Annotated in this window: 83 protein-coding genes, 1 tRNA gene and 2 pseudogenes; 26 read left to right on the top strand and 60 right to left on the bottom strand. The window is 56.1% G+C overall.

Annotated elements, in window-relative coordinates; genetic code table 11:
- Nucleotides 1–109 precede the first annotated feature (109 nt).
- Both ACIQYF_RS19560 and ACIQYF_RS19555 read right to left on the bottom strand, forming a co-directional pair.
- Entirely contained in the window at nt 110–1,180 is a 1,071-nt protein-coding gene (locus tag ACIQYF_RS19560; protein ID WP_402865114.1) for an AI-2E family transporter, read from the bottom strand.
- A gap of 32 nt (nt 1,181–1,212) precedes the next feature.
- Nucleotides 1,213–1,452, bottom strand: coding sequence for a sulfurtransferase TusA family protein (locus ACIQYF_RS19555; protein WP_322239943.1), 240 nt, complete (start codon nt 1,450–1,452; stop codon nt 1,213–1,215).
- A 128-nt stretch (nt 1,453–1,580) separates the two neighbouring features.
- On the opposite strand from ACIQYF_RS19555, the gene ACIQYF_RS19550 reads away from it, so the two are divergent.
- Nucleotides 1,581–3,011, top strand: a complete 1,431-nt coding sequence (locus tag ACIQYF_RS19550; RefSeq protein ID WP_402865111.1) for a M48 family metalloprotease — start codon at nt 1,581–1,583, stop codon at nt 3,009–3,011.
- A 111-nt stretch (nt 3,012–3,122) separates the two neighbouring features.
- Here the strand turns inward: ACIQYF_RS19550 and nadA are convergent, their stop codons facing one another.
- From nadA to ACIQYF_RS19535, 3 genes are all read right to left on the bottom strand, one after another.
- Entirely contained in the window at nt 3,123–4,181 is a 1,059-nt protein-coding gene (gene nadA / locus ACIQYF_RS19545) for a quinolinate synthase NadA (RefSeq protein ID WP_402865109.1), read from the bottom strand.
- Between the two features lie 217 nt (nt 4,182–4,398).
- Nucleotides 4,399–5,085 carry a type 1 glutamine amidotransferase domain-containing protein gene (locus ACIQYF_RS19540; protein ID WP_402865107.1) on the bottom strand — a complete coding sequence of 229 codons (687 nt, stop codon included), beginning with the start codon at nt 5,083–5,085 and terminating at the stop codon, nt 4,399–4,401.
- Nucleotides 5,086–5,288: 203 nt separating this feature from the next.
- Nucleotides 5,289–6,905 carry a tannase/feruloyl esterase family alpha/beta hydrolase gene (locus ACIQYF_RS19535; RefSeq protein WP_402865105.1) on the bottom strand — a complete coding sequence of 539 codons (1,617 nt, stop codon included), beginning with the start codon at nt 6,903–6,905 and terminating at the stop codon, nt 5,289–5,291.
- 412 nt (nt 6,906–7,317) lie between these two features.
- Here ACIQYF_RS19535 and ACIQYF_RS19530 point away from each other — a divergent pair, with 412 nt between their 5' ends.
- Nucleotides 7,318–8,196, top strand: coding sequence for a hypothetical protein (locus ACIQYF_RS19530; protein WP_402865103.1), 879 nt, complete (start codon nt 7,318–7,320; stop codon nt 8,194–8,196).
- A gap of 70 nt (nt 8,197–8,266) precedes the next feature.
- On the opposite strand, the pseudogene ACIQYF_RS19525 reads toward ACIQYF_RS19530, so the two are convergent.
- From ACIQYF_RS19525 to ACIQYF_RS19490, 8 genes and pseudogenes are all read right to left on the bottom strand, one after another.
- Nucleotides 8,267–8,431: pseudogene (locus ACIQYF_RS19525) on the bottom strand (beta-ketoacyl-ACP synthase II); the annotation flags it as partial.
- A 58-nt stretch (nt 8,432–8,489) separates the two neighbouring features.
- Nucleotides 8,490–9,668 carry a cystathionine gamma-synthase gene (locus ACIQYF_RS19520; protein ID WP_402865101.1) on the bottom strand — a complete coding sequence of 393 codons (1,179 nt, stop codon included), beginning with the start codon at nt 9,666–9,668 and terminating at the stop codon, nt 8,490–8,492.
- On the bottom strand, nt 9,665–11,041 hold the full coding sequence (locus tag ACIQYF_RS19515; RefSeq protein WP_402865099.1) for a pyridoxal-phosphate dependent enzyme: 1,377 nt from the start codon (nt 11,039–11,041) through the stop codon (nt 9,665–9,667). Before ACIQYF_RS19515 ends, ACIQYF_RS19520 begins: the two co-directional genes overlap by 4 nt.
- Nucleotides 11,042–11,344: 303 nt before the next feature.
- Entirely contained in the window at nt 11,345–12,553 is a 1,209-nt protein-coding gene (gene nhaA, locus ACIQYF_RS19510; RefSeq protein WP_402865097.1) for a Na+/H+ antiporter NhaA, read from the bottom strand.
- Nucleotides 12,554–12,741: 188 nt separating this feature from the next.
- A complete protein-coding gene (locus tag ACIQYF_RS19505) occupies nt 12,742–13,215 on the bottom strand; it encodes a DoxX family protein (protein ID WP_402865095.1) in 474 nt (157 codons plus the stop codon).
- A gap of 27 nt (nt 13,216–13,242) precedes the next feature.
- Nucleotides 13,243–14,007, bottom strand: a complete 765-nt coding sequence (locus tag ACIQYF_RS19500) for a putative DNA-binding domain-containing protein (RefSeq protein WP_402865093.1) — start codon at nt 14,005–14,007, stop codon at nt 13,243–13,245.
- On the bottom strand, nt 14,004–14,858 hold the full coding sequence (locus tag ACIQYF_RS19495; RefSeq protein WP_402865091.1) for a DUF692 domain-containing protein: 855 nt from the start codon (nt 14,856–14,858) through the stop codon (nt 14,004–14,006). The genes ACIQYF_RS19500 and ACIQYF_RS19495 overlap by 4 nt, the downstream gene beginning before the upstream one ends.
- A 28-nt stretch (nt 14,859–14,886) precedes the next feature.
- Nucleotides 14,887–15,159 carry a DUF2282 domain-containing protein gene (locus ACIQYF_RS19490; RefSeq protein ID WP_402865089.1) on the bottom strand — a complete coding sequence of 91 codons (273 nt, stop codon included), beginning with the start codon at nt 15,157–15,159 and terminating at the stop codon, nt 14,887–14,889.
- A gap of 248 nt (nt 15,160–15,407) precedes the next feature.
- Between ACIQYF_RS19490 and ACIQYF_RS19485 the strand changes: the two genes are divergently transcribed.
- Both ACIQYF_RS19485 and ACIQYF_RS19480 read left to right on the top strand, forming a co-directional pair.
- Nucleotides 15,408–15,980: a sigma-70 family RNA polymerase sigma factor gene (locus tag ACIQYF_RS19485; protein WP_402865087.1), complete on the top strand. Its 573-nt coding sequence runs from the start codon at nt 15,408–15,410 to the stop codon at nt 15,978–15,980.
- Nucleotides 15,977–16,618, top strand: a complete 642-nt coding sequence (locus ACIQYF_RS19480; RefSeq protein WP_402865085.1) for a DUF1109 domain-containing protein — start codon at nt 15,977–15,979, stop codon at nt 16,616–16,618. The genes ACIQYF_RS19485 and ACIQYF_RS19480 overlap by 4 nt, the downstream gene beginning before the upstream one ends.
- A 110-nt stretch (nt 16,619–16,728) precedes the next feature.
- On the opposite strand, the gene ACIQYF_RS19475 is transcribed toward ACIQYF_RS19480, so the two are convergent.
- From ACIQYF_RS19475 to ACIQYF_RS19465, 3 genes are all read right to left on the bottom strand, one after another.
- Nucleotides 16,729–17,955: an MFS transporter gene (locus ACIQYF_RS19475; protein ID WP_402865083.1), complete on the bottom strand. Its 1,227-nt coding sequence runs from the start codon at nt 17,953–17,955 to the stop codon at nt 16,729–16,731.
- 491 nt (nt 17,956–18,446) lie between these two features.
- Nucleotides 18,447–19,250 (bottom strand): SDR family NAD(P)-dependent oxidoreductase, encoded by an 804-nt coding sequence (locus ACIQYF_RS19470; RefSeq protein WP_402865081.1) that lies wholly within the window; start codon nt 19,248–19,250, stop codon nt 18,447–18,449.
- Nucleotides 19,251–19,567: 317 nt separating this feature from the next.
- Complete coding sequence (locus tag ACIQYF_RS19465; RefSeq protein WP_402865079.1) at nt 19,568–20,128, bottom strand: fasciclin domain-containing protein; 561 nt, start codon at nt 20,126–20,128, stop codon at nt 19,568–19,570.
- A 123-nt stretch (nt 20,129–20,251) separates the two neighbouring features.
- Between ACIQYF_RS19465 and chrA the strand changes: the two genes are divergently transcribed.
- The 8 genes from chrA to hydA all read left to right on the top strand — a co-directional run bounded on the left by chrA (nt 20,252) and on the right by hydA (nt 28,723).
- Nucleotides 20,252–21,460, top strand: a complete 1,209-nt coding sequence (gene chrA / locus ACIQYF_RS19460) for a chromate efflux transporter (RefSeq protein WP_402865077.1) — start codon at nt 20,252–20,254, stop codon at nt 21,458–21,460.
- Between the two features lie 309 nt (nt 21,461–21,769).
- Entirely contained in the window at nt 21,770–22,546 is a 777-nt protein-coding gene (locus tag ACIQYF_RS19455) for a transporter substrate-binding domain-containing protein (RefSeq protein WP_402865075.1), read from the top strand.
- 64 nt (nt 22,547–22,610) lie between these two features.
- On the top strand, nt 22,611–23,288 hold the full coding sequence (locus ACIQYF_RS19450) for an amino acid ABC transporter permease (protein ID WP_402865073.1): 678 nt from the start codon (nt 22,611–22,613) through the stop codon (nt 23,286–23,288).
- The gene (locus ACIQYF_RS19445; protein ID WP_402865071.1) at nt 23,285–24,019 is read left to right on the top strand and encodes an amino acid ABC transporter ATP-binding protein; all 735 of its coding nucleotides are present in this window, start codon (nt 23,285–23,287) and stop codon (nt 24,017–24,019) included. Before ACIQYF_RS19450 ends, ACIQYF_RS19445 begins: the two co-directional genes overlap by 4 nt.
- A 20-nt stretch (nt 24,020–24,039) precedes the next feature.
- Nucleotides 24,040–25,275 carry a cysteine desulfurase-like protein gene (locus ACIQYF_RS19440; protein ID WP_402865069.1) on the top strand — a complete coding sequence of 412 codons (1,236 nt, stop codon included), beginning with the start codon at nt 24,040–24,042 and terminating at the stop codon, nt 25,273–25,275.
- Nucleotides 25,276–25,311: 36 nt separating this feature from the next.
- On the top strand, nt 25,312–26,181 hold the full coding sequence (locus ACIQYF_RS19435) for a MurR/RpiR family transcriptional regulator (protein ID WP_402865067.1): 870 nt from the start codon (nt 25,312–25,314) through the stop codon (nt 26,179–26,181).
- A 54-nt stretch (nt 26,182–26,235) separates the two neighbouring features.
- Nucleotides 26,236–27,132 carry an allantoinase PuuE gene (locus ACIQYF_RS19430; protein ID WP_402865065.1) on the top strand — a complete coding sequence of 299 codons (897 nt, stop codon included), beginning with the start codon at nt 26,236–26,238 and terminating at the stop codon, nt 27,130–27,132.
- A gap of 154 nt (nt 27,133–27,286) precedes the next feature.
- The gene (hydA, locus tag ACIQYF_RS19425; RefSeq protein ID WP_402865063.1) at nt 27,287–28,723 is read left to right on the top strand and encodes a dihydropyrimidinase; all 1,437 of its coding nucleotides are present in this window, start codon (nt 27,287–27,289) and stop codon (nt 28,721–28,723) included.
- Nucleotides 28,724–29,261: 538 nt separating this feature from the next.
- On the opposite strand, the gene ACIQYF_RS19420 is transcribed toward hydA, so the two are convergent.
- The 17 genes from ACIQYF_RS19420 to ACIQYF_RS19340 form a co-directional block, all read right to left on the bottom strand.
- A tRNA-Lys gene (locus tag ACIQYF_RS19420) sits at nt 29,262–29,337 on the bottom strand.
- A gap of 74 nt (nt 29,338–29,411) precedes the next feature.
- Nucleotides 29,412–30,104: a 7-cyano-7-deazaguanine synthase QueC gene (gene queC, locus ACIQYF_RS19415; protein WP_402865061.1), complete on the bottom strand. Its 693-nt coding sequence runs from the start codon at nt 30,102–30,104 to the stop codon at nt 29,412–29,414.
- Between the two features lies 1 nt (nt 30,105).
- Nucleotides 30,106–30,753 (bottom strand): 7-carboxy-7-deazaguanine synthase QueE, encoded by a 648-nt coding sequence (gene queE, locus ACIQYF_RS19410; RefSeq protein WP_402865059.1) that lies wholly within the window; start codon nt 30,751–30,753, stop codon nt 30,106–30,108.
- A 163-nt stretch (nt 30,754–30,916) separates the two neighbouring features.
- Nucleotides 30,917–31,735, bottom strand: a complete 819-nt coding sequence (gene ybgF / locus ACIQYF_RS19405) for a tol-pal system protein YbgF (protein WP_402865057.1) — start codon at nt 31,733–31,735, stop codon at nt 30,917–30,919.
- Nucleotides 31,736–31,741: 6 nt separating this feature from the next.
- Nucleotides 31,742–32,242 carry a peptidoglycan-associated lipoprotein Pal gene (gene pal / locus ACIQYF_RS19400; RefSeq protein ID WP_003441254.1) on the bottom strand — a complete coding sequence of 167 codons (501 nt, stop codon included), beginning with the start codon at nt 32,240–32,242 and terminating at the stop codon, nt 31,742–31,744.
- A gap of 55 nt (nt 32,243–32,297) precedes the next feature.
- Entirely contained in the window at nt 32,298–33,548 is a 1,251-nt protein-coding gene (tolB, locus tag ACIQYF_RS19395) for a Tol-Pal system beta propeller repeat protein TolB (protein ID WP_402865118.1), read from the bottom strand.
- A 47-nt stretch (nt 33,549–33,595) separates the two neighbouring features.
- On the bottom strand, nt 33,596–34,690 hold the full coding sequence (gene tolA, locus ACIQYF_RS19390; RefSeq protein ID WP_402865054.1) for a cell envelope integrity protein TolA: 1,095 nt from the start codon (nt 34,688–34,690) through the stop codon (nt 33,596–33,598).
- Nucleotides 34,690–35,142 carry a protein TolR gene (gene tolR, locus ACIQYF_RS19385; protein ID WP_162207799.1) on the bottom strand — a complete coding sequence of 151 codons (453 nt, stop codon included), beginning with the start codon at nt 35,140–35,142 and terminating at the stop codon, nt 34,690–34,692. Before tolR ends, tolA begins: the two co-directional genes overlap by 1 nt.
- 23 nt (nt 35,143–35,165) lie before the next feature.
- Complete coding sequence (gene tolQ / locus ACIQYF_RS19380) at nt 35,166–35,861, bottom strand: protein TolQ (protein WP_402865052.1); 696 nt, start codon at nt 35,859–35,861, stop codon at nt 35,166–35,168.
- Nucleotides 35,851–36,318 carry a tol-pal system-associated acyl-CoA thioesterase gene (gene ybgC / locus ACIQYF_RS19375; RefSeq protein ID WP_402865050.1) on the bottom strand — a complete coding sequence of 156 codons (468 nt, stop codon included), beginning with the start codon at nt 36,316–36,318 and terminating at the stop codon, nt 35,851–35,853. The genes tolQ and ybgC overlap by 11 nt, the downstream gene beginning before the upstream one ends.
- A 137-nt stretch (nt 36,319–36,455) precedes the next feature.
- Nucleotides 36,456–37,514 (bottom strand): Holliday junction branch migration DNA helicase RuvB, encoded by a 1,059-nt coding sequence (gene ruvB, locus ACIQYF_RS19370; protein ID WP_402865048.1) that lies wholly within the window; start codon nt 37,512–37,514, stop codon nt 36,456–36,458.
- Nucleotides 37,515–38,123 carry a Holliday junction branch migration protein RuvA gene (gene ruvA / locus ACIQYF_RS19365; protein WP_322239813.1) on the bottom strand — a complete coding sequence of 203 codons (609 nt, stop codon included), beginning with the start codon at nt 38,121–38,123 and terminating at the stop codon, nt 37,515–37,517. It lies immediately after the preceding gene.
- Between the two features lie 97 nt (nt 38,124–38,220).
- Nucleotides 38,221–38,745 carry a crossover junction endodeoxyribonuclease RuvC gene (ruvC, locus tag ACIQYF_RS19360; RefSeq protein ID WP_003441230.1) on the bottom strand — a complete coding sequence of 175 codons (525 nt, stop codon included), beginning with the start codon at nt 38,743–38,745 and terminating at the stop codon, nt 38,221–38,223.
- Nucleotides 38,746–38,874: 129 nt separating this feature from the next.
- Entirely contained in the window at nt 38,875–39,621 is a 747-nt protein-coding gene (locus ACIQYF_RS19355) for a YebC/PmpR family DNA-binding transcriptional regulator (protein WP_402865044.1), read from the bottom strand.
- Nucleotides 39,622–39,739: 118 nt separating this feature from the next.
- Nucleotides 39,740–41,515, bottom strand: a complete 1,776-nt coding sequence (aspS, locus tag ACIQYF_RS19350) for an aspartate--tRNA ligase (protein ID WP_402865042.1) — start codon at nt 41,513–41,515, stop codon at nt 39,740–39,742.
- A gap of 109 nt (nt 41,516–41,624) precedes the next feature.
- Entirely contained in the window at nt 41,625–41,846 is a 222-nt protein-coding gene (locus ACIQYF_RS19345; RefSeq protein WP_003441220.1) for an FmdB family zinc ribbon protein, read from the bottom strand.
- A gap of 180 nt (nt 41,847–42,026) precedes the next feature.
- The gene (locus ACIQYF_RS19340) at nt 42,027–42,389 is read right to left on the bottom strand and encodes a ribbon-helix-helix domain-containing protein (RefSeq protein ID WP_402865040.1); all 363 of its coding nucleotides are present in this window, start codon (nt 42,387–42,389) and stop codon (nt 42,027–42,029) included.
- Nucleotides 42,390–43,269: 880 nt separating this feature from the next.
- Between ACIQYF_RS19340 and ACIQYF_RS19335 the strand changes: the two genes are divergently transcribed.
- Nucleotides 43,270–43,875 carry a cold shock domain-containing protein membrane protein gene (locus tag ACIQYF_RS19335; RefSeq protein ID WP_402865038.1) on the top strand — a complete coding sequence of 202 codons (606 nt, stop codon included), beginning with the start codon at nt 43,270–43,272 and terminating at the stop codon, nt 43,873–43,875.
- Between the two features lie 68 nt (nt 43,876–43,943).
- Here ACIQYF_RS19335 and ACIQYF_RS19330 read toward each other — a convergent pair whose 3' ends face one another.
- A complete protein-coding gene (locus tag ACIQYF_RS19330; protein ID WP_402865036.1) occupies nt 43,944–44,150 on the bottom strand; it encodes a SlyX family protein in 207 nt (68 codons plus the stop codon).
- A complete protein-coding gene (locus tag ACIQYF_RS19325; protein WP_402865034.1) occupies nt 44,147–44,578 on the bottom strand; it encodes an HIT family protein in 432 nt (143 codons plus the stop codon). The genes ACIQYF_RS19330 and ACIQYF_RS19325 overlap by 4 nt, the downstream gene beginning before the upstream one ends.
- Before the next feature lie 802 nt (nt 44,579–45,380).
- Between ACIQYF_RS19325 and ACIQYF_RS19320 the strand changes: the two genes are divergently transcribed.
- A complete protein-coding gene (locus tag ACIQYF_RS19320) occupies nt 45,381–46,661 on the top strand; it encodes an OprD family porin (protein ID WP_402865032.1) in 1,281 nt (426 codons plus the stop codon).
- A gap of 278 nt (nt 46,662–46,939) precedes the next feature.
- Here ACIQYF_RS19320 and ACIQYF_RS19315 read toward each other — a convergent pair whose 3' ends face one another.
- Complete coding sequence (locus tag ACIQYF_RS19315) at nt 46,940–47,782, bottom strand: mechanosensitive ion channel family protein (protein ID WP_402865030.1); 843 nt, start codon at nt 47,780–47,782, stop codon at nt 46,940–46,942.
- A gap of 127 nt (nt 47,783–47,909) precedes the next feature.
- Entirely contained in the window at nt 47,910–48,395 is a 486-nt protein-coding gene (locus ACIQYF_RS19310) for a YajQ family cyclic di-GMP-binding protein (protein WP_402865028.1), read from the bottom strand.
- Between the two features lie 116 nt (nt 48,396–48,511).
- Here ACIQYF_RS19310 and ACIQYF_RS19305 point away from each other — a divergent pair, with 116 nt between their 5' ends.
- Genes ACIQYF_RS19305 through ACIQYF_RS19295 form a run of 3 tightly spaced genes read left to right on the top strand, consistent with a single transcriptional unit; the run spans nt 48,512 to nt 52,130 of the window.
- Nucleotides 48,512–49,453, top strand: a complete 942-nt coding sequence (locus tag ACIQYF_RS19305; RefSeq protein WP_402865026.1) for a putative 2-dehydropantoate 2-reductase — start codon at nt 48,512–48,514, stop codon at nt 49,451–49,453.
- A gap of 47 nt (nt 49,454–49,500) precedes the next feature.
- Complete coding sequence (locus ACIQYF_RS19300) at nt 49,501–51,537, top strand: ATP-binding protein (RefSeq protein ID WP_402865024.1); 2,037 nt, start codon at nt 49,501–49,503, stop codon at nt 51,535–51,537.
- 2 nt (nt 51,538–51,539) lie between these two features.
- Complete coding sequence (locus ACIQYF_RS19295) at nt 51,540–52,130, top strand: cob(I)yrinic acid a,c-diamide adenosyltransferase (RefSeq protein WP_402865022.1); 591 nt, start codon at nt 51,540–51,542, stop codon at nt 52,128–52,130.
- 89 nt (nt 52,131–52,219) lie between these two features.
- Here the strand turns inward: ACIQYF_RS19295 and ACIQYF_RS19290 are convergent, their stop codons facing one another.
- From ACIQYF_RS19290 to secA, 4 genes are all read right to left on the bottom strand, one after another.
- Nucleotides 52,220–53,164 carry a Nudix family hydrolase gene (locus ACIQYF_RS19290; RefSeq protein WP_402865020.1) on the bottom strand — a complete coding sequence of 315 codons (945 nt, stop codon included), beginning with the start codon at nt 53,162–53,164 and terminating at the stop codon, nt 52,220–52,222.
- Nucleotides 53,161–53,793, bottom strand: a complete 633-nt coding sequence (locus ACIQYF_RS19285) for a glutathione S-transferase family protein (RefSeq protein WP_402865018.1) — start codon at nt 53,791–53,793, stop codon at nt 53,161–53,163. The genes ACIQYF_RS19290 and ACIQYF_RS19285 overlap by 4 nt, the downstream gene beginning before the upstream one ends.
- A 74-nt stretch (nt 53,794–53,867) precedes the next feature.
- Nucleotides 53,868–55,085 (bottom strand): bifunctional glutamate N-acetyltransferase/amino-acid acetyltransferase ArgJ, encoded by a 1,218-nt coding sequence (gene argJ / locus ACIQYF_RS19280; RefSeq protein WP_402865016.1) that lies wholly within the window; start codon nt 55,083–55,085, stop codon nt 53,868–53,870.
- 114 nt (nt 55,086–55,199) lie between these two features.
- The gene (secA, locus tag ACIQYF_RS19275) at nt 55,200–57,953 is read right to left on the bottom strand and encodes a preprotein translocase subunit SecA (RefSeq protein ID WP_402865014.1); all 2,754 of its coding nucleotides are present in this window, start codon (nt 57,951–57,953) and stop codon (nt 55,200–55,202) included.
- Nucleotides 57,954–58,261: 308 nt separating this feature from the next.
- Between secA and ACIQYF_RS19270 the strand changes: the two genes are divergently transcribed.
- Entirely contained in the window at nt 58,262–58,720 is a 459-nt protein-coding gene (locus ACIQYF_RS19270) for a DUF721 domain-containing protein (RefSeq protein ID WP_402865012.1), read from the top strand.
- 34 nt (nt 58,721–58,754) lie between these two features.
- Here the strand turns inward: ACIQYF_RS19270 and ACIQYF_RS19265 are convergent, their stop codons facing one another.
- Complete coding sequence (locus tag ACIQYF_RS19265; protein WP_402865009.1) at nt 58,755–60,233, bottom strand: helicase HerA-like domain-containing protein; 1,479 nt, start codon at nt 60,231–60,233, stop codon at nt 58,755–58,757.
- 195 nt (nt 60,234–60,428) lie between these two features.
- Between ACIQYF_RS19265 and ACIQYF_RS19260 the strand changes: the two are divergent.
- Nucleotides 60,429–61,460 (top strand): annotated as a pseudogene (locus tag ACIQYF_RS19260) (cache domain-containing protein); the annotation flags it as partial.
- Between the two features lie 18 nt (nt 61,461–61,478).
- Nucleotides 61,479–62,318, top strand: coding sequence for a methyl-accepting chemotaxis protein (locus ACIQYF_RS19255; RefSeq protein WP_402865116.1), 840 nt, complete (start codon nt 61,479–61,481; stop codon nt 62,316–62,318).
- Nucleotides 62,319–62,384: 66 nt separating this feature from the next.
- Here ACIQYF_RS19255 and ACIQYF_RS19250 read toward each other — a convergent pair whose 3' ends face one another.
- Nucleotides 62,385–62,558, bottom strand: coding sequence for a hypothetical protein (locus ACIQYF_RS19250; RefSeq protein ID WP_402865007.1), 174 nt, complete (start codon nt 62,556–62,558; stop codon nt 62,385–62,387).
- A 40-nt stretch (nt 62,559–62,598) separates the two neighbouring features.
- Entirely contained in the window at nt 62,599–63,447 is an 849-nt protein-coding gene (purU, locus tag ACIQYF_RS19245) for a formyltetrahydrofolate deformylase (protein ID WP_402865005.1), read from the bottom strand.
- A 348-nt stretch (nt 63,448–63,795) separates the two neighbouring features.
- Between purU and mvaT the strand changes: the two genes are divergently transcribed.
- Entirely contained in the window at nt 63,796–64,173 is a 378-nt protein-coding gene (gene mvaT / locus ACIQYF_RS19240; RefSeq protein WP_048370601.1) for a histone-like nucleoid-structuring protein MvaT, read from the top strand.
- A gap of 78 nt (nt 64,174–64,251) precedes the next feature.
- Here mvaT and sbcB read toward each other — a convergent pair whose 3' ends face one another.
- From sbcB to ACIQYF_RS19225, 3 genes are all read right to left on the bottom strand, one after another.
- Nucleotides 64,252–65,703: an exodeoxyribonuclease I gene (gene sbcB / locus ACIQYF_RS19235; RefSeq protein WP_402865002.1), complete on the bottom strand. Its 1,452-nt coding sequence runs from the start codon at nt 65,701–65,703 to the stop codon at nt 64,252–64,254.
- A 94-nt stretch (nt 65,704–65,797) separates the two neighbouring features.
- A complete protein-coding gene (locus ACIQYF_RS19230) occupies nt 65,798–66,157 on the bottom strand; it encodes a PilZ domain-containing protein (protein ID WP_402865000.1) in 360 nt (119 codons plus the stop codon).
- A gap of 296 nt (nt 66,158–66,453) precedes the next feature.
- Entirely contained in the window at nt 66,454–66,828 is a 375-nt protein-coding gene (locus tag ACIQYF_RS19225) for a tetratricopeptide repeat protein (RefSeq protein WP_322239766.1), read from the bottom strand.
- Nucleotides 66,829–66,982: 154 nt separating this feature from the next.
- Here ACIQYF_RS19225 and pyk point away from each other — a divergent pair, with 154 nt between their 5' ends.
- Complete coding sequence (gene pyk / locus ACIQYF_RS19220) at nt 66,983–68,434, top strand: pyruvate kinase (protein WP_402864998.1); 1,452 nt, start codon at nt 66,983–66,985, stop codon at nt 68,432–68,434.
- 109 nt (nt 68,435–68,543) lie between these two features.
- On the opposite strand, the gene ACIQYF_RS19215 is transcribed toward pyk, so the two are convergent.
- Both ACIQYF_RS19215 and ACIQYF_RS19210 read right to left on the bottom strand, forming a co-directional pair.
- Nucleotides 68,544–69,299, bottom strand: a complete 756-nt coding sequence (locus tag ACIQYF_RS19215) for an enoyl-CoA hydratase-related protein (RefSeq protein ID WP_402864996.1) — start codon at nt 69,297–69,299, stop codon at nt 68,544–68,546.
- A gap of 20 nt (nt 69,300–69,319) precedes the next feature.
- Nucleotides 69,320–70,258 (bottom strand): iron-sulfur-binding ferredoxin reductase, encoded by a 939-nt coding sequence (locus ACIQYF_RS19210; protein WP_402864994.1) that lies wholly within the window; start codon nt 70,256–70,258, stop codon nt 69,320–69,322.
- A 304-nt stretch (nt 70,259–70,562) separates the two neighbouring features.
- Here ACIQYF_RS19210 and ACIQYF_RS19205 point away from each other — a divergent pair, with 304 nt between their 5' ends.
- Complete coding sequence (locus tag ACIQYF_RS19205; protein ID WP_402864992.1) at nt 70,563–72,086, top strand: fumarate hydratase; 1,524 nt, start codon at nt 70,563–70,565, stop codon at nt 72,084–72,086.
- Between the two features lie 202 nt (nt 72,087–72,288).
- Here the strand turns inward: ACIQYF_RS19205 and yiaY are convergent, their stop codons facing one another.
- Complete coding sequence (yiaY, locus tag ACIQYF_RS19200) at nt 72,289–73,437, bottom strand: L-threonine dehydrogenase (RefSeq protein ID WP_402864990.1); 1,149 nt, start codon at nt 73,435–73,437, stop codon at nt 72,289–72,291.
- Nucleotides 73,438–73,585: 148 nt separating this feature from the next.
- Between yiaY and ACIQYF_RS19195 the strand changes: the two genes are divergently transcribed.
- Nucleotides 73,586–74,611, top strand: coding sequence for a DUF4917 family protein (locus ACIQYF_RS19195; protein WP_402864988.1), 1,026 nt, complete (start codon nt 73,586–73,588; stop codon nt 74,609–74,611).
- Between the two features lie 63 nt (nt 74,612–74,674).
- Here ACIQYF_RS19195 and ACIQYF_RS19190 read toward each other — a convergent pair whose 3' ends face one another.
- The 10 genes from ACIQYF_RS19190 to ACIQYF_RS19145 all read right to left on the bottom strand — a co-directional run bounded on the left by ACIQYF_RS19190 (nt 74,675) and on the right by ACIQYF_RS19145 (nt 81,826).
- Nucleotides 74,675–74,986, bottom strand: a complete 312-nt coding sequence (locus ACIQYF_RS19190) for a ribbon-helix-helix domain-containing protein (protein ID WP_402864986.1) — start codon at nt 74,984–74,986, stop codon at nt 74,675–74,677.
- A 15-nt stretch (nt 74,987–75,001) separates the two neighbouring features.
- The gene (locus ACIQYF_RS19185; RefSeq protein WP_402864984.1) at nt 75,002–75,583 is read right to left on the bottom strand and encodes a DJ-1/PfpI family protein; all 582 of its coding nucleotides are present in this window, start codon (nt 75,581–75,583) and stop codon (nt 75,002–75,004) included.
- A 117-nt stretch (nt 75,584–75,700) separates the two neighbouring features.
- On the bottom strand, nt 75,701–76,918 hold the full coding sequence (locus tag ACIQYF_RS19180) for a class I SAM-dependent methyltransferase (RefSeq protein ID WP_402864982.1): 1,218 nt from the start codon (nt 76,916–76,918) through the stop codon (nt 75,701–75,703).
- Nucleotides 76,919–77,220: 302 nt separating this feature from the next.
- Nucleotides 77,221–77,883 (bottom strand): hypothetical protein, encoded by a 663-nt coding sequence (locus tag ACIQYF_RS19175; protein ID WP_402864980.1) that lies wholly within the window; start codon nt 77,881–77,883, stop codon nt 77,221–77,223.
- Between the two features lie 165 nt (nt 77,884–78,048).
- On the bottom strand, nt 78,049–78,594 hold the full coding sequence (locus ACIQYF_RS19170; protein ID WP_402864978.1) for a 2OG-Fe(II) oxygenase: 546 nt from the start codon (nt 78,592–78,594) through the stop codon (nt 78,049–78,051).
- Between the two features lie 39 nt (nt 78,595–78,633).
- Nucleotides 78,634–79,044 (bottom strand): hypothetical protein, encoded by a 411-nt coding sequence (locus tag ACIQYF_RS19165; RefSeq protein ID WP_402864976.1) that lies wholly within the window; start codon nt 79,042–79,044, stop codon nt 78,634–78,636.
- A 180-nt stretch (nt 79,045–79,224) separates the two neighbouring features.
- Complete coding sequence (locus ACIQYF_RS19160) at nt 79,225–79,446, bottom strand: LuxR C-terminal-related transcriptional regulator (protein ID WP_402864974.1); 222 nt, start codon at nt 79,444–79,446, stop codon at nt 79,225–79,227.
- Between the two features lie 283 nt (nt 79,447–79,729).
- Nucleotides 79,730–80,344, bottom strand: coding sequence for a TPM domain-containing protein (locus tag ACIQYF_RS19155; protein ID WP_402864972.1), 615 nt, complete (start codon nt 80,342–80,344; stop codon nt 79,730–79,732).
- A gap of 29 nt (nt 80,345–80,373) precedes the next feature.
- Complete coding sequence (locus ACIQYF_RS19150) at nt 80,374–81,117, bottom strand: TPM domain-containing protein (RefSeq protein ID WP_402864970.1); 744 nt, start codon at nt 81,115–81,117, stop codon at nt 80,374–80,376.
- 100 nt (nt 81,118–81,217) lie between these two features.
- The gene (locus ACIQYF_RS19145; RefSeq protein WP_402864968.1) at nt 81,218–81,826 is read right to left on the bottom strand and encodes a LemA family protein; all 609 of its coding nucleotides are present in this window, start codon (nt 81,824–81,826) and stop codon (nt 81,218–81,220) included.
- A 266-nt stretch (nt 81,827–82,092) separates the two neighbouring features.
- Here ACIQYF_RS19145 and bglX point away from each other — a divergent pair, with 266 nt between their 5' ends.
- Complete coding sequence (bglX, locus tag ACIQYF_RS19140) at nt 82,093–84,384, top strand: beta-glucosidase BglX (protein WP_402864966.1); 2,292 nt, start codon at nt 82,093–82,095, stop codon at nt 84,382–84,384.
- 695 nt (nt 84,385–85,079) lie between these two features.
- Nucleotides 85,080–86,476, top strand: a 1,397-nt coding sequence (locus tag ACIQYF_RS19135) for an ATP cone domain-containing protein (RefSeq protein ID WP_402864964.1), incomplete at its 3' end; no start/stop codon positions are given.

The raw sequence follows: 86,476 nt of genomic DNA, 5'->3' as shown, positions 1-86,476 counted from the left end.
GCGGCCACATCTGGCATTGAAATACAAAACGCCCGATGCGGTGCATCGGGCGTTTTGAGACTGAAATGGGTGTAAACCTATTTCAGGACTAGACATGCGATTCAGGCGGCTATAGAAGCGGCGCGACCACCTGCTGCTCACGCGGCCAGGCGTCCAGCACGGCCTTGAACAGGGTGGCCAGCGGTATCGCAAAAAACACCCCCCAGAACCCCCACAAACCGCCAAACAACAGCACCGCGCAAATAATCGCCACTGGGTGCAAGCTCACCGCCTCGGAGAACAACAACGGCACCAGCACGTTGCCATCCAGGGTCTGAATGATCCCGTACACCGCCATCAGGTAAATGAACTGATCGCTCCAGCCCCACTGGAACAAGGCAATCAGCAGCACCGGCACTGTCACCACCACGGCGCCCACATACGGCACCACCACCGAAATGCCCACCAACAGCGCCAGCAAAGCCGCGTAGTTGAGGCCCATGGTCACGAACGCGATGTAAGTCACGCCGCCACAAATAATGATCTCGATGACTTTGCCGCGAATGTAATTGGCGATCTGGCGGTTCATTTCTTCGGCCACACGGGTAATCAACGCACGCTCGCGAGGCAAATAACCGCGCACCCAACGGCCAATGAGCGCTCGGTCTTTGAGGAAGAAGAACACCAGAATCGGCACCAGTACCAGATAGATCATGATGTTGACCAATAACGGCAGACTGGACAAAGAGAACGTCAGCGCCAGTTGCCCGAACTTGCCGATCTCACCCCGCGCCACCTCAATGGCCTGCAACACCTGCTCATCCGACACCAAATGCGGATAACGCTCGGGCAGCAGCAACAGCAGTGACTGCCACTTGGCCAGCATGCCCGGCAACTCATTGAACAGGGTGATCAACTGATGCCACAGCAACGGCACCACCACCACGATAAAGACCAGCAACAAGCCCATAAACAGCGCGAACACCAGCCCCACGGCTGCCGCAGCCGGCACGCGCAGTCGCTCCAGCGCCACCACCAGCCCTTGCATCAGATACGCCAGCACCATGCCTGCCAATACCGGCGCCAGCATGCCGCCCAAGGTCAGCACGGCAGTAAAAGCCAGGACCAACAGCACAGCCAGCACCACCGCCTCTTCATCAGAGAAATAGCGCTGAACCCAATCACGTAACACTTTGAACATCGAGATTCCTTAAGAGAAAGTGCCGCCCGGCCTTAAGCCTTGCGTAACCAGTAGCGATAGGTGCCAGCATCTTCTTCTTCACGTAGCAGCGTATGCCCTGCCAAACGTGCGAAGGTCCGAAAATCGCGCTGCGAACCGGCGTCCGTTGCGATCACTTTCAAGGTTTGGCCACTGGCCAGACCATTAAGCGCAAGCTTGGCCTTGAGCAAGGGCAATGGGCAATTCAGACCACTGGCATCCACTAGCGCTTCATGCGCCAACGCATCAGTCATTGATTACTTCCTCAGTCATGCCATGAATGGCATTTTTTATGCCCGCTAGAATACCCCAAGCAGACCGCCACTGGTCGCCAGACGAGTGTGCAGCTACAGTAAGCGCTTTACTGACTAGAGCTTTGTGCATGAATTTTCTGCGCCCGACCCTGTTGACGCTCGCTTGCCTGCTCGCATCACCGAGTTTCGCAGACGATTTACCGTCGCTGGGTGACGCCAGCTCGGCCATCGTTTCCCCTGCGCAAGAATACCAACTGGGCCGTGCCTGGCTGAGCATGCTGCGCAGTCAGGTCGCGCAGCTCAACGACCCGCAACTCAAAGACTACGTTGAAAACAGCGTTTACAAGCTGGTGGAGACCAGTCAGGTACAAGATCGCCGGCTCGAATTCATTCTGATCGACAGCCCGCAGCTCAACGCCTTTGCGGCACCTGGCGGGATCATCGGGGTTAACGGCGGGCTGTTTCTTAACGCCCAGACTGAAGGCGAATATGCCTCGGTGATGGCCCACGAACTTGCCCACTTGTCGCAACGCCACTTCGCCCGCGGTGTAGAAGCCCAGCAACGCATGCAACTGCCCATGATGGCGGCCTTGCTCGCCGGTATCGTGCTGGCCGCCTCCGGGGCCGGTGATGCCGGTATTGCGACCATTGCAGGTACTCAAGCAGCGGCGTTTCAGGAACAACGGCGTTTCTCACGGCAGAACGAGCAAGAGGCTGACCGCATCGGCATTCTCAACCTCGAAAAGGCCGGTTACGATCCTCGCTCCATGCCCACCATGTTTGAGCGTTTGATGCGTCAGTACCGCTTTGACGCCAAGCCGCCAGAATTCTTGCTGACGCACCCGGTGACCGAGTCGCGTATCGCTGACACCCGCAACCGCGCCGAACAAGCCCAGATCGGCGGCACCGAAGACAGCCTGCGCTATCAACTGATTCGTGCCCGCGTGCAACTGCAATACGAAGACACCCCCGGCTTGGCGGCCAAGCGCTTTCGCCAGCAACTCGACGAAAACCCGAAAAACGACGTAGCGCGTTATGGCCTGGCCATTGCACAAATCAAGGGCAGCCAATTCAACGACGCCCGCGCCAACTTGAAGCCACTGCTCGACAAGGCGCCGAACGACATCACCTACAACCTGGCGCAAATCGAACTGGACATGGACAGCAACCGACTGGCCGATGCCCAGCAGCGGATCGACCGAATGCGCACGCTGTACCCCGGCAATTACCCATTGAATCAGGCGCGGGTGGATTTGTTGCTCAAGCAAAACCGGCCGGCCGAAGCCGAAAAAGCCCTGGAAGCCTTGCTGAAAAGTCGCCCGGATGATCCCGATGTCTGGTATCTGGTGGCCGAAACACGCGGCTTATCGGGCAACATCATTGGCTTGCATCAAGCCCGGGCCGAGTACTTTGCCTTAATGGGTGATTATCGACAGGCCATTCAGCAAATCGCGTTTGCGAAAAAGCTCACTACTAACTTCCAGCTGTCGTCACGCCTGGATGCGCGTCAGCGCGAGTTGATGGATCAGGAACGAGCGATTAAAGACATGATGAACTGAGTCGCTGCGCAACCTGACGCAGCCTCATTGCTCGCAAGCTCCTACAGGTTTTATGTACGCCATAAACCCGTAGGAGCGAGCTTGCTCGCGATCTTTTGATCTGCTGGGCGTTTAGGCGTTACCCGCCAGTTTCAAACGCGCGGCCTGGGTGAAATCCAGCATGCGTTTGAGCGGGCGAACGGCATGAGGCACCAGAGCCGGGTCGACAAAGATCTCGTTCGTGCCCTTTTGCAGGCACTCCAGGGTGCGTTCCAGCGTGTTCATGGCCATCCACGGGCAATGCGCACAACTGCGGCAGGCCGCCCCGTTACCGGCGGTCGGGGCTTCGATAAAGACTTTATCCGGGCACAGCTGCTGCATTTTGTAAAAAATGCCACGGTCAGTGGCCACGATAAAGGTGGTGTTCGGCAGGTTTTGCGCCGCCGCGATCAACTGACTGGTGGACCCCACCGCGTCAGCCAACTCAATCACCGACTCCGGCGACTCCGGGTGAACCAAAACGGCTGCGTCCGGGTACAGCGCTTTCATGTCTTCCAGTTGCTTGGACTTGAACTCTTCATGGACGATGCAGGCACCGTCCCACAGCAGCATGTCAGCACCGGTCTTGCGCTGAATGTAACGCCCCAAGTGTTTGTCTGGGCCCCAGATAATCGTCTCGCCGTTGTCCATCAGGCTTTCGACGATTTCCAGCGCGCAGCTGGAGGTCACGACCCAATCCGCCCGGGCCTTGACCGCTGCCGAGGTGTTGGCATACACCACCACGGTGCGCTCGGGATGCTTGTCGCAAAACGCCGAGAACTCCTCGACCGGGCAACCCAGGTCGAGCGAACAGGTGGCCTCCAGCGTCGGCATCAGCACGCGCTTCTCAGGGGTGAGGATTTTCGCCGTCTCGCCCATAAAGCGCACACCCGCCACCAAAATGGTCTTCGCCGGATGGGCAGCACCAAAACGCGCCATTTCGAGGGAGTCAGACACGCAACCGCCGGTTTCTTCGGCCAGGGCCTGGATCACCGGGTCACAGTAAAAGTGCGCGACCAACACCGCATCGCGCGCCTTGAGTTCGGCAGCGATGGCTGCACGCAGGGTCGCCTCTTGCGCCGCCGTCAGCGGTTTTGGCTGCTTGGCGTCGAGGTGGGCTTGGACCAGAAGTCGTTCAGAAATTTGCGTCATGTTCGCAAGACCTGCAAGCGCTAGTGCGCGAAAGTCGAGTGTACCACCGGCTCTGGACTGTCGAGCCCCGCCGGGAGAATGTGTGTTATCAGGCACGGACCAGCTGTTGAGCGCGCTAAGGCTACAGAATATGTTTGCGATTCAAAAGTTTAATGTTGGTCTTGAAGGGAGCCGATGCACGCTTGGCGAACCCGCATCGGCTCAATGGCAGGTGGATCTATTTGATTGCAGCCAGCACCAGATCAGCCACCGGACCACCCGATGCCGGGTTCTGGCCGGTGATCAACCGCCCATCGGCGATGGCAAAAGGAGCCCAAGGCGTACCGGCCTTTTGATAGTGCGCGCCCCGCTTCACCAACTCGGTTTCGGTCAGATACGGCACCACGTCGGCCAGCCCCACCAGCGTTTCCTCTTCATTGGAGAAGCCCGTGGCCCGTCGACCTTTAATCAATAGATCACCGTTAGACAGCTTGATATTGAGCAAGCCCACTGCGCCGTGACAGACCGACGCCACCACGCCACCGTGTTCATAGATGTGACGACTGATTGCCTGCAACTCGGCATTGTCTGGGTAGTCCCATATCACCCCATGGCCGCCCGTGTAATAAATAGCCACATAGTCGTCTGGGTTTATCTCACTCGGTGTGAGCGTAGCCCCAAGGCGATTCATAAACGCCTTGTCGTGATACCACTGCCAGTCAATGTCTGAAGCCATGTCCTTGTCTAGGCTGTGCGGATCAATCGGGGTGTATCCGCCTTGCGGGCTAACATAATCCACGGCATAGCCGGCGGCTTGAACCTTGTGCACGAAATGCACGGCCTCGCCCAGCCATAAACCTGTCGCGCGATCAAGATTGGGGTACTTTTCGACGCTGGTCAGTACCACGAGTATTTTTTTGCTCATCGCTGCCTCCTATCCGTACGACAGGCCGTATGGCCCCTTACTGCACGACATCATGCCGGGCAGAGTCAGGAGCATAGACAACGGGCGATAAGCGTTAGTGCCGCGTATCTGATGGTCACCGCCCACATCGCAGTTGCCACGTACGCGCCGGTTGTTCTTATCGGGTGATAAGCCACGTGCTCATGGCCGGTCGAATGACGGCCTCATTGCTCCAACGGCTCGTAGGGCTTGAAGAAGTCGGAGCCCATCCAGTCCGGCGTTTTTTCATCTGCCGCCGCCTTGCCGCGCACATAACTGGCAGGCGAACGCACGTCGCCCTGCTGGTCATAGACCGCCACATCCGGGTAAGGGAACACGGGACGCGCATTTCCTTCGCTGCTGGACGGCATCGCCACAACAACATCAGGCGCCTGGTCTTTTTCGACCCAGGACATCATCGGCGTCAACAGATCGATCCGGCTTGGTCCCTCACCGCCCGCACAGTGATACACACCGGGCAGCAGGTAAAAACGCTCAAAGGCTTGAACCTTGGACGCGCCCATTTGTGCCTCCATCGCCTGCTGATAGGCGATGCTGTTCAGCGGCGAGACATACGGGTCCGCCCAGCCGTGCCACACGATCAGCTTGCCACCCTGATCGGCAAACTCGGACAGGTCGGGGTTGGTCGCGTCGTACAGCGGGTGCAGTGCTCGCAATTGGTCGAAGGTGCTGCGATCAAGCGCCAGATCAGACAGGTTGATTTCAGCCCCGGGGTTATGTTCGAACGACAGGTTGCGCAACACCTCCAGCGCCGTCACTGCGCTGTACGTCGGCAGATTGGCGCTGACAGGAACAAACACCCCGGCCCACGCCAACTCAGAACCCGGCAGAGGGCCGCCGATGGTCATGCGTTCGCCAGTGGTCGGGTCATGTGGGCCATCGTAAAGACGCCGTGCCGCCGTGACTTGCTGCTCGGTCAAGCAATTCGAAGTGTCGGTAGCTGACGCCTCGCACTGCACCGTGGCGGGGTCAAAATGGCAGGCGCGCGGATCGCTGATCAGCCCATCGACCTGCCCGTCGAGGCCATCACATTGCTGCAACACCGCCTTATGCAAGAGGGGCAAGCGCGAGGCGGTCAAAATAGGGTTGCCCTGCTCATCCTGATTGGAACGTGTCTGCCAGGCATGGAAGATTAATTTCTGCACCTGGAAGTTAGACGCCGGTGCGCCCGCGACAATCCCGTTGAAGTCATCCGGGTAGCGCTGGGCTTGCATCAACGCTTCACGTCCGCCATCGGAGCAACCGGTGAAATAGGAGTAAATCGGTTGTTGGCCGTAAAACACGGCGGTGAGTTTTTTCGCCGCAACCGCGGTGAGATGGACCCCGCGGTAGGCAAAGTCGACGCGTTTTTGCGGGTCGTCACCAAAGTGATGATCAGTAAGGAGATGGCCCATGTCGGTGGTGGCCAGCACAAAACCACCGTTGTTCAAAGGCGTACACCCATCAGCCGCACCCACTTGCAACGACAGGCGTCCGCACAGGCCGCCACAGCCTACTTGCAGGTAACGCTGCGTCCAGCTCTGCGTGGGCAAAACCACTCTGAAGACGATACTCGGCGCCAGCGTGCCCTGCACTTCACAAGCCGCAATGCCATTGTGGGTGGTGTCTGTCGCCGAGGTAACCTGGCTGCCCTTGCCGGCGATGTCTTGCAGATCGACCTTGGTCAAGGTCGCGCAACTGACCACCGGTTTAACCACACTCAGTGCTGCCACGTCGGCGGCTTGCGCCGTGCTGAAAAGGGCACTGGCCGCGAGTATCAGCACAGGGATGAACGGTGACATGGCAACTCCTGGATCGTCGGACATCACTGAAACGGACTTCGACGGCGATTACAGACTGAGTGAGGCTGGCTTGCCAGCGATGCAGACGACACGGCGGGTCATATACTGCATTGATCCAATCGCGGGCAAGCCCGCTCCCACAAGGCGGGTGCGATTACAACGCCGCACCGTCGACAGCCCTATCCGTAGGCCTGTCCCCGCGCGAGACCCGATTCAATCGTTGTCTGAGGTTGGGTACAAGTTAGAACATTGAAGACGCGACATCCGATGCCACGTACCACTTATAGCCAGGGTCTGTTAGAGGAACGCTGACAGGGGATTCGTCGGTTTGAGGATAAACGGATAGCCAGAATCAAAGCACTTTGAGATTATCCGCCGCCATCGTGGGCGACTCATCTAGAGAGGGAAGGAAGTGACAATTGCGCTGTACCAGTTGGTAATTATTCTGACGTTAGTCCTGACACGCTATCTGACACCCAAGTGGTTACTACCCGTCGGCATTATCTGGACGGTTGTGACCGTGTTCACCCAGTTTTTGCCCCCTGTTATCGTCTTTCAACTGGCCGTGATCTGGGGCACGTTCTGGCTGCTCAAACGCTCAGTTGCACAGACATCCGCACAACAGAGCGCAGCGGGCACAGCACAACCTGCGTCCAGACCTGCCAAAGCGAAACCCCTGCCGCCGCCCGTCCTGGGCCGGGAAGACATCAAATACGGTGAGATTTTCTGGCGACCCGATGAACCCGAGGACGAGCCCGTCAAGGACCTGACGACCGATCTTGCGCATCACGAACAAGAGGTCAGCATCGCCACAAGCCAGATGCTGGCGCTGCAACGTCAGGAACAAGCGCACATTGAGTCGATCCTGGAGCGGGCCGAAAAGCACCATCAAACAGCACTCAAACTGCTGGAAGATGAGGCGTTCAAACACACCTATGAAGAAGCGTATGCGATGTACCACGCGCTGCTGCGCGGCGACAAGACGTCTGAGCCCGTTCCCTGCACAGACTTCAGCCGCCCTACCGCGCATGACATCGCACCTGTAGACGCCGCCATCCAGAACACCTTCGAAATGACCGCTAACGAGTATTCGGCGTTCCTCAAAACCACGGTTGTGCGCTTGCAACAGCGCAAAGGGCTGCGCGAGCTGTTTGAAAAAGAAATGCACCTCGCGGGTGGTTCGCACGTTCTGGAACGCATCAAAAACTTTGAGGCCGGAGACGAATGGCGCTACGCCGACCGCCGCAAAAAGAACCGCGGCACGCTCGCTGATCGGCAAGTCAAGATCTGATCCAGAGCACAGCTTGACCCCCACCTCACTCACCCGCCAATGCGCGGATGAGTGAGGGTTGAGCACTCGATCAATCCCATCGTTTGAACAGCACACTCGCCTTGACCCCGGCAAACCCGAACCCGTTTGACAACGCGTACTCAATCGCCAGCTGTTCTACCTGCCCGCGAATCAGGTTTAGCCCGGCGGCGTCTGGATCGTGGGTTTGCAGGTTCAGCGTTGCCGGGGCACTCTGAGACCCACGCAAGTTTGAGTCATCCATCAAAGTTGTGCAGGCACCTATGTCCGGCAACTTAAATCCGCGCCAAGGCCTGCGCCAGATCCGCACGCAAATCCTCAACCTCTTCAACGCCAACCGACAAACGCACCAGCCCATCACCTATGCCCAATTGAGCCCGCGTTTGTGCTGGAATACTGGCATGCGTCATGATTGCCGGGTGTTCGATCAGGCTTTCTACCCCGCCCAGGCTTTCAGCCAACGCAAAGATCTGCACGCCTTCGAGGAAGCGTCGCGCACCCGCCAAATCAGTGTTCAAGTCGATGGAGATCATCCCGCCAAAGCCGTGCATCTGCCGCCGCGCCAGCTCGTGTTGCGGGTGGGAAGGCAAACCGGGGTAGTAGACACGCGCGACTTGCGGCTGGCGTTCCAGCCAGTGCGCCAGCTCCAGCGCATTGCTGCAGTGACGCTCCATACGCAGGGCAAGGGTTTTCACGCCGCGCAAGGTGAGGAAAGCATCAAACGGCCCGGCAATCGCGCCGACCGAGTTTTGCAGAAACCCCAGGCGCTCGGCCAGTTCGGGGTTTTGCCCAACAATGGCGATGCCGCCAATCACATCGGAGTGGCCGTTCAAGTATTTAGTGGTCGAGTGCACCACCACATCAAAGCCGAGCTCCAGGGGGCGTTGAATCCACGGGCTAGCGAAGGTGTTGTCGGCCACGCAGATGATGCCCCGTGCGCGGCAGATGCGCGCAACGGCCGCCAGGTCGGTGAGGCTCAGCAGCGGGTTGCTTGGCGTCTCGACCCAAACCATCCGCGTGTTGTCTTGCAGTGAGGCTTCGAAGGCCGCAAGGTCAGTCAGGTCGACAAAGCTGAAGCTATGCCCGGCGCTGCGCTGGCGGACCTTATCGAACAGGCGAAAGGTGCCACCGTACAAGTCATTGCCCGAAACGATGTGCGAACCCGCATCGAGCAGTTCAAGCACGGTAGAAATAGCCGCCAGCCCGGACGCGAAAGCAAACGCAGCACTGCCGCCTTCAAGGTCGGCAACACAACGCTCCAGCGCAAATCGCGTCGGGTTGTGCGAGCGCCCGTAGTCAAAGCCCTTGTGCACGCCGGGGCTGTCTTGCAAATAAGTGGAGTTGGCATAAATCGGCGGCATCAGCGCCCCGGTGGCTGGATCCGGTACCTGCCCTGCGTGGATCACTCGGGTGGCAAAAGCGTGGGGCGCGCCCGTTTCATCGTGTTGACTCATGCAAGGGATCTCCGTAAATGATTGAGCAGGTCGACGCGGGTAATCAGGCCATGGAAGCCTGAAGCGTCAGCAATGATTGCGACCAGCCCACGGCCTAGTTCAGCTTGAAGCTCAGCCAAACTGGCACTCGGTGGCAAGGTGTGCAGCGTGTCTGTCATGGCGCTGGCGACGGTCAGTCTAAAGTGCGAAGCATCTTCATGCATACCCAGCAGAATGTCGGATTCATCAATCACACCGATCAGCTGTTTACCGCCCACCAACACTGGCAATTGCGACACATCGGCCAGGCGCATGCGCTGGAACGCCGTGAGCAGCGTGTCGTCCGGCCCAACGCTGATCACCCGACCGTCTTCAAAACGGCGGGCGATCAGGTCACGCAGATCGCCGTAATGCTTGTATTGCAATAGACCCTGATCCTTCATCCATTGGTCGTTGTAAACCTTCGACAAGTAGCGGGTGCCCGTGTCACAGACAAAACTGACAACGCGCTTGGGCTCGGTTTGTTCGCGACAGTAACGCAGTGCGGCAGCCAGCAAGGTGCCGGTTGAAGAGCCGCCCAAAATGCCTTCGGCACGCAGCAATTGCCGAGCGTGATCAAAACTTTCTTCATCGCTGATCGAGTACGCATGGCGCACGCTGGACAGGTCGCAAATCGAGGGGATGAAGTCTTCACCAATACCCTCAACGGCCCATGAACCGGCCTGGCCAATGATGCCGCTGCGGCTGTATTCAGCCATCACGGAACCCTGCGGGTCGGCCAGCACCATCTCCAAGTCCGGCTGCACACGCTTAAAGAAACGGGTCAAACCGGTCAACGTACCGGCAGAACCGACACCCACGACAATCGCATCCAGATCGTGCTGGGTTTGCGCCCAAATCTCCGGCGCAGTGCTGCATTCGTGAGCCAGCGGATTTGCCGGGTTATTGAATTGGTCGGCGAAGAAGGCATCGGGAATTTGCGCCGCCAAGCGGGCAGCCATGTCCTGGTAATACTCAGGGTGGCCCTTGCCCACATCGGAACGGGTGATATGCACTTCGGCACCCATTGCCTTGAGGTGCAACACCTTCTCGGTGGACATCTTGTCCGGCACCACCAACACCACCCGATACCCCTTGGCCCGACCGACCAGCGCCAGACCCAGACCCGTATTGCCGGCGGTGGCCTCAACGATGGTGCCACCGGGGCGCAAACGCCCATCGCGCTCGGCGGCATCAATCATTGCCAACCCCACGCGGTCCTTGATCGACCCCCCGGGGTTTTGCGATTCAAGCTTGAGAAACAGCGTACAAGGCCCGGTATCAAAGCGGCTAACGCGTACCAGCGGCGTATTGCCGATCAATTCGAGAACAGCAGGTTGAGCGTTGTTTGGCATGGCGTCACTTTCCGTGTTTTTGCACTGAATGGACAGCGACTGGCAGCGAAGTCCTGTTGCGCCAAGCGCCGGTAAGTCTCTTACGACCATAGGCCGGGATACCCCTGGCCGCAACCCCGCCTCAGGCGCGCCCGGCAGCGCGCCAAAGTAATAACAGTGGGATGTTTCAAACGGGGGGAGAAAGGTGTGGATGCCTGCCAGACTTCAGGGGTGATAGGCGCTTGTTCGCGATCTTTTAAAGGTCTAAAGATCGCGAGACAAGCACACGCCTAGCGTTGGCCGTGCGCAGTTCTTAAATGAGCATCACGCAGAGGGTGCGCGGCGTTTAGCCCTTAGAAGGACAACAACTCCCAAGGCAGCGGAGAGAACAGAGCCCATCAACACACCGACTTTGACCTCGTCGACCAGGTGTACGCTGTCCGGGAAGGCCAGCGCCCCGATGAAAAGACTCATCGTGAAGCCAATGCCACACAAGAGCGAGACGCCATATAGCTGAAACCAGCCGCACTCCTCAGGCAGTTTCGCCAGCCCTGCGCGAATAGCCAGCGCGGCCAGACCAAACACGCCGATTTGTTTACCCAGTAGCAGCCCCAGCGTCACGCCCAGTGGCACCGGGTCGACCAGGTTATTGGGGGAAATACCGGCGAGGGATACCCCGGCATTGGCAAAGCCAAAGATGGGCACAATGGCGAACGCGATCCACGGGTGCAGTTTTTCTTCCAGATAAAGCAGCGGTGACTTTCTTTCAGTACTTGAGTCACCCAGCGGAATGCACAGCGCAAGAATGACGCCCGCCAAGGTCGCATGAATACCGGACTGGAGCATGAAGAACCACAGCAGAGCACCGGCGATGAGGTAGGGAAAGAGCCGTGTCACGCCGCACCGGTTGAGTATCACCAGAAAAACAATCACAGCCAGCGATGCCAGGAGCATGCTGACGGACAAGCCACTGGTGTAGAACAACGCAATGATCAGCACCGCACCAAGGTCATCAATAATCGCCAGGGCGGACAGAAAGATTTTCAAAGAAAGTGGGACACGCTTGCCGAGCAGCGCAAGTACGCCCAGCGCAAAGGCAATATCGGTGGCGGCGGGAATGGCCCAGCCGCCCAGCGTTTCACTGTTGCCCCAGTTGACGGCGATGTAGATCAGTGCAGGCACCAGCATGCCACCCAGCGCAGCGAAACCAGGCAGCGCGCGCTGGCTCCAGCTCGACAACTGGCCGACCAGCATTTCGCGCTTGATCTCGAGGCCGACCAACATGAAAAAAATAGCCATCAGGCCATCGTTGATCCAATGCTCAATCGAAAGACCAGCCACTTTGATGTGTAATGTGGCGAAGTAAGTCTCAGCCAAAGGCGAGTTGGCGACGATAAGAGCGGCCAAAGCAGCAGCCATCAATATCAAACCGCCGGCTGATTCAGCGGCGAAGAAACGGGAAAAAAATGCGGCGGCGGAAGGTGACGCGCGATAGTCGCGGGTATTTTGCTGACGTAAAGGATCCAGGCTCATAGGTACGGTTACTCCGCGCGGCGGCCCGACCTGCGCTGAATTAAACCTGCCCTCCCGCGGTTGCGGTGGCACCCTGCGCGGCATTCTACACGAGCCGCCTTGCGAGGGGTGATCCAAACTTTTGATCTTTTAAAAGATCGAAAGATCGCAGCCTGCGCCAGCCCCCCACACAGGATGACTGTGGCGGGTCAGCGAATGCCGAGCCGGCTATCCAGTGAAAGTTTTCCCGCGCCGCGCGCAATGATCAACAGCAGCAAGCCAGCCCAAGACAGATGGGTCGGCCAGGCGTCCGGGTAAACAAACACCTCGATAACAAAGGTCATGCCCAGTAGCGCCATGGCTGATACGCGGGCAAACAGCCCCAATACCAGCAGCACAGGAAACAAATGCTCGCTGTAGGCCGAAAGGTGCGCTGCCAGTTCCGGGGAGATCAAGGGCAGTGCATATTCCGTACGAAACAACTCGTAGGTACTCGGTGTGATCGTCAGAAAACCACTGACTTTGGTTCGCCCGGACATAAAGAAAATGGCTGCAATTGAGAGGCGAGCCACCAGCACCAGGAATGACTCTCCAATAAGCTCGCTCAATCGGTGAGCGATGCGGTTCCAGGTTCCAAGCACAGACTTGTCGGCAGCGGATAAAGGCATTGGACTTATGTTCATGGTGTGCTCCGTGTGTTAGAGGGCCATTCAAGAAAGCCCAGAGGGGTTTGAAGCCGTGAACGCGCCAGCCCTCACTAAACGAATGAGGCTGTGCTCCAGATTCAGCGTCGGCTCGATTGCTACAGCCTTGTCTATCGCCTGATCGAGCGGCAACTGCGCCGCGCATGCGTCCAGAAAGGCACAATCGGCAGCACTGGCAGCCTGCCAACACACTCGCCCGTTCTGACGGGTCAACAATGCACCTTCGCCCTGCCAGTCCAGGTCGTCAGGGAGTGGCAACTGCTCCCGACTGAGGTGCCAAAGGGTGTAGGCCGGACAGTTGGGCAACCAGATCCAGCAAGCGCTGGCCCTGGGGATCAGCCTGAGACTGGCAAGCTCTGTCGCGCAAAGTCGTGCCAACAGGCTCAGCTCGATTTCAGGTTCTTCAACCGCGCAATGCACTTGGGTCCAGAGCAAGTCCAGACGCGCGACGTCGCCCAAATAGGGCATGTCCTGCGCATGTTCAAAACCATCGAGAAAATCGGGAAAGTCGGCCCCATAGTGGAGCAAGCGGGCATCCGAAGGCGGCAACAGCCGAGCGTGGATGGCAGCCGCGCTGCGAAGCCACTCAGTGCCGACGAGACGCTCTAGGGTCGGGAAATTGGCGACCAGTGCATCCGTTGCTCCCTTGAGCACCGTGTTACGGTAAACCGCAAAACCGGGCTGGCGGGTCAGTGACTGTATATCCGCTGATTCGCCACCGTAGAGCGCATCGACGAATGCATCCTGAAACCCTTCCAGAGAGCGCTTCATATAGCCTCCCGCAACCGCTGCCGGTGCCCGAGATTCAACACTGCCTGAGCCCTGTCGCGTTCGCAGAGCAAACTATCGAAACTGGGGATGTGGTCGTCGCGTTCGATCAATGTGGCACGCCAGCCGACTCGCTCGATCAAGCGCTCATACAACGACCAGACATCGTCAGCGACCGGTGCGTCGTGGGTATCGATCAGCAACGTTGAACCACCAGGATCCGGGGCGTGGCCAGCCAGGTGAATCTCCATGATCGCCGCAGCCGGAAAGGCATCCAGATAGGTTGCCGCGTCGAAGCCCAGATTATGCGCGCTGATATGTACGTTATTGACGTCCAGCAGCAACCCGCACCCCGCCCTCGCACTAAGCTCGGTCAGAAAATCAAGTTCGCTGTAATCATGGCCATCAAGGTGCAAATAGTGGGTGGGATTTTCAATCGCAATACGACGCCCGAGGGTCTCTTGTGTGCGCTGAATATTGTCGGTGATACGCCGCAATGCCTCGCCTGTGCGGGGAAATGGCAGCAAGTCGGGGTGGTACTGGTCGCGCCATGTCGACCAGGCCAGATGTTCGGAAACCAGCACCGGCTCAAAGCGATCGGCAAGTGCTTTCAAGCGCTTCAAGTGCTCTGCGTCTGGCACGCAGTCGGCCGCCAGTGAGAGCGATACGCCATGCAACGACAGTGGATGGCGACTGGCAATTGCCTCCAGCCATGCCAAACGAGGGCCACCGCCAACCATGTAATTTTCCGGATGAACTTCGAACCAGAGCCCTGGGGCCGTGCAGTCCAGAGCGTCCTGATAGTGATTCGATTTAAGGCCCAGGCCGGCCCCGTTCTGGAATTGAGTCTTCATGATTGGCGTGTGCCCCGTGTGGTGAAGATTACATAGGCGCCAAGGTGCCGTGGCCTTTAGGGGTCTTGATGCTGGTGCACGTACCGGCTGGAACGTTTTTCCAGGCATTAGCCTGGTAGTCCACTTTGGCGGTGCCTGCGCACGTAGTTCCTGCGCCTGCTTTGCAGTCGTTGTGACCGGCCATGGCGACGCCGTAGCATTTTTCCATGGCGCCTGCAGCGGCTGGGGTTTGCTCGGCCATTGCACCGGCGGCAAAAGAGGACAAGGCAACAGCGATGGCAGCAAGTTTGAGCGTGTTCATGGTGATTCTCCAGGGTCAATGAGCGGTCGTAGCATCAGTGCCGAAGTGCGCTATGCTTGCGATCCGAAAGGTAGTTCGCTGACTTTTCCGATTCGGTTACAGGCCTCTCGACATTTTTTTAAAAACTGCAAAACAAACCCGCAGGTTGCCTAATCTCCTTGAACGAACGCATGATTCGTGGCCCGTGATTGGCGCAAGAGTGATGCAGGTGCGAAATATTTTTTCCCTTCGTGTAACCAGAGCGACCGATGGAACGAACTACAGATAGCGACGCTTTGCGCAGGCGAGAGATCCGTCTTCAGAGCCTGTTCCTCGCGGGTTTAAAAGGTGACGAACAGTCCTATCGTGCATTTCTGTCGGAGTTAAGTGGTCATATGCGCGGTTTTTTGCGCGCAAAACTCCATCGCCAACCCGGTGAAGCCGAGGATTTGCTGCAAGAGATTTTGTTGGCGATTCACAACGCGCGCCTGACGTACCGGCCGGATCAGCCACTGACCGCCTGGGTGTTTGCCATTGCACGCTACAAGCTCACGGATTATTTGCGAGGCCGGTCGCGGCATGAGGTGTTAAACGACTCACTGGACGATGTCGCTGAACTCTTCGCGGCCCCCTGCCTGGAGCCCGCACAAGCCAATCGCGACCTGGGCAAATTGCTCGAGCAATTACCCGAGCGTCAACGCCTGCCCATCGTCCATGTGAAACTTGAAGGCTTGTCGGTCACTGAAACCGCGCAGATAACGGGACTGTCCGAATCAGCCGTAAAGATAGGTGTACATCGCGGACTTAAAGCGCTGGCGCAGAGAATTAGAGGTATACGATGAAAACCGATGATTTCATTTCCATGCTTGCGTCAGGTGCCGCCCCGGTCGAGCGGCATGCGCTGGCCAAGCGCTTCTGTATCGCTGTGCTGCTCGGCCTTGCGACGTCCATCGTGCTGGTCATGGTCATTTTTGGCGTTCGTTCGGACCTGTCTGTGGTGGCAACGACTCCCCTTTTCTGGGCCAAAATCGCCTTCCCGCTGTGTTTGATGGTGGGCGCTCTGGGGGGGGTGACGCGATTGGCCAGACCCGGGGTCACGCCTGGCGCGGGAAAACTACTGATCTTTGCCGCCGTCGCGGCGGTCTGGGCGGGGGCCATTTACGTCTTGATAGCAACCGTGCCTGATACACGCGTCGCGGTCATTCTCGGCAAGACTTGGCGAGTGTGTGCACTGAACATCACCCTGCTCTCCATTCCGGGGTTTATTGCTGTTTTCTGGGCGCTGCGCGGCCTGGCCCCCACCCGCCTGAGGCTGGCCGGAGCCTGCGGCGGGTTACTGGCAGGTGCGATGGCAACCCTTGCTTATTGCCTGCATTGCCCAGAAATGGAAGTTCCGTTTTGGGGCGTCTGGTACATGCTGGGCATGTTAGTGCCCACCGTTATAGGTGCGCTACTCGGACCGCGCTGGCTGCGCTGGTAGCCAATTCGGGGTAAATCGCCCCGACGCGCAAAGTCAAAGGGACGGCGCTATTGATAACAATAGGTCCGTCCCTTTTTGCTTTCCAACGGCTGATTTTTACCGCGCTCGGCTTAGCCGGGCTCGGCCGCCAGGCTATTAGTGACCTTACGCCCCAGCACCAGCACCGTCATAAAACCACAACCCACCAGAACCGTTGCCAGACTCAGCAACACCGAGCTGCCCATCTGGTCGACAATCTGCCCGCCGAAGAACGAGCCCAGGGCAATGATCACCTGAAACAAGGCAACGAACAGCGGCATGCCGCGCTCGACATCTTTGGGCGCCACGACAAACATCCAAATACTGGCGCAGGCCGGGAAGGCACCGAATGCGAACCCCCAAAGTGCGATCAGCATCACTGCGCCCGTCATGCCGGTGGCGTAGTAGGGAAACAACGCCGTGCTGGTGCCAATCATCAGTGCGACCAGCAACAGGGTGTAACGAACGCTGCGGTTGGCTGCAAAGCCAGCAAAAATATTGCCCATGACTCCAGCCGCGCCATAGAGCAGCAGCAAGGAGCCAATGGTCGGCCCGTCGAAACCGGAACTGTTTTTGAAGAAAGGAGCGACATAGGTGTACGCAGCAAAGTGCGCCAGGCCAATCAGCAACACAGCGATCAGCCCGACTCGCGATTGCGGGTTGATAAACAAGGCTGGCAGATCGCTGATGCGAATGGCCTTTTGTGGGGTGAGGCGCGGTAGCAAAAAGATTTGCGCCAGTAGCACCGGCACGCCTACGAGAGCAGTGACCAGAAAGGTCATGCGCCAGCCCATCAAGCCGCTCAGCCAAGTGCCCACCGGTACACCCAGGACGGTGGCCAAGGTCACACCGACCATGATGATCGAGGTGGCTTGGGCAACGCCCACACCTTTGGGGGCCAGCCGGCCGCTGAGGGCAATGGCCGTCGCCCAGAAACCACCGATGCTGATGCCCAGCAGTACGCGGCCGAACAGCAGCAAGTCAAAGTCGCTGGCGTAGGCCACGACCAAGTTGGCGATGATCATGATCAGCGTCAGGCCGATAAGCAGATAGCGACGGTCCATGACGCCAATGCCGACTGACAGCAGAGGCGCCGCGAGAGCGGCCATTATGCCGGGCAGTGTCACCATAAGCCCGGCGTGGCCGGCGCTGATGCAGAGGTCACTGGCGATGTCGTTGAGTACGCCAACCGGGAGAAACTCACTGGTCACCAGGGCGAAGGCCCCCACGGCGACCGAGAGGATCGCCAGCCACTGCTGTTTGACACTCTGTTGATTATGTTCGGGCAGACCGCTAGGGGCCTGGCTGGCGCTTGGCATTGAGTAGGATTCCAGAGGGAATGCCGCCTGAAAACAGGCGAAGGGAGAGGAAAAATTTGAGGCGATTATAAGAGTCAGTTTTGATGATTAAACAGGCGCCCTCTTCGATAGTCATCATCAGCACAATCAATGAAACGCCCTGAACAGAGCGCTTGAGCAACAATTGCAAGGAATCAGAACGAACGCAGCAATGGCCTATGCCACGGCGGATAGCAAGGTCTGGCGGGCGACTATCCCCGTTATGAGGAGCGTATCGCCCTCAGGTGCCGCGCCCGGGTGCAGGGCGTCGAGACAGTCGCCAGCGCCTGTAAAAGGACGGCTGCGATGGCTGCTTTGCCGTCCAGTCCAACAACAGGACAAGTACTCAGCGTTTAAAGCACTGCAATACCGCCTGGCTACATTTGACACGCGCCCCCTAGGACAGTGAAGGCGTTTCAATTGCTTGGGTGCTCTGTTAGATAACTCATATCGAGCTATCAAAATGGAAGCGTTTACTTTTGCTTAGGCAACCAGGGCACGCCATTGATGTGGCTGCCGCCATCTACAAAGAGTGTATTACCTGTTACATAACGGCAATCTTCGCTGGCCAGAAACAACGCTGCACCGCCAATGTCGCGCTCGGGGTCGCCCATATAACCCATGGGGTTCAGCCGCAGCAGATCGGCTGCGTTGTCAGGTTGAGCGGTTGCGAACTTTTGATAGGCCTCGGTGTTTGCCCCGGGGCAAATGGCATTGCAGCAAATACCATAGGCCGCCCACTCGCGCGCAGCGGTGCGTGTGAGAGTGCGCAGCGCCTCCTTGGCCATGTTGTAGTCCACCGAATAGGGGTGGGCGTTGACGCCGTTTAGCGAGCACATATTGATGACCCGGCCCCAACTGCGCTCTTTCATACCAGGAAATGTCGCCTGCATGGCCCACAGTGCTGATTGCGTGCCAATGCGCCAGGCCCAGTCGGCGTCCAAATCGGTCAGCGTATCCACACTCGCAAAGCCGGATGGGCTATTTGGGCGGCGGCCCCAGGCATTGTTAACGAGAATGTCTACACGGCCAAAGTGTTGTTGGGCTGCGCCCACCATGTCTTGAACAGCAGCGCGTTCGCTCACGTCTGTGGTAGCAAACCCAACCTTCACACCAAATTCAGATCGGATTTGTGCAGCAGCGGACTCACCTGCCGCGGCATTAATATCCGCCAGCCATAGCGAAGCGCCTTCTGCTGCGAAACGACGGGCCAGGCCTTTGCCAATGCCGGCTCCTGCGCCGGTAATCAGGGCCACACGGCCTTGCAGTCTTTTCATCTGATGTCTCCGCTTTGTGATGGGCGGCTTTGCGCCTGTACAGGTCACTGTGCGCGGGGGAGCACCCTGTGGAATCGTTAAATTGGACTAGGCGCAGGCGCTCAAAGATCAAGCGATATCAAGAACCAGCCGAACCTCGCGTCCCGTAGGTCATAACGTGTGACTGCTAGCGCTGCGAAACAGACGATAGTCGACCAAACTCGAATTACGGGCTAGCAAACGGCAGGATTAAGCCCTGATCACCTCAAGCAGTCCGGCGACACCGAAGAACAGCCAAAAGCGGACTCTCTGACGAGAGTCCGCCGGGGCCAGGAAAATCAATTGGGCATGAGTACCGTGTCGATCACGTGAATAACCCCATTGGATTGCATAACGTCAGCGATGGTAATGGCTGCCTTGCCCCCTTTAGCGTCCTCCACCCATAACTTGCCATCGTGCAGCATGATAGTCAGTGGTTCTCCCTGGACGGTTTTGAGCATCACTTTACCGCCGTGCATGTTGGCCTGATCCATCAACTGTTTGGCCGTGTGAGTACCGGGCACGACGTGGTAAGTCAGGATCTTGGTCAGGTCTGCCTTGTGCTCTGGTTTGACAAGTGTATCGACCGTGCCTGCCGGCAATTTCGCGAAGGCTTCATTGGTGGGCGCGAACACGGTGAACGGCCCCTTGCTGTTGAGCGTATCCACCAGCCCGGCGGCTTTGACCGCCGCTACGAGCGTTGTGTGATCCTTGGAGTTGATTGCGTTTTCGACAATGGTCTTGGTCGGATACATTGCAGCGCCGCCTACCATGACGGTATCGGCAGCAAAGCTGGTTCCAGCGCCAAGGCACAGCAATGTGAAGCAAGCGATAGCCAGGCGTTTGATGATCTTGTGCATGATGCGTCTCCTTGATTCTTCGACCCTTCGGATGAAGGTATCGAATGTACGGGGCAGGTGCTAAAACGGATGCACCAGGGATGCAAAAAAAATCATTCTTGTTCGAATCAGGTAGGCAAAAGCATGGCCAACACGTATGTCGATAAACACCGTAGCGCCTGGTCCGTGTTTCTCATCTTTTTACGCCTGGGGATGACGTCGTTCGGCGGCCCCATTGCGCATCTGGGTTACTTTCGCGATGAGTTTGTGACACGACGCCGTTGGTTGACCGAGTTCACGTATGCGGATTTGGTTGCGCTCTGCCAATTATTACCAGGTCCTGCAAGCAGTCAGGTTGGCATTGCACTGGGGATGTCACGCGCGGGATACGCCGGGGCATTGGCGGCGTGGGCTGGCTTTACGCTGCCTTCGGCCATTGCTCTGATCCTGTTTGCTTTGGGCATGTCCTACTATGGCACAGCCTTCTCGCCTGGCGCCTTGCATGGCCTCAAGGTTGTCGCTGTCGCGGTGGTTGCCCAAGCCGTTTGGGGCATGGCGCGACATCTGTGCACAGACGTGCCGCGAATGACCCTCATGACGATTGCGACCTGCGTCGCCCTGCTTGAGCCGACTGCATTGGGACAAGTCAGCGTGATTGTGGCAGCCGGGCTTGCAGGTCTGCTGCTGTTCAAGCCCGACCAGGGTGTCGCGCACGATCCCCTGCCGATCACAATCAGTCACCGGGCCGGGGCAATCTGGCTGTCGTTGTTTTTGATATTGCTGGTAGGGCTGGCGTTGTTGAATCAACGATTGCCCAGCCAAACCTTGGCGCTGGTGGATGCCTTCTACCGTTGTGGCTCACTGGTATTCGGTGGCGGGCACGTTGTTCTGCCACTTCTGCAAGCCGAAGTGGTGCGTTCCGGCTGGGTCAGCAATGACGTTTTCCTGGCAGGTTATGGCGCCGCGCAAGCTGTCCCTGGCCCTCTGTTCACGTTCGCCGCATTCCTCGGCGCGTCGATGAACTCACCTCCTTCAGGCTGGAGCGCAGGCATAATCTGCCTCTTGGCCATCTATGCGCCGTGCTTTTTGATAACCCTGGGCACCTTGCCGTTTTGGGAACATTTACGCCGCAGTATGCGTACTCAGGCCGCACTGGCTGGGGTCAATGCAGCGGTGGTGGGTCTGCTGTTGGCTGCGCTTTATCAGCCGGTATGGACGAGTGCCATTTTGCAGCCGCAGGATTTCGGCTTGGCACTGCTGGCCCTGGTTGCGCTGATGTTCTGGAAGGTTGCACCGTGGCTGGTTGTCATTGGGTGCGGGATCGCGGGATGGAGTGTGAGTCTCATTCTTTGAACAGTACGAACTGTCCGATCAAAGTCTCCACGGCGGTTATAAAACGCACGCGCAAGGCATAGAGCGCCAGCCCTAGGCCGTTTTCTGCCTATCGCGATAGCCTGCTGCGCCCCGCCCGCCCAGCTTGGTCGGCTCTGACCGTACCCAGCCCTTTGGACGTGAAGGTCGGAAATACTGAAGACCGCTTCGGAGTAAAAAATTCATCCAAAGCACACGTTGAATTAAATATTTCATTGATTTAATCTCGGTCCCACGCTGTAGGAGATCAACCGCTGTTAGCACCTAAAAAACAAACCATCGGGAGCACACATGAAAGCGAAAGTGATGTTGGGATTATTCATGACGGCCGCTGTTGCACTGCCAGCCTGGTCTGCTGACTGGACCGTAGGTGCTAACGTTGGCAACGTGCCCTGGGAGTTTCAGAATTCCAAAGGTGAGTTTGTCGGCTTCGAGGTTGATGTTGTCAAAGAGCTGGCCAAACGCGCCGGAAAAAGCGTCGAGTTCGTCAATATCCCCTTCAACGGGCTGTTCAGTGCCGTGCAATCCAAACGTGTTGACATCGCTATCTCCTCCATCACGATTACCCCGAAACGCCTGGAATCGGTAGCCTTTGCGCAACCCTATTTCGACAGCGACCAATCGCTCACCGCACTGACCACTTCCAACGTCAAAAGCCTGGCCGACATGAACGACAAGGTGGTGGGTGTCGACACCGGCTCTACCGGCGACATGTGGATCGGCCAACACAAGGACGAGTATAAGTTCGCCGATGTCTCGCGCTACGAAGGGCTATCGCCGGCCATGCTCGACCTGGCCTCCGGGCGAATCGATGGCTACCTCAGTGATATTCCCGCAGTGCTCTACTACATCAAGGACAAACCGCAATACTCCATCGTCGCGCGCATCCCCACCGGTGAACGCTACTCGCTGATGCATGCCAAAGGCTGGGCGATGAGCGATCAGGTCAACGACCTCATCAGCAAGATGAAAGAAGACGGCACACTCGGAAAAATCCACAAGGAGTGGTTCGGCACCGACGCCGATAAAGAGTCGAGCACCATGAAAGTGACTGCCCCGCTCCAGTAAGCACTGCTGCTGATGCATTTAAGTGGTGACGCCCGTTCGCCACTTGTATTGACCGAGGTATCCCATGGATCTTTTGCAGACATTCTTCAACTGGAACGTACTCGTCGAGTCGTTTCCGATGATGATGCGCGGTTTGGGCGTGACCATTTTGCTTGGGGTGGTGAGCATTGTCCTGGGCCTGGTCGGGGGGCTGTTGCTGGCGTTGTTGAGGTTGTATTCATACGCCCCAGTTCGAGCGCTCGCTCGCATCTACATCGATATCATGCGCTCCATTCCCTTGCTGGTTTTGCTGGTACTCATCTATTACGCCCTGCCCTTTGTCGGTATCCGACTGTCGTCTTTTGCGGCCGCAGTCAGTGCTCTCTCGCTGGTTTCCTGCGCCTACAGCGCGGAGATTTTTCGGTCAGGTATCGAAGCTATTCCCCGTGGCCAGTTCGAAGCATCGGCCTCTCAGGGCATGAGCTTTTTCAACACCATGCGCGACATTGTTTTGCCGCAGGCTATCCGCATTGTCATGCCGCCCATGACCAGCAATTGCATCAACGTCATGAAAGACACGGCGCTCGCCTCGGTGGTTGCAATGCCTGACTTGTTGAAGCAGGCAACCCAGGCTCAGGCACTGGCTGCGAACCCGACACCGCTGGTCGGGGCAGCCTTGTTGTACTTGTTGCTTCTGTTGCCGCTGGTACAGGTGGTCAGTTGGGTTGAGCGGCGTAATGCCTCAGGAGGAAAAACCGCATGAGCACGTTGATCGACATCGAAAAACTCGACAAGTACTACGGTAACTTCAAGGCGTTGAGCGATATCAACCTGAAGGTTGAAGAAGGTGAGGTAGTGGTCATTCTTGGCCCATCCGGTTCGGGGAAATCGACCTTGATCCGCTGCATCAATCTTCTTGAACACTACCAGCAGGGAGATATTCGCGTGGGCGGAGAACGGGTTGAAACCGGTCCGCGACTCAGTGCCCTCCGTAGCGAAGTCGGCATGGTATTTCAGAGTTTCAACCTCTATCCGCACCTCACTGTTCTGGACAACGTATCGCTGGCGCCGATCCGTGTTCGCGGACTGAAACGGCGTGATGCGCACGCCAGGGCCAGAGAGCTACTGGTGAAGGTCGGCATGGGCGATCACGCACACAAATACCCAAGCCAATTGTCAGGCGGCCAACAGCAGCGTGTTGCTATAGCCCGCACCATGGCCATGGAACCTCGCGCCATTCTGTTCGACGAACCGACTTCGGCACTGGACCCGGAAATGGTTGGCGAAGTACTCGATGTCATGCAGAACCTTGCTCGATCCGGCGTCACCATGGTCGTGGTGACTCACGAAATGGGCTTTGCCCGTCGGGTCGCCGACCGGGTGATCTTCATGGAAAGTGGACGCATTGTAGAGCAGAACATCCCTGAAACATTTTTTACCGCCCCTAAGGAACCTCGCACAAAAGCGTTCCTTCAGGCCATCTTGCATCATTGAATCCGGCTGGAGAAAGCAGAGTGAATCCTCTCGATATCGAATACGTTCGCAAGCAATTTCCCGGTCTGGCCGAGGGTTATGTCTACATGGATAACGCCGGTGGTTCGATGGTGCTGGGCTGCGTGGCAGAGCGGGTTTGTGACTACCTGCTCAATAACAGCGTGCAACTGGGCGCTTCATACCGACCTTCCGTTATCGCTGGCGAGCGAGTGATGCAGGCGCGTCACTCGGTCATGCAACTGATCAACGCCGGGCATCCCGAAGAAGTGGTCATGGGCGGCTCGACCACCCACTTGTTACAAATTCTGTGTCGAGCTATCGCGCCGTCAATCGGCCCGGGCGATGAAATCATCGTCACCCATTGCGATCACGAGGCCAACATCGGCCCCTGGGTCAAACTGTGCGAAAGCCGTGGGGCGACCTTGCGAGTGTGGCAGGTCAATCTCGACAGTTGTGAGCTGGAACTGGATGACCTGCAGGTCTTGCTCAATGACAACACCCGTTATGTGGCCATGACCCACGCCTCGAATATTCTTGGCTCGATCAATCCGGTGGCCGAGGTTGCGCGACGTGTCCATGCGGTGGGTGCAAAGCTATGTGTTGACGCGGTCGCTTATGCGCCACACCGCCTGGTGGATGTTCAAGCGAGCGGTGCCGATTTCTACGTCTATAGCTTCTATAAAACCTTCGGTCCGCACTTTGCCGTGCTCTGGGGTCGCCGCGATCTGTTGCTGGAGTTGCCGAGCCTTAACCACTATTTCATCGGCCAGGACGTGCTGCCATACAAATTACAGCCGGGCAACGTCAACTACGAGTTGTCATTCGGTTGCATTGGCATCACCGACTACTTGCTCGACATCAGCAGCCGGCTTGGCGCGCAAGGGAGTGAGCGCAAGCGCATGCAGGCAGCGTTCGATGCCTTCGAGGTGCAGGAAGACCTGCTTGCCGAGCGCTTGCTGGCATTTTTGCGCCAGCGCGAGGGTGTTCGGATCATTGGCAAAGCACATACCCACAATCGTGTGCCCACCATCAGCTTCGTGGTCGAGGGCGTTCAGTCAGAGGCCGTTGTGCGCATGGTCGATGAGCACCGGATCGGCATTCGTTTTGGTGACTTCTATGCGCGGCGACTTATCAAAGCGCTTGGGCTGGATCAGTTTGGCGGGGTGGTGCGAGTGTCGTTGGCGCATTACAACACGCTGGAAGAAGTCGACCGCCTCATTACAGCACTGGATCAAGCAATCAATGCGTTGCGCTGACAGGCTTACGCACTTCTCATCTCACGAGCCCTCATTATGGCCTTACCTGAAACGCTTGCAGAGCTGCGTGACTGTATCGCAGCCCAGCACGACCAACTGACCGGTCGTTTACGCGATGCTGCCCGGTTCCTGATCGACAACCCACATGAGATCGCACTGAGCACGGTAGCCGAACTGGGTAAGCGCTCGGGTATTGCGCCAGCCGCTTACATTCGACTGGCTCAGGCCCTTGGCTTTGCAGGTTTCAAGGATTTGCAGCGGCTGTTCCGTGCACCGTTGCAACAGGCTGCCGACACCCACAGCGAACGTATTCGGCACTATGGCGGCGAGACATTACTGGAGGACCCGAGCGATGTCGGTGGGATTCTGCGAGAGTTCAGCCAGGCCAATATCGTTTCTCTGGAACACCTGGCCGAAGGCGGCCAACAAGCCAATATAGAAGCCGCCATCGCCCACCTGGAAGTCGCCCGTACTACCTTCGTTATCGGCATGCGACGTGCCTTTCCGGTGGCGGCGTATCTGAGCTATGCGTTGAGTCGCGTGGGCCGGCGAACCGTGCAGATCAGCGGGGCCGGTGGCACTTTGCCGGAGCAGGTCAGCGCCATCGCCGATGATGATTTGTTGATAGCCGTCAGCTTTCCACCGTACGCCCATGACACTGTTGAGGCTTGTCGTCAGGCACGGGAAGCAGGCGTGACGCTGGTAGCGATCACTGACAGCGTTCTGAGCCCTATCGGACAGATGGCCGATACGGTCATTGAGGTCAACGACGCCGAATTGCTGGGTTTTCGCTCGTTAACCGCTTCGTTCTGTATTGCCCAAACCCTGGCCATGGGGCTGGCCTTCAGTAAGTGGCAATCGGACAGCACCTTTAGCCATGACCGGCTGAAAGATATCGACTGCTAAGTCGCGACTTTCGCCTTGTATTTATGTCATCAGTCACTTCAGGAGAAAATCCCGATGGTTTCACCTGCACGCGATTTAGTGGGTTACGGTAGACAGCGCCCGCAAGGCACCTGGCCGAATGGCGCACGTTTGGCCATCAGCCTGGTGATCAACTACGAGGAAGGTTCCGAACGCTCCCTCTCCATGGGCGACCCGGACCAGGAGTCAATGACCGAATGGGGCAGCTATTGCATACCCGACGGCACACGCAATCTGGCGATGGAATCCATGTACGAGTACGGCTCGCGCGTGGGGATCTGGCGAATTCTGGATATTCTGGATCAGCAATCAGTTCGTGCGACGTTCCATGCTTGCGCAGTGGCCTTTGAGCAGAACCCTGATGTTGCACGCGCAGCCGTCGAAGGGGGGCATGAAATTTGCAGCCACGGTTATCGCTGGGAGGAAGTGTTTCGCCTGACTGAAGAGCAGGAGCGTGAACATATGCGCCTGGCGATCGAATCATTCGAACGCACCTGCGGCAAGCGTCCCGTTGGCTGGTATTGCCGGTATGGCGCCAGCGTCAACACCCGTCGCCTGGTCGCTGAGGAAGGCGGTTTTCTCTACGATTCCGATGCCTACAACGACGATGTTCCCTACTTTGTCGAGGTTGAGGGTAAGCGTCACCTCGTGGTGCCTTACACCGCCGACGTTAACGACTTCCGCTACTGGAACTCTCCGGGGCTGTCACAGGCATCGGACTTTTTCGAGTACATGAAAGAAAGCTTTGAGGTCCTTTACGAGGAGTCCGCTCAAGGACCCCGCATGATGTCGATTGGTCTGCACCCACGCATGGTGGGCCGTCCAGGGCGCGTTAGGGCGATCAAGCAATTCATCGAGTATGCCAAGCAACACAGCGGAATCTGGTTTGCTACGCGAGAAGAAATTGCCCGTGCCTGGCTTGAGCGAACGTGATTGCGCGGCAATTACGCCAGAAAAAATGAGGAGATGGTTAAACAAGCCGGTATCAAACACCGTCACCACAGAGGACGGGACATGTTAGAAACCACGGGCGTACCCACGCACCGCTTCACGGGCTGCGGCCGGTGACTTCTGGAAGAGACCTGATATGCAACCTTTTGATACGGTGATTCGCAACGCCCGCGTGGTAACCGCCACGGACACATTCACCAGTGATATCGGTATTCGTGATGGGCGCATCGTCTGCCTTGGCCTGGACCTCCCCCAAGGTCAGGAGGAAATCGACGCGGCAGGCCGGCATGTCACACCCGGTGGCATCGACAGCCACGTCCACCTCGATCAGCCGACTGGCGACGGTTCGGTGATGGCCGATGACTTCTTCAGCGGCACGGTCTCGGCGGCCTGCGGCGGCACTACCACCGTCATCCCGTTCGCCTGCCAGCAGAAGGGCAAAAGCCTGCGCTCTGCCGTCGATGACTACCATCGTCGGGCGGGTAACAAGCCGGTGATCGATTATGCCTTTCACCTGATCGTCACCGACCCCACCCCACAGGTGCTGCGTGACGAACTGCCGGCCTTGATCGCGGAAGGCTATACATCTTTCAAGATCTACATGACCTACGATGCGCTGAAGCTGGGCGACCGGGAAATCCTCGAGACGTTGTCGGTCGCGCGCCGCGAGGGAGCCATGGTCATGCTCCACGCCGAGAACAGCGATTGCATCGCCTGGCTTACCGAGCGACTACTGGCGGCCGGGCTGTCTTCACCGCGCTACCACGCCGCGTCGCGGCCAATGCTGGTGGAGCGAGAAGCGACCCATCGCGCCATCGCCCTTGCTGAACTGGTGGATGTGCCGATCCTGATCGTGCACGTTTCGGGTCGCGAGGCCGTGGAGCAGATTCGCTGGGCCCAGAGCCAAGGGTTGAAGGTGTATGCAGAAACCTGCCCGCAGTACCTGTTCCTGACCGCCGACTCGCTAGGCTGTGACGACAGCTTCGAAGGTGCCAAGTGCATCTGCAGCCCGCCGCCGCGCGATGCCGCAAACCAGCAGGTGATCTGGGATGGCCTGGAGAACGGCTCGTTCGCGATTTTCTCGTCAGACCACGCCCCCTTTCGCTTTGATGGCCCGAGCGGCAAAAAAGCCTACGGTGAAGGGGTGGCGTTTGACCAGATTGCCAACGGCATTCCCGGTGTCGAAACCCGAATGGCACTGCTCTGGTCCGAAGGCGTGCGCAGTGGGCGCATGACTGCGCAAAGCTTTGTTGCACTGACCTCCACTAATGCTGCCAAGCTGTATGGGCTGTATCCGCGCAAGGGCAGCATCGCTATTGGTGCTGATGCCGACCTGGTGATCTGGAACGAAGGTGAGTCGGTGCACCTATGCAACGAAATGCTGCACCACAACGTGGATTACACGCCTTACGCTGGGATGACGCTGAGCGCCTGGCCAGCCATGACCCTGTCTCGCGGCGAGGTAGTCTGGGACGGCGAGCCACGCGGTGAAGCGGGTCGCGGCCGGTTTCTACCGTGCGAGCGCCCTGCGCCCGCGCAATGGCGCCGACGCAAGACTGAGCTGGCAGTGTGAGAGCGAGGCACAGGGAGCTGCCCTCCTGATTCGTGTTCGGCGTGAGGGGTCGTCAGCAGCCATTGCCACCCTTGGTGCGGGTTAGCGAAGCCAAAGCCTATGCATTGCCTGTAATCGCCGCGGGTCACGACCAAGAGCCGCTTGCCCCCAACCCAACCACTGAGGAGGCGAGCATCTCGCCTACCAGACGATTGCGCAAAATCACCTTGTAAACACCTCTGTCGATGGCACCCAGCTTCAGCCTGCCTTCAGCGCATCTGCATCGATTCACTCAGCAACGATCATTGCCTCATCCCTGTCGCCTGAATGTCTAGAGCCCAAGCTAGTCGCTATTTGCTGTTGGCTGCTGCGCCCGGCGCTGGACTGCAGGTTGAGAACGTCAACCAAGCTGCACCCTTACGTGCCGGATACGGTGGTGTCCGCGTATTCGAATATCTCAGAGCGTTGCACACCTTTTAGGCAAAATGCCTAACCAAATCGCAGGCACAAAAAAGCCGGTAGACCCTAAGGTGCGTACCGGCTGTTTTGATGTTGCATATGGTGGGTCGTGTGGGATTCGAACCTACGACCAATTGGTTAAAAGCCAACTGCTCTACCAACTGAGCTAACGACCCGCTTCGTTGTGGTGCGTATAATACTGATTTTTAACGAGAATTCAACACCTTGTTAAAAATAAATCTGAAATAAATCAAAAGTAACGTGTTGGGTCCGAAATTCCGGCGGCTTGAAAGCCTTCTGCACGCAGACGGCAGCTATCACATTTGCCACATGCACGGCCTTGAGCGTCGGCTTGATAGCAGGATACGGTCAGCGAGTAATCCACACCCAGCTTCATGCCAGCCTGGACGATTTGCGCCTTACTCATGTTTTGCAAAGGCGCTTTGATGCGCACGCCCTGCCCCTCTACCCCGGCCTTGGTCGCCAGATTGGCCATGACTTCGAACGCTTCTACGAACTCAGGGCGACAGTCCGGATAACCCGAGTAATCCACTGCATTGACGCCGATGAAGATGTCACGTGCTTGCAGCACTTCTGCCCAGCCTAATGCCAACGACAGGAATACAGTGTTGCGCGCAGGTACGTAGGTCACCGGAATGCCTTCACTCGGCGCTTCGGGAACGTCGATAGAACTGTCGGTCAGCGCTGAGCCCCCCATGCCGTCCAGGTTCAAGCCTATGACTTTGTGCTCAATCGCGCCCAGATCACGAGCCACACGTGCAGCGGCGTCAAGTTCAGCGCGATGACGCTGGCCGTAATCAAAGCTCATGGTGTAGCAGCTGTAGCCTTCAGCGCGGGCCATGGCCACGACTGTGGCTGAGTCAAGGCCGCCAGACAGCAGGATGACGGCTCTTTTTTCAGTGACAACACTGCGTTCAGTCATATCAGCGCCCCGGCTCGTCATTCCAAAGATATTTATGCAGCTGCATCTGCAAGCGCACAGGCAGGTTGTCAGCCACGATCCAGTCGGCAAGATCACGGGCCGGCAGGTCGTGATGGCTCGGTGAAAACAAGACTTCGCCCGCGCGATGCTCCAAACCGTACTCAATCAACTTGGACACGGCCCAGTCGTAGTCTTCACGTGAGCAGATCACAAATTTCACTTGGTCATTTGGGGTCAGCAAAGCAATGTTTTCATAGAGATTACGATGGGACTCTTTGGAGCCTGGTGTTTTCAGGTCGAGTACACGACTGACTCGCGGGTCGACCGCAGAAATATCCAGTGCACCACTGGTCTCGATCGACACTTCGTAACCTGCGTCGCAAAGCTCTTTGAGCAATGGAATGGCATTGGGCTGTGCCAGCGGCTCGCCACCCGTCACGCACACGTAACGTGGGCGAAAATCAGCCACTTGCTGAAGAATGCTGTCGAGGGGGCGCACAGTGCCGCCACTAAAAGCGTAGGCACTGTCGCAATACTGGCAGCGCAGAGGGCAGCCGGTCAGGCGCACAAAAACGGTGGGCAGGCCAGCCGTGCGCGTTTCACCCTGTAAAGAGTAAAAAACTTCGGTAATTCTCAATGTGTCTTGCATATCCGCCACGGGCGTAACAGCTAAACAGGCTGTCCGCCTCCGTCAGGCACTCCAAAGAATCTGCCTACACAGGACTCAGAAGAGCGTATTTCATAAAAGGGCGTGGATTCTAACGAAAAAACCCGCGACAAGCGCGGGTTTCTCGATGAAAGCATCGTATGGCTTACATGCGCTGCAAATCGCGCTGTGCCAACTGCGCCGCCGACGTGCCAGGATACTGAGCAACAACTTGCTGCAGGATGCCCTTGACCTTGTCGGTGTGGCCCAGACGACGTTCTACATCAGCCAGCTTGTAGAGCGAATCCGGCACTTTGGCGTGCTTGGGATACAGCTGACTCACTTTGGCAAAGGCCTGACCTGCGGCTTGCAGATCGCCTTTGGCCAGATTCACCTCACCCAGCCAGTATTGGGCATTGCCTGCATATTGGCTGTTTGGGTATTTGCGCAGAAAGGCGGTAAACGCCTGACTGGCCTTGTCGAAATCCTTGGCCTTGATCAGGTCGAAAGCAGCATCGTAGTAGAGCTTTTCTTTCGCAGGATCACCCGGTTCCGAACTGGCAACAGCCTGAGGTGCAGGCGCTGCTGTATTACCGGCGGCAGGAGCACCACCAGCAGCAGAATTATCAGGAGCGGCAGCAGGAGCAATGCCAGCACCAATACGCCGATCAAGTTCCTGGTATCGCTCCAGGCTTTCTTGTTTCATGCGTGAAATATCATTTTGCAAAACTTCGATCACGCCCTGTTGGCGCGCAATCTGGTCCTGCATTTGTTGCAGCTGGTTGAACAGCTCGCCCTGTGCCGAGACAGGGGCCGAAACCCCTCCCCCGGCATAGGCGCCGCTCGCACCATAACCCGGTGACGGATAACTCCCCCCGCTATTGTTATAGCCAGAGTTGTCATCGACCACAGGAACCGCAGCCCATACCGCTAGCGGCATGAGGCTGAGAGCCAGAATAGTTACAGCACGGCGGCACGTTCGCATGACGAATTACTTACGCAGTTCGACGCGACGGTTTTGAGCCCACGACTGCTCGTCGTTGCCAGTAGCGATTGGACGCTCTTTACCGTAGGACACCAGCTCCAGCTGTGCTGGAGAAACACCTTGCAGTACCAGGTAGCGTTGAACGGCTTTCGCACGACGCTCGCCCAGTGCCATGTTGTACTCACGAGTACCACGGGCGTCAGTGTTACCTTCCAGAACAACGCGAGCGCCGTTAGCTTTCAGGTCTTTAGCGTGAACGTCCAGAGCGCGCATTGCTTCTGGTTTCAGGTCCGAAGAATCATATTCGAAGTAGAAAACAGTGATAGCACGCAGAGCAGCTTCTTCGCTCAGCGAACCATCAACAGCGCCAGTGTTTGCGCCGTAACCAGCGTTTGGATCAACAGCAGCGCCTTCACCGGCATTGTCGCCGCCTTTAGACGAGCAACCTACAGCTACAGCCATGGCCAGTGCCAGCGCAGCGAATTTACCAAACTTCAGCATTTCCATCGTAAAACTCCTAATGAACCCCAAGTGTTATGTGCAACGTACAGCTATCACCACGTCAGTTCAGGTAAGGGGACCAGGAAGGTTCTCTGACTTCGCCTTGAGCGGTAGGAAGAGGGAGCCTTACGCGTCCATTGATAGACACGAGCATCAAGACTCCCCGGCCCTGCTGGCGGGTGGCGTAGATTACCATGGTGCCGTTGGGCGCAACAGTAGCTGACTCATCTAGGTTGGTATCTGTGAGTATTTTCACGCTTCCACGCTGCAAATCTTGCGCTGCAACGCGGAAATTAGTGAAACCATCCTGACGATGAATCATTACCAGGGTCTTTTCGTCAGCCGAAAGCTTCGGACTGGCGTTGTAGTTCCCGATAAATGTCACGCGTTCGGCGTTACCGCCACCGACTGTGGTTTTGTAAATCTGTGGCTTGCCGCCACGGTCAGAGGTGAAATAGATGGTATTGCCATCTTTACCCCAGAACGGTTCGGTATCGATTGCCGGGTTATTGGTAACGCGGGTCAGACCACGCGAAGCCAAATCCATCACGTAGATTTCGGCGTTACCGTCTTTCGACAATACGAATGCCAATCTTGAACCATCGGGTGACCAGGCTGGCGCACCGTTCAGGCCCTCAAAGTTGGTGATCTGCTCACGACGACCGGTATCAATGTTCTGAACAAAGATGCGCGGACGTCTTTGCTCGAACGATACATAAGCGATGCGCTTGCCATCTGGAGCGAAGCGCGGCGACAGGATCGGCTCACGCGATTGCAACAGAGTGACTGCACGGGCGCCATCATAGTCCGAACGCTGCAGGGTGTAGCGAGTATTTGTTGCGCTGGCACGCTCCGCGGTTACATAGAGCAGACGAGTCGAAAATGCACCTTTAATACCTGTCAGTTTTTCAAATGACTGGTCAGAGATGTAGTGCGCCATGTCCCGCAGTTGCTCAGCAGTGCCCGACACGCTGCCGGTCAGCACAGGCTGCTCGGTGGCGACGTTGAACAAGGCATATTGCACCTGCAGGCGACCGCCCGCCGGCACGATATTACCCACCATCACGTACTGCGCGCCCAAGGCTTTCCAGTCACGGAAAATAACTTCACTGGCCTGGGTAGGCTGGCTGATCATGTTCTGTTTAGGAATGGGCGCGTAATAACCTGAATTACGCAGGTCGTTACCAATGATTTCAGCCATATCGTCAGGCAGGACGGTACCGCCCTGCCAGCCGAACGGCACTACGGCAATGGGCGTTGCCCGGTCGCTACCACTGGTGACCAGAATGTTCTTTTCATCTGCCACTGCCATCCCTGCCAAGCAGCAGACGACGACTAGCAGTCCTCGAAAAAAGTTAATCACAAGGCTAGATCCTCAGGTGTGAATGTCATCTTGAACGATCGATAAGGATTAAAATCGCTAGGCTTCATGCCCTGCATTTCCGTTAAACGGCCAATGTTCTTGACCGCGGCCACAGCCGAGCTATCAAACGGCCCATCACCACTGGACTTGGCTACCGTCACTGACGTTACCGTACCATCCGGCAACATGCCGATTTGCAACACCACTGTCATGTTCTTGCGAGCGGAAGGCGGACGAGCCCATCCTTCTGCTGCCCGGGCACGAATAAGGTCATCAAAACTGCCGGCGACCTCATCACCCTGCTCATCTGCCAAGGCTTGTTGCCGTTGTGGCGTGTCAGAAAGCAAATCTGCCAAGGCCTGAGCCTTTTTCTCTTCAGTCGATTTACGCGCTGCTTCTACTGCCTTTTTCTTGGCAGCATCGGCAGCCGCTTTTTTCTTCGCATCCTCAGCGGCTTTCTTCTTCGCCTCGTCAGCTACAGCCTGCTTCTTGGCATCCTCGGCGGCTTTCTTTTTCGCATCTTCAACAATCTTTTTCTTGGCTTCTTCAGCGGCCTTTTTCTTCGCCTCTTCTTCAGCGGCTTTCTTGGCCTCTTCCTCAGATTTTTTCTTGGCTATATCAGCCAGCTTTTTCTCTTCGGCCTTTTTAGCTTCCGTGGCTTTCTTGGCATCGTCGGCTTTCTTGGCTTCATCAGCCTTCTTCGCCTCGTCTGCCTTTTTAGCTTCGCTCGCCTTGGCTTCGTCAGCCTTCTTGGCCTGCGCTGCCTTTTCGGCAGCTTCTTCTTTCTTTTGTTCCGCAGCTTTTACGGCTTCCTGCTCAACCTTCTTTTGTTCCATCTGTTCGACTTCGGTCTGACGTGCGGCAGATTTCTTTGCCTCACCCGCAATCTTTTGATTGGTCTGGGTCGTTGCCTGACTTTTTGACTTCAACTGATACAAAGTAGCTTGAACAATCGGTTTTGAAGGCGGCAGTTCAGGCGTCATGGCAAAGCTGGCGAAGAGCATGCCAAAAATCAGGATGTGCAGCCCTACCGCCCAAACTGTAGGCCAAAAATAATTTTCAGAGGCGGACGGCTCCCGCTGTTCGCGCATCAGGGAGCCTCGGTAATCAAGCCAACGTTACCGACCCCGGCTTTCTGCAAGCCACCCATAGCACCCATTACCGCGCCGTAATCCACGGTTTTATCGCCGCGAATGAAGACCTGGGTGTGCTTGCCCCCCTCATTGCCTGCGCGAATGATTTTAGTCACGGCGTCAGTCATCTGAGGCAAGGTCATCGCCTTGTCCATCTGCTTTTCGGTGTCGACTTCACTGCCAAGGTTCCAGAAATAGGTCTTGTCAGCCTTGATCGAAATAGTCAGAACCTGAGTGTTGTTGTCTTGCGGCAAAGCCTCGCTGGAGACTTTGGGCAAATCAACCTTCACACCCTGATTGAGCATCGGTGCGGTCACCATGAAAATGACCAGCAGTACCAGCATCACGTCGATGTATGGCACCACGTTCATCTCGGCAACCGGCTTGCGCTTCTTGCGAGCTCGAGCGATTAAAGCCATTGGAAATTACCTGCTTATTCTTCGCTGGTGTGCACTTTACGGTGCAGGATCGCCTGGAACTCGTCGGCGAAGGTGTAGTAGCGGCTGATCAAGGTTTCACTACGTGCAGCAAAACGGTTGTAGGCAATTACCGCAGGGATAGCCGCAAACAGACCAATAGCCGTTGCAACCAGAGCTTCGGCAATACCCGGGGCAACAGTCGCCAAAGTGGCTTGCTGCGCAGTCGCCAGACCACGGAAAGAGTTCATGATGCCCCATACAGTACCGAACAGACCGATGTACGGGCTGACAGAACCTACGGTTGCCAGGAACGGCAGGCTTTGCTCAAGTTTTTCCTCTTCACGAGAAATCGCTACGCGCATGGCACGTGCAACGCCTTCCATGACCGCTTCCGGGTCAACGCCCGGCTGCTGACGCAGGCGCGAGAACTCCTTGAAACCCGCACGGAAAATTTGCTCCACTCCGGAATCCGGATCCGGGTTACTGCCGGCCTGACGATACAGCTTCGACAAGTCGATACCCGACCAGAAACGCTCCTCAAAGCTATCGAGGGCACGTCGACCGGCGCGCAGCATGGTGCTGCGCTGAAAAATCATGATCCACGAGGTAACCGATGCGGCCAGCAGGATCAACATTACCAACTGCACAACAATGCTGGCATTGCTGACCAAGCTCCACATGGAGGAATGGTCGACGACGTTAGCTTCCACGCTTTATCTCCTGCTCTAAATGTTTACCCGCGCCGCTCACGTCGGCAAAGGCCGTACGTAAAGCTTCGGGAATGGCCCGGGGTTTAAAACTATCGGCGCGCACACAGGCCACCAAAAATTGCCCTTCGCAGAGCAATGTTGCATCCGCAGCCCGCCAGACCTGCTGCTTGAAACGCAGGCTGGCACGGTTGAGTTCTATTACTTGTGCGCTTATCAACAGTTCGTCGTCCAGTCGCGCCGGTGCGTGGTAGCGCGCCTCGCTGGAATGCACGACAAATAACAGGTTCTCACCCGCAAGCGCGGATTGGGCAAAGCCCAGCTCCCGCAGCCTTTCGGTTCGAGCCCGCTCCATAAACTTTAGATAATTTACGTAATACACGACGCCACCCGCATCGGTGTCCTCGTAATAAACGCGACAGCGATGTGCGAACGGCTCAAGCCTGTTTTGCGCGCGCATACTCTAGTGCTTACTCCTCAGGTTGCCAATCCGCCAAACCACTGTTTTTCACGCTTCTTAGACTTTAATACCCAAGATTTTCAGCGCCAGCCCTTGAGACAGCAAAAACCTTAAAAAAATCGGCCGCAGACGGCTGGTTAATCGTCAACAGCGTTCAAAAATTCGTCCGCTACCGGCATATCGCCCAAGCGTGAAGGAATATTCAGACCAAAGTGTAAGTACGCATGTCGGGTCACGACTCTACCCCGTGGCGTACGCATGATGTACCCCTGCTGAATCAAATACGGCTCAAGCACATCTTCAATGGTGTGACGCTCTTCGCTGATAGCTGCGGCAAGACTGTCGACTCCCACCGGTCCGCCATCGAACTTCTCGATCATGGTCAGCAGCAAACGCCGGTCTTGATGATCAAAACCGTGCTCATCGACGTCCAGCAGGTTCAGCGCAAGGTCCGCCACCGGCTTGGTGATATGACCCTTGGCCCGCACTTCGGCAAAATCGCGCACCCGACGCAGCAGACGGTTGGCGATTCGTGGCGTTCCACGCGCACGCCGGGCGATTTCATAAGCCCCTTCTGGATCAAGCGGCAAACCGAAGATACCGGCTGAGCGACTGACAATCGTTGCCAAGTCATCGGTACTATAAAACTCCAGACGCTGAACAATCCCGAAACGATCACGCAATGGGTTGGTCAGCATCCCGGCACGGGTCGTTGCACCCACCAAGGTAAACGGCGGCAGATCAAGCTTGATCGAACGAGCGGCAGGCCCTTCACCAATCATGATGTCGAGCTGGAAGTCTTCCATTGCCGGGTACAACACCTCCTCCACAATCGGCGAAAGTCGATGAATTTCATCGATAAACAACACGTCATGAGGTTCAAGGTTGGTCAACAACGCCGCCAGATCGCCCGGCCGCTCTAGCACAGGCCCCGACGTACTTTTGATCGACACACCCATTTCCTGGGCAATGATGTTGGCCAGCGTAGTCTTGCCCAAGCCGGGCGGGCCAAAAATCAGCGTGTGATCCAGCGATTCCGAACGCCCGCGAGCTGCCTGGATAAACAGCTCCATTTGCTCGCGCACGGTAGGCTGACCAATGTAGTCCGCCAGGCTCAGAGGACGGATAGCACGATCCTGAACCTCTTCCCGGTCACGCCCACTGGAGGCGGTTATCAAACGATCAGCTTCAATCACTTAAATCATTCCCTTAAGGGCACGGCGAATCATATCTTCACTGCTCAACGTTTTATCCTTGATGGCTGACACCGCCTTGCTCGCTTCCTGCGGCTTGTAGCCCAGCGATATCAAAGCGCTGACGGCATCACTTTCTGCACTCGCCACCTGCACCGGCGCATCAGGCTGGTTAGGCACCAACGCGAACATGCTCGGCACTTGCTCCCAGGCCTTGAAGCGATCTTTGAGCTCGACCAGGAGACGCTCCGCAGTCTTTTTGCCGACGCCCGGCACCTTGGTCAAAGCAGAGGTGTCCTGAGCCTGCACGCAACGCACCAGCTCATCAACTTCCAAACTGGACATTAATGCCAGCGCCAGCTTGGGGCCTACACCATTAAGGCGAATCAGCTCACGAAAAAAGTCCCGCTCACGCTTGCTACTGAAACCATAGAGCAACTGAGCATCTTCGCGAACCACCAAATGCGTGTGCAAGGTCAGCGGCTCGCCAATCGAAGGCAAACGATAGAGCGTGGTCATGGGCACTTCGAGCTCGTAACCCAAGCCATTTACATCAAGAATCAGGTGCGGCGGCTGTTTTTCAACCAGAGTCCCGCGCAAGCGTCCAATCACGTTTCAGATCCTTTCTCTGGCCAGATCAATGGCTGACAAGTAGAACGACAAAGCCGCATCATGTGCAGATACAACGGTGTCAGCATGTTTAATCAGGTTAAAGCCGCAAACGCCCACCGCGGCTGCGCGCCGCCCCCAAGCCATGGGGCAACAGGCTTGAGCGAGTGTGCGCATGGCACAAAGCAATCGCCAGCGCATCGGAAGCATCGATTTGCGGCTTGGTCGTCAGCTTGAGCAAATGCATAACCATCATCATCACCTGCTCTTTATTGGCCCCACCAGTGCCCGCCACTGCCTGCTTGACCTGGGTCGCAGAGTATTCAGCGATCTCCAGGCTTTCTTCAGCACCCGCCACAATGGCCGCACCCCTGGCCTGCCCCAGCTTTAATGCCGAATCGGCATTACGGGCCATAAACACCTTTTCGATACCCATTGTCACCGGGCCGTAGGTCTGAATAACCTCCCGCACCCCGCGATAGACGATCTGCAAACGCTCATGCAGCTCGCCACTACCTGTACGAATACAACCAGAAGCCACATACACACAACCACGCCCAGTGTCTCGCACTACGCCATAACCAGTGATTCGCGAACCTGGGTCGATACCAAGAATAAGAGTCATAACGCCTGCAGCTTATGAAGTGACGCCCACCGGCACATACCCGGACAGCTTAAAGGCAGAAGCCGGAGGTGCACAGCGCCGCGATCATCGCGACGTTGCACCTCCGGCCTCCAGGATAGGCAGCAAGTATCAGGCTAGCTGTTCCAGCACCGCATCAGGGATTTCAGCGTTGGAGTAGACGTTTTGCACGTCATCGAGGTCTTCAAGCATGTCGATAAGCTTAAGCACCTTTTCAGCGTCTTCCAGATCCAACTCGGCACTGGTGGTCGGCAGCATCACGATTTCTGCATCTGCCGGAGCAAAACCGGCATCTTCGAGAGCATTGCGAACCGCGTAAAAGCTCGAGAACGAGGTAAAGACATCGATTGAGCCATCTTCATTGGTGACCACGTCGTCGGCGTCAGCCTCCATCGCAGCTTCCATCAAGGCATCTTCATCAACGCCCGACGCATAGGAAATTTGCCCTTTGCGCTCGAACAGATAAGCCACAGAACCATCCGTGCCCAGGTTGCCGCCGCATTTGCTGAAGGCGTGGCGCACCGCAGCCGCCGTACGGTTACGGTTGTCGGTCATGCATTCAACCATGACTGCAACGCCACCCGGGCCGTAGCCTTCGTAGCTCAACTCGACCATATCGTCGGTATCTGCCGCTCCTGCACCGCGAGCAACCGCACGATCAATGATGTCGCGACTCATGTTCGCACCCAGCGCCTTGTCCAGCGCCAGACGCAGACGCGGGTTCGAACCTGGATCGCCGCCACCCTGACGGGCTGCGACGGTCAGCTCACGAATCCACTTGGTGAAAATCTTGCCTTTTTTGGCATCCTGACGCTCTTTGCGGTGCTTGATGTTCGCCCACTTAGAATGACCTGCCATAACCCACTCCGAATCCTTATGAAACCTTGCCGGCCCGAGCACCTGGCACAGACCCACAATTAAAATTCTTAACACAATGACAAAGGCGCATCCGAAGATGCGCCTTTGAAGGTCAGACTTACTCTGCCTTAGGCTGTTCGCGCAAACGAATATGCAGTTCGCGCAATGCTTTGCCGTCAACCACGCCTGGAGCCTGGGTCATCACACACGCAGCACTCTGGGTTTTTGGGAAGGCAATCACTTCACGAATCGACTGCGCGCCCGTCATCAGCATGACCAGACGGTCCAGACCGAAGGCCAGACCACCGTGCGGCGGTGCACCGTACTTCAGGGCGTCGAGCAGGAAGCCGAACTTCTCTTCTTGCTCAGCCTCATTGATACCCAACAGACGGAACACAGCTTGCTGCATTTCCTTGCGGTGGATACGGATCGATCCGCCACCCAGCTCAGTGCCGTTCAACACCATGTCGTATGCGCGGGACAGAGCGGTAGCCGGGCTGGCTTCCAACTCTTCTGGCGAGCATTTTGGGGCGGTGAACGGGTGGTGCAAGGCGCTGAAGCTGCCGTCGTCGTTCTCTTCGAACATAGGGAAGTCGACAACCCACATCGGAGCCCATTCGCACGTCAGCAAGTCAAGATCGTTACCGACCTTGATCCGCAACGCACCCAGCGCCTCGCTAACGATCTTGGCCTTGTCTGCGCCGAAGAACACGATATCGCCGTCAACAGCACCAACGCGATCCAGGATCACATTGAGGTTCGCTTCCGGAATGTTTTTAACGATCGGCGATTGCAGACCCTCAACACCCTTGGCGCGCTCATTGACCTTGATGTACGCCAGGCCTTTGGCACCGTAGATGCTGACAAATTTGGTGTAATCGTCGATCTGCTTGCGCGGCATGCTCGCGGCACCCGGTACACGCAGGGCGGCAATACGGCATTTCGGATCATTGGCCGGGCCGCTGAACACTTTGAATTCGACATCTTTAAGCTGGTCGGCAACGTCAACCAGTTCCAGCGGGTTACGCAGGTCTGGCTTGTCGGAGCCGTAACGGCGCATGGCCTCTTCCCAGGTCATGTGCGGGAACTCGCCGAACTCCAGATCCAGCACTTCCTTGAACAGGTTGCGGATCATGTTTTCGGTGATGCCCATGATCTCGGTTTCGTTCATGAAGCTGGTTTCGATGTCGATCTGAGTGAACTCAGGCTGACGGTCGGCACGCAGGTCTTCGTCACGGAAGCACTTGGCGATCTGGTAATAGCGGTCGAAACCGGCAACCATCAGCAACTGCTTGAACAGTTGCGGCGACTGCGGCAAGGCAAAGAACGAGCCTGCGTGGGTACGGCTTGGCACCAGGTAGTCACGTGCACCCTCAGGGGTGGCACGGGTCAGGATTGGTGTTTCGACATCCAGGAAGCCATTCTCGTCGAGGAAGCGACGGATGCTGGTGGTCATGCGCGAACGCAGACGCAGCTTCTCGAGCATTTCTGGACGACGCAGGTCAATAAAGCGATAACGCAGGCGGGTTTCTTCGCCAACGTCAGAGAATTCGTTAAGCGGGAACGGAGGAGTCTCTGCTTCGTTCAGGACTTCCAGTTCGTAACCCAGCACTTCGATCATGCCCGACGCCATGTTGGCGTTGCCAGCACCGGCCGGACGCAGGCGTACCTTACCGGTCACCTTGACAACATATTCACTGCGCACACGGTCGGCAGCAGCAAAGGTTTCAGCACGATCAGGATCGAACACAACCTGGGCCAGACCATCACGATCACGGATATCGAGGAAAATCACCCCACCGTGGTCACGGCGACGGTGAACCCATCCGCAAAGGGTAATTTCCTGGCCGTCCAGGCTTTCGTTCAGTTGGCCGCAATAATGGCTGCGCATCATGGTAGTGGTTTCACTTCTCGTAATTCGAAAATCGGTGGAGGTCTTGCGCACCGTCGGTGCTGATAACTCTGCAAGAGCCCGCTTGTGTTCAGACTGCTTTCGCTCAACCTCAGTCGGACTTGTCGCCGCCTGCCAGATTCTTTTTCGAACCTGTCTTGAAGTCTGTTTCATACCAGCCTGTGCCGCTAAGGCGAAAGCCTGGCATGGACAGCATTTTCTTCAGCTCAGGTGCCTGGCAGGCAGGACAATCAACCAGTGGCGAATCACTGATCTTTTGAATGGCTTCCAGTTGATGACCACAGGAAGCACATTGGTAATCGTACATGGGCATGGGCGCGTCTCGACAATCCGTTAGCGGCAACCCTTGAGGGGCCACACAGCAAAGCGCGAGATTATATCTGGTAAATCGAGCCAGTGCAGCCGCATGAGCAGCCATAACCCCCCAAAGAAGCCCTGAATTTTAAAAGATTGCAACCCTGCGAACACCCGACTACAGCTCGATACGGTGCCTTTAACCTACGAATAACTGCTTGGAAGCCACGCTGCGTGAAGCCCGCCCCGCTTTCAGCAGGTGCATCACACAGACAACCCGGATGAGACCACTGAAATTTTTCACACCGCCATGTCGCAAGTGAATCTCTCTGTCGATGTACGACAGCAATGCATTAATTGAACAATCATTGCCCCGTGAAATATCAGACAGCACATCCCAATACACCTCTTCCAGCCGCAAACACGTTGCAAAGCCATTCAACCTGACAGACTTCGACAGCGGTTGTGCCAACCCTATACCAAAATCAAGAACAACAGGATCAATCCTGGCTCTTTGCAATAATCGCCCCCCAATAGTTTCCTGCCGGGTTAATCGACTCATATTCAAAATTCCTCATTACAACGCCATTAAGATCAATTAATATTTTTTCCAAAACACACCTCATAAAACATTATGTAAAACTTCTAATCCAGCAGACTTAACCCTCAACTCTGTAGGAGCGCTCTCAGTACGAGAGCTGAATATGAGCACTGGCACCTTGGCGCAAAGCCCATAAGTTATGGCCCTCTCAGCGCCTCTCCGCCTGGAAATAAAAATCTCGCCAAGGGCAAAAGATGCCACCCAAGCCACATAGAAACATCTCACAGCCCAACGCTAAAAAATACCACCCAACATAAAGAAACGCCGACCGCCCCCTCTTTCAACGAAAAATACACAGCCGAAGATTTCTATACCAAGCTAAAAATCACACAGTCACTTTTACAACCTTGAAAAACATCACAACAAATCAATACCGCACTTGCATGATTAAAAACCCAACAAGAAAAACAAGACAAAAGAACCTCATACATGCATCTCTCAGCGATACACCCAGTCATCCATACTGGGCTCAATGCTTAACAAAAAAAACGACCAACGGTCACGATTGCACTCAGCACACGATGACAAGCACCATCAACTGCGCACTTAGCAGCCTTGAGAAATAGCCTAAAAGCCTCTAGAACAAGACTTTCAAAAAAAACACGCATTATTTGGACCGACTCCAGCACTCACACCAATAGCCCCCTCAATACACTTAATTTGAGAAGGCCCAAGCTTTGCTGTTAAATAGGCAGCGTGCCGCCTTCGCCAAGCCACTGGCGACGGCGCATAGGCTGATACCTCGCACGTGTCCAGCGCCTCCATTTTTTTCAGAAGCGAACCGTGCGAAATCAGCTCTTCCTTGCGATCCGTCTTTCCGTCTTAACGTGAGTTAATAGAAATGTTGAAAATCGTTCACCTACTAACGGGCGCAGCTGCTTTGCTGCTGTCCTTCATTCCCAGCCTGCAATCCGACGCTGCCCCTTACCTCCTCCACGCCGATGCTCTTTACCTGGCTTTTCTTGGCCTGCTCAACCTGACACTGGCTCCTGTCATTCCATTCTGGAATAAAGGCCCACGCCATCAACTGCAAAATCTGGTAAGCGCTTTACTGGTGCTTTCTGTTGTTCTACAAACGCTCACTCTGTTTGGCTTGCTGCTGCCAATCGGCGGCCAACCCGCGATCCTGATAAGCCTGGTGCCTGCTGTACTTGCGGTGTTGTTGCATCTGGTTGTCAGCTTCTACAAATCATCACCTTCTTCGTCGGCTTCACAAAGCTACGACATGACCAACCGCGATACAGGCACCGTCAAGTGGTTCAACACCTCCAAGGGTTTCGGCTTTATCTCCCGTGATTCCGGCGATGATATTTTTGTCCACTTTCGCGCCATTCGTGGCGAAGGCCACCGCGTACTGGTGGAAGGACAACGTGTTGAGTTCTCGGTGATGAACCGCGACAAAGGCCTTCAAGCTGAAGATGTGATCGCAGCGCTCCCGCGCCGCTAATTTCAGCCTGAAAAAAACCGCGAGCAGCCTGGCTGCGTCGCGGTTTTTTTATGGCCTACCAAAAAGACTCAGTAGTGCGGCGGCGGGGCTTGCTCTTCAAATGACTCAAACTGACCACCCATTTCTTCCTGACGCTTGAGCAGGGCCGCCATCTGCAATTGCAGTCGGTCCACCGCGTTCTGCTGGGAGACCAGCACATCATTCAATGCCTGAATGGTGTCATCCTGAAAAGCCAGACGACTTTCCAGATCCATTATCCGCGCTTCGAGCGTCACAGTTCGTCCTCCCCAAAAGTGAAGCCAGCACCCAGCACGGCTTTGAGCCTGTCCCGAATAGCCTGCACCTCAGCCTGACTGTAAGGTTTGGCAGGATGCTTGCCCCAGACCGGACCGGGCCACGCCACGTCAGCCTGATAACGAACAATCACATGCATGTGTAGCTGACTGACCACATTCCCCAGCGTGGCAACGTTCATTTTGTCAGCGCCAAAGAGCGCTTTCAGCACCTGAGCCAACACAGTGGTTTCACGCCACATCAACTGTTGCTCATCGTCATTCAATTGGAACAGCTCGCTGATACCCTCGCGCCGCGGCACCAGAATAAACCAGGGATAATTCGAGTCATTGGAAAGCAGCAAACGGCACAAAGGGAAATCCCCTATCAGCCAGGTATCATCTTGAAGGCGTGGATCCAAAGCGAACACGGAGTACTCTCCTGTTTAACGGAAATTTTCAGCTCAACACAGCGCCTGATGAGCCCCATCAGCCATTGAGCCGCATGGACGCAGGATACCCTTGATTGATGCGCACATCACGCCAGCAACCACAGCTCCTTCTCTGAGTGCAGCCGCCGGCATTCGCGTAGCACCCGCCAAACACCCAGCCAGCAGCCCACGAACCCCGACGCACCAAAACAGCACAGGATGTATGGTTTTAGTGCACCTAAACGTCACCTGCTACCCCAGCCAGTGTGAACCGGTAACGCTTTGTGCGTCTTTTTTCCGTAAGCGCTGCTCTTCGACCCAAAAAATTCGACAGCCAGCGCAAGTCAACTACCGTTTTACCCGCGCAGCACAAGGGGTTTTGGCCCAAAACCGGCCAGATAAATTTTATTTTAGCTGCGACCACGGTTTGAGCATGCTTGTTGCATTAAGTACCTACAGAGTGGCTAAGGGCGTAGCGGGGTGCTGCGGCCTTACTATAGATAACAATAGCTAAGCTGCAGGACAGGGGCGTTTTCAATACGTAGTACAGACGTCTTTTTGCGGCGTCAGTTATTGAAACAATAGGGAAAACATGCGAAATGCCGCACACAGCTACGCCTTTGCGACATGTAGAGTGCGTTCTGCGACATGGCTGTAAAGAAGCTGAAAGCTTGTGCGAGCAAGTATCGCCAATATTGCCGGCGTGATATAAGTTTGCGCCGACACAAAAAGAAAGAGCCGCCCAGATAATAATTCAGGTGGGACGGCAGTACTCTTCCTAAAACCAAAGGAGCAAATCACGATGCGCGTGATGAAGTGGAGCATGATCGCCCTGGCTGTTTCAGCCGGTACTACTCAGTTCGCAATGGCTTCGTCCCAGGACGATGCCAAAGGTTTCATTGAAGACAGCACGCTGACTTCCAAAACCCGCATGCTGTATATGAATCGCGACTTCAAAAACGGCGAAGGCAACATTCGCAAGCCAGATGGTGGCTTCAAAAGCGGTTATCGTGAAGATTGGGGCCTGAGCGAGTTGCTGAACTACAGCTCTGGCTTCACTCAAGGCACTATTGGTGTGGGTGTTGATGCATTCGCCATGGGTACTGTGCGTCTGGACGGCGGCGCTGGTCGTCAAGGCAACGGCCTGTTCGCTTCCAAGAGCAACGGTTCTCCGGAAGACACTCAATCCAAAGCGGGCGGCGCGGTTAAGTTCCGCTTGTCGGACACCGTTCTGAAGTACGGCAACCAATTTGTTGCCAGCCCGGTTTTCTCTACCGATGACAGCCGTTTGCTGCCTGAAGTGGCTACCGGTACTTTGATCACCTCCCACGAGATCAAAGGCCTGGAGCTGAGCGCTGGTCGCTTCACAGCTCTCAGCTCACAGACTGGCATGTACCATGACAGCATGCACTTGCCAGCCGCCAACATTGCCGGGGCAACCTATCAGTTCACCGATAATTTCGTCGGCGGCCTGGCAGCATCGGACGTTGATGATTACTTCAAGAAGCAATACATCAACCTGAACTACACGTTCCCGATCAATGATGCTCAAGCGCTGAACTTCGATTTCAACGGCTACAGAACCTCGAGCCAAGGCCAGGAACTGGCGGGCAACGCTGACAACAAAATCTGGAGCTTGGCAGCCGCCTACAGCATCGGCGCTCACAAATTCACCCTGGCTCACCAGCGCTCCACCGGTGACAGCGGTTACGTCTACGGCGTAGATGGCGGCGGCACCATTTTCCTTGCCAACTCCGTGCAGTACTCCGACTTTAACGGCAAAGATGAACGCTCGTGGCAGGCTCGCTACGACCTGAACATGGCAAGCTATGGCGTACCCGGCCTGAGCTTCATGGCTCGTTACGTGACAGGCGACAACATCAGCACCGACACTGGCGAAGGCAAAGAACACGAGTTCAACTTCGAAAGCAAATACGTGATGCAAGAAGGCCCGGCCAAAGACCTGTCCTTCCGCCTGCGTAGCGCGGTCTACCGCAACACTAGTAACTACCAACTTGCCAGCGGTAACACCGACAACAACGACGTTCGTATCATCGTTGAATACCCACTGAACATCTTGTAATTGCAGCCTCAGGGCAGCCTTTACAAACACGTTGTTTAGTCAGAACCACGCACCTGCTAAAGGTGCGTGGTTTTTTATTGCCCGCAATAAATGCTTTATGTATAGCAAGCTAACTAACCAACTAAAAAAACAAATGCAAGTAATTATCACTTGCCTCGCCGAACTTTACGCTTCATCACTAATAACCTGTGACTCAAGGCACAGAAACAATTAAAGAGGCCTACGCCTCTTTAATTGTGTGTTCATGCCTCTTTAATAGCAGGCTATCAAATTAACACTTACTGCGCAGACACTTCCTGAACGACCCGAATGACTCGCTGCGGAAAAGGAATATCAACACCTTCTGCTTTTAAACGGTCACGGGCATGCTCGTTAAACATGAACAAGACATCCCAGTAGTCAGGAGTATTAACCCAAACACGCAGCGACATGGTAATTGCACTGTCGCCCAGCGTAGTCACGACCACGACCGGGGCAGGCTCTCTCAAGACGCGAGGATCATCGGCCAGCGCCAGCAAAACCTCACGCACCTTTTGCAAATCTGCCTCGTAATCCACACCCACATCAAACACCACCTTGCGCGTCGGTTGACGGTTGTAGTTGGTGATGATGCCGTTGGACAGATTGCCGTTAGGCACGATAACGGTTTTGTTGTCGCCGGTACGAAGCACAGTATGGAAGATCTGAATGCTGTCGACAGTCCCGCTCACGCTTTGCGCTTCGATCCAGTCACCGATCTTGAACGGACGGAAAAGCAGAATCAGCACGCCACCCGCGAAGTTGGCAAGGCTACCTTGCAAGGCCAGGCCAATGGCCAGACCCGCCGCACCGATGGCTGCCACGAATGAGGTGGTCTGGATCCCGATCATTGACGCGACACTGACAACCAACAGTACCTTGAGAATGATATTGACCAGGCTGCTGATAAAACCTTGCAGTGCCAGGTCGGCCTTTCTCAAGGCCAGCAATTGGCCCAGCTTCACCGTCAACCGGTTAATCAACCACCAGCCGATAGCCAGCGTCACAAGCGCAAGCAGCACACGACTGCCGTATTCCATGATCATTGGAATCCAGGCCTGCGAGGTCTTGATCAATTGATCAACTTCAGCGTTCAAATCCATTTATCTCTCCTAACGACAACGTCATTTATTCTGCAAAAACGATGAAACAAGCCTAGCAGCTCAATCGTTTACGCAATGCCCAGAAAAATCGGACGTCGATGATCGCCACAGGTTCCCCGGGCGGTAATCAGTCGCGGAAGTTGTTGAACTGCAGCGGCAAATCAAAGCTTTTGGCGCGCAACGCAGCAATCGCTTCCTGCAGATCATCACGCTTCTTGCCGGTGATGCGAACCTGCTCGCCCTGAATGGCGGCTTGAACTTTGAGCTTGGCTTCCTTGACGTGAGCAACGATTTTCTTCGCCAGCTCTTTATCAATGCCTTCCTTGAGCACGACTTCCTGCTTCATCAACTTGCCCGACGCGTATGCATCCTTGATCTCAAGGCACTGCGCGTCGATCTTGCGTTTGACCAGAGCCAGCTTCAGGATCTCAATCATGGCTTCGAGCTGAAAATCCGCCTCTGCGGTCATGTTCACCGTGAGGTCTTTTTCTTTGAACTCAAAACTGCCTTTGCCCTTGAGGTCATAACGGCGGTCCAACTCCTTGACGGCGTTCTCGACTGCGTTGGTGACTTCATGTTTGTCCAGTTCGGATACCACGTCGAACGACGGCATGTAATTTCTCCACTTAATAAAGGGCGCGCACAACACAGATGGAGCGCGCCTGGCCTGACAGTTAAAATGCGCGGGCATTATAGCGATTCTTCGACTTCATTCACTTGCGAGCACACATGCCCCACTCGAACGGCGGACAAACCTCCACACGCTGGCACATTCTCGGCGCTGGCAGCATGGGCACCCTGTGGGCCGCACGGCTCGCAAGAGCGGGCTTGCCTGTGACCCTGATACTGCGTAATCAAGTGCGCCTGCACGCCTATGAAGCCGCACGAGGTCTAACTCTAGTTGAAGGCGAACAATCACAACACTTAAACGTCACGGCACAGTTGCCTGAGGCCGATGAGCCAATACAGCGCTTGCTGGTCACCTGCAAGGCTTATGACGCCGAGCAAGCCGTCGCGCACGTTGCCCACCGACTCAGTCCCGAGGCCGACGTGATCCTGTTGCAGAACGGCCTCGGCAGTCAGCAAGCCGTCGCGGCACGGGTGCCACACGCGCGCTGCATTTTTGCCTCCAGCACTGAGGGCGCATTTCGTGATGGCGACTGGCGCGTGGTATTTGCAGGACGTGGCCACACCTGGCTGGGCGACATCCATGCAGGTGAGGCCCCGCACTGGCTCGAAGAATTGCAACGCAGCGGCATTGCCCACGAATGGAGTCCAAATATCCTCGCCCGCCTGTGGCGCAAGCTGGCCCTGAACTGCGCGATCAACCCACTGACCGTTCTGCACAACTGCCGAAATGGTGATTTACAAGCGTACAGCGATGAGGTCAGTACCTTGTGCGCTGAACTCTGCACCCTTCTAGAACAGTGCGGTCAGCCCGAAGCGGCCGTCGATTTGACGGCTGAAGTCAATCGCGTCATCCACGCCACGGCCAGCAACTACTCCTCCATGAATCAAGATGTCACTCAAGGCCGGCGCACCGAAATCAGTTACCTGCTGGGCTATGCCTGCAAAGCCGCTCGACAGCAACAGTTCGCTGTGCCGCACTTACAGGCATTGCATCTACAGCTTACCGAACACCTGAAGCAGCATGGATTGCCCTGCAACTGAGGCCCGCGCTACCCTGCGGGCTCGTTCTTCTTTATGCGGTCATCCCCATGCCCTTGCGCCAGCGCCTAGAAAACCTTCCGGTCGGCCAAAAATTGCTGGCTGCCCTTCTCATGTTATTGGCGACCGTTTTGCTGGTGGCCAATTTAACGTTCATCAGCGCCGCCTACTGGATCTCCCACGAAAGCACAGCGCCGCAAGCCTTGCAGACACTGGGGCGGCTGGCCTCAAACCCCGACCTTATTGTTCAGGCACTGGATTCCCCGGAAAAAGCCGAAGCCCTGCTCAATGAAATAGGCAATTACGCACCGTTACGGGCTGCTGCCATTTATGACAGTTCCGGCAACCTCATCGCGCAATTGCAACATGGCGAACACATGCCGCTGCCAGAGCATTATCGCCAGATCGAGGCCTGGAGCCTGACAGAACTGCGCAGCCACCAAGTCACCCGCCTGCACCACGGCGACCAACCACTCGGGCACTTGTTGCTCGTGGCCAGCAGCGAACTGCCCACGGCGTTTTACACCGGCACCTTCACAGCCAGCCTGGGGATTCTGGTGTTTAGCGTTTTACTGTGGCTGTTGGTTTCGCGGCAAATCAAGCGGCTGGTCACCCACCCCATCCACCGCCTTGAAGAGTTGTCTCGCCAGGTTACTCGCGAAGAAAACTACGCATTACGCGCAGCACCGGGCAACAACGACGAAATCGGCAGCCTGGCCGAAGCCTTCAACACCATGTTGTCGCGCATCGAAGTGCGTGAACAAGAACTCAAGCGCGCCAGAGACGAAGCGCAGGGGGCCTATGATCAAGCCCAGACGCTGGCCGAAGAAACCCGTCACACCAATCGCAAACTGGAATTGGAAGTGCAGGTTCGCGGCAAAATCGAGCAAAAACTGACCGGTTTTCAGAACTACCTCAACAGCATCATCGACTCCATGCCATCCGCTTTGATCGCCCTGGATGAGCAGCTCTACGTGACGCAATGGAACCAGGAAGCCAGTGCCCTATCCGGGACGAAACTGGATGAGGCATTGAATCAGCCGATCTACCTTGCCTTTGAACCCCTCAAGCCCTTTCTGCCACAGCTCAAAGACACCATCGAAAATCACCAAGTGGTCAAAATTGAGCGCGTGACGTGGGGCCAGGGCGAAGACGCCCGCCACTACGCCCTGACCTTTTACCCCCTGACGGGCAGCGGCGGACGTGGCGTGGTGATTCGCATCGATGACATTACCCAGCGTCTGTCACTGGAAGACATGATGGTGCAGTCAGAGAAAATGCTTTCAGTCGGAGGGCTGGCTGCCGGGATGGCCCATGAAATCAATAACCCCTTGGGCGCCATCCTGCACAACGTGCAGAATATTCGCCGACGCCTGTCGAACGAACTGCCAAAAAATATCGAGACGGCAGAACAGATCGGTATCACGCTGGATGCCATCAGCCAATATTTACAGGCCCGCGAAGTCCCCCAATTGCTCGACGGCATACAACAAGCCGGGGCTCGCGCCGCAAAAATCGTCACCCACATGCTCAGTTTCAGCCGGCGCAGTAATCGCCAAATGAGCCCCTGCGACTTGTCGGCACTCATCGAACAGGCGGTGGATATTGCCAACAATGATTTTGATCTGGCGCTGGGCTTTGACTTCAAGGGCCACGCCATCATTCGCCAGTTCGACCCCCAGCTGGGCCCCGTCCCCGGCATTCCCAACGAACTGGAACAAGTGCTGCTCAACTTGCTGAAAAACGCGGCACAGGCGATTAACCAGCGCTCAGACAGCAGTGAGCCGGGACGCATCATTTTGCGCACCAAGCTCAGTCCGCCCTGGGCTGAAATACAAGTGGAAGACAACGGCGTGGGCATGCCGGAACACGTACGCAAGCGCATTTTCGAGCCATTTTTCACCACCAAGGAAGTCGGCCAGGGCACAGGGCTCGGCCTGTCAGTGTCGTACTTCATCATCACCAACAACCACAAAGGGCAGATGGAAGTACATTCCACACTCGGCCAAGGCACCTGCTTTACGTTGCGTCTGCCCTTGGCCAGCAACCTTTTGCCCTCTCACGAATCAACCACGATGGAACTGTAAACATGGGCTTTCGCTTATCAAAGATCTACACGCGCACGGGCGACCAAGGCGAAACCGGCCTGGGCGATGGTCGACGCGTACCCAAGGATCATCCGCGCGTGGAGGCCATCGGCGAAGTTGACACCCTTAATAGTCAGCTTGGCCTGTTGTTGGCCGGGCTGATTGAGCACAGCTCCAAGTGCCCGGGGCTCAATGAGCTGATTACAGTGCTTGAACCGTGCCAGCATCGCCTGTTCGACCTGGGTGGCGAACTGGCGATGCCGGTGTACCAGGCGCTCGACAGTGCCGAGGTACAGAGGCTTGAAGCGGCAATTGATCTGTGGAATGAAGAGCTGGGCCCGCTGGAGAATTTCATCCTGCCCGGTGGCTCTTCGCTGATCGCCCAAGCGCACGTGTGCCGCAGCCTCGCCCGCAGCGCTGAGCGTCGCTGCCAGCAACTGAATGCACTGGAACCGTTGGCGGGTGTGGGATTGGCGTACATCAACCGTCTGTCAGACTTGCTGTTTGTCGCTGCGCGCTTGATCGCCAAGCGCCAGGGGATTGCCGAGATCTTATGGCAGGCGGCGCAAAAACCTACTGAAGTAGGCATGTAGTCGCCGACGAGGCACGAAGGCTGCGTGCGACAGCGCAGCCCTCGTACCTCAACAACTACAGGACTGCGCTTTCGTTCAGCGGTAAACCATCAATCCTGCGGCCAGAACGCTCTAATGCCCGCAACGCCCTGCGCCCCCATACTCCACGCTTGCTCACGATCATCCGCACCCAGGCCACCCAACAGAAACACCGGCTTGCTGAAGTTGGCGATCAACTGCTGTGCCTGCTCCCAACCCAAAGGCGGTGTGTCCGGGTGAGTCTGAGTCGCCAGCACGGGCGACAAGGTCACGAAGTCCACGTCCATCTGTTCAGCCAACGCCAGTTCTTGCGCGTTATGGCAGGAGGCGGCCAACCAGCGATCTTTCGACAACGGTCGGCCTTTAGGGGCGTATTTGCGCAACTGCGCAGCCGTTAAATGCCAACCCGCCGATGGAAAATCCCCAAGCCATTCCAGCGGGCCTTTGAGCATCAACTGCGCCTTACCTGCGCATAGCCCCGTCGCATCCACCGCCAAGTCGCGGTATTTAGGGTCATAGCCATTGGGGGCACGCAATGAAATCAGTTTGATACCGCCTGCAATGGCCTTCTGCAAGCCGCGCAACAATTCTGGGGTTTCCAGCCCGTCCGGGGTAATCAGGTACTGATCCGGCAAGCGTGCCGCCGCAACAATCGGTGCATTGGCCGCCGGAAATTCGTAATTAATCAGATCGCGCGACGAAACCCAAGCCAACGGCTGGCCTTCTGCGCCATGGGGTTCACCGCTGAAAGCCGATACTTCCCACACATCCAGCAACACCTGTTTGTCCGGGTAATCGTGCTGAACCTTGATCAGCGGGCGGGCGGTATTAACCACAATCCCCAGCTCTTCTTGCAGCTCACGACTTAATGCAGCCTCCACCGTCTCCCCCGCCTCGACCTTGCCGCCAGGGAACTCCCAGAGCCCGCCCTGATGCTGAGTATCGGCGCGACGAGCGATCAACACCTTAGCGCCTTCGCCACGAATAACGGCCGCAGCCACATGAACTCGTTTCACCTTTGTACTTCCTCTAATCCAGCCTGTTGCCAGGCTTTGAACGCCGGCCATTGGTAAATGGCGTCGACGTAGGCCTGGTCTTCAACGGGCAATTCAACACGATAGGTACGCAGTCGCACGGCCACTGGCGCAAAAAAAGCATCTGCGAGGCTCAGACGGCCAAACAGATAAGGCCCCTGTTCGGTCGACACATCCCGGCATTCAGCCCACAAAGCCAGCAGGCGGTCGATATCGATTTGAGCTTCATCGGGCATAGGCACACGCGCCTGATCACGACTCAGATCAAAGGGCAGATTGGCGCGCAAGCCGAAAAAACCGCTGTGCATTTGCGCACACGCCGACCGCGCCTGAGCCCGTGCAGCAATGTCCACCGGCCACAATTGAGCCGCTGGAAAACGCTCATTCAGGTATTCGGCAATCGCCAATGAGTCAGCAATGGTGCCGTGCTCAGTCTTCAACAACGGCACTTTACCCGTTGCCGAATGCTGCAAGATCAGCGCACGGGTATCGGGCTGCCCCAGTTTAATTAACTGCTCGGTGTACGAAACACCCGCCAGGTCTAACGCCAGCGCGCCGCGCAAAGACCAGGAGGAATACAACTTGTCGCCAATGATCAGGTGAAAACTCATGGTGGATCGTCCTGTTCAGCCCGAGAAAACCTGATCTGCCGGAACGAGACGAACCCGTTCCGGCAGCGCCTTGGTTACGTGCGGTATTCGGCGTTGATTTTCACGTATTCATGGGACAAATCAGTGGTCCAGATGGTCTCGCTGGCGGTGCCACGGCCCAGCTCGATACGAATGGTGATTTCCTCACGTGCCATCACTGCCGAGCCCTGTTCTTCAGTGTAAGAAGCCGAACGAGCGCCGCCACTGGCAATGCACACTTCGCCCAGGAACACGTCAATTTTGCTCACATCCAGATCAGACACACCGGCACGGCCTACGGCAGCCAGGATGCGGCCCCAGTTCGGATCGGAGGCAAACAGTGCAGTCTTGATCAGTGGCGAGTGAGCCACGGTGTACCCCACATCCAGGCATTCCTGGTGATTAGCGCCGCCATTCACTTCAACGGTCACGAACTTGGTCGCGCCTTCACCGTCACGCACGATGGCCTGGGCCACGTCCATGCACACTTCAAATACGGCTTGCTTCAAGGCCGCGAACAGTGGGCCGCTGGCTTCGGTGATTTCCGGCAGATCGGCTTTACCGGTGGCAATCAGCATGCAGCAATCGTTGGTCGAGGTATCGCCATCAATCGTGATGCGGTTAAACGATTTGTTCGCGCCATCAAGCAGCAGGTTTTGCAGTACGTCACGCGAAACCTTGGCGTCGGTCGCGATGTAACCGAGCATGGTGGCCATGTTCGGACGAATCATGCCCGCACCCTTGCTGATGCCGGTCACAGTGATGGTCACGCCATCGTGCTCGAACTGACGGCTGGCACCTTTAGGCAAGGTGTCAGTGGTCATGATGCCAATGGCAGCCTCAGCCCAATGATTCTCAGAGAGGTCGTCCAGAGCCGCTTGCAGGGCGCCTTCGATTTTTTCTACGGGCAGCGGCTCGCCAATCACCCCGGTGGAGTAAGGCAGCACCGCACTGGCGTCGACACCCGTCAGCTCAGCCAGCTTGGCGCAGGTGCGGGTAGCAGCGACCAGACCCGGCTCGCCGGTCCCGGCGTTGGCATTGCCGGTGTTGGTCAGCAGGTATCGCACGGCGCCCTGAACACGTTGTTTGGCCAAAATTACCGGCGCGGCGCAAAAGGCATTCAAGGTGAACACACCGGCTACGTTCGAACCTTCAGCGCAGCGCATGACCACCACATCTTTACGCCCAGGGCGCTTGATACCGGCTGAAGCGATGCCCAGTTCAAAACCGGCCACCGGGTGCAAAGTAGGCAAAGGACCAAGACCAACAGCCATGACGCGCTCCTAAATAGAGATGACAGTTCCGCCAACGGGCGGGAATTCAATGGTAAAACGCCGCGACGGCTAATGCCGGTCGCGGCGCAGGTGTTTCAGCCGTTGAAGCGGGCTTTAGTTGATTTGCCCGTGACAGTGCTTGTATTTCTTGCCCGAGCCGCAGTAGCACAGCTCGTTGCGACCCAATTTCTGATCATTACGAGCAGGCTCGGTAGCGGTTACCACCTCAGACACATCGGCGCCTTCAAGCACTTCTGCCAACGCCTCAGGCTGATCAAGGCCTGGAGCTTCGGCATGCTGGAACTGCAAGCGTGCAGCCAGGTTTTCCGCTTCTTGACGCAAACGTGCTTCTTCTTCGATCGGATCTTCGCGACGAACCTGTACATGGGACAGCACACGGATCGAATCACGCTTGATCGAGTCAAGCAGCTCAGAGAACAGATTGAACGACTCGCGCTTGTACTCTTGCTTCGGGTTCTTCTGCGCATAGCCGCGCAAGTGGATGCCGTGACGCAAGTGGTCCATGGTCGACAGGTGGTCTTTCCACAGGTCATCCAGAACACGCAGCACAATTTGCTTCTCGAACGTGCGCAGGGCTTCCGGGCTCGCCTGCTCTTCTTTCTCGTTGTATGCCGCCAGCAACTCGTTCAGCAGTTTCTCGCGCAGTGTTTCTTCGTACAGATGATCGTCTTCGTCGAGCCATTGCTGGATCGCAAGCTTCACCCCAAAACCGCTTTCGATGGCAGATTCCAGACCAGCAATGTCCCACTGTTCTGGCAACGACTGCGGCGGAATATGCGCGCTGACGGTGCTGTCGAGAACATCTTTGCGGAAATCAGCAATGGTTTCGCCGATATTGTCAGCCGCCAGCAACGTGTTACGCATGTGATAAATCACTTTACGCTGTTCGTTGTTAACGTCATCGAACTCCAGCAATTGCTTACGAATGTCGAAGTTGCGACCTTCAACCTTGCGCTGAGCCTTCTCGATCGCGTTGGTCACCATGCGGTGCTCAATCGCTTCGCCAGACTGCATGCCCAGGGCCTTCATGAAGTTCTTCACTCGATCAGAAGCGAAGATGCGCATCAGGCTGTCTTCAAGCGACAGGTAGAAACGGCTCGAACCTGTATCGCCCTGACGACCGGCACGACCACGCAACTGGTTGTCGATACGGCGCGATTCATGACGCTCGGAAGCAATGACATGCAGACCACCCGACTCCAGCACTTGCTGGTGACGTTTTTGCCAATCGGCCTTGATCTGAGCAATCTGCTCCGGGGTCGGGTTTTCGAGCGAGGCAACTTCAACTTCCCAGTTGCCGCCCAACAGGATGTCAGTACCACGACCGGCCATGTTGGTCGCGATGGTCAGTGCGCCTGGACGACCGGCCTGAGCAATGATTTCAGCTTCTTTCTCGTGGAACTTGGCGTTCAGAACCTTGTGCTCAATACCTTCCTTTTGCAGCAGGTTGGACATGTGCTCGGAGGTCTCGATGGTTGCTGTACCCACCAGCACTGGACGACCTTTGGCCATGCAGTCCTTGATGTCAGCCACAATCGCCGCGTACTTCTCGTCCGCGGTCAGGAACACCAGGTCGTTGTAGTCTTTGCGCGCCAGAGGCTTGTTCGGCGGGATAACCATCACCGACAGACCGTAGATCTGGTGGAATTCGAATGCTTCGGTGTCCGCCGTACCGGTCATGCCGGACAGCTTGTTGTAGAGACGGAAGTAATTCTGGAAGGTAGTCGATGCCAGTGTCTGGCTCTCTGCCTGGATGTTCAGCCCTTCTTTGGCTTCAATCGCCTGGTGCAAGCCTTCGGACAGACGACGACCCGGCATGGTACGGCCGGTGTGCTCGTCGACCAGCAATACCTGACCGTCTTCAACGATGTACTCAACGTTGCGATGGAACAGCTTATGCGCACGCAGTGCCGCGTAAACGTGGGTCAACAGGCCCAGGTTGTGGGCGGAGTAAAGGCTTTCGCCTTCTGCGAGCAGACCGATCTGGGTCAGCATGTCTTCTACAAACTGGTGACCGGATTCGTTCAGCTCGACCTGACGGGTTTTCTCGTCGATGGTGAAGTGGCCAGGCTTGGTAACCTCCCCTTCAACTTCTTCGATGTGCTGTTCAAGACGCGGGATCAGCTTGTTGATTTCGGTGTACAGCTTGGAGCTGTCTTCGGCCTGACCCGAGATGATCAGTGGCGTACGAGCTTCGTCGATCAGGATGGAGTCGACTTCGTCGATTACTGCAAAGTTGAGCTCGCGCTGGAATTTTTCTTCCATGCTGAAAGCCATGTTGTCGCGCAGGTAATCGAAACCGAACTCGTTGTTGGTGCCGTACGTGATGTCGGCGGCGTAGGCTTCACGCTTTTCTTGAGGCGGCTGGAACGGCGTGACCACGCCGACCGTCAGGCCCAGGAATTCGTAGAGCGGACGCATCCAGTTGGCATCTCGACGAGCCAGGTAGTCGTTCACGGTTACCACATGCACGCCCTTGCCGGACAATGCATTGAGGTAAACCCCGAGAGTCGCTACCAGGGTCTTGCCTTCACCGGTACGCATTTCTGCGATCATGCCTTCGTGCAAGGTCATGCCACCGATCAGCTGTACGTCAAAGTGGCGCATGCCCATGACGCGCTTACCCGCTTCACGGCAGACCGCGAAGGCTTCAGGCAGCAATTGATCGAGGGTCTCACCTTTAGCTATGCGGGCCTTGAACTCTTCGGTCTTGGCGCGCAATTGCTCATCGCTCAGAGCAACCATTTGCTCTTCGAAGGCATTGACGACCTGTACCGTCTTGAGCATGCGTTTAACTTCGCGCTCGTTCTTGCTTCCAAAAAGTTTCTTTAACAAAGGCGCAAACATATCGGCAGGATCTTCCACACATAGGGATGGAGGGCGGCCCCGTGAGTCGCCCGAGCAGCCCTGATGGCCGCATGCGAGCGAGCATTCTACCCGGAAACGTCGGTGAGGAAAGTGGCGTTATTCCACGATACTGGTATAGCGTTGTGACGGGGCCTGACTAAAATAAGGCCTTTTTGCGGAACTTCAACCCATGCGATGCAGAAGTTACCCATTGATTTTGCAAATAAACTGAAGCGATTCAGGACTATCTCGAGTGAAATGGGCGCTTTCTGCTAAGATTGCCCCTCAGTTTTTTAAGGTGCTTGAACATGGCATTCCGCCCACACCCAGCACGGGCACCCTCTGTTCTGCTCCGCGAGGCCAAGCCCCTAAAAGCCATTTTCGGCCACGCCAAGCGTTTGGCGCACCTGCAACGCCTGCTCGAGAGCCAACTCCAGCCCGCCGCACGCGAACACTGTCACGTGGCGTCATGGCGCGAAGGCAGCTTGTTGCTGATCGTCACCGATGGCCATTGGGCCACGCGCTTGCGTTACCAGCAAAAGCGCTTGCAACGTCAATTACAGGCCTTTGACGAGTTCGCCAGCCTGACCCGGATTTTATTTAAGGTTCAACCGCCCACGGTGCTGGCCAAAGTCAATGGACACACCCTTGACCTTTCCATCGATGCTGCGCAAACCATTCAAGCGACGGCCGACGGGATCACCGACCCGGCGTTGCGGGCAGCGCTTGAGCGTTTGGCGAGCCACGCCAAGCCCAAAGTCGAGTGATGGTGTAGCCGCTGGCCCAGCGGCTACAGACTCTCTACTTGCGCTTGCTCCCACCGAGCAACGAACCCAATAACCCGCGCACCAACTGACGCCCCATTTGGCTCGCCGCCTGGCGCGCCATCGATTGCAGAGCCTTGCCCGCAGCAGTCCCCAGAAAGTCACCCGCCTGATCAAGCAAGCCCGGCTCATGGGGAGCCGCTTGTGCTTGCGCCTGCGGCGCCTGACCTTTGCGGGCCAGCAACACCTCGTAGGCAGACTCGCGATCAATCGGCTTGTCGTAACGCCCCTGCAACGGCGAACTGGCCATTAAGGCCGCCCGCTCAGCCTCGGTCAACGGGCCGATACGTGACTGAGGCGGCGCAATAAAAACCCGCTGAACCATCGCCGGGGTGCCTTTTTCTTCGAGCATACCGACCAAGGCTTCACCCGTCCCCAGCTCTGTCAGCACTGCCAGCGCATTAAAAGCGGGGTTCGGACGGAATCCGTCAGCCACTGCCTTAAGGGATTTTTGCTCTTTGGCCGTGAATGCCCTCAACCCATGCTGGATACGCAAACCCAATTGGGCAAGCACCGTGTCAGGCAAGTCCGCCGCAGACTGGGTGACAAAGTAAACCCCCACACCTTTGGAGCGAATCAGCCGAACCACTTGCTCCAAACGGTCCTGCAGCGCTTTGGGCGTCCCGGCAAACAGCAAATGCGCCTCGTCGAAAAACAGCGCCAGTAAAGGCTTGTCGGCATCACCGCGCTCCGGCAACTGCTCAAACAGCTCAGCCAGTAACCACAGCAGGAAAGTTGCATAGACCTTGGGCGCTTCGTGCACCAAACGGCTGGCATCCAGCAGATGAATGCGTCCACGACCATCGCTGGCAGGCTGCAAAATGTCTTCGAGTTGCAGCGCAGGCTCACCAAATAACGCCTCGGCCCCTTGCTGCTCCAGGCTTGCCAGGCGGCGTAACAGTGCCTGGCTGGAACCTGTGGTCATCAAGGCGGCGTCATCGCCCAGCACGTGAGGGTTATCGCGCAGATAGCCAAGCAAGGCTTTGAGGTCTTTTAAATCCAGCAGCAACAAGCCATCACGGTCTGCGACTTTAAACGCAGCGTACAAGGCCGACTGCTGACTGTCCGTCAGCTCGAGCAAACTGCCGAGCAACAACGGCCCCATCTCACTCAAGGTGGTGCGTAGCGGATGGCCGGTTTTGCCCTGTATGTCCCACAGGGTTACCGGATAAGCCTTGGGCTGATAATTGAGCCACGGCATGCTGGCAATGCGTTCGGCAATTTTGCCTTGCGGATTGCCGGCTGCGCCCAGACCACACAGATCGCCTTTGATGTCAGCGGCAAATACAGCCACGCCCGCATCGCTGAATTGCTCGGCCAAACGTTGCAGGGTGACGGTTTTACCTGTCCCCGTGGCGCCCGCCACTAAGCCGTGGCGGTTTGCCAGGCGCAATGATTGGGCGATGGGCTGACCTGCAAGGTCAGCACCGAGAACAAGAGCAGAGGAGTCAGGCATTTTTCCACCATTCATTAATCTTTCGCGGTCCCGCGTCGATACATTCTTAATGCTAGACCAGAAAACACCTGATTTAGCGTGGGAAGCATCTCAATAAATAGAGAAACCGCTCCTGCTCTGGCAGTGAAGTGCAGAGCGAGCGTATTTACAGCGTACAGGCCTCACATTTTTAGACCTTAGCGGACCCTTCAAGCCATGAATAAAAACCTGCGTTTCAGTCACAAAATCCTGCTTGCCGCGTCCCTGATCGTCATCGCCGCGTTCTCGCTCTTTACGTTCTACAACGACTATCTGCAGCGCAATGCCATCCGTAATAACCTGGACAATTACCTGCACGAAATGGGCAGCGTCACGGCCAACAACATTCAAACGTGGCTGGGAGGCCGAATTTTGCTGGTTGAAAACCTCGCACAATCGATTGCTCTCAATCCCGAACCCGCCCAGATCGCCAGCCTGCTGGAGCAAAAAGCACTGACCAGCACGTTTATGGCCGATTACTTTGGTGATAACCAGGGCGGCTTCACCATCCGCCCTGACAGCAAGATGCCGGACGGGTTCGATCCGCGCACCCGCCCCTGGTTCAAGGATGCCAGCAACAGCAGTGGCGCCAGCCTGACCGAACCGTACATTGATGCGGTCACCGGGCAGATGATTATCTCGATTGGCACTGCGGCGAAAAAAGCCGGGCAAGCCCTAGGCGTCGTCGGCGCCGACCTGAGCCTACAAACCATTACCGACTCAATCAATGCCCTGAACTTTAACGGCCTGGGTTATGCCTTTCTGGTGAGTGGCGACGGCAAAATCCTGGTTCACCCGGACAAAGCGCTGATCACCAAGTACCTGAAGGACATTTACCCACAAGACACCCCGACCATCAGCACCGACATCAGCGAGATTCAAGTCGATGGCAAAACCCGGATTGTGACGTTCACCCCGGTTAAAGGACTGGGCACGGTCAATTGGTCCATAGGCCTGTCGGTTGATAAAGAAAAAGCCTTTGCCACGCTGAGCACATTTCGCACCTCGGCGGTCATTGCCACCTGTATTGCGGTGATTTCAATCATCGCCTTGCTCGGCCTGCTGATCCGCCTGCTGTTGCAGCCGCTGCACGTGATGACCCGTGCAATGCAGAACATTGCCGAAGGTGAGGGAGACTTGACCCGCCGCCTGGACGTGAACTCCAAAGACGAATTCGGCACACTGGGCAGTGCTTTCAACCACTTCGTTGAGCGTATTCACACCTCCATGCGAGAAGTGTCGTCGGCCACTGAGCACGTTAACGAAGTGGCCCTGCGGGTTGTCAGCGCCTCGAATTCGTCAATGCTCAACTCTGACGAACAAGCCAGCCGCACCAACAGCGTTGCGGCAGCCATCAACGAATTGGGCGCCGCCGCTCAGGAAATCGCCCGTAACGCAGCCCAGGCTTCGCACCAGGCCAGTGATGCCCGCGGGTTGGCAGAAGAAGGCCAGCAGGTGGTGGAGCGCAGCATCAACTCGATGCAACAACTGTCGCACATGCTTGGCACTTCCAGTGGCCATATCGAATCGCTGAATGACAAGACCGTCAATATCGGCCAGATCCTGGACGTGATCACCAGCATCTCGCAGCAAACCAACCTGTTGGCGCTTAACGCAGCGATTGAAGCGGCCCGTGCCGGTGAGGCCGGCCGCGGCTTTGCCGTGGTAGCCGATGAAGTGCGCAATCTGGCGCATCGCACTCAAGAGTCAGCGCAGCAAGTGCAAACCATGATCGAAGAGTTGCAAGTCAGCGCCCGTGCGTCGGTGAGCACCATGGAGCAAAGCCAGCGCCACAGCGAAGACAGCGTTGAAATCGCTAACCGCGCGGGCGAGCGCCTGATCAGTGTAACGGCGCGCATCGGCGAGATTGATGGCATGAATCAGTCTGTCGCCACCGCGACCGAAGAACAGACCTCGGTGGTTGAGTCGATCAATATGGACATCACCGAGATCAATACGCTGAACCAGGAAGGCGTCGAAAACCTGCAAGCCACCTTGCGTGCCTGCAATGATCTGGAGCAGCAAGCAGCTCGCCTCAAGCAACTGGTGGGCAGTTTCCGTATTTGATATTGAGCAGCGCAGGGTCTGTGGCCGCCAATGGTGGCCACAGATTGCAATACGTGGAGGCGTCAACTACAGATCGGAGTCGGCTTCTGCGTCTTGCTGTAATTGCTCCCACAGCCTGGCGGCGTCAGGAAAATCGGTTCCATCCTCGGGGCTGAGGGCGTCCGGGTCGTAACGACTCAAACAGCCCTCGCCCAGGGTCGCAGGGGCGCTGGACGTGGCCTTGTCGAGTGGATCAGTCATTGCACCCCCTGCGTAAAGGCCATCACACAGCCTAATCAGATCAAAAAACCACCGTTTTGTTGCCGTGGACCAGCACGCGGTCTTCGAGGTGATAGCGCAAGCCACGGGCCAGCACCATCTTCTCGACATCACGACCGAAACGCACCATGTCTTCAATGCTGTCACTGTGGCTCACACGTACCACGTCCTGCTCGATGATCGGACCCGCATCCAGCTCTTCAGTGACGTAATGGCAGGTTGCACCAATCAGTTTCACACCGCGCATCGACGCCTGGTGGTAAGGCTTGGCACCGACAAATGACGGCAAGAAGCTGTGGTGAATATTGATCACCTTGCCGGCGTATTCACTGCATAGATCAGGCGGCAGGATTTGCATGTAGCGCGCCAACACCACGACTTCAGCGTCATGATGCTTGACCAGACGCGAGACTTCAGCGAAGGCCGGCTCTTTGTCTTTCGGGTCAACCGGCACGTGGTAAAACGGAATGCCGTGCCACTCGACCATGCTGCGCAAGTCGTTGTGGTTAGAAATCACGCAAGAAATATCACAATCGAGCTCATCGCTGTGCCAGCGGTGCAGCAAGTCTGCCAGGCAGTGAGACTCGCGGCTGGCCATCAAGACTACACGCTTCTTTTGCGCGGTATCCGTGATATGCCAGACCATCGAAAACTCTTCGGCAATCGGGGCAAAAGCCTCACGAAAAGCCTCTAGCCCAAATGGCAGGGAATCGGCACGAATTTCGTGACGCATAAAGAACCAACCGCTTTGATCGTCCGAGTGGTGACTCGCTTCAGTGATCCAGCCATTGTGGGAGGCCAGGAAATTACTGACCTTGGCGACAATGCCGACGCCGTCGGGGCAGGCAATCACCAACCGAAAAGTGCGCATGAGGGAAAAACTCCAAAACTTTACTAAGGCCGCCATTCTAGCGAGTGCGCAGCAAAACTACAGTAGTGCGTGAGGCTTATTGCCTGAGGCAACGGGTCGCGCTGGCAGAGCGTCGACGCCAATAGCGCCGCGGCCTGCATTGAATTTACGTCGCATTGATATTATTTATTAATGACATTGATAAACCCAAGGTATCAGCCCTGTTTAAAAGCTGACTTATTGCAAACGACCGAAAGTTAATGAATAAAAATTTAAATTAATCCGGGATTTGATATTTACTTGCTGTAACTGTCTGACTATTATTACGCCACTGTATCCCTGCAACCTCTTCAGCATAAGGTTATCCTCATGTCCTTGATCAACGAATATCGCGCAACAGAAGAAGCCATCAAAGAACTGCAAGCCCGCCTGAAGAACCTGTCGGAAGACGACAAACTTCAAACCGAGCTGGAATTTGAAGGCAAACTGCGTACGCTGATGGGCGAATACCAAAAGTCGCTGCGCGACATCATCGCCCTGCTGGATCCAGAAGCCAAGGCAAGCAAAGCACCACGCGGTGTTGTTAAAACCACCGGCACCAAACGTGCCCGCAAGGTTAAACAATACAAAAACCCACACAACGGCGAAGTGATTGAAACCAAAGGTGGCAACCACAAAACTCTGAAAGAGTGGAAAGCCAAGTGGGGCAGCGATGTGGTTGAAGGCTGGGCAACTCTGCTCGGCTAAGTGATACCGGACTCGCAGAGTATTCTGCGTCTCTATTAAAAAACGCCAGCTTGCTGGCGTTTTTTTATTGCCTGGATTTTAATCCTGATCGCGTGCCTGCGCCCCCAGGCCAACACGCTGACTCACCCCTTGCGCATAACGCTGCCATTCGCCTAAAAGCTTCAGCTCGGCTGGCGTGGCGCTGCGTGCCAGGGCATCAGCCGCCTCGGTGAATTGGCGCAGGGTCAGCGGCGCCCCCAACGCAGGTTCCGTCAATCGCTGCTGGCAGAACAATTGCCAGCGTGCCTGCTCTTCTGCGCTCAAGGTATAGGCAAAGTTTCGCGCGCGGTAACGAAACAATAATTCAGGCAAGCGCTCATCATCAAAAGGCCATGCATCTTTGGCCAGTTGTTCCGGATCACTCATACGGACTTGTTCGCACAACCGGCGATCACGCTCACCCAAAAAACCGTCATACAACTGCTGCTCAGGATCATCACTGGGCGTGAAGTCTTCACGGGCATAAATATCAGATAACTTTTGCTTCCAAAGTTCCTGCGCATCAATCAGCACGCGGGCTCGCGCCTGATATTCAGTCATGTCCAACTGCAAACGCTCTTGGTCCTGCGCACGCACTACATTTAAAGGCGCGACCACCGGACAACGATTAACGTGAATCAGCTTTAGCCCAATTGGCAGTTGGCCTTCGGGCAAATCTTCACGCCGCGTATAAAGCAACGTACGCAAAGAGTCGGCATCCATGTCCAACAAGGGCTGTGGATCAAAGTGCAGGTCGCACACAATAAGTGCGTTACGGTTTTTAGGATGCCAGCCCAGCGGCAACACCACCCCCGCATAATGTCGCGCCGCCGAAAACCGTCCAGAGATGTGCAGCATCGGCTGCAATAAACGAACTTGATCCAACACTCGCTGCTTAGTCCGTAACTGGAATAACCAGTCATACAGCTTCGGCTGCTTTTCACGAATCAAACGCGCCAGAGCAATGGTTGCACGCACATCGGACAAGGCATCGTGCGCCTGGCCATGGTCAATCCCGTTGGCCGCCGTCAAACGCTCGAGCTTGAGCGTCACCCGCCCCTCCTCCTCTGGCCAGACAATGCCTTCAGGACGCAGGGCATACGCTGTGCGCACAACGTCGATCAAGTCCCAGCGACTGTTGCCGCCTTGCCATTCGCGCGCGTAAGGATCAAAGAAGTTTCGGTACAGACTGTAGCGCGTGACCTCATCATCGAAGCGCAACGTGTTGTAGCCCGCTGCGCACGTACCAGGCAGAGCCAACTGCGCATGGGTGCGGGTCATAAACTCGGCCTCTCCCAATCCTTTGTCTTCGAGTCGACTCGGCGTAATCCCGGTGATCAGGCACGCCATGGGATGAGGAAGAATATCGTCACTAGGCTGGCAGTAAAGATTGAGCGGCTGATCTATCTCATTAAGCTCGAGATCGGTGCGGATACCCGCAACTTGCACAGCTCGATCGCAGCGCGGGTTAATGCCGGTCGTTTCGTAGTCGTACCAAAAAATAGAGGTCACGGGGTGTTCCTGAGCAGTATTCGCGCTCAGTCTAGGCGCTCAAACCCGGACAATACCAGCCCGAATCCAAGGCCTCACACCCTGCGCGATCGCATCAGGCTGAGGCCTGCAAGGGATGGAAGCTGAAGTATTGCCTCAAATCACTGATCAGCTTGAGGTACTCGCCAGGCGGTTGATACAGGATAAAACCGGAGTCGTAATAAGTGGGCGTCACATCTTCACGACACCACAGGCATCGCGCCGTGAAGTCGATCCACTGCACACGCCCATCAGCACCTGGAAGCTTGAGCCGCAATTCAAAATCGGCATCGACCAACAGAGGCAACTGGCTGATCAGCATCAACCCCCCCTCGGATATGTTGCCCAAATACCCCATGACCTTGTCCGTGAATCGGTTGAATACTTTCAAAAAACACGTCAATTGGTGACGCTGGATGCGGCGCTCGATAACCATGTCGAATTTCACTGTGTAAGGCCGTTTGACACGGCGGTGTTAACACCTCAAATCCCCTGGAGTGAACCAGAGTTCGGGATAACGGTTGGCAGAGTTACACGCAAAATACTGCCAACCGAACACTCAGACTTTTCTTGCTTGATGAAATACCGCTCAAATGCTTGGAAAGCGTAGCAAAAGGGTAGCAAACAGCCAGCATGCATTTAAGTCATGATCAAACGCCAGGCTCTGTACGACGTATTTTCGAATCAAGGTCTCGCAAGGCCAAACGAGCGCCGATACATTCCGTACTGCGCCTAAAGCGTGGCGGGCAGCGCCTGAGCGGTGCCTGGGCCCGGGATGAACTTAAGAATACGCAATGTCTCAATTCGCGCCTTAGCCCTGTAGGCATATTCGCTCTTCGGGAACTCGTTGATGATGTATTGATAGGTCTGCGCAGCATCCAGGTAAAACTTTGTACGCTCCAGACACAACCCTCGCAGCATCGCCGTTTGCGGCCAGATATACGGGCGACTGCGGCTGTCGCGATCAACTTCGGACAACTCCAGCATCACCGCCTCGCAGTTTCCACGATCATACGCCCGATAAGCACTGTTTAAATGGTGGTTCATCGACCAGCGGGTGCAACCGACCACACTGCTGGCTAACACTAAAATAAGCAAAAAGCGCATGGGCATCTCCTGTTCTCAACAGTGTATCGACCCCTTGGCAAAATTCTTCACATCCTGTGCACCACAACTTAAGCCGAAAGTAGTGCAGAGGAACAATGACTACAGGCAAAGACCATAGTAGCCTTTGGCAGCGCTTGAACTCAGGAGTCTTTGCATGTCCGTTCGTCGAACTAAAATCGTTGCCACACTTGGCCCTGCCAGCAATTCACCGGAGATGCTTGAACAGCTGATCCTCGCTGGCCTGGACGTCGCCCGTCTGAACTTTTCCCACGGCACTCCCGATGAGCACAAGGCTCGCGCCAAGCTGGTGCGTGACATCGCAGCCAAGCATGGCCGTTTCGTTGCGTTGCTGGGTGACCTGCAAGGCCCGAAAATTCGTATCGCCAAATTTGCCAACAAACGCATCGAACTTAAAATCGGTGACACTTTTACCTTCTCCACCAGCCACCCGCTGACCGAAGGCACCCAACAGATCGTCGGCATCGACTACCCGGATCTGGTCAAGGATTGTGGCGTCGGCGACGAACTGCTGCTCGATGACGGCCGTGTCGTGATGCGTGTTGATACCGCCACTGGCGACGCCCTGCACTGCACCGTGCTGATCGGCGGCCCGCTGTCGGATCACAAAGGCATCAACCGCCGTGGCGGTGGCCTGACTGCACCGGCCCTGACTGAAAAAGACAAGGCTGACATCAAGCTCGCTGCCGAAATGGAAGTCGACTACCTCGCGGTGTCGTTCCCACGCGACGCTGCCGACATGGAATACGCCCGTCAACTGCGCGACGAAGCCGGCGGTACCGCTTGGCTGGTCGCGAAAATCGAGCGTGCCGAAGCCGTTGCCGACGACGAAACTCTCGACGCACTGATCAAAGCCAGTGACGCGGTCATGGTTGCTCGTGGCGACCTGGGCGTTGAAATCGGCGATGCCGAGCTGGTGGGCATTCAGAAGAAAATCATTCTGCACGCACGTCGCCACAACAAAGCCGTGATCGTAGCGACCCAGATGATGGAGTCGATGATCCAGAACCCGATGCCAACGCGCGCCGAAGTGTCCGACGTTGCCAACGCCGTTCTCGACTACACCGACGCCGTGATGCTTTCGGCTGAAAGTGCTGCCGGTGCCTACCCACTGGAAGCCGTGCAGGCCATGGCGCGTATTTGCGTCGGCGCTGAAAAGCACCCGACCAGCAAAACCTCCAGCCACCGCATCGGTAAAACCTTCGAAAGCTGTGACCAGAGCATCGCGCTGGCGGCCATGTATACCGCCAACCACTTCCCTGGCGTCAAAGCCATCATCGCCCTGACTGAAAGCGGTTACACACCGTTGATCATGTCGCGCATCCGTTCTTCGGTGCCGATCTACGCGTTCTCCCCGCACCGCGAAACCCAGGCCCGTGCGGCCCTGTTCCGTGGCGTCTACACCGTGCCGTTCGACCCGGCTTCACTGCCGCCAGAACAAGTCAGCCAAGCCGCTATCGACGAACTGCTCAAGCGTGGCGTCGTAGAAAAAGGCGACTGGGTCATCCTGACCAAGGGCGACAGCTACCACACAATCGGTGGCACAAACGGCATGAAGATCCTGCATGTCGGCGACAAAATGGTTTAAGCCCCACAAGGCCTACGCCCAAAGCCCTGCCTGAGTCATCAGGCGGGGCTTTTTTGTAACGCCCCGCAGGCGCTGATCGCGAGTAAGCTCGCCCCTACTGGGCCGCAAGTCAGCTGCGCGCCTTGTTGATAAACCCGGACAACGCCGCCACGGCCTCCGGCGAACCAAGACGCTGAATAAACAACCAGCTTTCCTCCTCGATCACTTGGCGCAGTTGCTCACGACCCGGCGCTTTCATAAGCCGCTTGCTGTCCTGAACCGCAGCCGGCGCCAATCCAGCCAGTCGATGAGCCGCCTCACGGGCTTTTTCCAATGCTGCCGCCCCACTGGCCATGGCTTGATTCGCCACCCCCCAGGCCGCCGCCTGCTCGCCACTGAACCCTTCGCCCAGCAACAACAACGCTGCCGCCCTTGCCTGCCCAACCAACTGCGCCAACAACAGGCTCGAACCAAACTCCGGGCTCAGCCCCAGATTGACGAACGGCATACGCAAGCGTGCATCATGGCTCACATAGACCAGATCACAGTGCAGCAGCAAGGTTGTGCCAATCCCCACCGCAGCGCCCGCAACGGCCGCCACCACAGGCTTACGGCATTCCAGCAAGCTGCGCATAAAACAAAATACCGGGCTCTGCATGTCTTGCGGCGGCTGCTCAAGAAAGTCGGCAATGTCGTTGCCACTGGTAAAACATTCGGCGCTGCCGCAAATCAGCACGGCATGCACGCCAACATCGGCATCTGCCTGCTCCAGAGCGCGGGCCAGGGCGCTGTACATTTCGCGGGTCAAAGCGTTTTTCTTGTCAGGACGATTCAGGCGCAGGGTCAGCACCGCGCTCTCTCGTTCAACCACTATGGCTTGGGTCATGCTCACTCCCGTAATGCGGGTTAACTGCGGGTCAAAAAAGCATCCGCCAGCAGTTGATTACGCGAAAGCCCGGCCAGAAACAGCCGCTTGGCAAACGCTTCAACCGTGTCAGGGTGGCCGCAGACTAAGGCGTGGGTTTGTCGTGCCACAAGACGCATCTGGACTAGATAGTCGGCCAATTGGCTGCGCAACAGGTACTCAACCGTAAGGTGCGGATGAGCGCCAGCCAAGGCCTGCAACTCGGCCTTGAGGTAGTGCTCAGCCTCCTCTCGAGCCACGTGCACCAACCGGATCGGGCCTTGATGATCCTCGCGCAATGCATCGCGCAGCACGCCAAACAAGGGGCCCAACCCCGTGCCCGAAGCCAATAGCCAGAGAGGCTGCTCTTGCCAGTGCGGGTCATAACGCAAGGCTCCACCGCGCAGTTCACCCAGGCACACTGCGTCACCCACCTTGAACTGGCGCGCCGCGTCGGAAAACTCGCCGGGGTGCGCGCAATCGAGATGAAACTCCAGAAAACGGTCTTCTTCGGGCAGGCTGGCCAGCGAATAAGGACGCGCAATGCCACTGGCGGTCCACAGCACCACATGCTGTCCGGCCCGATAGCGCAACGGGCGTTGTGCTATCAACCGCAAACGCAGCACCGTGGGGCTGAGCCAGTCGAGAGCGGCCACCTCTGCAGACAGGCCGTCGCGTTGCGGGTCGAAAGCCTCGATCTGCACGTCGCCTACCACCTCGCACTGACACGCCAGGCGCCAGCCTTGCTCGCGCTGGGTCCGGTTCAACGCGTCGGGCTTGAGGTCCAGCGGCTCGCCCTGCACGCAACGCACCAGGCAAGCATGGCAACTGCCGGCCCGGCAACTGTAAGGCACAGATACGCCAGCCTGATTCAAGGCATCCAGCAAATTGCTGCCATCGGCAACTGACCAGCGTTTGTCAGCGACGTGTAACTCGGGCACTTCTGGCCTCCTGCGGGAAATTAGTCTTATAGACGCTACCGCACTGCGGGTGCCTGATGCACCTCTGAACCCACAAAACAAGCAAAGCGATGGTCTTGCAGCCCTTATCGCAGCCTTCGGCGGCGGCGACAAGTTTTGCCTGTTCAGGTGTAACAAAGACAGGGGCGGGTTATACTGCCGCGCCTTTTTTGTACCGGTCATGCGTGCCCGGTACATCTCTCAAGTTGTTTACGACAGACCGATACAACCAGGTCGCAAACACCTTATTGATTGAATGTTCCCGTCTTATAGAGGAGCGCGACCCATGACCGTGATCAAGCAAGACGACCTGATTCAGAGCGTTGCTGACGCCCTGCAATTCATTTCCTACTACCACCCCGTTGACTTCATTCAGGCCATGCACGAAGCCTATCTGCGCGAAGAATCGCCAGCGGCCCGTGACTCGATGGCGCAAATCCTGATCAACTCGCGCATGTGTGCCACTGGCCACCGCCCGATTTGCCAGGATACCGGCATCGTCACCGTCTTCGTGCGCGTGGGCATGGATGTGCGCTGGACCGGCGCCACCATGAGCCTGGACGACATGATCAACGAAGGCGTGCGTCGCGCTTACAACCTGCCGGAAAACGTTCTGCGCGCTTCCATCCTGGCCGACCCGGCCGGTGCTCGCCGCAACACCAAGGACAACACCCCGGCCGTTATCCACTACTCCATCGTTCCGGGCAACACCGTGGAAGTGGACGTGGCAGCCAAGGGCGGCGGTTCCGAGAACAAGTCGAAAATGGCCATGCTCAACCCGTCCGACTCGATCGTTGACTGGGTACTCAAGACCGTTCCAACCATGGGCGCAGGCTGGTGCCCACCGGGCATGCTGGGTATCGGCATTGGCGGCACAGCTGAAAAAGCAGCAGTGATGGCCAAGGAAGTGTTGATGGAGTCCATCGACATTCACGACCTGATCAAGCGCGGCCCGTCCAACCGTATCGAAGAGATGCGTATCGAGCTGTTCGAGAAGGTCAACCAACTGGGCATCGGCGCTCAGGGCCTGGGCGGTCTGACCACCGTGCTCGACGTCAAAATCATGGACTACCCGACCCACGCCGCGTCCTTGCCGGTGTGCATGATCCCGAACTGCGCGGCCACCCGCCACGCACACTTCGTGCTCGACGGCTCCGGTCCTGCGTCTCTCGAAGCACCACCGCTCGACGCTTATCCGCAAATCGTTTGGGAAGCAGGCCCATCAGCCCGCCGTGTCAACCTCGACACCCTGACCCCGGAAGACGTGCAGAGCTGGAAGCCGGGCGAAACCGTTTTGCTGAATGGCAAAATGCTCACCGGTCGCGACGCGGCGCACAAGCGCATGGTCGAAATGCTCAACAAGGGCGAAACCTTGCCTGTCGACCTCAAAGGCCGCTTCATCTACTACGTAGGCCCGGTTGATCCGGTGCGTGACGAAGTCGTTGGCCCTGCAGGTCCGACAACGGCAACCCGCATGGACAAGTTCACCCGTCAGATCCTCGATCAAACCGGCCTGCTGGGCATGATCGGCAAATCCGAGCGCGGCCCGACCGCCATCGAAGCGATCAAGGAACACAAAGCTGTGTACCTGATGGCCGTGGGCGGTGCCGCCTACCTGGTTGCCCAAGCGATTAAAAAGTCGCGCGTGGTGGCCTTTGCCGAACTGGGCATGGAAGCGATCTACGAGTTCGACGTAAAAGACATGCCGGTAACTGTGGCTGTCGACAGCAAAGGCGAGTCGGTGCACATCACCGGCCCGGCGATCTGGCAACAAAAGATCCACGACAGCCTGGCAGTTGAAGTGCAGTAAGCGCTTTTAGCCAGACCAAAAAACGGCCGGGGTAATCACCCGGCCGTTTTTTTATAGGCGCTATTAGCATCGCCGCTCGCGACCTGTAGTCGCTCAGACTGCGATCGAGCGCGAAGCGGGCGCGCTCTTCAGGTCGTTGAAAGGCCCTTCGGACCTTATCGCAGCCTGCGGCAGCGGCTACAAATGCAGAGCCTGCTTCTGCTTAGAACGCGTTGCGGAAAATCTCTTCAATCTGAGCTTGATCCGCCTTGCGTGGATTGGTGAAGCCGCACGCATCTTTCAGTGCATTGGTGGCCAAAACAGGAATGTCATCCAGTTTGGCGCCCAGGTCGCGCAGACCTGCCGGAATGTCTACGTCCTTGGCAAGGGTGCGAATCGCAGCAATGGCGGCTTGCGCGCCCTCTTCCGGGCTCAGACCACGTACATCGGCCCCCAGCGCGCGTGCCACATCGGTCAAACGGGCCGCACTGACACTGGCGTTAAAGGTTTGAACGTGCGGCAGCAACACGGCGTTGCACACCCCGTGCGGCAAGTCGTAGAACCCACCCAATTGGTGCGCCATAGCGTGCACAAAGCCCAGCGACGCGTTGTTGAACGCCATGCCGGCGAGGAACTGCGCGTAAGCCATGTTCTCGCGTGCGGTCAGATTCTTGCCGTCGCTCACCGCCTGACGCAGGTTCTGGCTGATCAACTCCATAGCCTTGATCGCACAGGCATCGGTAATCGGGGTTGAAGCGGTCGACACATAGGCTTCAACCGCATGGGTCAGAGCATCCATGCCCGTTGCGGCGGTCAGACCTTTAGGCATCGCCACCATCAATTCCGGATCGTTGACCGACAGCAGCGGGGTCACGTTACGGTCGACAATGGCCATTTTTACGTGGCGCTCTTCGTCGGTGATGATGCAAAAGCGCGTCATTTCACTGGCCGTACCCGCCGTGGTGTTGATCGAAACCAGCGGCAGTTGCGGCTTGGCCGATTGATCGACACCTTCGTAATCTCGAATATGCCCGCCGTTGGTCGCACACAAGGCAATGCCCTTGGCACAGTCGTGTGGTGAACCACCGCCCAAGGACACCACAAAATCACATTGATGCTGTTTGAGCACCTTCAAACCAGCTTCGACGTTAGCAATGCTCGGGTTCGGCTTGGCACCGTCGAAAATCACCGAGTCGATGTCCTGCAACGCGAGTTTTTCTGCGATCAGCGTCGCAACACCTGCCTTGGCCAGCCCGGCGTCTGTAACGATCAAAGCCTTGCGAAATCCATAATTACGAATCGCGGTCATGGCTTCATTCAAACAGCCGTTACCCATGATATTTACCGCAGGGATAAAAAAAGTACTGGTCATGGCAAGTCCTCTTGGCGGGCGCTACCCGCGATGCTGAATCAATCGGTCAGGGTAGCTTCCTCCAAGTGAATGGCTGATATGTTGATCTGGCTCAACACTTGAGCGTGATAAAGTCCTGCACCGCCACTGTTTCGAGACGATATTAGACATGACCCCCTTCCAGGAATTTGATGCCGAACTAGAAGACTGGAATGCGCTGAACGCCAGCACACCGTGCAGCGGGCTGCTGCTGGGCAACGGTGCGAGCATGGCCGTGTGGCATGACTTCTATTACGACTCGTTGTTTGAAAAAGCCAAAAGCGTCGCCGAAAAGCCCCTTAGCCAGACCGAACTCAGCGTTTTTGACGCTTTGGGCACGCGCAATTTCGAGCATGTGCTCAGCGCCCTGAAAACCGCGAGCAAGGTCAACAAAGCCTTGGCGATCAACTCGGCCTCGCCGCGCAAGCGCTACTATGCGATCAAAGAAGCACTGATCAACAGCACCCAGGACGTGCACATTCCCTGGCGCCTGATGAAAACCGAGACCCTGATGTGCTGGCAGCAAGAGCTGGCACGTTATGCCACAGTTTTCTGCTCCAACTACGACCTGCTTACGCCTTGGGCGGTGATGCAGGCACCAGGCCAGTTCAACGATTTGTTCAGCCCCCCCGGTGCCACCTTTGAACTGGAGGGCGCCTTGAGCAAAAGCAACGTCACGCGGGTGCTGTACCTGCACGGCGCGTTGCACCTGGTGAAGAATCAGGAAGGCAAAGTACGCAAGATAAACGCCAGCGAAGCCACCTTACTGAGCAATTTCGCGATCAACCACTCGATCAGCGCACTGGATGATGTGCCGCTGTTTGTCAGTGAAAGCAGCAGTGATGACAAGCGAAAATCCATTCGCCACTCCGATTACCTGTCCTTTTGCCATGAACAACTGATGAGCCACAAAGACGCACTGTGCATCTTTGGGCATAGCTTGGGCGAGCAAGATCAACACCTGATCAACGCTGTGCAGCAGGCCCCGCTGAAGACGCTGTGCATCTCGATATACCCGCGCAGCGAAGCATTTATCCGCTTTCAAAAAAACCACTACACGGCGCTATTTTCCGGCAAGAAGCTGACATTACGCTTCTATAACTCAAAAACTCACCCTTTGGGTGACACCCGTCATTGCGTGCCGGTAGAAGTTTAACCCCCTGCAGGAGCGAGCTTGTCTCGCGATCTTTTGATCGTTTAAACGCTCGCTCCTAAAAGGTCACGCGTGGCCGCTATTGCGCGGTACCACGCTCAACTCCGGAACCTGCAACCGACGCTGGCTCAAATGCCGGGTGCAACTCACGCGCAAAAACGAAGCAAAGTTGATCACCTCGCCGCGATAATTCATCACTTCCTCATAAAGCTTGGCCACCAATTGGTTGGTGGTCATACCATCCGCTTCAGCGATTTCAGTGAGGATGTCCCAGAACTGGTTTTCCAGCCGCAAGGTAGTGACCACGCCACAAATACGCAATGAACGCGAGCGCGATTCATACAGGATCGGATCGGCTTTTACATAGAGCTCACACATGGCCACGCCCTCGATTTACAAAGTGATCTTTGTACCCAATAACCCCAGGAAGGCTGCCAGCCATGCTGGATGCGCAGGCCAGGCCGGAGCGGTGGCCAAATTGCCCTGTACGTGCGCCTTGCTCACATCAATATCAATGTAAGTACCGCCCGCCAGTCGCACTTCTGGCGCACACGCCGGATAGGCGCTGCATTCACGGCCTTCCAGGGTGCCCGCCGCCGCCAGTAATTGTGCGCCGTGACAGACCGCAGCAATCGGTTTGCCCGCCTTGTCAAAATCACGCACCAGCTCCAGCACCTTTTCGTTCAGGCGCAGGTATTCCGGCGCACGACCGCCGGGCACCACCAGCGCGTCGTAGTCGCTGGCCTTCACCTGGTCGAAATCGAAATTCAGGGCAAACAGATGGCCGGGCTTTTCGCTGTAGGTCTGGTCACCCTCGAAGTCATGAATTGCAGTGCGAACCGTCTGGCCGGCCGTTTTACCAGGGCACACAGCGTGCACCTGATGACCCACCATCAATAGCGCCTGAAACGGCACCATCACTTCGTAGTCTTCAACGTAATCGCCAACCAGAACCAGAATTTTTTTCGCCGCCATGGTGCGTGCTCCTTGAGGGTAAGACCTTGGGCCACTAAGAGTAGCCAAGGTAACCCCTCAGCGCCTGCGCGGGTAATAGCCAAATACTACGTACCCGTCCGGACGCGTATTACACGCTTACTTCAACAAGCCATCGGCCTGGAGCAGGGTTTCCAGGCAGTGTTCCTGAATGTTGTAGAACGCCTTGAGCGCCTGGATTTTAACCAGCAACTGCGCCGGATCTTGCGGTTCGGCACGTTTGACCGCGAGGATCATCTTGTTTTTGTTGGTGTGTTCCAGCGAGATGAACTCAAACACTTTGGTTTCATAACCGCAGGCTTCAAGGAACAGTGCACGCAGGCTGTCGGTGACCATTTCGGCCTGCTGCCCCAAGTGCAAACCGTATTGCAGCATCGGCTTGAGCAACGCCGGGCTCTGGATTTGCAGGCGAATCTGCTTATGGCAGCACGGCGAACACATGATGATCGCCGCCCCGGAACGGATGCCCATATGAATCGCATAATCGGTGGCAATGTCACAGGCATGCAGGGCGATCATCACGTCAATCGGGGTCGGTGCAAAAGTGCGCACATCGCCATGCTGAAAGCTCAAGCCAGGGTGCTCCAGACGCTGGGCTGCGGTGTTGCACAGCGTAACCATGTCTTCACGCAGTTCAACCCCGGTCACCACGCCTTCGGCTTGCAAGCTGTGGCGCAGGTAATCGTGGATGGCGAACGTCAGGTAACCCTTGCCAGAACCAAAATCCGCCACCTTGATCGGCTTATCCAGCGTGAGTGGCGAGCTGCTCAAGGCGTGGGAAAACACCTCGATAAATTTGTTGATCTGCTTCCACTTGCGCGACATCGCCGGGATCAACTCTTGTTGCTTGTTGGTCACGCCCAGATCCGCCAAAAACGGTCGTGTCAGATCCAGAAAGCGATTCTTCTCGCGATTGTGCTCAGCCGACGGCACTTCACGCGCTTGCTGGCTTTTGCCCTTGAACAGCGAGCTTTTGCCTTTTTTGCTGTACTCCAGCTGCACTTCGTCAGTCAGGGTCAGCAAATGCGCATTCTTGAATGCTTCAGGCAACAACCCGGCAATCGTCGCCACGGCATCGCCCAACGCAAAGTTCTTGGTGATGTCGCGGGTTTTGTAGCGGTACACAAACGACAGGCAAGGCTGATCCTTGACCGTGACTTGCTTGATGATAATCCGCTGCAGTTCGGCTTCCGGGCCAACGTACTTGGCCAGTACCAGCTTGATAAACGAATTTTGCGCCAGGCCGGTTTCCAGCAGGTTCAAAAATTGCGCACGATGATCCGGCACAAACGCGGCGGTGGTAGCAGTCACTGACATTGAAAAAGGTGCCTCGGGGGTGCAGGAGGGAAAATCAGAAAAGGAATGGCGTCCATTTTAGGCGTGTTGGCGCCTGAGGGCACGGGGTAATTTTTGGTGCAGGAGAGTAAAAGAAGAAAATCTGCGCGCCATGACTGCTCTACGATAAGCAGTCATGCAAAAAAGTAATAAACACTTCATGAACACACAATGGAAATGCCGGCCGGCACAGCATTCCATTTAAACGAGCACTACGAAAGGCAGAGGGTAAACATTTGATCATCTACTTTAATTATCGACACCCAATCAACGAGCCTGACGAACTACATATAACCGTCGCTAGTACCTGTACAGCAGCCATATTGATCTCCCGCGTCATGTGTCTCACCGCCAACAATAATACTGATACCTACATTCGCCACATCATGTGGGGGCGCAGTCATAACAGGACCGGTTGGAGCCGGCGCACCACCGAACACGCTTCCACCTCCTCCACCAGCACCAGCACCAGCACCAGCACCAATATCGGAAACAACCAGCGGGAACGGTAGTAGTTCGTCCGTATCTGATATCCAGTGACAGGCGAGCATCATATTGGCATACGCCATCCTGATCGTGTTTCGATCAACAATTTTCATGTCTGGCGCACACATATAATCGAGATAATTATCAGAAGGATTATTTCTGAAGAAATTTTCAGCGGCAGTAATTATTCCATTGAAAGTATTCGTTCTATGTATCGATAGCAAACCCGCTCCCACACTTACAATGGCAGCTCCTCCAATGAGCCAAAAACCTGACCCAGCCAAAAAAGCCACAGTCCCAATTACACCTGCAACATTACCAATCAAACTATACACATCTCCATCATCTATTTTACGACCATCCCTTACATCCACCCCTAGCTTCAGAAATGTGATTGTACCCGCAACAATATTAGCGGGCATACTGATAATTGGCACGTAGGGGCCGGCCAGCTTCGTCACAGACGTTACAGTTGCTATAACCGCCCCTGTTTGCGCTGTTTGGCTAACCAACACCACCCCTTAATTGTTCGTTACGAACTGATCTGAAATTGCAGTTTCACCAGAAGCAACTGTAACACCATCATTAATCACACCTATAATGACTTCAGCCTTTCCTGCCATTCTCTACTCCTTGATTATTGTTTTAAAAGCAAGTGTCATCCTGAGCTGATCACACTTAACCGAAGGCGAACGGGCGGCATGGGGAATTCTTCCATCACATACCACCACCCTCCTTGACTTCGGCAGTACGGCCTTAATGATATTTTCTTTAGCATCATCATAAAACACCAACTCACCGCCCCAAGAAGTCGGCCAATACTCATTGCAAAACACGATCATGGTCAATCCAGGGTTAACTTTATTATCTCTATGAATGATCGTATCTTGACCAAAAGTTTGACCGTTCGCACACACACCCAACAGGATTGTTTTAAATGTATGCAAGCTCAGAAATCGCTCCCAACCCCCGTTTAAAAAACACCATGGCTGATTGCTTTTCAATTCTTCAAGACTAGATTGCCCCTGGGGACGAGCTTTGCCCGCAATAAACACATGCCAGCACGGCCTTATAAACGGTAGCGCTTCATAGTTAGGCCAGTTGTATCTCCACACTGCCCCCATAAGCACGGCATTGATTTCTAACTCTTCAGCTTCCGTCAAAAAAATCATCAATCACATAAATACACCCATCAACGGCTTCTATTCCCATCAACCATCCTTCCTATAGAAAAATCCATTCCACACTTCACGCACCAAAAAATACAGGCAATACATAACGGACAGACCAAACCCAACAAACGCAAAATAATACCCACCATTAACATACCGACGCCCCCACACAATCTGCTGCTGGCCGACAATCAAATTAAACTCTTCATCATAAACAGCCCAGACAAAGGGGTTATTGCTATCAGCGTCTAAGGCCACCCATAAACTTTCACCCTTGCGCACCTTTAAAGGCTCGACATCCCTACTCAGCACTTCCATCCTGCGCTTGTAACCTCCTTCATCCGAGCTCACGTTAAAATACAAATCAACCTTCCCCCTGGACATAACTAGAGGCTGGGCAACCTGCGCACTTCGCAACACTAATCGCTTGGGCACCGGTGGAATATCCACTATGCCACTCCATGAAAAAATAACGACCCCCCATTAACACCAAACCAAACAAAAAGAAGATAACCAATTCAGCCGGTTTCGAAACATACCCAGCAGGCGGCATATAGAATGAAAACTTTTTCACTGCAATCTCTCACCACAATGACTTTAAACTAACGCACCACAGCAGCAACCCTACATTTATAGGGGGTCATGCATATTTAAAATCCCAGCCGATAGAAAGCCACTGACCACCATCAGACGCTTACGGTTCTCCACACCATACTTGAGCAGCAGAGATGAGACATGATCTCTTACCGTAAAATCACTAATACACAACCTCAGTGCAATTTCCTTATTGGTATAACCTTGCACCAGCAAGCCCATAACTTCTTTCTCCCTACACGTGAGCTCCACATCCATTTCTCAACTCCAACCCACACATATAAACCCCCATCCCAAACCCGTGACGCCCCTACCAACAGGCACTCAGCGAATTACAAACCAACAAACACAAGCTATCCATCATTTCGAAAAATGACAATTAAAAAAACCAAATAAAAATAAAATCCAGAAACAAGAATTAAGACACTAAAAACCCAAAGAAAAAACTTACAATAAAAAAGTATCACACTACGAAAACTTAACATTAAAGTCTGAAACTTCTTGGGAAACTTCAGACTTGCGACAAGTCGCTTTCAACGCACTACAACACCACCAACCGATTCGGCAATTGATTACGCGTTTGGGTTTTCGGTACATGTTTTTCCAGCAGTTCGGCGCTGGCGTCGATGCAGGCGATAAAGCCTTCAGCTGTATGCCCCAGCGCTACACGGCGGACGAAATCGCTGACGATGGTGCCCCAAGCACTGTTGTCCAGACGTTGAGAAATACCTTCATCTACCAGGATTTCGACGTAACGCTCGGCTTCGCTGACAAAAATCAGTACACCGGTGCGGCCTGCGGTGTGGTGCAGTTTTTGTTCGAGAAATTGGCGCCGCGCCAAGTTGCTGGCACGCCAATGACGAACACGAGCCGGGATCAGGAAGGTCGTAATTGAACGGATACGGAATATCAGACTGAGGAAGACAAAGGTGGCCCATTGCAGCATGAGCAGTGTATAGATCGTCATGTCGCTGTTTAAAAAGTGCACCAGCGCTGGAACCACTAGGGCGATCAGGCTGGCCCAGAGTAAGGGGATATAGCTGTAATCATCAGCGCGCGGTGCCAGCACGGTGACGATTTCAGCATCGGTGCGCTGTTCGGCGCGGGTCACGGCCTCTTCGACCTGCCGTTGTTGCTGTTGCGTGAGTAAAGCCATAAGTGTCGATGCTCATTTGAAAAGTTGAATTACCAGCCGCCTGAAGCGCCGCCGCCACCAAAGCTGCCGCCGCCTGCGCGAAAACCACCGCCACCGCCTCCACCGCCGAAACCACCGCCACCAAAACCGCCGGAGCGCGATCCACCGCCACCGCCGGCGTTGCAAATGCCAAGGAACTGGCAAGCCGCCACGACCACGATGAACAACAGAAACAGCAGTAGCACCACGCCGGGATGCTCAGCCATAAAGTCATTTTCGCCGCCCTGCCCGCCGGCATAGGCAGGTTCGGCCAACGGTGCGCCACCCAGCACCTGGAGCATGGCCGTAACGCCGTCGCGGATGCCCTGACTGAAGTTGCCAGCTTTAAATGCCGGGGTAATCACCTGATTGATAATCACCGATGACTGCGCGTCGGTCAGGCGGTCTTCCAGCCCGTAGCCGACTTCGATCCGCAGTTTACGGTCATCACGGGCGACGATCAGTAAAGCGCCGTTGTTTTCATCCTTTTTGCCGATGCCCCAAGCGCGACCCAATTGGTAACCGAAGTCTTCAATGGGTTCACCTTGCAGGTTCGGCACCGTGACCACGACCACCTGCTCGCCGGTGGCTTTTTCATGGGCTTGGAGTTGTTGGGTCAATTGTTGGCGCGTGGCAGGGTCGAGCATCTGCCCATCGTCCACCACCCGCCCGCTCAGTGTCGGAAACGTCAGCGCCTGCGCAGTGGCTATAAATAGCCACAGCAACAGGCCCAACCCCAGCCTTGATACGCGCATCAGCACCTCATCGTTAAAAGCGTAAGCGTTTGTAGCCGCTGCCGAAGGCGGCGATAAGGGCCAAAGGACCTTCAGGGCGGCTACAGCTACGCACACGTCGTTAGAACTTCACCTCGGGGGCTTTGTCGGCATCCGGGGTGGTGGCTTCAAAGGTCGAGCGAATCGGTAAGTCGCTGTACATCACGGCATGCCAGAGGCGGCCGGGGAAGGTGCGAATCTCGGTGTTGTAACGCTCTACCGCGAGGATGAAATCACGGCGCGCCACACTGATGCGGTTTTCAGTGCCTTCAAGTTGCGACTGCAACGACAGGAAGTTTTGGTTGAACTTAAGGTCAGGGTAACGCTCAGACACCACCATCAAGCGACTCAAGGCGCCCGTCAGCTGATTTTGCGCATCCTGATACTGTTTGAGTTTTTCCGGGTTGTTCAAGGTGCTGGCATCGACCTGAATCGAAGTGGCCTTGGCGCGCGCCTCAATCACTGCCGTCAGCGTCGCCTGCTCTTGCTTGGCTGCGCCTTTGACCGTCTCAACCAGGTTGGGGATCAAATCAGCGCGACGTTGATACTGGTTCTGCACCTGCGACCACGCCGCTTTGACCTGTTCGTCCAGCGTCGGAATGGTGTTAATCCCACACCCGGCCAGCACGCTGCTGAGGGCTAATAGTGCGATCACTTTCCAACCGATCCGTCTTGCGCTCTCTATATGCATACGTCAGACACTCCGTTTTAGTCCAATTAGGTTCATAGACCCCACGTTTGGCATAAAAACTCCCACGCCGCTCTCGAATATCTCCCCGCAACACTGGATTGCTCTCGGCGAATCAGCTAAAAGACTGCCTTCACTGTAGGAATACCTTCTCTAACGATAGGGTATTTCTTTAAGTTAAGTAGTCCCTCACCATTCCCAGAACAATATCGCTTCGAAAGCGCGGGCTTCCCTTCGCTTTGACTTGAGCGGGCGCGCAGAAGAACCCCATGAAAAATATGTGTTTGCTGGCCATTGCCATTAGCCTGGCCAGTCCATCGGTCTGGGCCCAAAACCCGCCAGCCCCATTGCCTAAAAAAGAAGTGTTCGTCGCTGACTTGATGAAGCAAATGACTGAAGCTGAAAAAATCGGCCAGTTACGCCTGATCAGCATCGGCCCGGAAATGCCCCGCGAAATGATCCGCAAGGAAATCGCGGCCGGCCATATCGGCGGCACTTTCAACTCGATTTCCCGCGACGAAAACCGTCCGATGCAAGACGCCGCCATGCGAAGTCGTCTAAAAATCCCCATGTTCTTTGCTTATGACGTGATTCACGGCCATCGCACGATTTTCCCGATCAGCCTGGGCCTCGCGGCGAGCTGGGACATGGACGCCATTGGGTTGAGCGGCCGAGTGGCCGCCAAAGAAGCCAGCGATGACAGTATCGACCTGACCTTCGCGCCCATGGTCGACATCGCCCGCGACCCGCGCTGGGGTCGGACATCGGAAGGTTTCGGCGAAGACACCTATCTGGTGTCACGCATCGCTAAAGTCATGGTTCACGCCTATCAAGGGGCTTCGCCTGCCCTACCCGGCAACATCATGGCCAGCGTTAAACACTTCGCCTTGTACGGCGCGGTAGAAGGCGGACGGGACTACAACACCGTCGACATGAGCCTTACCCGCATGTTCCAGGATTACCTGCCGCCCTACCACGCCGCCATTGAGGCCGGGGCTGGTGGCGTCATGGTGGCACTGAACTCGATCAATGGCGTGCCCGCCACCTCGAACACGTGGCTGATGCAAGACTTGCTGCGCAAGGACTGGGGCTTTAAAGGCGTCGCCGTCAGTGACCACGGCGCCATTATCGAGCTGATCAAGCACGGTGTCGCCAAAGACAGCCGCGAAGCCGCCAAACTGGCGATCAAGGCCGGTATCGATATGAGCATGAACGACAAAGCCTACGGCGAAGAATTGCCTGGCTTGTTGAAATCCGGCGAAGTGCCACAAAGCGACCTGGACAACGCTGTGCGTGAAGTGCTCGGCGCCAAGTACGACATGGGCCTGTTTGCCGACCCTTATTTGCGTATTGGCAAGGCGCAAGATGACCCGGTCGATGTCAAAGCTGAAAGTCGCCTGCACCGCGCCGAAGCGCGCGAGGTCGCGCGCAAGAGTCTGGTGCTGTTGAAAAACCAGTCCGAGACCCTGCCGCTGAAAAAACAGGCGCGTATTGCATTGGTTGGACCGCTGGCCAAAGCACCGATCGACATGATGGGGAGCTGGGCCGCTGCGGGTGTGCCCGCACAATCGGTGACCGTGTATGACGGCATGCGTACCGCACTGGGTCAGCAAGGCACGCTGATTTACGCCCGCGGTGCCAACATTACCGACGACCCAAAAATCGTTGATTACCTGAACTTCCTCAATTTTGACGCACCTGAAGTCACCAACGATCCGCGTCCGGCACAGGTCATGATTGACGAAGCAGTCAAGGCCGCGCAGCAAGCAGATGTGGTAGTTGCCGTGGTGGGTGAATCGCGCGGCATGTCGCACGAGTCATCAAGCCGTACCGATCTGGATATTCCTGCCAGCCAGCGCGCACTGATTACCGCGCTCAAAGCTACCGGCAAGCCCTTGGTGCTGGTGCTGATGAACGGCCGCCCGCTGACTATTGACCTGCAACAACAGCAAGCGGATGCGGTGCTGGAAACCTGGTTCAGCGGCACTGAAGGCGGTCATGCGATTGCTGACGTGCTGTTCGGTGACTACAACCCGTCCGGCAAGCTACCCATTACCTTCCCACGCTCTGTAGGTCAGATTCCGACCTACTACAGCCACTTGAGCATTGGTCGCCCCTTCACACCGGGCAAGCCGGGCAACTACACCTCGCAGTACTTCGATGCACCGAACACGCCGTTGTACCCGTTTGGCTACGGCCTGAGCTACACCGACTTCAGCGTGTCGCCTGTCAGCCTGTCGGCCAAGACCTTGAAGCCCGGTGCCAAGCTAACGGCCAGCGTCACGGTCAAAAACACCGGAAAGCGTGACGGCGAAACGGTGGTGCAGTTGTACCTGCGCGATGTCACAGCCTCTATGAGCCGCCCGGTCAAGGCGTTGAAAAACTTCCAGAAGATCATGCTTAAGGCTGGCGAAGAGAAAGTCGTGCAGTTCAGCATCGACGAGGACGACTTGAAGTTCTACAACACCCAGTTGAAGTACGCCGCAGAGCCGGGTGAATTCGACGTGCAAATCGGCCTCGACTCACAGAACGTCCAGCAAAACAGCTTCGAGCTGCTGTAACTTCGCTCAATTGCCGCAAAGGTCTGCAACGACCTTTGCGGCCTTCTTCGCAGCAATTTCCGCTTGACCTTTCCTATCTTTGCACCCGCCTGAAAATGCGTTCGGACAGCGCTGTTTTTTGTGGTAGGGTTCGCGCCCTCAAAATTCAGCACGAACGATTTGATCCTGCAAAATTCAGTGACAAACGGTGGAGTCCAGCCCCCATGCGGCCTACACCGTTTTTTAGAGTTTCATACACAATTTACGCACAGAGTTATCCACAGGTAGAACATTGCACCCTGCCGTCAAAACGCATATCTTGTATCAAATCCGCCAAAAAACCCCACATATAGGGTTTAAGGCAAAAAACCCAACACAACACAGACGAGAATTTCAAGCCCTTTTCTCGCGTCAGTCGGGTTGAATTAAACGATCATTTTCACGTCCATACCGCTCAAGCGGACGACATCCGTTTTCCAGCGTTAACGCCAGAAAACGGCCCGGGTGTTGCAGTAAAAATACTGTCACCCGCAAGGAATACGGTTTGAGGTTGCAAGCGCAGACCAAAACTTCGGCAAGGAAGCGGCTTACCCCCCCTTTCGGTACGTCCCGAAGTTGTTATGCCCGGTTCATGATCGGTTGTAGAGCTTCAGGACGGAACGGTGGGCGCCCAAAAGGCGCCCAAATAAACATAGAGAATGTGGAGACACCCCCCCATGCAAACCGACACAACTCGCGAGAACTCGCAGGGTTCCGATACAAATCTGGATCTGTCTGCGACCGCGCCCGGCCAGATGCGCGTGATCAAACGTAACGGGACTGTCGTTCCTTACACCGATGACAAGATCACCGTCGCCATCACCAAAGCGTTTCTCGCAGTTGAAGGCGGCAATGCCGCTGCCTCGTCACGCATCCATGACACCGTTGCGCGCCTGACTGAGCAAGTCACCGCGACCTTCAAGCGTCGCATGCCATCGGGCGGCACTATCCACATCGAAGAAATCCAGGACCAGGTTGAACTGGCCCTGATGCGTGCCGGCGAGCAGAAAGTAGCCCGCGACTACGTGATCTACCGTGACTCGCGCGCCAAAGAGCGCGCCATTCGCGCGCCAGCCGAAGGCGCTGTGGTGGCTCACCCATCGATCCGCATCACCCGCGCCGACGGGTCGTTCGCCCCACTCGACATGGGCCGCCTGAACACCATCGTCACCGAAGCCTGTGAAGGCCTGGAAGAAGTCGACGGCGACCTGATCCAGCGCGAAACCCTGAAAAACCTCTACGACGGCGTTGCACTGAGCGACGTCAACACCGCCTTGGTGATGACCGCCCGTACGCTGGTAGAGCGTGAGCCCAACTACTCGTTCGTGACTGCTCGCTTGCTGATGGACACCCTGCGTGCCGAAGGCCTGAGCTTCCTGAACGTGGCAGAAAGCGCCACTCACCACGAAATGGCCGACCTGTACGCCAAGGCCCTGCCTGCGTACATCGCCAAGGGTATTGAATTCGACCTGCTGAATCCGGTGCTGGCCACCTTCGACCTGGAAAAACTGGGCAAGGCGATTAACCACGAGCGCGATCAGCCGTTCACTTACCTGGGCCTGCAAACCCTGTACGACCGTTACTTCATCCACAAGGATGGCGTGCGTTTCGAACTGCCGCAGATCTTCTTCATGCGCGTGGCCATGGGCCTGGCGATCGAAGAGAAGCATAAAGAAGACCGCGCCATCGAGTTCTACAACCTGTTGTCGTCGTTCGACTACATGTCGTCGACCCCGACCCTGTTCAACGCCGGTACTCAGCGTCCACAGCTGTCCAGCTGCTACCTGACCACCGTGCCGGACGACCTGTCGGGCATCTACCACGCGATCCACGACAACGCTATGTTGTCCAAATTCGCGGGCGGCCTGGGCAACGACTGGACCCCGGTTCGTGCATTGGGTTCGTGGATCAAAGGCACCAACGGCAAATCCCAGGGTGTGGTTCCGTTCCTCAAAGTTGTGAACGACACCGCCGTGGCCGTTAACCAGGGTGGCAAGCGCAAAGGCGCTGTGTGTGCCTACCTGGAAACCTGGCACATGGACATCGAAGAGTTCATCGAACTGCGCAAGAACAC

Source organism: Pseudomonas sp. NPDC096917, from assembly GCF_044762555.1.
Taxonomy (GTDB): Bacteria; Pseudomonadota; Gammaproteobacteria; order Pseudomonadales; family Pseudomonadaceae; genus Aquipseudomonas.
This window is presented reverse-complemented; position numbering and strand designations above follow the sequence as displayed.

Bases quoted from the DNA above. Each gene is read 5' to 3' on its own strand.
- ACIQYF_RS19345 (WP_003441220.1), bottom strand. From the start codon at position 41,846: ATGCCCATGTACGATTACCAATGTGCTTCCTGTGGTCATCAACTGGAA.
- ACIQYF_RS19230 (WP_402865000.1), bottom strand. From the start codon at position 66,157: ATGGTTATCGAGCGCCGCATCCAGCGTCACCAATTGACGTGTTTTTTG.
- ACIQYF_RS19520 (WP_402865101.1), bottom strand. From the start codon at position 9,668: ATGAGTCAACACGATGAAACGGGCGCGCCCCACGCTTTTGCCACCCGA.
- ACIQYF_RS19450 (WP_402865073.1), top strand. From the start codon at position 22,611: ATGGATCTTTTGCAGACATTCTTCAACTGGAACGTACTCGTCGAGTCG.
- queE (WP_402865059.1), bottom strand. From the start codon at position 30,753: ATGCAAGACACATTGAGAATTACCGAAGTTTTTTACTCTTTACAGGGT.
- argJ (WP_402865016.1), bottom strand. From the start codon at position 55,085: ATGGCTGTTGGTCTTGGTCCTTTGCCTACTTTGCACCCGGTGGCCGGT.
- ACIQYF_RS19535 (WP_402865105.1), bottom strand. From the start codon at position 6,905: ATGTCACCGTTCATCCCTGTGCTGATACTCGCGGCCAGTGCCCTTTTC.
- ACIQYF_RS19145 (WP_402864968.1), bottom strand. From the start codon at position 81,826: ATGCATATAGAGAGCGCAAGACGGATCGGTTGGAAAGTGATCGCACTA.
- ACIQYF_RS19185 (WP_402864984.1), bottom strand. From the start codon at position 75,583: ATGGCGGCGAAAAAAATTCTGGTTCTGGTTGGCGATTACGTTGAAGAC.
- ruvC (WP_003441230.1), bottom strand. From the start codon at position 38,745: ATGACTCTTATTCTTGGTATCGACCCAGGTTCGCGAATCACTGGTTAT.
- ACIQYF_RS19205 (WP_402864992.1), top strand. From the start codon at position 70,563: ATGACCGTGATCAAGCAAGACGACCTGATTCAGAGCGTTGCTGACGCC.
- ACIQYF_RS19515 (WP_402865099.1), bottom strand. From the start codon at position 11,041: ATGCCAAACAACGCTCAACCTGCTGTTCTCGAATTGATCGGCAATACG.
- ACIQYF_RS19540 (WP_402865107.1), bottom strand. From the start codon at position 5,085: ATGAGCAAAAAAATACTCGTGGTACTGACCAGCGTCGAAAAGTACCCC.
- ACIQYF_RS19195 (WP_402864988.1), top strand. From the start codon at position 73,586: ATGACCCCCTTCCAGGAATTTGATGCCGAACTAGAAGACTGGAATGCG.
- ACIQYF_RS19295 (WP_402865022.1), top strand. From the start codon at position 51,540: ATGGGCTTTCGCTTATCAAAGATCTACACGCGCACGGGCGACCAAGGC.
- ACIQYF_RS19485 (WP_402865087.1), top strand. From the start codon at position 15,408: ATGGAACGAACTACAGATAGCGACGCTTTGCGCAGGCGAGAGATCCGT.
- ACIQYF_RS19465 (WP_402865079.1), bottom strand. From the start codon at position 20,128: ATGCACAAGATCATCAAACGCCTGGCTATCGCTTGCTTCACATTGCTG.
- ACIQYF_RS19500 (WP_402865093.1), bottom strand. From the start codon at position 14,007: ATGAAGCGCTCTCTGGAAGGGTTTCAGGATGCATTCGTCGATGCGCTC.
- ACIQYF_RS19560 (WP_402865114.1), bottom strand. From the start codon at position 1,180: ATGTTCAAAGTGTTACGTGATTGGGTTCAGCGCTATTTCTCTGATGAA.
- secA (WP_402865014.1), bottom strand. From the start codon at position 57,953: ATGTTTGCGCCTTTGTTAAAGAAACTTTTTGGAAGCAAGAACGAGCGC.
- ACIQYF_RS19490 (WP_402865089.1), bottom strand. From the start codon at position 15,159: ATGAACACGCTCAAACTTGCTGCCATCGCTGTTGCCTTGTCCTCTTTT.
- bglX (WP_402864966.1), top strand. From the start codon at position 82,093: ATGAAAAATATGTGTTTGCTGGCCATTGCCATTAGCCTGGCCAGTCCA.
- ACIQYF_RS19430 (WP_402865065.1), top strand. From the start codon at position 26,236: ATGGTTTCACCTGCACGCGATTTAGTGGGTTACGGTAGACAGCGCCCG.
- yiaY (WP_402864990.1), bottom strand. From the start codon at position 73,437: ATGACCAGTACTTTTTTTATCCCTGCGGTAAATATCATGGGTAACGGC.
- ACIQYF_RS19480 (WP_402865085.1), top strand. From the start codon at position 15,977: ATGAAAACCGATGATTTCATTTCCATGCTTGCGTCAGGTGCCGCCCCG.
- ACIQYF_RS19505 (WP_402865095.1), bottom strand. From the start codon at position 13,215: ATGAACATAAGTCCAATGCCTTTATCCGCTGCCGACAAGTCTGTGCTT.
- mvaT (WP_048370601.1), top strand. From the start codon at position 63,796: ATGTCCTTGATCAACGAATATCGCGCAACAGAAGAAGCCATCAAAGAA.
- ACIQYF_RS19470 (WP_402865081.1), bottom strand. From the start codon at position 19,250: ATGAAAAGACTGCAAGGCCGTGTGGCCCTGATTACCGGCGCAGGAGCC.
- ACIQYF_RS19160 (WP_402864974.1), bottom strand. From the start codon at position 79,446: ATGGATGTGGAGCTCACGTGTAGGGAGAAAGAAGTTATGGGCTTGCTG.
- ACIQYF_RS19445 (WP_402865071.1), top strand. From the start codon at position 23,285: ATGAGCACGTTGATCGACATCGAAAAACTCGACAAGTACTACGGTAAC.
- nadA (WP_402865109.1), bottom strand. From the start codon at position 4,181: ATGACGCAAATTTCTGAACGACTTCTGGTCCAAGCCCACCTCGACGCC.
- ACIQYF_RS19155 (WP_402864972.1), bottom strand. From the start codon at position 80,344: ATGGCTTTACTCACGCAACAGCAACAACGGCAGGTCGAAGAGGCCGTG.
- ACIQYF_RS19335 (WP_402865038.1), top strand. From the start codon at position 43,270: ATGTTGAAAATCGTTCACCTACTAACGGGCGCAGCTGCTTTGCTGCTG.
- ACIQYF_RS19355 (WP_402865044.1), bottom strand. From the start codon at position 39,621: ATGGCAGGTCATTCTAAGTGGGCGAACATCAAGCACCGCAAAGAGCGT.
- ACIQYF_RS19455 (WP_402865075.1), top strand. From the start codon at position 21,770: ATGAAAGCGAAAGTGATGTTGGGATTATTCATGACGGCCGCTGTTGCA.
- pal (WP_003441254.1), bottom strand. From the start codon at position 32,242: ATGGAAATGCTGAAGTTTGGTAAATTCGCTGCGCTGGCACTGGCCATG.
- ybgF (WP_402865057.1), bottom strand. From the start codon at position 31,735: ATGCGAACGTGCCGCCGTGCTGTAACTATTCTGGCTCTCAGCCTCATG.
- tolB (WP_402865118.1), bottom strand. From the start codon at position 33,548: ATGGCAGTGGCAGATGAAAAGAACATTCTGGTCACCAGTGGTAGCGAC.
- ACIQYF_RS19255 (WP_402865116.1), top strand. From the start codon at position 61,479: ATGCGAGAAGTGTCGTCGGCCACTGAGCACGTTAACGAAGTGGCCCTG.
- hydA (WP_402865063.1), top strand. From the start codon at position 27,287: ATGCAACCTTTTGATACGGTGATTCGCAACGCCCGCGTGGTAACCGCC.
- ACIQYF_RS19225 (WP_322239766.1), bottom strand. From the start codon at position 66,828: ATGCGCTTTTTGCTTATTTTAGTGTTAGCCAGCAGTGTGGTCGGTTGC.
- ACIQYF_RS19190 (WP_402864986.1), bottom strand. From the start codon at position 74,986: ATGTGTGAGCTCTATGTAAAAGCCGATCCGATCCTGTATGAATCGCGC.
- ACIQYF_RS19320 (WP_402865032.1), top strand. From the start codon at position 45,381: ATGCGCGTGATGAAGTGGAGCATGATCGCCCTGGCTGTTTCAGCCGGT.
- ybgC (WP_402865050.1), bottom strand. From the start codon at position 36,318: ATGCGCGCGCAAAACAGGCTTGAGCCGTTCGCACATCGCTGTCGCGTT.
- nhaA (WP_402865097.1), bottom strand. From the start codon at position 12,553: ATGAGCCTGGATCCTTTACGTCAGCAAAATACCCGCGACTATCGCGCG.
- ACIQYF_RS19555 (WP_322239943.1), bottom strand. From the start codon at position 1,452: ATGACTGATGCGTTGGCGCATGAAGCGCTAGTGGATGCCAGTGGTCTG.
- queC (WP_402865061.1), bottom strand. From the start codon at position 30,104: ATGACTGAACGCAGTGTTGTCACTGAAAAAAGAGCCGTCATCCTGCTG.
- ACIQYF_RS19150 (WP_402864970.1), bottom strand. From the start codon at position 81,117: ATGCGCGTATCAAGGCTGGGGTTGGGCCTGTTGCTGTGGCTATTTATA.
- ACIQYF_RS19215 (WP_402864996.1), bottom strand. From the start codon at position 69,299: ATGACCCAAGCCATAGTGGTTGAACGAGAGAGCGCGGTGCTGACCCTG.
- ACIQYF_RS19475 (WP_402865083.1), bottom strand. From the start codon at position 17,955: ATGCCAAGCGCCAGCCAGGCCCCTAGCGGTCTGCCCGAACATAATCAA.
- aspS (WP_402865042.1), bottom strand. From the start codon at position 41,515: ATGATGCGCAGCCATTATTGCGGCCAACTGAACGAAAGCCTGGACGGC.
- ACIQYF_RS19270 (WP_402865012.1), top strand. From the start codon at position 58,262: ATGGCATTCCGCCCACACCCAGCACGGGCACCCTCTGTTCTGCTCCGC.
- ACIQYF_RS19550 (WP_402865111.1), top strand. From the start codon at position 1,581: ATGAATTTTCTGCGCCCGACCCTGTTGACGCTCGCTTGCCTGCTCGCA.
- chrA (WP_402865077.1), top strand. From the start codon at position 20,252: ATGGCCAACACGTATGTCGATAAACACCGTAGCGCCTGGTCCGTGTTT.
- ACIQYF_RS19180 (WP_402864982.1), bottom strand. From the start codon at position 76,918: ATGTCAGTGACTGCTACCACCGCCGCGTTTGTGCCGGATCATCGTGCG.
- ACIQYF_RS19265 (WP_402865009.1), bottom strand. From the start codon at position 60,233: ATGCCTGACTCCTCTGCTCTTGTTCTCGGTGCTGACCTTGCAGGTCAG.
- ACIQYF_RS19495 (WP_402865091.1), bottom strand. From the start codon at position 14,858: ATGAAGACTCAATTCCAGAACGGGGCCGGCCTGGGCCTTAAATCGAAT.
- ACIQYF_RS19435 (WP_402865067.1), top strand. From the start codon at position 25,312: ATGGCCTTACCTGAAACGCTTGCAGAGCTGCGTGACTGTATCGCAGCC.
- ACIQYF_RS19250 (WP_402865007.1), bottom strand. From the start codon at position 62,558: ATGACTGATCCACTCGACAAGGCCACGTCCAGCGCCCCTGCGACCCTG.
- ACIQYF_RS19285 (WP_402865018.1), bottom strand. From the start codon at position 53,793: ATGAGTTTTCACCTGATCATTGGCGACAAGTTGTATTCCTCCTGGTCT.
- pyk (WP_402864998.1), top strand. From the start codon at position 66,983: ATGTCCGTTCGTCGAACTAAAATCGTTGCCACACTTGGCCCTGCCAGC.
- ACIQYF_RS19340 (WP_402865040.1), bottom strand. From the start codon at position 42,389: ATGAGTCGATTAACCCGGCAGGAAACTATTGGGGGGCGATTATTGCAA.
- ACIQYF_RS19300 (WP_402865024.1), top strand. From the start codon at position 49,501: ATGCCCTTGCGCCAGCGCCTAGAAAACCTTCCGGTCGGCCAAAAATTG.
- tolA (WP_402865054.1), bottom strand. From the start codon at position 34,690: ATGCGCGAACAGCGGGAGCCGTCCGCCTCTGAAAATTATTTTTGGCCT.
- purU (WP_402865005.1), bottom strand. From the start codon at position 63,447: ATGCGCACTTTTCGGTTGGTGATTGCCTGCCCCGACGGCGTCGGCATT.
- ACIQYF_RS19305 (WP_402865026.1), top strand. From the start codon at position 48,512: ATGCCCCACTCGAACGGCGGACAAACCTCCACACGCTGGCACATTCTC.
- ACIQYF_RS19310 (WP_402865028.1), bottom strand. From the start codon at position 48,395: ATGCCGTCGTTCGACGTGGTATCCGAACTGGACAAACATGAAGTCACC.
- ACIQYF_RS19170 (WP_402864978.1), bottom strand. From the start codon at position 78,594: ATGATTTTTTTGACGGAAGCTGAAGAGTTAGAAATCAATGCCGTGCTT.
- ACIQYF_RS19315 (WP_402865030.1), bottom strand. From the start codon at position 47,782: ATGGATTTGAACGCTGAAGTTGATCAATTGATCAAGACCTCGCAGGCC.